The 115,343-nt window shown below is 61.5% G+C and carries 85 protein-coding genes, 4 tRNA genes, 1 other RNA gene and 3 pseudogenes (2 of these 93 only partly in view); 60 read left to right on the top strand and 33 right to left on the bottom strand.

What is annotated here, in order from left to right:
• The 3 genes from P8A24_RS01045 to P8A24_RS01055 all read right to left on the bottom strand — a co-directional run.
• Positions 1 to 676: the 5' portion of a type II toxin-antitoxin system HipA family toxin gene (locus P8A24_RS01045; protein WP_278058864.1), read on the bottom strand. 557 nt of this gene lie to the left of the window's left edge; the window shows 676 of its 1,233 coding nt (coding positions 1-676); it begins with the start codon at positions 674 to 676; its stop codon lies off the left edge, out of view.
• A complete protein-coding gene (locus P8A24_RS01050) occupies positions 677 to 961 on the bottom strand; it encodes a helix-turn-helix domain-containing protein (RefSeq protein WP_278058867.1) in 285 nt (94 codons plus the stop codon).
• Positions 962 to 1,163: 202 nt separating this feature from the next.
• Entirely contained in the window at positions 1,164 to 1,748 is a 585-nt protein-coding gene (locus P8A24_RS01055) for a LytR C-terminal domain-containing protein (protein WP_278058868.1), read from the bottom strand.
• Positions 1,749 to 1,837: 89 nt separating this feature from the next.
• On the opposite strand from P8A24_RS01055, the gene P8A24_RS01060 reads away from it, so the two are divergent.
• From P8A24_RS01060 to P8A24_RS01080, 5 genes are all read left to right on the top strand, one after another.
• Positions 1,838 to 2,434 (top strand): YPDG domain-containing protein, encoded by a 597-nt coding sequence (locus P8A24_RS01060; RefSeq protein WP_278058870.1) that lies wholly within the window; start codon positions 1,838 to 1,840, stop codon positions 2,432 to 2,434.
• 306 nt (positions 2,435 to 2,740) lie between these two features.
• A complete protein-coding gene (locus tag P8A24_RS01065) occupies positions 2,741 to 12,127 on the top strand; it encodes a Rib/alpha-like domain-containing protein (RefSeq protein ID WP_278058872.1) in 9,387 nt (3,128 codons plus the stop codon).
• A 433-nt stretch (positions 12,128 to 12,560) separates the two neighbouring features.
• Positions 12,561 to 17,744: a Rib/alpha-like domain-containing protein gene (locus P8A24_RS01070; RefSeq protein WP_278058874.1), complete on the top strand. Its 5,184-nt coding sequence runs from the start codon at positions 12,561 to 12,563 to the stop codon at positions 17,742 to 17,744.
• A 307-nt stretch (positions 17,745 to 18,051) separates the two neighbouring features.
• Positions 18,052 to 18,315, top strand: coding sequence for a hypothetical protein (locus P8A24_RS01075; protein ID WP_278058876.1), 264 nt, complete (start codon positions 18,052 to 18,054; stop codon positions 18,313 to 18,315).
• A 1-nt stretch (position 18,316) separates the two neighbouring features.
• A complete protein-coding gene (locus tag P8A24_RS01080; protein WP_278058878.1) occupies positions 18,317 to 18,592 on the top strand; it encodes a ribbon-helix-helix domain-containing protein in 276 nt (91 codons plus the stop codon).
• A gap of 50 nt (positions 18,593 to 18,642) precedes the next feature.
• On the opposite strand, the gene P8A24_RS01085 is transcribed toward P8A24_RS01080, so the two are convergent.
• Positions 18,643 to 18,730, bottom strand: a tRNA-Ser gene (locus P8A24_RS01085).
• Positions 18,731 to 18,986: 256 nt separating this feature from the next.
• Here P8A24_RS01085 and ffs point away from each other — a divergent pair.
• Positions 18,987 to 19,082, top strand: an RNA gene (gene ffs, locus P8A24_RS01090) — signal recognition particle sRNA small type.
• Positions 19,083 to 19,187: 105 nt separating this feature from the next.
• Here the strand turns inward: ffs and P8A24_RS01095 are convergent.
• Both P8A24_RS01095 and P8A24_RS01100 read right to left on the bottom strand, forming a co-directional pair.
• Positions 19,188 to 19,559, bottom strand: a complete 372-nt coding sequence (locus P8A24_RS01095) for an antitoxin HicB (RefSeq protein ID WP_278058880.1) — start codon at positions 19,557 to 19,559, stop codon at positions 19,188 to 19,190.
• Positions 19,541 to 19,747 (bottom strand): type II toxin-antitoxin system HicA family toxin, encoded by a 207-nt coding sequence (locus tag P8A24_RS01100; protein WP_278058882.1) that lies wholly within the window; start codon positions 19,745 to 19,747, stop codon positions 19,541 to 19,543. Before P8A24_RS01100 ends, P8A24_RS01095 begins: the two co-directional genes overlap by 19 nt.
• Positions 19,748 to 20,061: 314 nt before the next feature.
• On the opposite strand from P8A24_RS01100, the gene P8A24_RS01105 reads away from it, so the two are divergent.
• Together P8A24_RS01105 and recR are read left to right on the top strand one after the other, a co-directional pair.
• The gene (locus P8A24_RS01105) at positions 20,062 to 23,430 is read left to right on the top strand and encodes a DNA polymerase III subunit gamma and tau (RefSeq protein ID WP_278058884.1); all 3,369 of its coding nucleotides are present in this window, start codon (positions 20,062 to 20,064) and stop codon (positions 23,428 to 23,430) included.
• Complete coding sequence (recR, locus tag P8A24_RS01110; protein ID WP_278058885.1) at positions 23,430 to 24,053, top strand: recombination mediator RecR; 624 nt, start codon at positions 23,430 to 23,432, stop codon at positions 24,051 to 24,053. The genes P8A24_RS01105 and recR overlap by 1 nt, the downstream gene beginning before the upstream one ends.
• A gap of 218 nt (positions 24,054 to 24,271) precedes the next feature.
• Here the strand turns inward: recR and P8A24_RS01115 are convergent, their stop codons facing one another.
• Positions 24,272 to 25,357, bottom strand: coding sequence for a Fic family protein (locus P8A24_RS01115; RefSeq protein WP_278058887.1), 1,086 nt, complete (start codon positions 25,355 to 25,357; stop codon positions 24,272 to 24,274).
• 285 nt (positions 25,358 to 25,642) lie between these two features.
• On the opposite strand from P8A24_RS01115, the gene pdxS reads away from it, so the two are divergent.
• Positions 25,643 to 26,518: a pyridoxal 5'-phosphate synthase lyase subunit PdxS gene (gene pdxS, locus P8A24_RS01120; RefSeq protein WP_278058889.1), complete on the top strand. Its 876-nt coding sequence runs from the start codon at positions 25,643 to 25,645 to the stop codon at positions 26,516 to 26,518.
• Positions 26,515 to 27,291, top strand: a complete 777-nt coding sequence (locus P8A24_RS01125; RefSeq protein ID WP_278058891.1) for a pyridoxal 5'-phosphate synthase glutaminase subunit PdxT — start codon at positions 26,515 to 26,517, stop codon at positions 27,289 to 27,291. The genes pdxS and P8A24_RS01125 overlap by 4 nt, the downstream gene beginning before the upstream one ends.
• 189 nt (positions 27,292 to 27,480) lie before the next feature.
• Here the strand turns inward: P8A24_RS01125 and P8A24_RS01130 are convergent, their stop codons facing one another.
• Positions 27,481 to 28,737, bottom strand: coding sequence for a DUF4032 domain-containing protein (locus P8A24_RS01130; protein WP_278058893.1), 1,257 nt, complete (start codon positions 28,735 to 28,737; stop codon positions 27,481 to 27,483).
• 302 nt (positions 28,738 to 29,039) lie between these two features.
• Positions 29,040 to 30,164 carry an ABC transporter ATP-binding protein gene (locus P8A24_RS01135; protein ID WP_278058895.1) on the bottom strand — a complete coding sequence of 375 codons (1,125 nt, stop codon included), beginning with the start codon at positions 30,162 to 30,164 and terminating at the stop codon, positions 29,040 to 29,042.
• A gap of 509 nt (positions 30,165 to 30,673) precedes the next feature.
• Here P8A24_RS01135 and P8A24_RS01140 point away from each other — a divergent pair.
• From P8A24_RS01140 to P8A24_RS01150, 3 genes are all read left to right on the top strand, one after another.
• Positions 30,674 to 32,464, top strand: a complete 1,791-nt coding sequence (locus P8A24_RS01140) for a serine/threonine-protein kinase (protein ID WP_278058896.1) — start codon at positions 30,674 to 30,676, stop codon at positions 32,462 to 32,464.
• Positions 32,465 to 32,530: 66 nt separating this feature from the next.
• Positions 32,531 to 33,373: a DsbA family protein gene (locus P8A24_RS01145; protein ID WP_278058898.1), complete on the top strand. Its 843-nt coding sequence runs from the start codon at positions 32,531 to 32,533 to the stop codon at positions 33,371 to 33,373.
• A 228-nt stretch (positions 33,374 to 33,601) separates the two neighbouring features.
• Positions 33,602 to 33,674 (top strand) — tRNA-Thr (locus tag P8A24_RS01150).
• A 195-nt stretch (positions 33,675 to 33,869) separates the two neighbouring features.
• Here P8A24_RS01150 and P8A24_RS01155 read toward each other — a convergent pair.
• Positions 33,870 to 35,222, bottom strand: a complete 1,353-nt coding sequence (locus P8A24_RS01155; RefSeq protein WP_278058900.1) for a hypothetical protein — start codon at positions 35,220 to 35,222, stop codon at positions 33,870 to 33,872.
• Between the two features lie 244 nt (positions 35,223 to 35,466).
• On the opposite strand from P8A24_RS01155, the gene P8A24_RS01160 reads away from it, so the two are divergent.
• The 3 genes from P8A24_RS01160 (at position 35,467) to trhO (ending at position 39,469) form a co-directional block, all read left to right on the top strand.
• Positions 35,467 to 36,435: a hypothetical protein gene (locus P8A24_RS01160; RefSeq protein ID WP_278058903.1), complete on the top strand. Its 969-nt coding sequence runs from the start codon at positions 35,467 to 35,469 to the stop codon at positions 36,433 to 36,435.
• Positions 36,436 to 36,456: 21 nt separating this feature from the next.
• On the top strand, positions 36,457 to 38,376 hold the full coding sequence (locus P8A24_RS01165; RefSeq protein WP_278058904.1) for a hypothetical protein: 1,920 nt from the start codon (positions 36,457 to 36,459) through the stop codon (positions 38,374 to 38,376).
• 190 nt (positions 38,377 to 38,566) lie between these two features.
• A complete protein-coding gene (trhO, locus tag P8A24_RS01170; RefSeq protein WP_278058906.1) occupies positions 38,567 to 39,469 on the top strand; it encodes an oxygen-dependent tRNA uridine(34) hydroxylase TrhO in 903 nt (300 codons plus the stop codon).
• Positions 39,470 to 39,669: 200 nt separating this feature from the next.
• Here the strand turns inward: trhO and P8A24_RS01175 are convergent, their stop codons facing one another.
• Complete coding sequence (locus tag P8A24_RS01175; RefSeq protein ID WP_278058908.1) at positions 39,670 to 40,338, bottom strand: uracil-DNA glycosylase; 669 nt, start codon at positions 40,336 to 40,338, stop codon at positions 39,670 to 39,672.
• A 241-nt stretch (positions 40,339 to 40,579) separates the two neighbouring features.
• On the opposite strand from P8A24_RS01175, the gene P8A24_RS01180 reads away from it, so the two are divergent.
• From P8A24_RS01180 to groL, 4 genes are all read left to right on the top strand, one after another.
• A complete protein-coding gene (locus P8A24_RS01180; RefSeq protein ID WP_278058910.1) occupies positions 40,580 to 41,164 on the top strand; it encodes a biotin transporter BioY in 585 nt (194 codons plus the stop codon).
• Positions 41,165 to 41,197: 33 nt separating this feature from the next.
• The gene (locus tag P8A24_RS01185) at positions 41,198 to 41,560 is read left to right on the top strand and encodes a DUF3263 domain-containing protein (RefSeq protein ID WP_278058912.1); all 363 of its coding nucleotides are present in this window, start codon (positions 41,198 to 41,200) and stop codon (positions 41,558 to 41,560) included.
• An 86-nt stretch (positions 41,561 to 41,646) separates the two neighbouring features.
• Positions 41,647 to 42,249, top strand: a complete 603-nt coding sequence (locus P8A24_RS01190) for a LytR C-terminal domain-containing protein (RefSeq protein WP_278058914.1) — start codon at positions 41,647 to 41,649, stop codon at positions 42,247 to 42,249.
• A gap of 339 nt (positions 42,250 to 42,588) precedes the next feature.
• Complete coding sequence (gene groL, locus P8A24_RS01195; RefSeq protein WP_278058916.1) at positions 42,589 to 44,211, top strand: chaperonin GroEL; 1,623 nt, start codon at positions 42,589 to 42,591, stop codon at positions 44,209 to 44,211.
• Positions 44,212 to 44,300: 89 nt separating this feature from the next.
• Here groL and P8A24_RS01200 read toward each other — a convergent pair whose 3' ends face one another.
• Complete coding sequence (locus P8A24_RS01200; protein ID WP_278058917.1) at positions 44,301 to 45,521, bottom strand: HD domain-containing protein; 1,221 nt, start codon at positions 45,519 to 45,521, stop codon at positions 44,301 to 44,303.
• Positions 45,522 to 45,642: 121 nt separating this feature from the next.
• Between P8A24_RS01200 and P8A24_RS01205 the strand changes: the two genes are divergently transcribed.
• Both P8A24_RS01205 and P8A24_RS01210 read left to right on the top strand, forming a co-directional pair.
• Positions 45,643 to 46,419 carry an SDR family NAD(P)-dependent oxidoreductase gene (locus tag P8A24_RS01205; RefSeq protein ID WP_278058918.1) on the top strand — a complete coding sequence of 259 codons (777 nt, stop codon included), beginning with the start codon at positions 45,643 to 45,645 and terminating at the stop codon, positions 46,417 to 46,419.
• Positions 46,416 to 47,183, top strand: coding sequence for a lysophospholipid acyltransferase family protein (locus tag P8A24_RS01210; protein ID WP_278058919.1), 768 nt, complete (start codon positions 46,416 to 46,418; stop codon positions 47,181 to 47,183). Before P8A24_RS01205 ends, P8A24_RS01210 begins: the two co-directional genes overlap by 4 nt.
• 79 nt (positions 47,184 to 47,262) lie before the next feature.
• Here P8A24_RS01210 and P8A24_RS01215 read toward each other — a convergent pair whose 3' ends face one another.
• The 5 genes from P8A24_RS01215 to P8A24_RS01235 all read right to left on the bottom strand — a co-directional run bounded on the left by P8A24_RS01215 (position 47,263) and on the right by P8A24_RS01235 (position 53,350).
• Positions 47,263 to 48,750 carry a sensor histidine kinase gene (locus P8A24_RS01215; protein WP_278058921.1) on the bottom strand — a complete coding sequence of 496 codons (1,488 nt, stop codon included), beginning with the start codon at positions 48,748 to 48,750 and terminating at the stop codon, positions 47,263 to 47,265.
• Between the two features lie 70 nt (positions 48,751 to 48,820).
• A complete protein-coding gene (locus tag P8A24_RS01220; protein ID WP_278058923.1) occupies positions 48,821 to 49,564 on the bottom strand; it encodes a response regulator transcription factor in 744 nt (247 codons plus the stop codon).
• Between the two features lie 273 nt (positions 49,565 to 49,837).
• The gene (locus P8A24_RS01225; RefSeq protein ID WP_278058924.1) at positions 49,838 to 50,401 is read right to left on the bottom strand and encodes an NYN domain-containing protein; all 564 of its coding nucleotides are present in this window, start codon (positions 50,399 to 50,401) and stop codon (positions 49,838 to 49,840) included.
• Positions 50,402 to 50,583: 182 nt separating this feature from the next.
• Positions 50,584 to 51,339: a PspA/IM30 family protein gene (locus P8A24_RS01230; RefSeq protein WP_278058926.1), complete on the bottom strand. Its 756-nt coding sequence runs from the start codon at positions 51,337 to 51,339 to the stop codon at positions 50,584 to 50,586.
• A gap of 103 nt (positions 51,340 to 51,442) precedes the next feature.
• The gene (locus tag P8A24_RS01235) at positions 51,443 to 53,350 is read right to left on the bottom strand and encodes a TPM domain-containing protein (RefSeq protein WP_278058928.1); all 1,908 of its coding nucleotides are present in this window, start codon (positions 53,348 to 53,350) and stop codon (positions 51,443 to 51,445) included.
• Positions 53,351 to 53,536: 186 nt separating this feature from the next.
• Between P8A24_RS01235 and P8A24_RS01240 the strand changes: the two genes are divergently transcribed.
• The 11 genes from P8A24_RS01240 to P8A24_RS01290 all read left to right on the top strand — a co-directional run bounded on the left by P8A24_RS01240 (position 53,537) and on the right by P8A24_RS01290 (position 67,065).
• A complete protein-coding gene (locus tag P8A24_RS01240; protein ID WP_278058930.1) occupies positions 53,537 to 53,914 on the top strand; it encodes a cold-shock protein in 378 nt (125 codons plus the stop codon).
• Entirely contained in the window at positions 53,904 to 54,698 is a 795-nt protein-coding gene (locus tag P8A24_RS01245; RefSeq protein WP_278058932.1) for a DUF3027 domain-containing protein, read from the top strand. The genes P8A24_RS01240 and P8A24_RS01245 overlap by 11 nt, the downstream gene beginning before the upstream one ends.
• A gap of 3 nt (positions 54,699 to 54,701) precedes the next feature.
• On the top strand, positions 54,702 to 55,928 hold the full coding sequence (manA, locus tag P8A24_RS01250) for a mannose-6-phosphate isomerase, class I (RefSeq protein WP_278058933.1): 1,227 nt from the start codon (positions 54,702 to 54,704) through the stop codon (positions 55,926 to 55,928).
• 323 nt (positions 55,929 to 56,251) lie between these two features.
• Positions 56,252 to 57,727 carry an NCS2 family permease gene (locus tag P8A24_RS01255; protein ID WP_278058935.1) on the top strand — a complete coding sequence of 492 codons (1,476 nt, stop codon included), beginning with the start codon at positions 56,252 to 56,254 and terminating at the stop codon, positions 57,725 to 57,727.
• 253 nt (positions 57,728 to 57,980) lie between these two features.
• Positions 57,981 to 58,667 (top strand): metal-dependent transcriptional regulator, encoded by a 687-nt coding sequence (locus P8A24_RS01260; protein WP_278058937.1) that lies wholly within the window; start codon positions 57,981 to 57,983, stop codon positions 58,665 to 58,667.
• A 153-nt stretch (positions 58,668 to 58,820) separates the two neighbouring features.
• On the top strand, positions 58,821 to 59,567 hold the full coding sequence (locus tag P8A24_RS01265; protein WP_278058939.1) for a C40 family peptidase: 747 nt from the start codon (positions 58,821 to 58,823) through the stop codon (positions 59,565 to 59,567).
• 394 nt (positions 59,568 to 59,961) lie between these two features.
• On the top strand, positions 59,962 to 60,726 hold the full coding sequence (locus tag P8A24_RS01270; protein WP_278058941.1) for a C40 family peptidase: 765 nt from the start codon (positions 59,962 to 59,964) through the stop codon (positions 60,724 to 60,726).
• Positions 60,727 to 60,971: 245 nt separating this feature from the next.
• Positions 60,972 to 61,877: a universal stress protein gene (locus tag P8A24_RS01275; protein WP_278058943.1), complete on the top strand. Its 906-nt coding sequence runs from the start codon at positions 60,972 to 60,974 to the stop codon at positions 61,875 to 61,877.
• Between the two features lie 96 nt (positions 61,878 to 61,973).
• Positions 61,974 to 62,046: transfer RNA gene (locus tag P8A24_RS01280), tRNA-Arg, on the top strand.
• A gap of 79 nt (positions 62,047 to 62,125) precedes the next feature.
• A complete protein-coding gene (locus P8A24_RS01285; RefSeq protein WP_278058945.1) occupies positions 62,126 to 66,844 on the top strand; it encodes a DNA helicase in 4,719 nt (1,572 codons plus the stop codon).
• Positions 66,844 to 67,065: a hypothetical protein gene (locus P8A24_RS01290; protein WP_278058947.1), complete on the top strand. Its 222-nt coding sequence runs from the start codon at positions 66,844 to 66,846 to the stop codon at positions 67,063 to 67,065. Before P8A24_RS01285 ends, P8A24_RS01290 begins: the two co-directional genes overlap by 1 nt.
• Before the next feature lie 211 nt (positions 67,066 to 67,276).
• On the opposite strand, the gene mscL is transcribed toward P8A24_RS01290, so the two are convergent.
• The 3 genes from mscL to P8A24_RS01305 form a co-directional block, all read right to left on the bottom strand.
• On the bottom strand, positions 67,277 to 67,651 hold the full coding sequence (mscL, locus tag P8A24_RS01295; RefSeq protein ID WP_278058950.1) for a large conductance mechanosensitive channel protein MscL: 375 nt from the start codon (positions 67,649 to 67,651) through the stop codon (positions 67,277 to 67,279).
• 54 nt (positions 67,652 to 67,705) lie between these two features.
• Positions 67,706 to 68,314, bottom strand: coding sequence for an SAF domain-containing protein (locus P8A24_RS01300; protein WP_278058952.1), 609 nt, complete (start codon positions 68,312 to 68,314; stop codon positions 67,706 to 67,708).
• 229 nt (positions 68,315 to 68,543) lie between these two features.
• Positions 68,544 to 69,167 carry a 5-formyltetrahydrofolate cyclo-ligase gene (locus tag P8A24_RS01305; RefSeq protein ID WP_278058954.1) on the bottom strand — a complete coding sequence of 208 codons (624 nt, stop codon included), beginning with the start codon at positions 69,165 to 69,167 and terminating at the stop codon, positions 68,544 to 68,546.
• 99 nt (positions 69,168 to 69,266) lie between these two features.
• On the opposite strand from P8A24_RS01305, the gene P8A24_RS01310 reads away from it, so the two are divergent.
• The 3 genes from P8A24_RS01310 (at position 69,267) to P8A24_RS01320 (ending at position 71,890) form a co-directional block, all read left to right on the top strand.
• Positions 69,267 to 70,475, top strand: a complete 1,209-nt coding sequence (locus P8A24_RS01310; protein WP_278058957.1) for a molybdopterin molybdotransferase MoeA — start codon at positions 69,267 to 69,269, stop codon at positions 70,473 to 70,475.
• A gap of 177 nt (positions 70,476 to 70,652) precedes the next feature.
• The gene (locus P8A24_RS01315; RefSeq protein WP_278058959.1) at positions 70,653 to 71,654 is read left to right on the top strand and encodes a hypothetical protein; all 1,002 of its coding nucleotides are present in this window, start codon (positions 70,653 to 70,655) and stop codon (positions 71,652 to 71,654) included.
• A gap of 160 nt (positions 71,655 to 71,814) precedes the next feature.
• Positions 71,815 to 71,890 (top strand) — tRNA-Ala (locus tag P8A24_RS01320).
• Positions 71,891 to 72,204: 314 nt separating this feature from the next.
• Here the strand turns inward: P8A24_RS01320 and P8A24_RS01325 are convergent.
• Both P8A24_RS01325 and P8A24_RS01330 read right to left on the bottom strand, forming a co-directional pair.
• Positions 72,205 to 74,607: an MMPL family transporter gene (locus P8A24_RS01325; protein WP_278058961.1), complete on the bottom strand. Its 2,403-nt coding sequence runs from the start codon at positions 74,605 to 74,607 to the stop codon at positions 72,205 to 72,207.
• Between the two features lie 315 nt (positions 74,608 to 74,922).
• Positions 74,923 to 76,098, bottom strand: coding sequence for a TDT family transporter (locus P8A24_RS01330; protein WP_278058963.1), 1,176 nt, complete (start codon positions 76,096 to 76,098; stop codon positions 74,923 to 74,925).
• Positions 76,099 to 76,390: 292 nt separating this feature from the next.
• On the opposite strand from P8A24_RS01330, the gene P8A24_RS01335 reads away from it, so the two are divergent.
• Both P8A24_RS01335 and P8A24_RS01340 read left to right on the top strand, forming a co-directional pair.
• Positions 76,391 to 77,047: a deoxynucleoside kinase gene (locus P8A24_RS01335; protein WP_278058965.1), complete on the top strand. Its 657-nt coding sequence runs from the start codon at positions 76,391 to 76,393 to the stop codon at positions 77,045 to 77,047.
• Positions 77,048 to 77,322: 275 nt separating this feature from the next.
• Positions 77,323 to 78,111, top strand: coding sequence for a cytochrome b5-like heme/steroid binding domain-containing protein (locus tag P8A24_RS01340; protein WP_278058967.1), 789 nt, complete (start codon positions 77,323 to 77,325; stop codon positions 78,109 to 78,111).
• Between the two features lie 95 nt (positions 78,112 to 78,206).
• Here P8A24_RS01340 and P8A24_RS01345 read toward each other — a convergent pair whose 3' ends face one another.
• Both P8A24_RS01345 and P8A24_RS01350 read right to left on the bottom strand, forming a co-directional pair.
• Positions 78,207 to 79,040, bottom strand: a complete 834-nt coding sequence (locus P8A24_RS01345) for a pyridoxamine kinase (RefSeq protein ID WP_278058969.1) — start codon at positions 79,038 to 79,040, stop codon at positions 78,207 to 78,209.
• Positions 79,041 to 79,124: 84 nt separating this feature from the next.
• On the bottom strand, positions 79,125 to 80,273 hold the full coding sequence (locus tag P8A24_RS01350) for an acyltransferase family protein (RefSeq protein ID WP_278058971.1): 1,149 nt from the start codon (positions 80,271 to 80,273) through the stop codon (positions 79,125 to 79,127).
• A gap of 382 nt (positions 80,274 to 80,655) precedes the next feature.
• On the opposite strand from P8A24_RS01350, the gene P8A24_RS01355 reads away from it, so the two are divergent.
• From P8A24_RS01355 to P8A24_RS01370, 4 genes are all read left to right on the top strand, one after another.
• A complete protein-coding gene (locus tag P8A24_RS01355; RefSeq protein WP_278058973.1) occupies positions 80,656 to 81,321 on the top strand; it encodes a PadR family transcriptional regulator in 666 nt (221 codons plus the stop codon).
• Position 81,322: 1 nt separating this feature from the next.
• Complete coding sequence (locus P8A24_RS01360; protein WP_278058975.1) at positions 81,323 to 81,682, top strand: ATP-binding cassette domain-containing protein; 360 nt, start codon at positions 81,323 to 81,325, stop codon at positions 81,680 to 81,682.
• Positions 81,573 to 82,838 carry a hypothetical protein gene (locus P8A24_RS01365; RefSeq protein ID WP_278058977.1) on the top strand — a complete coding sequence of 422 codons (1,266 nt, stop codon included), beginning with the start codon at positions 81,573 to 81,575 and terminating at the stop codon, positions 82,836 to 82,838. The genes P8A24_RS01360 and P8A24_RS01365 overlap by 110 nt, the downstream gene beginning before the upstream one ends.
• A gap of 61 nt (positions 82,839 to 82,899) precedes the next feature.
• Complete coding sequence (locus P8A24_RS01370; protein WP_278058979.1) at positions 82,900 to 84,162, top strand: ATP-binding protein; 1,263 nt, start codon at positions 82,900 to 82,902, stop codon at positions 84,160 to 84,162.
• 320 nt (positions 84,163 to 84,482) lie between these two features.
• Here the strand turns inward: P8A24_RS01370 and P8A24_RS01375 are convergent, their stop codons facing one another.
• Complete coding sequence (locus P8A24_RS01375; protein ID WP_278058982.1) at positions 84,483 to 86,357, bottom strand: solute carrier family 23 protein; 1,875 nt, start codon at positions 86,355 to 86,357, stop codon at positions 84,483 to 84,485.
• A 159-nt stretch (positions 86,358 to 86,516) separates the two neighbouring features.
• Here P8A24_RS01375 and P8A24_RS01380 point away from each other — a divergent pair, with 159 nt between their 5' ends.
• Positions 86,517 to 87,839 carry an MFS transporter gene (locus tag P8A24_RS01380; protein ID WP_278058984.1) on the top strand — a complete coding sequence of 441 codons (1,323 nt, stop codon included), beginning with the start codon at positions 86,517 to 86,519 and terminating at the stop codon, positions 87,837 to 87,839.
• A gap of 117 nt (positions 87,840 to 87,956) precedes the next feature.
• Here the strand turns inward: P8A24_RS01380 and P8A24_RS01385 are convergent, their stop codons facing one another.
• Positions 87,957 to 88,709 carry a helix-turn-helix transcriptional regulator gene (locus P8A24_RS01385; protein ID WP_278058986.1) on the bottom strand — a complete coding sequence of 251 codons (753 nt, stop codon included), beginning with the start codon at positions 88,707 to 88,709 and terminating at the stop codon, positions 87,957 to 87,959.
• 121 nt (positions 88,710 to 88,830) lie between these two features.
• On the opposite strand from P8A24_RS01385, the gene P8A24_RS01390 reads away from it, so the two are divergent.
• From P8A24_RS01390 to P8A24_RS01430, 9 genes are all read left to right on the top strand, one after another.
• A complete protein-coding gene (locus P8A24_RS01390; RefSeq protein WP_278058988.1) occupies positions 88,831 to 90,072 on the top strand; it encodes a class I SAM-dependent methyltransferase in 1,242 nt (413 codons plus the stop codon).
• A 131-nt stretch (positions 90,073 to 90,203) separates the two neighbouring features.
• The gene (locus P8A24_RS01395; protein WP_278058990.1) at positions 90,204 to 90,812 is read left to right on the top strand and encodes a hypothetical protein; all 609 of its coding nucleotides are present in this window, start codon (positions 90,204 to 90,206) and stop codon (positions 90,810 to 90,812) included.
• A gap of 154 nt (positions 90,813 to 90,966) precedes the next feature.
• Positions 90,967 to 91,368 carry a hypothetical protein gene (locus P8A24_RS01400; protein WP_278058992.1) on the top strand — a complete coding sequence of 134 codons (402 nt, stop codon included), beginning with the start codon at positions 90,967 to 90,969 and terminating at the stop codon, positions 91,366 to 91,368.
• The gene (locus P8A24_RS01405; RefSeq protein WP_278058994.1) at positions 91,368 to 91,709 is read left to right on the top strand and encodes a hypothetical protein; all 342 of its coding nucleotides are present in this window, start codon (positions 91,368 to 91,370) and stop codon (positions 91,707 to 91,709) included. Before P8A24_RS01400 ends, P8A24_RS01405 begins: the two co-directional genes overlap by 1 nt.
• Before the next feature lie 422 nt (positions 91,710 to 92,131).
• Complete coding sequence (locus tag P8A24_RS01410; protein ID WP_278058996.1) at positions 92,132 to 93,748, top strand: ABC transporter substrate-binding protein; 1,617 nt, start codon at positions 92,132 to 92,134, stop codon at positions 93,746 to 93,748.
• 286 nt (positions 93,749 to 94,034) lie between these two features.
• The gene (locus P8A24_RS01415) at positions 94,035 to 95,654 is read left to right on the top strand and encodes an ABC transporter substrate-binding protein (RefSeq protein ID WP_278058998.1); all 1,620 of its coding nucleotides are present in this window, start codon (positions 94,035 to 94,037) and stop codon (positions 95,652 to 95,654) included.
• 17 nt (positions 95,655 to 95,671) lie between these two features.
• Complete coding sequence (locus P8A24_RS01420; RefSeq protein WP_278060148.1) at positions 95,672 to 96,778, top strand: ABC transporter permease; 1,107 nt, start codon at positions 95,672 to 95,674, stop codon at positions 96,776 to 96,778.
• 1 nt (position 96,779) lies between these two features.
• Complete coding sequence (locus P8A24_RS01425; RefSeq protein WP_278059000.1) at positions 96,780 to 97,886, top strand: ABC transporter permease; 1,107 nt, start codon at positions 96,780 to 96,782, stop codon at positions 97,884 to 97,886.
• Positions 97,883 to 99,622, top strand: a complete 1,740-nt coding sequence (locus P8A24_RS01430) for an ABC transporter ATP-binding protein (RefSeq protein WP_278059002.1) — start codon at positions 97,883 to 97,885, stop codon at positions 99,620 to 99,622. The genes P8A24_RS01425 and P8A24_RS01430 overlap by 4 nt, the downstream gene beginning before the upstream one ends.
• Positions 99,623 to 99,697: 75 nt before the next feature.
• Here P8A24_RS01430 and P8A24_RS01435 read toward each other — a convergent pair whose 3' ends face one another.
• Positions 99,698 to 101,839: a dolichyl-phosphate-mannose--protein mannosyltransferase gene (locus P8A24_RS01435; RefSeq protein ID WP_278059004.1), complete on the bottom strand. Its 2,142-nt coding sequence runs from the start codon at positions 101,837 to 101,839 to the stop codon at positions 99,698 to 99,700.
• Positions 101,840 to 102,100: 261 nt separating this feature from the next.
• On the opposite strand from P8A24_RS01435, the gene P8A24_RS01440 reads away from it, so the two are divergent.
• Entirely contained in the window at positions 102,101 to 102,445 is a 345-nt protein-coding gene (locus P8A24_RS01440) for a metallopeptidase family protein (protein ID WP_278059006.1), read from the top strand.
• A 158-nt stretch (positions 102,446 to 102,603) separates the two neighbouring features.
• A complete protein-coding gene (rsmI, locus tag P8A24_RS01445) occupies positions 102,604 to 103,419 on the top strand; it encodes a 16S rRNA (cytidine(1402)-2'-O)-methyltransferase (protein WP_278059008.1) in 816 nt (271 codons plus the stop codon).
• Positions 103,420 to 103,914: 495 nt separating this feature from the next.
• Here the strand turns inward: rsmI and P8A24_RS08875 are convergent.
• Positions 103,915 to 104,496 (bottom strand): annotated as a pseudogene (locus P8A24_RS08875) (isochorismatase family protein); the annotation flags it as partial.
• Positions 104,497 to 104,878: 382 nt separating this feature from the next.
• Here P8A24_RS08875 and metG point away from each other — a divergent pair.
• The 3 genes from metG to P8A24_RS01465 all read left to right on the top strand — a co-directional run bounded on the left by metG (position 104,879) and on the right by P8A24_RS01465 (position 109,323).
• A complete protein-coding gene (metG, locus tag P8A24_RS01455; RefSeq protein WP_278059013.1) occupies positions 104,879 to 106,690 on the top strand; it encodes a methionine--tRNA ligase in 1,812 nt (603 codons plus the stop codon).
• A gap of 4 nt (positions 106,691 to 106,694) precedes the next feature.
• On the top strand, positions 106,695 to 107,657 hold the full coding sequence (locus P8A24_RS01460) for a TatD family hydrolase (protein ID WP_278059015.1): 963 nt from the start codon (positions 106,695 to 106,697) through the stop codon (positions 107,655 to 107,657).
• 235 nt (positions 107,658 to 107,892) lie between these two features.
• Positions 107,893 to 109,323, top strand: a complete 1,431-nt coding sequence (locus P8A24_RS01465) for an aggregation-promoting factor C-terminal-like domain-containing protein (RefSeq protein ID WP_278059017.1) — start codon at positions 107,893 to 107,895, stop codon at positions 109,321 to 109,323.
• A 115-nt stretch (positions 109,324 to 109,438) separates the two neighbouring features.
• Here P8A24_RS01465 and P8A24_RS01470 read toward each other — a convergent pair.
• Positions 109,439 to 109,579: pseudogene (locus tag P8A24_RS01470) on the bottom strand (type II toxin-antitoxin system RelE family toxin); the annotation flags it as partial.
• Positions 109,580 to 109,689: 110 nt separating this feature from the next.
• Positions 109,690 to 109,803, bottom strand: a pseudogene (locus tag P8A24_RS01475) (ribbon-helix-helix protein, CopG family); the annotation flags it as partial.
• A gap of 87 nt (positions 109,804 to 109,890) precedes the next feature.
• Between P8A24_RS01475 and rsmA the strand changes: the two are divergent.
• From rsmA to P8A24_RS01490, 3 genes are all read left to right on the top strand, one after another.
• Positions 109,891 to 110,766 (top strand): 16S rRNA (adenine(1518)-N(6)/adenine(1519)-N(6))-dimethyltransferase RsmA, encoded by an 876-nt coding sequence (gene rsmA / locus P8A24_RS01480; RefSeq protein WP_278059019.1) that lies wholly within the window; start codon positions 109,891 to 109,893, stop codon positions 110,764 to 110,766.
• A gap of 205 nt (positions 110,767 to 110,971) precedes the next feature.
• A complete protein-coding gene (locus P8A24_RS01485; protein ID WP_278059021.1) occupies positions 110,972 to 111,883 on the top strand; it encodes a 4-(cytidine 5'-diphospho)-2-C-methyl-D-erythritol kinase in 912 nt (303 codons plus the stop codon).
• A 4-nt stretch (positions 111,884 to 111,887) separates the two neighbouring features.
• A complete protein-coding gene (locus tag P8A24_RS01490; protein WP_278059023.1) occupies positions 111,888 to 113,813 on the top strand; it encodes an ABC-F family ATP-binding cassette domain-containing protein in 1,926 nt (641 codons plus the stop codon).
• A gap of 11 nt (positions 113,814 to 113,824) precedes the next feature.
• Here the strand turns inward: P8A24_RS01490 and P8A24_RS01495 are convergent, their stop codons facing one another.
• The 3 genes from P8A24_RS01495 to P8A24_RS01505 form a co-directional block, all read right to left on the bottom strand.
• Positions 113,825 to 114,145 carry a helix-turn-helix domain-containing protein gene (locus tag P8A24_RS01495; RefSeq protein ID WP_278059025.1) on the bottom strand — a complete coding sequence of 107 codons (321 nt, stop codon included), beginning with the start codon at positions 114,143 to 114,145 and terminating at the stop codon, positions 113,825 to 113,827.
• A 49-nt stretch (positions 114,146 to 114,194) separates the two neighbouring features.
• Positions 114,195 to 114,722, bottom strand: coding sequence for a hypothetical protein (locus P8A24_RS01500; protein ID WP_278059027.1), 528 nt, complete (start codon positions 114,720 to 114,722; stop codon positions 114,195 to 114,197).
• Positions 114,723 to 114,969: 247 nt separating this feature from the next.
• Positions 114,970 to 115,343 carry the 3' portion of an ABC transporter permease gene (locus tag P8A24_RS01505; RefSeq protein WP_278059029.1) on the bottom strand. It continues 853 nt past the right edge of the window, so the window shows 374 of its 1,227 coding nt (coding positions 854-1,227); its start codon lies beyond the right edge, outside the window; its stop codon occupies positions 114,970 to 114,972.

Here is a 115,343-nt window from a genome sequence, read left to right on the forward strand (position 1 = left end):
GTGCGTGGGCTTCCCCCACTTCAACGAGCTGGAACGTGGGCACTCGAATTCCGGCGTTTTCCATGAGTGTGAGCGCGAGTGCCTCCCAGGCCATCACGTCCCATGAATCGGAGTGATAGGGGAATTTTGCAAGGGCTAATGTGCCGTCTTCCATTTGGATGGCGGCTTTGGGGCGTGCTCCGCCCAAGCCTGTGGTGCCGGTGTCGAGAAGAAATTTGATGGCTGCGATCGAGTCGTCGGAGTCCACCGATTGGGCTGCGTGTAAGAGTTTGGGGAGTTCGATGAGCGGTGGGACTGTGGAGTTTGGCCCGAGGAATGCTTTCCCGGGTTCTCGGAAGCGCAGCGATCCTTGACGCACATCGTCGCTGACGCCGAGCAGGTAGTCGAGTTCGTCGAGTGTGCGCGGGGAGCGTTTTTCTTCTCTGGCTTTGGCACGTTCGGCTTTGTCAACGAGGTGACGCCCCCATCGGTCGGGTGCCGAGTCCGCGAATGCTCCTGGTAGCCCAGGGGTGTATTGTGCCCCGGTAACGAGTGGGAGAGTGGGGTCGATGGCTAGTGTTGCGTTGGCAAGGTAATCGGGGCGATACAGGAACGTTGTTGAGATCGAGTGACGTGATCGAGTGAAGTAGGCGTCTCCGACGACGGTGTTTCCTTCACAGACTTCGTAGTGGTTCATTTATGCTCGCTTCCGGTTGAGGCGGTCTGCGCGGAGCCGGCCGATATCGGTGGTGAGGGGATCGGTGGAGTCGACGACAGTGCGGAGGAGCCCGAGCCCGCGGAGGGCTTGGGCAACGGAGTTGAAGGAGACGCCGGGATCTCCGTTTTCGATTTTTCTTAGTGTGGATCGGGAGATGTTTCCGCGCTCGCTGAGCTGCTGTGCGGTGACGCCGAGGATCATGCGCCAGTTGCGAATGTTCGTGCCGAGTTCGATGAGTTCTCGGTCAATATTATAGCCACTCATATTCTCCCCCCCCTATGGCTTGAATCTGATCCATAAACAAATATTATGGCCATTATTCTAACCATTAGAGGTGCTTATGTGAAAGCTCTAAAGCCGAACATTTCAGATGGGCATAGTTCGGGAGATGTTTCCGTATCCCCTTGAAAAGTAAGTGGGGAGCGGGCCATACTGGCCCGCTCCCCACTGCCAATCCGGGTGAGCGTTACTTGCTGTCGCCCACGGACTTCACGGCCTGGCATCCTTCGATAGGTTGCATGGCTGTAGCGTACTGTTCGGCTGTTGGCTTTGCGACCATGTCTTTTTCGTCGGTTCCGAGCACTACGTAGACGGAGTCGTTGGTCTGGGTGGCGTCGAATTGCACGGTGGACCCGGGGAAGAATGCGCGCAGCGTGTAGGCGGAGTCGATCCCGCCGGCGCCGGCGAAGATTGTTGCAGATGGCTCGAGTGCGCGCCCGGACCAGTTGCTGCTTTCCGTAACAGTGACGCCGTTGGCCTGCAGGTTTTTCGCGGCGGTGCCGGCGAGGCCGGTGCGCGTGGTGGAGTTGTAGACCTGCGCGGTGATGGTCTTGGGGTCCACCGGTTTGGTTCCGGTGGGGCACGGGGTGCTGATGGGCTTCGCTGGCGCAGAGAATCCGGGGTCGAAGGGGAATGGGGTGAGGCCGGTCCAGAAGACGGCGCCGAGCAGGAGGAGGGCCACCATGGCGGAGAGGATTGAACCAAACACGACCGTTTGGCGGCGTTGTAGTTGCTGCTGGTAGCGCTGGCGTGCGGAAATTTCGACGTTCACCCTCCCAATTTACCGTGTATTGCGCCGGTGGCGCATTCTTCGCGTGTTTTGTGTGTGCGTAACTCAATCAGTTGGGTGAGGCGTTGCGTATGGAGCAACGCCTGGCTGGATTGACGGAGTTGTGCACGGGAGTCCCGACGTTGGCGGGATTCCCGACGTCGGTGGGCGTCCCGACGTCGGTGGGCGTCCCGACGCCGAAGCCCGAGCCGAAGACAACCACCGACGAGGTGACGACTCCGGGTAACGGCAAGGGCGCTGGCAAGGCTGGCGAGACTGTCGACATCGTGTTCGGCGGCCCGGACGCGATCCCGGCTGGTTCCGGTATCGCTGTTGCGGGTACCGACAAGTCGGGTGTCACGCCGAAGATCGATACCACAGGCAAGGTCACTGCAGTGATCCCGGCTGGTACGAAGCCGGGTACCTACACGATCCCGGTGCAGGTTACCTACCCGGATCAGTCGAAGGAGTCCGATAAGACCACGATCACCGTGACCGTGGTGGATCCGGTAGCACCGGCGTCGTGGGGCGATACGTCCACGTTCCCGGGTAAGCCGGTGGTGTCGAAGAACGCTGGTGGCGCTCCCGCTGAGGGCGCGACGGTAGCGACCGACGATCCGAAGGCTGACGACTCCAAGACGGACCCGAATGTTGCTAGCGTTCCGTGGACCGAGCTGGAGAACAACTGAATAACTACCACTGACACGTGGTGTGCCTAGTATGTGGAGCTAGGCGTGGGTGTGGCGGTGAGCCGAAGGGTTCGCCGCCACACTCGTTTTTGGCGACAGTGACGAACGCCATATTGGGTAGAGGTCTGTATTTTTGGGGAAACTGGGCCGTGCAGTTGGGTTACTACCAGGGGATGACTGTGTTTTGCCCAGATTTCTCCCATAATTGTTCTGATTGCCGTAGCGGTACAACGTATCGGCAAAACGCATGCACGAATAATACTCCCTCGCCCGGTGCGGCAGAGTGGAAGGTGGGGAAGGATCGCGATGACTCCACGTCATGGCTCTGCCCAGAATGGGCGTAATCATTTTTGGCGAAAGCCGGCGGCGGCGTTCGGCGCGGTGGCTGTAGCGACGTCGGGAATCCTGGCGGGCGCAGTTCCGGCGGTGGCACAGGAGGCGCCGACGTCGGGTGCGACTGCGCAGTCGGGAGACGCACAGGTAGCCGCGGCTCCGAAATCCACGAAGCTGGACAACCAGATTCCGGGGGATCTGCAGACCAACGGCGGTGCCATTGAGTCCACCGGTATCTACGGTGCGCCGTTCACGCTCTCCGGCAACGTGAACGTAATTCAATCTTCCGCAAACTCCAACACCGGTATTAAGTACAAGCAGCCGCTGCCTGGCACGAAGGTGTATGCCCAGTGGCGCGAGGGCCGCGAGGCTACCGAGGATGGAAAGGACGCCACCACGTACTCGCCGGTGTACATGACCACCGTGGATAAGGACGGGCGCTTCGTTATTGATATGAAGCCGTTCTACGATTCCAAGGACCGCGTGCGCTACTTTGATGCTCAGATGACGGCGGGTACCGGCGGCTCCGCGATTCGTGACGTAGGTGGTAACCCCTCCTACCTCGGCTGGCGCGAGCAGATCCGTCTGTGGGCGGAGGCCCCGGACGGATCCAAGTATCGCCTGGTGAACCAGTACGCCTCCGGCTGGGCACCGGACGCGATGGCCGGCGTGACCGGCTCCTACAACCCCACCTGGGATGGAAACAGGCATAGTGTTTCCGACCTGTGGTTCAACTATGTGGAGAACCAGCCGAACCGCGAGCTGATGCTGCCCAAGGACAAGTGGGTGGAGTCCTACACCTCCTCCCAGATCAAGAACTCCCCGGTGCCTATTGGTCCGAACGAAGGAAACCAAGGTGATGGTTTCGATGGCTCTATCTCCGGCACAGTGTTCTGGAACGCCGGCTTCCGTAACCAGGCGGCCAGCTCCAATATGTTTTCCGAAATCAACACTGCTCAGACACAGAAGGACCTGATGCTCGAGGGGCAGGAGATCGTTGGCTCCTACCTGTCAGATGAGGCAGTGGCTGCGATTCATAACTATGTGAAAAGTGACCCGGCCTTCAAGGGTGTGACCCTGCGCGGAAATGGCTGGACCCCGTACTACGAGAACAAGCTGCAGGACTGGATCAGTGACAACATCAAGAAGGATCCCACCTGGATCGCAGAAACCGTGCATACGCTGTCCGAGAAGAACGGCGGCTACACGCTCTACTTCAAGGGCTTATATGGAAACTCGTGGGATAGCAAGGGAATCGTTGGTTCACAGTGGTTCCATAAGACGGCTACCTCTTACAGTGAGGGCTCGTGGCTGAAGGGCAATACCGGCTCTAAGCACATCAACCTTGACTGGATGTACGTGGGGGTGGTGAACCTCACGGACAACATTGGTGTGCAGTCCCCGTGGCAGTTTCAGCGCTGGATGAATGGTGCTGAGAAGTATGATTGGGGTGGGTTTGATTGGACGCATTCGGCGCTCTCTTTCCAAACCACGTCCTACCAGCGCAACATGAACATCATCCTGTCGCCGGCACCGATGACGTTCAACGTGACCAACTACGATTCGCAGCTTTACCCGGCCTCCCGGGGGGACGTTGCGAAGACTTTTGCCAGTGGCCTGCTAACCTCGAAGAACCTGACCTACCGCGTGGTGTGGACGGACCCTAAGGGTGAAGAGGTCGCTGCGTATGAGAACCTGAAGCCAAACGCGAACTTCACCCTGGATCAGGTGGCGGCCTATGACGTGCCGAAGGATCTGAAGGAAGACACGCTCTACACGGCCACCCTCTACGTGGAGGATGGCAACGGCAACGGCAACGCTCTGGCATCGGACAGCTTCCTTGCAATCGTACCCAGGCCGCTGAAGGACGGCTCGGTGGGGGACAAGTACGATGGCGAGGACGCCGCGAAGGCGCCGTCGATCTACCCGAAGACGGACGCCGGCACCCCGGATGACCCGAAGGATGACCTGAAGGTCACAAACTTCAAGGTGGCCGGCCTGCCTGAGGGCGTGCAGGCGGATGACAAGGGTAAGCTCACCGGCACCCCGACAAAGCCGGGCGTGTACAACGTGGTCGCTACCTACGACATTGAGATCGCCAACCCGGTGGAAACTGGCAAGTCGTGGAAGGTCTCGCGCGCTGACGAGCACCAGATCATGGTCACTGACACCCCATTGGCCGAGGGCAAGACTGGCCTGGACTACAATAAGGAAGTCAAGCCCACCGGTTTCGAGGAGACCGACTGGAAGCTTGGCAAGATTACGTCCGTTGAGGGGCTGCCCAAGGGGCTGACGTATAAGGGCGGCACAATCACCGGCAGGCCGGAAGATGCCACCACGGATGTCTCCGAGGAAAAGCCGAACGTGACGGTGAAGTACACCCTCACCCGCCCGGCGCCCACCGAGGCTGATCCGAAGGCGGTGGAGACCAAGGAAGTCACCGACGTCGTGCCGCTGGTCATCACCGAATCTATCACCGGTACTGCGGACCTGAAGTACCCGGGCGTGGACCCGATCGTGCAGGGCAAGGCCAAGGATGGTATCCTGCCCACCTTCGTCAAGCCTGGTACTGAGGAGGCGCTGAATCCGAAGCCGGAACTGAAGGAAGATTCGCCGTTCGTCCTCGATAAGGACAACACGGGCGCGAAGCTGCCGGACGGTGCGCACGTGACCATTGACCCGAGCACGGGTGGGGTAAAGCTGGACGCCACCACTCCGGCCGGCGAGTACCAGATCCCGGTGAAGGTGACCTACAAGGACGGCTCGGTTGATACTGTTCTCGTGCCGGTGAAGGTTCTCGCTGACGCCGACGGCGACGGCGTGCCGGATGATAAAGACGAGTACCCGGATACCCCGGCCGAAGACAAGGATAAGGTCGACCCGACTGACGGCGGCACAGACAAGCAACGCTTCGAGCCGACTGCTGATGCTGTCAGTGTTGACGAGGAAAAACCGATCAAGGCTCCGAACCCGGTGAAGATCCCGGATTCCAAGGAGGGCAAGAAGGTCGGCGAGGTCACTTACGGAGCCAAGGGATTGCCTGAGGGTGTACAGATGGACCCGAAGACCGGTGAAATCACTGGCCCGGCCATCACCGCCGATAACGAGGACAAGAAGTTCCCGGTTACGGTCACCGTCACCTATCCGGACGGTACCAAGGAAGACGTGAAGTTTGACTTCACCGTCAAGAACATTGCGAAGCCGGATGCTACGGTGGAGAACATCGATAATGTGACCACCAAGGTGGATGAGCCGATCAAGGACATCTCCGTGACCGCCACCGGCGGGGACGTGAAAGTCACCGGCCTGCCGGATGGCCTGGAGTACAAGGACGGAAAGATCACCGGTACTCCGACCAAGGTCACGGACACCCCGGCCACGGTGACCGTCACTGCCACCAACCCGGACGGCAAGGAAACGAAAAAGACCTTCACCATCGCCGTCACCAAGCTGGACCCGCAGCCTGCGTACAAGGATGAGGTCACTGTCCCCACCGGTGGCGAGCAGAAGTCTGCCGTCACTGTTGAAGGCGACAAGGCGCCTGCTGGCGCGAAGTACACCATCGCCGATTCCGATAAGACTAAGGACGGCTGGACCTTCGAGATCGACGAGTCCACCGGTGAGATCACCGCGAAGCCGGGCAAGGTTGCTGGGAATACCCCGGCAAAGAACGTGACCGTGCCGGTCGCCGTCACCTACCCGGACGGCAAAGCTGACGAGGACAAGATCGAGGCCAAGTTCGTCCTGTCCACCATCACGGACGGCGTGAACCCGACCGCTGAGAAGGTCACTGTCAAGGAGGGGGAGCAGGTTAAGGTCTCCCCTATCAAGGGTATCGATGATACCAAGCAGGTGGCCAAGTACACGATCGCTGGCCAGCCTGGCGGCCTGAACATCGATCCTGCTACCGGCGAAATCACTGGTACCGCGCCGAAGGTCGGCCCGGACGGCGAGACGAAGTACGCTACCGTGACCATCGAGTACACGGACGGCTCCACCGACACGGTCCAGGTCGAGTTTGAAGTCACTGACGTCCCGACAGACACCGAGCGTTTCGATACGAGCGGGAAGAAGGTAAATGGTACCTACGACGTCGAGAATAAGTCCGAGCCGATTAGCTTCATCGACCGTGATGGGGGAGGTGTAAAGCCGGAAGACGTTCCGCTCGCGAAGGATAAGGCCTTCACAATTGACCTGGACGCTATCAAAGATCCCGCTCAGAAGTCCGTGATCGAAAAGTTCACGATCGATCCGGCAACTGGCGTGGTGACAGTTCCGGCTGGTTCCACCGTGCCGGGCACTGCTTACCCGGTGCCCGTGAGGGTGACATACGCCGACGGTACTCAAGACGGCGCACCTGTGGAGGTGGAGACTTCCAAGCCGACGCTGACTCTCACCTTCCCTGCCAAGGGGACCCCTGTCACTGAGGGGAAGGCGTCTACCGCCGTTGTGCCGACGGCGGACTTCAACGGCAAGCTCGACGGCGACGGCACGAAGCCTGAGAAGACCGAGTTCAAGCTCGGCGAGCTCCCGGCCGGAGTCGACGCCAGCGAGGTGCAGCTTGATCCTGAAACCGGCGCGGTCACCTTCACTCCGAAGGACGCCGAGCCGAAGGGCGACGTCTCGATCCCGGTCATCATGACGGTTCCGGGCTTCACCGATCCGGTGACGGCGGACGCCAAGTTCACCGTGAACGCGGATTCGGACCACGACGGCGTGCCCGACGTCGATGACAAGTTCCCGAACACGCCTGCGGCTGACAAGGACAAGGTCGCTACCGACGGTGGTACGGACGCGCAGCGTTACAACCCTTCGGCAACTAATGTGACCGTTGACGAAGAGAAAGAAATCTCGGTAGATAATCCGATCGAGATTTCGAACCTTGGCGACAAGAAGGTTACCTACACAGCCGATGGTCTGCCGAGCGGCGTCACGATGGATAAGAATACCGGCAAGATTACTGGCGATCCGGTTTCGGTGAATAACGCTGATCAGACCTCGAAGGTCAAGGTGACGATCACCTACCCGGACAACACCACTGATACGGTTGAGTTCGACTTCACGGTGAAGAACAACCCGAAGCCGGATGCCACGGTTGAGGACATCAAGGATCTCAACACCAAGGTTGATCAGCCAATCAACGATATCCCGGTGATTGTGGCTGGCGGCGACGTGAAGGTGGAGAACCTGCCGGATGGCCTGAAGTTCGAGGGCGGCAAGATTACCGGTACTCCCACGAAGGTGGAGACCAAGGAAGTCAAGGTCACTGCTACTAACCCGGATGGCAAGGAGACCACGAAGACCTTCACAATTACCGTGGGCCAGGTGGATCCAACGCCTTCCTACAAGCCGATGATTGCTGGCGCAGGCAAGACCGCCGAATCTACCCCGACTGTGGAAGGCGATCAGGCACCAGCTGGCACCAAGTATGCCAAGAAGGCCGACTGGAATGCCCCGAAGGGGTACGAGGTTAGCGTGGACGAATCCACCGGTAAGGTGACCGTGAAGGTTGCCGAAGCTGGTAAGGACGGCGCAGACCAGGAGAAGCTGGAAGTGCCGGTGGTAGTTACCTATCCAGCTGGCAAGGCTGCCACCGATAATGTGACCGCCACGTTCTATCTGGATACTGATAACGACGGCAAGACCGACTTGGATAACCCAGGTGAAGGCTTCACTGGTGATGACGATGATGACAACGACAAGGTGTCTGATTCTGATGAGACGACCGCGGGGTCGGACCCGAAGGATGGCGGGAACATCCCGGCTTCGAAGATTGACACCTCAAAGGTGATCAAGGATTCCGACGGCGATGGTGTGAAGGACGAGGACGACAAGTACCCGAACACTCCGGCCGAGGACAAGGACAAGGTCGCTGCCGACGGCGGTACGGACGCCCAGCGCTACGATGCGAACGGCACGAAGATCGAAGGTACCAACGATGCCGACGTCACCTCGGAGCCGATCACGTTCCTCAAGGATAAGCAGGACGTCGCGACCAAGGAGGTCAAGCTCGCTAACAAGGATGCTTTCGCTGTCGATGCGAACGCTGTCGATGCTAAGCAGAAGGGTGTGATCGACACCTTTAAGGTGAACGACAAGACCGGCGAGGTTACGGTTCCTGCCAACACCGAGCCGGGCACCTACCTGGTGCCGCTGAAGGTCACCTACGCTGACGGCTCCGCAGATGGCGCACTCGTTGAGGTCACCGTGATTGGCACCGGCTTGATCCAGGGCAAGGTCTTCCACGACGTCAACAAGGACGGCCAGTGGCAGGATTCCGAGAAGCAGATCTCCGACGTCGAGCTGGGCCTGAAGCACGGCAAGAACTCCAAGCACGGCAATCCGGGCGACGAGGTTAAGGGCAAGGACGGCCAGGCTCGCAAGGCTAAGACCCACTCCCCGTACCAGTTCGCTAGCACCCCGTACGGCGACTACACCGTCACCGTGGATCCGAACACCCTGCCGAAGGGTGCGACGGCGACGCAGGGCAATACCGGTTCGCTCGACGTCACGCTAGCGGCCAAGGAATCGCTGAATAACAACTTCGGCTACTTCGTCGATGCCAACAACAACGGCATCGAGGATTCGGTTGAGGTTCAGCCAGTCACGCTGAAGTTCGTGGACGAGAAGGGCAACCCGATCGGTTCCAAGACTCTGAGTATCTACACTGACCTGGGCGTGCTGCAGAGCTACCTGGACGGCACCACCGGCAACTTTGACTTCGGCAAGGTTGTGGCCGGTGACGCTAACTTCGGCACCGTCGAGTTCGGCGGCCAGAAGTACGAGTGGACCAAGGTTGCGGACGGCGAGAATCCGGTGATCGAGAAGTACGGCACCGAACGCGAGGTCACCTTCGTCTACAAGCAGGTGACGGTGCCGTGGACGGAAATTGGTCAGGCAGATCGCATTGCCGATGAGAAGTTCTACCAGCCGAACTTCCCGGGCGACGTCACCACGTTCACGGGTGACGGTGCGACGACGCCGGAGATCACCTTCGATAAGCAGCTCACGCCCGACGTCGTCGAGACGGAGCCTGCCCCGACGCAAGGTGACAAGACCACGAAGTTCTCCCTCGAGAACCCAGCGGAACTAACATACAAGGCACCGGAAGGCGTCACGATCGACCCGGCCACCGGCGTCATCACGGTTGCGCCCACCACGCCAGCTGGAACCTACGACGTGCCGGTTCTGGTGACCTACCCAGACGGAACCTCCGAGGGAAGCAACGTCACCATCACGGTGAAGGAAAAGGCGAACTGGGATGATCCGGCGCCGATCCTGCCGGGCAAGTCGGTCACCATCGTTAACAATTCGAGTGATGATCCGGCTACCGGCACTGAGGTGACGGCGAACGATCCGAGCGCGAAGCTCACGATCGACGACGCCACCGGCGATATCACGGTGACCACCGACCCGACGAAGGACGGCGAGTACGACGTCGTCGTGACGGTTAAGCGCGACGGAACAGTTGTCGATACGATCACCGTGCACGTGAACAAGCGTGCGTTGCCGCTCGTGCCGGCAACCAAGGACACCGACGGTGATGGCATCTCCGACGATCAGGAGAAGCAGCTCGGCACCGACCCGAACAAGGCGGATACCGACGATGACGGTATTAACGACGGTGATGAGATCAACAAGCATCACACCAATCCGCGTGACCCGGATACCGATAAGGATGGCCTGAAGGACGGCGATGAGCTAACCCACGGCACGGATCCGCTTAAGCGCGATACTGACGGTGACGGGCTCTCCGACGGCGACGAGGTGAATAAGTACCACACGAAGCCGAAGGTTGCCGATACTGACGGTGACGGCATCAACGATGGCGACGAAGTCTCTGGCGCGCGTAACCCGTTCGACGGCCAGCCGACCGACCCGACGAAGGCGGATTCGGACGGTGACGGCCTGAGCGATCTCGACGAAGCGAAGCACCGCACCAATCCGAACAAGGCCGATACTGACGGCGACGGCGTCAACGATGGTGACGAAGTAACCGGTGCGAAGAACCCGTTCGGCAACAAGCCCACCGACCCGCTCCACAGGGATTCGGATGGCGACGGCTACACCGATGGGGCCGAGGCGAAGGCGGGCACTGATCCGCTGACTCCGGATACGCAGCTCGCGTACCCGCCGGTGAAGGTGGAGCGCGGCGGCGAGGCTGTGACGGTACCGCTTGCCAAGCAGGATCCGCGCGACGCGACCTTCGAGTTGAAGAACCCGAAGCAGGGCTCGCTCGTCACGGTTGATCCGACGTCGGGCACTGTGATCGTGCAGGCTGGGCCAGACCAGACGCCAGGCATCTTCCAGGTGCCGGTGGTGGCAAAGTTTGCTGATGGCACCACCAAGGAAGCCACGCTTGAGGTGACGGTGGAGGCGCCGTTCGTGATCCCGGGCGACGCTCCGAGCGAGCCGGCCCTGCCCGAGTACGACCTGAACGGCGACGACGACGGCGACGGTCTGCCTAACAGCAAGGAGCTCGAGCTGGGTACCGACCCGAACAAGGCGGATACTGACGGCGACGGCCTGAAGGACGGCGACGAGGTCAATAAGTATCAGACCGACCCGACGAAGGCCGATACCGACGGCGATGGCATCAACGACGGCGATGAGGTGCACGGCTCGCGTAACCCGTTTGACGGTAAACCGACCGATCCGACGAAGGCGGATACCGACGGCGACGGTTTGAGCGACCTGGACGAGGCGAAGCTGCGTTCGAACCCGAACGTTGCTGAGCCGAAGTGGCAGGAGTTGACGCCGGCGACGCCGATCAAGCCCGAGCCCGAGCCCGAGCCCGAGCCCGAGCCCGAGCCCAAGCCCGAGCCCAAGCCCGAGCCCCAGCCCGAGCCCCAGCCGGAGCCTCAGCCGGAGGAGCCGGAGACGATGATTCCGGACGAGGCTCCGAGCGAGCCTGCGCTGCCGGAGGCTCCGGTGCCGGGCACGGAGATCGAGGTTGGGAAGCCTGAGGCTGCGAGGCCACAGGTGGAGTTCGATTTCCGAGGGGACGAGTTCATCAACGGTGAGGTGCCTGCCGAGCCGGAGATCGAGATCGACGGTACGGCAAGCGTTCCGTGGACGGAGTTGACCCCGTCGACCCCGATTGCTCCGCAGCCGGAGCCGCAGCCGCAGCCGCAGCCGCAGCCGCAGGAGCCGGAGGAGATCGACTCGACTCCGCTCGTGGATCCGATCGTGAAGACCCCGGGGAAGCACTCGATGCCGAAGACGAATGTGGCTCCGCCGAGTGGGCAGGGCCTGGCGTTTACGGGTGCGAGCGTTGCTGGCCTGGGTGGCATGGCAGTGGTTCTGGTTGCCGCGGGCGTGGTGGTTGCCGCGAGCCGTCGTCGTAAGGCGGATAGCTGAGCGCCTAGCAGTGCAATCTGATCCGCGCAAATGCCGGGGTGGGGAGGAAAGTAACAACTTTCCTCCCCACCCCGCCATTTGCTGAATGTTTCCTGAAAGTTTCCCGACGCCGGTGGTGGGGTTGTTGTCAAGCGCCTGGTTATGTGGTGGGTGAGTTTGGGAAAATAGAACGACTCCAGGGAGGTGTATGTGAAGTGCGGCACTTTGCATGTGTGGTTTCAGTGATTTCCCAGAGTTTTTGTTTCGTTTCACAGTTTGTCTGATGAAACGTACTTGCCGTTCCGGGTTTTACGAAGAATAATGGGGTTTAAGTCCGTGCGGCGTGTGTTTGGCACTCAAATGCAACACTCACCTGCCGCGCAGACGCGTAAAGGTGTGCGCTTCCGCGCGCTTTCCAATGAGCAGAGTTTCACCTCTGCGAGAAAGGAACCACGTGTCAACAAAGAATACGAATGCTTCGCGCTTCTGGCGCAAGCCGGCGGCTGCCTTCGGTGCGGTTGCAATCGCAGCGACGGGCCTCGCGGCCGGTGCTGGCTTCGGTGTGCTCGGCGCGCCGCAGGCGGCTTACGCGCAGGCAGCTAACGGCGGTAGCCAGACGGTCCAGGGTGGCGGCACCATCAACGGTGCGACCCTCCCGCTCTCGAGCATCATCGATGCACAAGATACGACGATTGACCCCACCCCGAACGCCGTGACGTATGGTGTGACGGGTTCGGTTTCGGATCTGCAGGAGTACAACCGAAACGCTTACCTCGGTGGTGGCACTCACGGTAAAACTCCGGTCGATTCTGGCCAGGCCGCTCCTGTCGAGGGCGTGACTGTTTACGCTCGCTGGATCGAGCAGAACCAGGCTGGCACTGTTACCTACGTGTCGCCTACCTACAAGACGACGACCCTCAACGACGGCCGTTTTGGCCTCGAGCTCAAGCCCTACACTGATGCAAATGGTGTGGAGCGCCACTTCAGTGGCCAGGCTGAAGTTCTCGCTGCTGATGGCGTACGTGAGAAGCTCCAGACCTGGATCGAGGTTCCGGACGGCAAGATGATGATCTTGAACCCGACGGTCACCCCGATTCCTACGTCGGGCAACCTGATCTCTCCGTCCTCAAAGACTCTTTCCTTCAACGCGGGCACGAACTCGGCGACGGATGTCAACTTCCTCATTGCTGACCGCCCGACTGCGGAGGACTGGGCGACCAAGTTCCTCCCGGCAGATGTGGCGAAGGACCCGGTGACTGGTGCTGTGAAGTACCAGAAGCAGGCGGTGGATACCTCTCGTACCGGCAACGGTTCGGCAAGTGGTTACGGCTACTGGAACTTCCAGCGTAACGCAAACGCGAACCAGATCTTCTCGTACAACGCCTTCGGTAAGAACGATGCTCCGCTGTACAAGACCCCAATCAAGGTTTCCTACCTTTCGGACTATGCTCTGCGTCAGATCAAGGAATACGTTGATGGTAACGAAGCTATCTTCGGCGGCAAGACCGGCAGCATGGCGGCATGGAACTGGCGCCCGTCCGGCTGGAACTGGGAGCGCGAGCGCAAGCTCCAGGATTGGATCAACGAGCAGGTGAAGGCCGATCCGGCAAAGTGGATCGCTGAGACCATCGAGACCGAAACCGATCCGACTGGCTGGTACTCCGTCCAGTTCAACGGCACCTTTGGCAACTCTGTGAACACTCGCGCATATGATGATGGCGCCGCAGTCTACTCGAATCTTGCCCGCGACAATGGTGCAACGATCAAGCTCGATCCGAACGGCCCGGACGTGAAGATCTACGATCTGTACGGCCAGGTTGCTCCTTCTGCTGACTTCGGTTCGTGGAAGAGCGATATCACCACCGTAAAGGACACTGCACTTCCGAAGCACGTGAACTGGAACTTCATGTACGCGGCTCCGGTTACGGATCCGGGGCTTGGTGCGGGTTACACCGACCCGTTCTGGGGTACCCGTTGGGCGGGCGATAACAATATTGCTACCAACTACTCGAACTTTGGTCCGAACTCTGTTGAGCCGGATGCTTCCTACTTCTGGGAGTCGGCGAGCCAGTACGTGAAGAACTTGAACTTCGGCATGATCCCGCAGAAGCTCTACTTCAACGTGACCCCGTACGATTCGGGTGCGAACCCGGCCGCTCCTGGCGATACTGCTCACACCCAGACCTACGGCATTGTGCCGCTTGGCCCGGATTACAAGTATCAGGTGAAGTGGGAGAAGGTCCCGACCGACGATGCTGGTAACTCCACCGGTAAGCCGGTTCCGGCTGACGAGATCGGCCCGGACGGCATCGTTCCGATCACGATCGGTAACGATGGTTCGATCACGGATGCCCCGATCACGGTGCAACCTGACACGAAGACCTCCTACATCGCCACCCTGCAGATGGTGGATAAGGACGGTAACGTGACCGATCTTGGTTACGATTCCTTCCTTGCTACCCCCACCTCGGTGAAGTACGAGCCGACCATGGCTCCGGAGGGCAAGCCCACCACTGTGACGCCGACCGTTGACTACAACGGCAAGCTCGATGGCGCTGGCACCAAGCCGGAAGGCGCTACCTTCTCGGTGGATCCGGCGAAGCTTCCTGAGGGCTACACCCTCGTTGATTCGAAGGATAAGGTGAACGCCCCGGGCACGATCTTCGTTGATCCGAACACCGGCGAGCTCACCGTGCAGCCGAAGGATGGCGCAAAGGCTGATAACTCTGACGTGTTCACCGTTCCGGTGACTCTCAAGGACAAGGACAGCAAGCCGCTCGCAGTTGGCAATGCTCAGATCGATCCTCAGCCCACCAACGCCCAGCAGTACGAGCCGAACAAGGTTGATAACACCGATGTGACCACCGGCAAGGAAGGGAAGACTCCGGCGATCACGTTCGACGACACCGCGACCGACACCCCGGATTCCCTGACCCCGGACAAGGCGAACGTGGACAAGTTCGAGATCACCGATCCGAAGGTGATCCCGGGCGCAACGATCGACCCGGCCACTGGCGTCGTCACCATCCCGGCCGACGCAAAGCCGGGCACCTACACCGTTCCGGTGAAGGTCACCTACAAGGATGGCACCACTGACACGGTGGACGTTCCGGTGAAGGTCTACCAGTCGTGGACCGACCTTGTTCCGGCGAAGCCGACCAACACCGGCGCGAACGATCCGGTCTACAAGCAGGACACCACCACGCCGGAGGGTACCCCGGTGAAGGTTCCGGCTCCGACGTTCGACGATCCGACCACCAAGGACAAGGTTGAGACCAACCCGGCTCCGGCTCCGAAGGATGGCCAGCAGCCGACCAAGTTCGAGATCACCGATCCGAACAAGGTTCCGGGCGCTACGATCGACCCGGCCACCGGTGAGATCACTGTTCCGGGCACCGTCAAGACTGGCGACTACACCGTTCCGGTGAAGGTCACCTACCCGGACGGCACCACCGACGAGGTCAACGTTCCGGTGAAGGTCACCCCGAAGGACGCTCCGGTTGTGAAGGACGTGGACAAGTACCAGCCGAACGAGCCCGCAGCCAAGACTGAGGTTGAAGGCACCCCGGTGAAGACCGATCCGATCACCTTCGACGTGACCGGTACGGAGGCCAAGGAGACCGACAAGCCGCAGCCGAACACCAAGTTCGAGATCGCCAACCCGGACGATCCGACCTACAAGGTTCCGGCAGGCGTGACGATCGACCCGAAGACCGGCGTCATCTCCTTCGATGGCACGCAGAAGCCAGATGTCTATGACATCCCGGTTCTCGTGACCTACCCGGACAAGTCCTCGGAGGGCGTCACCGCTCAGGTGACCGTCACCGCGAAGTCGACCACCCCGGATACCCCGAAGAAGACCACCGCTGACGTGACCGACCCGGGCAAGGGCACCGGTACCGGCAACGCTGGCGAGACTGTTCCGGTCACCTTCGACGGCCCGGACAAGATCCCGGCTGGTTCGGGCATCGCTGTTGACACCACTAAGGGTGGCGACACCGGTAACATCACCCCGAAGATCGACAAGGACGGTAACGTCACCGCAGTGATCCCAGAGGGCACCAAGCCTGGTACCTACACGATCCCGGTTCAGGTGACCTACCCGGACGGCTCCAAGGATGAAACCACCATTACGGTGACTGTCAAGGATCCGGCGGCCCCGGCCGATTGGGACGACACCCGCACCACCCCGGAGAACCCGGTTGTGGTTCCGAACAAGGGCGGCGTTCCGGCCGACGGCACCACCGTGACCACGGATGATCCGAAGGCCAAGGTGACCATCGACCCGAAGACCGGCGACATCACCGTGACCCCGGATCCGACCAAGCCGGGTGGCTACGACATCACCGTGACCGTGAAGGACAAGGACGGCAAGCCCGTCGACACCTTCAAGGTTCACGTGACGATCCCGGCACTGCCGCTCGTTCCGGCGACCAAGGATTCCGATGGCGATGGCCTGACGGATGACAAGGAGAAGGAGATCGGCACCGACCCGATGAACCCGGACACCGATGGTGACGGCCTGAAGGACGGCGAAGAGGTCAACAAGTACAAGACCGACCCGAAGAACCCGGATACCGATGGCGATGGCCTGAAGGACGGCGACGAGGTGACCGGCGACAAGAACGGAAAGTACGGCAACAAGCCGACCGATCCGCTCAACCCGGATACCGATGGTGACGGCCTGAAGGACGGCGACGAGATCACAATCGGCACCGATCCGAACAACCCGGATACCGATGGTGACGGTCTGAAGGACGGCGATGAGGTCAACAAGCACCACACCGATCCGCTCAAGAAGGACACCGACGGTGACGGCATCAACGACGGTGACGAGGTGACCGGCGACAAGAACGGCAAGTACAACAACGAGCCGACCGACCCGACCAACCCCGACACCGACGGCGACGGCCTCAAGGACGGCGACGAGATCACAATCGGCACCAACCCGAACGATCCCGACACCGACAAGGACGGAGTCAACGACGGTGACGAGGTGACCGGCGACAAGAACCCGTTCAAGGACAACATGTTCAACAAGGACGGCAAGCCGGGCAACACCGATCCGCTCAACCCCGACACCGATGGTGATGGCAAGAAGGACGGCGAGGAGCTCAACACCAAGGTTGACAAGAACGGCAAGACTGTTCCGAACGGCGAGACCGACAAGGTCACCGATCCGAACACGTTCCCGGCCGCTCCGATCGTTCCGATCCCGGACGGCTCCTACCCGAACGACAACCAGGTTGAGCAGGGTAAGACCCTGACCATCCCGGCTCCGACGGACAACGGCAAGCCGCTGCCGAACGGTACCAAGTTCGACCGCACACCGAAGACCCCGGGCTGGGTCAAGGTGAACCCGGACGGCTCGCTGACCGTCACCCCGGGCAAGGATGTCAAGCCTGGCAAGTACGACGTTGAGGTTGAGATCACCTTCCCGAATGGCACCAAGGTCATCAAGAAGGTTCCGGTCCGCGTCGTCGCTCCGATGGCTGCCCCGGCTGCGCCGATGGCAAAGCCCATGGGCCACGGCCTCGCCTTCACCGGCGCATCGGTTGCCGGCCTCGGCGGAATGGCAGTGGTTCTGGTTGCCGCTGGTGCAGTGGTTGCCGCAACCCGCCGCAAGGAGAACAACTGACACGAGCACCCGAGAGAAAATAATCTCTCGTAAGTGACACCGGAGGGCCGGCGCAAAAAGCGCCGGCCCTCCCTCTGTGATTGTGTGTACCACGCATCGGCGTCGGAAGAACCCGTGATACAAGTTTTTCTTGCCATGTACAGGCAAGCGGTAAAAGGAAACGGTGGGAGTGGGCCGAAAAACGGCAGTTTTAAACAAAACAAACAAAAATAGGCAAGCTGGTGAACACCGGTATATCGTTCCTAGCCCATTTATATACGTCTGCTTCTAAGATAAACTTCAAGCAAAGCCGGTGAAGGAGAATCTCGTGAGCGTTGTAGGAGTTCATCCTCGAATTGCGCAACGTCACCCTGAGGTGACTGAAGCAGACGTGCAGGCAGCGATGCGTTCAATGATTCGATATCAGCAACGTCCTACCGGAGAATGGTTAGCAATCGGATTCGATGGAAACGGGCGGCTTGTCGAACTTGTCTACGTGTACGATTCGGATGACGACTACTTCTTCGTCTATCACGGGATGACACCGCCCAGTACAAAAACTTTGATCGAGCTCGGACTGGGGAGGAGTTGAGATGAACGTCAAGGATTTTATGGAAAAGCATGGTTTGTCGGATCAGGATCTTGATCAGATGGCAGCCTCGTACGAAGCGGGTGACTACCCGACAAGTGGAAACCGTGTCTATGTCGGATCCCACCTATCTGCAGTAGGAATGAAGCGGGTAACTGTTGCATATCCTGCGAGTGACGCGCAAGAAGTAAAGGAGATCGCACGTGCTCGGGGCGTGAGTGCCTCGGACATCTACCGCACCGCGCTTGCCCACTACCTCGCAGAGAGTGATATCGCGTAAATGAAAACAAGAAAAAGCTCGGAGGCTTGAAAATCAAGCCTCCGAGCTTTTGGCGGAGGTAGGGAGATTCGAACTCCCGAGGGCTTGCACCCAACACGCTTTCCAAGCGTGCGCCATAGGCCGCTAGGCGATACCTCCACGCAAGCCGTAACCACGGCGTGCCCAATAATCCTACGTGCTGACGCGGAGAAAAGGAAATCGGGACGCGCGACACGTCCTGGTGTAGTGCGCCACAGGCGCAGCGTGCGTTAGCTAGCGTCAGCCCCGGCGTCGGGAGGAGTGCCAGCCCCGCTGCCGTCGCCAGCCTGAGGTCCGGCGTTGGCCCCAGCTGGTCCCGCAAAGTTCACTGGCTTCCCCAGCTTGGTGTTTTTCGTGTGTTTTGGGTAGGGTAGACCATGACTCCCCACGTGGCGTCATCTGATGTAACTCCCCAGGGCAGGAATGCAGCAAGGAAACGTCAGCTCTGGCGGGTGCGTGGGGAGTCCTTTTTGCCTTTGCGATGTGCGCCGAGTATGCGGAAGCCAGCTGGCGTGCGGGCGCGAGCCGGGCACCGGCGTCGGCGGAAGCCGTTCTGTTCTTTGTGGTGGTGTGCGAGTTAAGAGCGCACGAGCTGCGAAACTCGGCTCCGCGAGACGCCCATGATCAGTGCAATGTCGGAAGTTGAAATGCCCTCAGAGCGCAGTGCTTTGACTGCTGTGCGGATCTTCGTGGCTGCAGTTTCCTGGGCTAACTTCGCTTGTGCCATCGCATTCCTTGCGTCGTTGAGTTCGGTGCTGAGCTGGCCCATATCGGGTTCGATAACGATCTCCCAAATCGAGTGGTCTGTTGTTGGGTCGACTGTGTCCAGGAAATCGACAACCTGGGCCCGCGCTTCGCTGAAACGACGCACCTGGGTATGCTGTTCTGGGCTAATCTCAAGTTCCCATCCGCCTGCCCAGCGATTTGCCTTCACCGTGAGTTGTGCCATTCTCTGCTCCTCTCAATCGCTTTGAGTGCGTCTTTTGTTACTTTCGGTGAAACTAACTTCGTGTGTGTAATCACCACAACGATGTTTCCGTTGCGCCACACCTCGTGGTCGCCCTTGCCTTGTCTTCGTGTGAACCCGGCTTGTGTGAGGAGCCGGGCAAGCGCAATGTACTTCATCGGCTTGGTCATGTTTCACCTAACTTATCAGATCATGTAGGGGGTGTAAATTGAGAGTTTAGTGGGGGTAAACTATTTCGTTCTCTTCATCAATATTCGTCAATTTCGCGCCACCACAACTGTGTGGGTCTTTCATCTGTGGAAATGGAGCGCTCAACAGCGTTGTGTGGAAAACTTTTTGAAAAATTGGTTGCTAGACCTCACTAGAAGCGCGGAAGCCAGCCGGGGTGTGTGGCGCGAACTGGGGTGCGGGCGCGAGCCGCCCACCGGCGTCGGCGAAAGTGATCACAATTTTTTGTCATACCCCAACCGGTAGACTAGGGCACGTGAGTATCGCATTGTATCGTCGCTATCGTCCCGAGACTTTCCAGGAGGTCATCGGGCAGTCCCACGTGACCGAGCCGCTGATGGCCGCGCTGGCCTCCGGCCGCACCACGCACGCGTACCTGTTTTCAGGGCCGCGCGGGTGCGGAAAAACTACGTCGGCGCGTATCCTCGCGCGCTGCCTGAACTGCGTCGAGTACCCTACGGATACCCCGTGTGGGAAGTGCGATTCGTGCCGTGAGCTCGCACGCGACGGCTCGGGCTCGCTGGACGTGGTGGAACTGGACGCCGCCTCCCACGGCGGCGTGGACGACGCCCGTGAACTGCGCGAACAAGCCGGCTTCGCGCCGGTGCGCGATCGCTACAAGATTTTTATTATCGACGAGGCCCACATGGTCTCCAGCCAGGGCTTCAACGCGCTCCTGAAAGTGGTCGAAGAGCCGCCCGAGCACGTGAAATTCATCTTCGCCACCACCGAGCCAGAAAAAGTGATCGGCACGATCCGCTCGCGCACCCACCACTACCCGTTCCGGCTCGTGCCGCCCACCGAGCTTGAGGATTATCTCGCACAAGTGTGTGCGAACGAGGGGATCGAGGCGCCGCGCGAGGTGCTCAGCCTGGCCGTGCGCGCCGGAACTGGCTCCGTGCGCGACACCATGTCCGTCCTCGACCAGCTCATCGGCGGCTCTGTTGGCGGCCGGCTTGATTATGAGCGCGCAGTGGCGCTGCTCGGCTACACGTCGGCGGCGCTGTTGGACGACGCCGTCGCCGCAATCTCCGCCCGCGACGGCGCTGGGCTTTTCGGCGTCGTCGATTCCGTGGTCAAGAGCGGGCACGATCCGCGCCGGTTCGTGGAAGATCTGCTTCAGCGCCTGCGCGATCTGATGATCATCGCGCTCACCGGCGAGGCCGCCCGCGATGTGTTTGTGGCGGTTCCCGATGATCAATACTCGCGCATGGTCCAGCAGGCGATGGCTCTCGGCGCCGGGCGCGCCTCGCGCAGTGCGGATTTGACCAACGAGGCGCTCTCCCAGATGGTGGGCGCCACCGCGCCCAGGCTCCAGCTCGAACTGCTCTGTGCACGGCTGATCGTGGATGAAGGGCCTGCCGCGCCACACGACGCCGGTGCTTCCGCTGGCGCGAGTGCCGCGGCTGGCGCTGGCATGGGTGGTGGCCATGGGCGAGCCGTGCCGCCTCCCGCTGATCTTGCGCGCTTGAAGAAGCCAAGCCCACAGGAAGCTGCCCGTGCCGCCGCGCATCCTGAGGCTGCGCGCGGGGGAGCGCAAGGTCAAGGCGCGCCGCAGGCGGCCGGAGCGCAGGCGGCTGGCGCTGGCCAGGCGCCGATGGTTGGCATGCCACAGGAAACCCCACGCGAAGGCGGCCCTCAGGCTGAAGCGCCCCAACGCAAGATGTCGAATGTTGCGCCCCAGAACCGTGCGATGCCAGCAATGCCGGGTATGAGCGAGCAGCCTGCTGCCGGTACTCAGGCGCAGCCGCAACTCCGCGAGCACACCATACCTCAGCCGCAAACCGAGTCGAAGCCCACTCCGGTACCTGCCAAAGGCGCAGCGCCGGCGTCGGGAGAGCAAGGGCAGGCGCAAGCTCAAGAAGTGCCTGAGGGGCGGCAGGAGCCGCGACAAGTTGAACCACAACAGCAGCCGGGCACGCCGGCGGGAGCCGGGGCACCGGCGTCGGCGGAACAGCGCGCTGATATGCCGTCGGGGGAGCGTCCTGCAGGCAAGCCAGCCGTAGATCCGAACCGGGCGCTCGCGGCCGTGCGAGGGCGCTGGGTAGACGTACTCGAGGCAGTGAAGGAATCATCGAAGGTTGCGGGCTCGCAACTCGTCGCCTCCGCAGGGCCGATCGCCTTCGAAAACGGCACCCTCGTGATCGGGTTCGAACAGCCGGGCCTCGCGAACGCCTTCGGGCGTCACACGGGCGAAGTGAGTGACGCGATCGGGCGTGTGTTTGGCAAGCCGCTCCCCGTTGAGGCGCGAGTCGGAGGCGAAGGCGCAGGTAGCGCGGGTGGGCGTCCGCAGCCGAGCGGCCCGCAGGGCGGTGGCTCGCAAGGTGAGCGTCCGGCGCCGGGAGGGCCGCGCCCAAAAGCTGAGGCCGCGCAGGCCGCGGCCCCCGCAACTGAAACCACAAACGACCACGAGGATGCACAGCGCGCCACTACCGCACCCGCGTCGGGAGCGGTCACTGGCAGTGCCGAAAAGGAACCAGCGGCTCGAAAGTCCGGGGACAACGAAACCGGCGTGGCTGTTGCCGTGGGGGAGAGCGCTGGCCAGATGTCCGCCGTCGCGGGCGGTGCGGAGGCGGAACATACGGCCCACGAACTGCCGCTAGCAACGTCGGCCGCGGAACACAATCGTGGAAACACACAGCCAGGCGTGCTCGGCGAGCCGAACGACGGGCTCGACGAGCCCGTCCACCCCGAAGACGATCCCGTCTACCACCAAGACCCATCCAAGGAACCCGAAGCCCAGGCGCTTGCTGACCCGGCCGGCGTCCTCGCCGGACTGTTGGACGGAAGCGTGCAATTCGCTGGAGAGGATCACACGCGTGAAACCCGGCCGATGGGAATGAGCGGTCAGGGTACTCCGGCGCGGTCGGCACAGCCGCCCGAGCCCACCCTCGACGTCCCCGTTCACGCGGATCCGGTCCACGAGCAGGAGCCCGTCCCCGGCTACGAATACATTCCGCCCGAATTCGAGCCAGCGCCAGAGGAAGAGTTCGAGCCCTACAACCCCGCGATGTACGAGCGCGGGGAGTCGGCTGGGAGGGCGGCAGGTGCCGGCTTGGGTGCGGCCGGTGGGTCTGCGCGTTCGGAATCGCCGGACGCAGGTGCGGGTGCGAATGCGGCCCAACCGCCAGCGCCCACCGCGGGGGACGCGATTGGCTCGGCGAACGAAACCCCGTTCTACGCCCAGAATATGCCAGCCCCGCCGCCGCTCACCATGCCCGGCCGCGAGCAATCGGCCGCGAGCCCGGCCAACCAGCCCACGGCCGAGAACCATGTACCGATGTCGGGCGGTGTAGACGCTACCGGAGCGGCCGCGTCGGCATCGCCAGGGGTGGCTGAGGCACCGGCGTCGAGCGGGACGGATGATTTCCTCGCCAACGCGGCGCGGATGCTCGGGCGCGCGCCGGAACACACCTCGTCGCATATGCGGGGCGGCACGATCGACGCGAGCAAGCTCGCCGCCGCGCACCAAAACGACCCCGCGCCGGAGGAAACCGACGGCTGGGACGAAGTCTCTGAAGACGATCCGGAAGTGTCCGTGGCCGACAACGCCGGCGTCAACATTCTCGTCGAGCAACTCGGCGCGCAAATCGTTGAAGAAATCCCGATGGAAGAAGGGCGCTAATGGCCGGAGTCTACGACGGCGCAGTACAACAACTCATCGACGAACTCGGGCGACTGCCCGGCGTCGGGCCGAAAAGCGCCCAGCGCATCGCCTTCTACCTGCTCGAAGTGGAGGCTACCGAGGTGGACGCCCTGGTTGCCGCGCTACAAGCCGTGAAAACCAAAGTGCGCTTCTGCTCCATCTGCGGCAACGTCACCGAAAACGAGATCTGCTCCATCTGCGCGGACCCGCGCCGGCTGGACTCAGTGATCTGCGTGGTCGAAGAAGCCAAAGACATCGTCGCGATCGAACGCGCCCGCGAATACCGCGGCCGATACCACGTGCTCGGCGGCGCGATTGATCCGATCGCGGGCGTCGGGCCAGATCAGCTGCGCATCCGGGAGCTATATGCGCGGCTCGGGGGCGGTGAGGTGAAGGAAGTGATCCTCGCGATGGATCCGAACGTCGAAGGCGAAGCCACCGCCACGTACCTCTCGCTGAATCTCGCGCACATGGGAGTGATCGTCTCGCGCCTCGCCTCCGGACTGCCAGTGGGCGGCGATCTCGAATACGCCGACGAAATCACTATCTCGCGCGCCCTCGAAGGCCGCACCCGCATCAGCGAGCCGGCTACAGGGGCGTAACCATCCGCGGGAGCGCCTACCCGCCGGCGTCGGGAGCTACTTCGGGCGAAAACCAGAGGCCACACGCGAGCCTGTGCGGGCGCGAGCCGGCCCACCGGCGTCGGTGACCGGACGTGTAAAGAAAAGTGGAAAAGTTTTACACGTCGGTGGGGACGTGTAAAAAAATCACCGAATTTTTTACACGTTTGGTGGATGTGTAAAAAATCTTTACACGATCCTTAGCGAGGCAACGGAGTATGGAACAGAAGCTCCAGGTATGGGCGGTTGGTGAACACAACAGCTCGCCCCTCACGTGACCGCTCCAAAACGCCAAGTGTTTCAAGTTCCGCGGCCCACTTCGTCGCCGTTGGGCGGCTGACCGAGCCCGAGGTCATCAGATCGTCGTAACGCAAATAGGGCTTCTCGAAAAGCACATGTGCGAGATCACGCGCCGGCATCGACGTTGCGCGCAACTCGGCAATGACGTTGTCCAACATGTCTCGGATTGTCTTCACCAAGGAAGTGAGCCAATCTGAAGTGACTGTGACCGCGTTCAAAATGAACAGGATCCACTCCTCCCATGCGCCGTCTTGCGTCACGCCGTTCAAGAGCCGGTAATACTCATCCTTATGCTCCACGATGTATCCCGACAGGTACAGCACTGGAAGGTCGAGCAGCTGCTCGTTCACGAGGTAGAGCACGTTCAAGATACGCCCAGTGCGCCCGTTTCCGTCGGGGAATGGATGAATTGCCTCGAACTGGTAGTGGAGCATCGCTAGTTTGACAAGAGGGTCGAAATCCCTGTTTTCATGCAGGAACTTCTCCCACGCATTGAGATGCCCGCTAATCACATCCTTACCTTCCGGAGGCGTGTAGATGCGCCTGTGGGAAATTGGATTGCCGATAAAAGTTCCCGTGCCCGAGCGAAGATCCGTCTCGATGCCGCGAATCGATGTGCACACCGTTTTTGCAGTGTTGATGCTTAGCGGGCGGCGGCGGATCGCCTCGAGACCGTCGTAAAGAGCGGTGCGATATCGTAGAGCCTCGCGGGTTGCGGGCGTAGTTGGGCCAACCTCGGAAGCTGCACGGAAGAGCTCGTCGTTGGTTGTCACGATGTTCTCAATCTCGCTCGATGCCTGTGCCTCGAGGAGTGGAATCGCGTGGATCAGAATCGAAGGATTTGGAAGCATTTGCGAGGTCGCATTCGCTTGCGCAAGTGCGCGTGCTGCAGCGATCGTTGCGCGCGATAGGCGTAATGAATGGAGCTCCTTCGCCGGAGGAAGCGCAGGGAGATTCTGGTAAGGCTGGTTAACGTCGATCGGCATGTGTGAATCGTAGCGGAGAAGGTCGGACGTGTAAAGAAAAGTGGAAAATTTTTACACGTCGGCGGGGACGTGTAAAAAAAATCGCCGAATTTTTTACACGTTTGGTGGATGTGTAAAAAATCTTTACACATCCAGGGCGGCCGCTGCCGCGTTTCTAGCCGGTGCGCGAGTCCTAGGCGCACTCGCGTATAGTTTTGTGCGGAAAACAAAGCGCAGCGCTATTGGAACGCAACTAGCCCACCGGCGTCGGCGCAACCAGATCTACCTCACAAGCGAGGCAATCCAATGAACAACTCTCGATACGAACTGAACAAGCAGCTCGCCCAGATGCTCAAGGGTGGCGTGATTATGGACGTCACCAACGCCGAGCAGGCACGCATCGCCGAAGAAGCGGGCGCGTGCGCGGTAATGGCACTCGAACGCATTCCGGCTGACATCCGCGCGGCGGGTGGCGTCTCGCGAATGAGCGACCCGCGCCTGATCAAGGAAATCCAGGAAGCCGTGTCCATCCCGGTGATGGCGAAGGTCCGCATCGGCCACTTCGTGGAGGCGCAGGTGCTCCAGGCGCTCGAGATCGACTACATCGACGAGTCCGAGGTGCTCTCGCCGGCCGACAACGTGTACCACATCGACAAAACCGCGTTCGACGTGCCGTTTGTGTGTGGCGCGAAGGACCTCGGCGAGGCGCTGCGCCGTATCGCTGAAGGGGCTTCGATGATCCGCACGAAGGGCGAGCCAGGCACGGGCGATGTGGTGCAGGCGGTCACGCACATGCGCCTGATCCAGGCCCAGATCCGCAAGGTTGCGGGCCTTCGTAGCGACGAACTGTTCGAAGAGGCCAAGCAGCTCGCAGTTCCGGTGGAGCTGCTTCGCCAGGTGAAGGAAACTGGCAAGCTCCCGGTAGTGAACTTCGCGGCGGGCGGCGTGGCCACCCCAGCCGACGCCGCGCTGATGATGCAGCTCGGCGCCGAGGGCGTGTTCGTGGGCTCGGGCATTTTCAAGTCGGGCGACCCGGCGAAACGCGCCGCAGCGATCGTGAAGTCGGTGACGAACTTTGAGGACGCCGCGTTGATTGCGCACCTCTCCGAGAACCTCGGCGAGGCGATGGTGGGCATCAACGAATCCGAGATCGAGCTGCTCATGGCGGAGCGCGGCCAGTGAGCGTGAAAACGGTTGGCGTGCTCGCGGTGCAGGGCGCGTTCATCGAACACCGCAGGCGCCTCGAGGAGCTGGGGATTCGCGCGGTCGAGTTGCGCGGCGCGGCGGATGCCCGCCTCGAGCTGGATGGCCTGGTGTTGCCTGGCGGCGAATCCACCGTGCAGTCGAAGCTGTTGCGCGAACTGGACATGTACGAGGCTCTCGAGGGCGCGCTCGCGGCCGGAATGCCGGTGTTCGGCACGTGCGCCGGGCTGATTTTGTTAGCGCAGCGCGTGGAAAACGGCTCGGTTTCGGGGGTTTCGGGCGCCGCGGTGACGACGTCCGAGGTTGTGGTGAACGGTTTCGCGACGATGCCGGTTACCGTGGTCCGCAACGCGTACGGCCGCCAGCTCGGCAGCTTCCACATCGACGACGGACGGTTCTTTCCCGACGACGCCGGTGCTGGAGCCGGCGTAACACGCGCAGCTGACGCCGTGGAGGGGCTCGACGCCAGTGCCGCGGGTGACTCGACGCAAACGAATGCCGCTGTAGCGGAAGCCCGCCACGAAGGAAACCGGGCAGGCGGCGAAACCGGAGCTCCGGCGTCGCGAAACATCCCGATGACGTTCATCCGTGCGCCGCATATTTCGCACGCCGACGAGGGCGTGCGTGTGGTCGCGGAATTGCCGAATGGGACGTCGGTGGCCGTGCGCTACGAAAACCAGATCGGCGCGACGTTCCATCCCGAACTCGACGACGATCTGAGTATCTACGAACTGTTCGCACGCATGCTGTGACTCGCAGATTCCCGCGGGAGGAACGGCCGCGGGAGAACGTGGCCGCGCGGCGCAAAATGCTGGTGGGGAGGTTGCAACGCAACGTCCCCACCAGCATAAACGCGAGCCGGGTGCCGGCGTCGGCGTCGGGAATGACGCGAGCCGGGCGTCGGCGTCGGGAATGACGCGAGCCGGGCGTCGGCGTCGGCACTAATCCATCACAACGGGAATCGAGGTGGTCTCCGTCTGCGGAATCAGCGCCTGCTCGTCCGGGCGATGAACCAGCACGTCGTTGATATACGACTGGATCACCTCATCCATCGGCACGTCGTGGCCGGCCTTCTCCGACATGTACCAGCGATGCTCGAGCACCTCGTGGAAAATTTCCGCCGGCTGTAACTTACCCGCGAGATCGCGCGGGATCGCGCTCACCGTCGGCTCGAAAACCTCCGTGATCCACTGATGCGCCACCACGGATAGCGGCAAAGAATCACGGCCCGTGAGCGTACGATACGAATCCAAATCGTTCATCATGCGCCGAGCCTGCTGCTCCTCCACATCCATGCCCGTCAAGCGCATGATCTGGCGCGAATAATGCCCGGCGTCCACCACCATCGGCTGGATCGAGAGCTGAGTGCCACCAATATCCGTGGTCATCGACATCTCGCCAACATCGAAACCCAACTGGTTCAGGCGGTTAATACGCTCATCCACACGCCAACGCTCCGACAGCGAGAACGATTCCTCCGCCGTCAGCTCAGCCCACAGTGCATGGTAACGCTCCTCGAAACGATCACCCACCGCGATCGCGTCGAACTCCTCGTCCAGGATCCCGCCCGCCTGAAGATCCATCAACTCGCCAATAATATTCGTGCGGGCCACATCAATATCGTAGGAGCGCTTGCGCGGGGAAAGATTCGCCTCCAGCTCACCCGTTTCCGCGTCCACAAGGTAAGCCGAGTATTCGCCGGCGTCGCGCCGGAACAACGTGTTAGAAAGGGAAACATCACCCCAGAAGAAACCAATCAAGTGCAAACGAACCATCAGCACTGTGAGCGCATCGATCAGGCGGCCCACCGTTTCCGGGCGCATCGTGGACTGCTGGGAGAAAATCGCGCGGTAGGGCAGCGAATACGGCAGGTGATGCGTGATGAGCACGGCGTTCAGAGGCTCACCGGAATCGTCGTAGCGGCCCGTGATCGCGGCGAGTGCTTCCACACATGGGGCGTCGATGCGGTCCAGATCGCGCAACATCTCGTACTCGTGCAGTGCCACCTCCTCGCCGATCTCCTTGATCGCGATAATCTCGCCCTCGAGGTTCACGAAGCGCACTACGTGGCGGGAAATGCCGCGCGGGAGCGTGGCGATCAGATCTTCTGGCCACTCCTCGAGCGGAATGTTCCACGGCAGATCGAGTAGCGCCGGCACAACCTTTGCCGACGTAATCTGGAGCGCCTTTTGTGGCATTCGCTGATCCTTTCACTTGCGTGTTCTGGGCTTAGTCTACCCGGACGAGGAGGGGTTGCGGCTCTGGGTGGTGGTAAGGACATGCTGTCTAAAATGAGTGCGCGTTTGAGTATCTGTGGAACGCGAGGCCGCGGATGCGCAAATCGACACTCATTTTGGGCGGGTGGGCACAGCGAAGGGGCCGGAGCTGGATTGTTTCCAGCTCCGGCCCCTTGGCGTTCACACCTGCGGGATGCATTCCCGCGGGGAGCGTGATCCTCGCTCGGCCGTGTGGTTACTCGACGTGGCGGAGCAAGTTATCTTCAGTCGCCCAGGCGGTTACCCGACGCGGCGGAGAAGAAGTGTGCGTGCTCAAGCTGTGGACGCAGATACACGACAGTGCCCGGGAGCGGGTTCATCGTCGGAGGTGTACGCACGGTCACGATGTCCGAGTTATCGCCCGAACCGAAGCGCTCAGCCTCGCGCTCCTGGCCAAGAATGTGGCCGTGCACGTATGCATCCGAGCCGAGGCCCTCAACGAAGGTCACCTTCAGCGGGATCGAACCCTCAGCCTCTGCCACCACATCAAATGCCTCAGGGCGCAGACCAACGATGATCTTGCCGCCATCTTCGGCGGTCACGCCCGCCTTGATGTTGGCCGGAACAGGGATCGATGCGTCGCCGAAGCGGGCCACATCGCCATCGAGAGTCCACTGGCCGAGGTTCATGGCCGGCGAGCCGATGAAGCCTGCAACGAACGCATTCGCCGGACGCGAGAACATCTCTGCCGGGGAAGCAACCTGCTGGAGCACACCGAAGTTCAGCACGGCGATGCGATCGCCCATGGTCAGAGCCTCGGTCTGATCGTGGGTCACGTACACGGTGGTAATGCCGAGTTCGCGCTGGAGCGAGGCGATCTGGGTACGGGTCTGCACACGCAGCTTCGCATCGAGGTTCGACAGCGGCTCGTCCATGAGGAACACCTGCGGCTCACGGACGATCGCGCGGCCCATCGCAACACGCTGACGCTGACCGCCAGACAGTGCCTTCGGCTTGCGCTCAAGGTATGGAGTGAGATCGAGAATCTCTGCGGCCTTCGCCACGCGCTCCTTGATCACGTTCTTATCCACGCCGGCGATCTTCAGGGCGAAGCCCATGTTCTCGCCAACAGACATGTGAGGGTAGAGAGCGTAGTTCTGGAAGACCATAGCGATATCGCGATCCTTCGGGGAGACGTCCGTGACGTCGCGATCCCCAATAAAGATCTTTCCGGAATTCACATCCTCCAGGCCTGCGAGCATGCGCAGTGCGGTTGACTTGCCGGAACCCGACGGGCCGACGAGAACCAGGAACTCGCCGTCGGCGATCTCGAGGTTCAGGGAATCAACTGAAGGATTGGGGTTTCCCGGGTAGATACGGGTAGCGTTTTCGTAAGTAACGGTTGCCATTGCTGGTCCCTCCACCGGCAGGTACGTGCCGGACGATCCGAGTGAAAGGTGCCTATATATAAAAGACACGATGCCCACGTCGGTGTGAGCACCGTGACGATTTTCGCATATTTTCGCGCCCAGGTCTACCTCAATTGATGTTTTCGGGGAGCAAGCTGGTGCAGAACTCAATCAGTTTGTTGAGGCGTTGCGTATGTGGCAACGCCTGGCTGATTTGAGGGAGTTGTGCACGGGTGCGCTGACGTCGGGGCGTGGTTTGCGTGCGTAACTCAATCAGTTTGTTGAGGCGTTGCGTATGTGGCAACGCCTGGCTGATTTGAGGGAGTTATGCACGGCAACGGCAACGGCAACGGCGACGGCGACGGCGACGGCGGCGGTGGTGCACCTTCCGACGGTGGGGTGTCGGAAGTGATCGCGAAAAAGTGTCGTACCCCTGGGGTGTACTTATTTCACGCGGTAAAAGCGTCCGGATGCGGCACAATGGGAGGAGGTTTTCGGAAGGAATGAACGTGGAACGTCAAGAAATCGGCGGATACCGCCTGATCGAGCGGATCGGCGTGGGTGGGATGTCGACGGTCTACGAGGCTGTCGACGGCGGAGGGGAGCGTGTTGCGCTTAAGCTCCTGCATCCGGCGCTCGCGGCGGATCCGCGTGCGCGCGAACGGCTACGCCGCGAAGTTGCGATGATGCAACGCGTTCATGGGCGTTTTGTTGCGCAGATTTTGGATGCGGAAACGGAAGAACCTGATGTTTTTATTGTGACCGAGCTGATTGATGGCCCCACACTTGAACAAGATGTGGCTGAGCAGGGCGTGTTCACGGGTGCGGATTTGGCGCAGTTAGCCCAAGAGCTAGGAGAGGCTTTGGAGTCGATCCACGCGGAGGGCGTGCTCCACCGAGATCTCAAGCCCTCAAACGTGATGCTCGGCGAGGATGGGCCGGTGCTGATCGATTTCGGCATCGCCCAGCTGGGAGACGATCTGAGGCTCACACAAACTGGATCACTCACACATACGCCGGGGTGGGCGGATCCGCGGGTGATCCGCGGATCCGCCCCCGATGAACTAGCCGATTGGTGGTCGATGGCTGCGGTTCTCGCGTTCGCGGCTACGGGCCGGCCGCCGTTCGGCCGTGGGAATACGCCTGCGGTGATGAACCGTGTGCTCCGAGGCGAGGCGGATCTCGAGGGCCTGTCGGAGCCGTTGGCCGCAGCGTTCCTCTCGGCGCTCTCTGCGAATGAAGGCTCACGAATCTCGTACGCCACGCTCACCCACATGCTTGCAGATCCCGGATTCGCCCCTGCGATTCCTGTTGAAGGCATGAGCGCAGATCCCGCAGGCCACACGCAGGTGGTGAACGCGAGTGAGGTTGAGCGCCCCGCCGAGGCTCCGAGATTCACCCCGGTGGAATCACAGGCAACTCGCCAGTGGGATCCGGAAGAAGAAACAGATCCGGGCGCCACGATCGAGTGGGATCGCGAGGCCGAGGAGCAGTGGGATCCTGATTCGACACGGATAGCACCGCTCCCACGCTTTCCCGAGAATGGCTTACCGTCGTCGGTGCACGAAGTGGATACCGCTGTTCCCGATCCTACCCAGGTGATGGCGTTGCCTCATATTCAGAAGCCGATTCCTGAATCGTACGAACCTCAAGGACGCATGGGGCCATACCCTCCCGTTCCGGCGGAACCCGAACTGGCCCCTGAAGCCATGTCGACTCTCCCAGCAAGCGTGCCCTATTGGACGAAACCACCGCGCACGTTCCCACTGTTCTTCCTCATCGTGGGTGTGGCGCTCGCGCTTCTTGGTGGGATATATCCCTGGCTGACGCTTTCAGGAGTGATTGCGGTGCTGTGGTTTGTTGACGTCGTCGGAGATACACGCGAGGAACTCATGGGGCGCAGGTACCGCAGGGGTGGGCCATACTCGGGAGAATCGGTCCGCTCTGTGGCGCGATTACCATGGGCGTTCGTTACAGGTGCGCTCCGGATCGCGCTGTCCGCGCTCGTCGGCGGTGGCGTAGCGATCGGGATCGGCTGGCTGCTGGCCCGCATGGATCTGGCACGCTCGCGGCCGCTGTACACCGCCGTCGTCGCGATCGCACTGGTGATGATGTGGGCGTTCGCCGCGTCGCATAAGGCGCGAGAGGGCGCCCGGCACGTGATGGAGAACGTTGCACCCACTACCGGATATCGGATGTTGTGGGTGCTCATGGCGATCGTCGCGGCCGTCGGTGCCTTTGCCTACTGGGGAAGCGGAAGCTCTGTCAGTTTTGTGCCTATCGGCCACACCTTCTTTTAGGTTAAACTTTCAACTGAAATCTCTGGATGGAGCTCGAACCCGGCGTCGGGCGGAAGGAAGGACACCATGGCATCCAAGCGAACCCCAGGCACCTCAACCACAAAGCTTTCGAAGGAAGAGCGTCGCACAGCAGCGCGCGAGAAAGCTCGCGCGCTCAAGGCGGCAGAGGCAAAGCGCGCCAAGCGCAACAAGATCATCGGCATCATCGTTTCGATCGTCGTCGCGATCGCCGTCATTGCCACCACGATCGCGATTCTCACCACCAACTCGAATGAGGCGAAGTATGGCGGCACTGCCCGTCCGCTCGAAGTGAAGAACGTCGATAAGGATTACGGAATCTCTGTGAACTCCAAGGGTGAGGCTGGCAAGAAAGAAGAAGGCAAGCCGGAAGTGGCAATTTATGCCGATTTCCGCTGCCCGTTCTGCCAGCAGCTCGAACTCGCCAACAAAGACGCGATCAACTCCCATAGCGCAGACGGCTCGGTGAACTTCAAGTTTTACCCCGTGAACATTCTGCGTCAGCCATTCTCGGATACCGGTGCGGCAGCCATGTTCTACACCGCCACCTACGCGCCCGAGATCGCGCGTCCGATGTTCGAGGCCCTCATGGAGGAAGGCGCGAAGACCCCAGAAACCTCCGCCACCCAGGCAACCCCGGAAGATGCGGTGAAGGTTGCCAAGAAGCTCGGAATGAAGGAGAAGGATCTGGAGGATATGGCCGCCACGATCACCTCCTCTGAGTGGGTGAACTACGTTTCTGAGGCCACACAGTCCTTCGGTAAGGCCGGCTATAACGCCACCCCCACGGTCACCGTGGACGGCAAGAAGGTCGACGTCGCGATCGCGCAGTTCCCGCAGATGCTCGCGGACGTCGCGGCTGGCAAGCCGATCCCACCGGCCACTCAGTAATCGAAGAAAACTCCATCGACTGGTCGCGCGATAGCACATGCGCAAGGCCCAGGCTCCGCACTGAGCCGGCCAAGGCGATAAGCCAGCCATTTCACATGAAACCGCGGTCGCACGTACGCTGATCGCGCCGGCCCTCTGGCCACAGAATGAGGCGGGGAGCGCATAACTAGCGCTCCCCGCCTCATTCTGGCAAAATGTTCCCCGTTGGCCAGGCATTGCCCGGCCCATGCCTCCTTAGCTCAGTTGGTAGAGCATCTGTCTTGTAAACAGAAGGTCGTCGGTTCGAGTCCGACAGGGGGCTCTCTTTTTTGCCCACTTTGCGCGGTTTTACGCGGGTGCAGTTTTTCTCCTCAACCCTCCTGCACTCAGCCATCCGGAGCGTCACTTCTGGCATTCCTAGGCGCTTCCTTATGCCGCGCATCTGCACAACTATCTATACAACGCGTGCCGTGGCGGGGTGAAACCCGACACGGCACGCAATCACGCTTCTGCCAGGTCAGAACGTCTCAGCCTGTGCTCGCTTCACACGGAAACCGTTACCAGTGAGCTCATTCCAGCATTCGATGCCACCGAACTCCGATGTGGTGCAGGCAAATCCGTTATTCGCGATCTGGGAATCGTAGGGCACCACCGTGGAGGAGGAGACCTGCGAATCACAGTGCAACTTCACTTCGCCGGCCGTGTTCACTGTGAGAGTCTGTGGCTTGCCCTCACACGAGGAAGGCTGCGACGGGAAGTTGTAGCCCTTGATCGTGCACGAAACCGAATCGCCCTCGAACGAACACATAATGTTCTGCGCGTTGGTCGTGAACGAGGAGTTATGGAGCGCGTCGCTCGATGCCGGGCGCGCCGCAGTGAGCCAGTCACCATTGAGTGCCGTCAGCTCGCTCGCGCTCGCCCCCTCGAGAGCCTTCTTCAGGCCAGCCGAATACGACTTCGGGCACGTGCCGTCGATGTCGCGCAGCGCATTCTTGACGGCAGATTCGTGCGCGGCATCCCACTCGCCCGCACCCACAACCGCCTTCACGTACGTGTCGATCGCGGCGGCGTCGCTATCGGGCGAGGCGCACCCAATGTTCTGTGCGAACGTGGCGATCGCGTTCGGTGAGGTGTCTTCGCCGGCGCCCGACGGCTGCTCGCTGGGTGTGGCCTGTGCGCTCGCGGTAGCTGCGGGCTCCGACAGACTGTGGTTCGTCAGGAGTACCGAGCGGAGCAGGTACGCCGAGATGCCGACGACTGCGATGACCAGCACTGCGACCAGCAGGTACAGCGGCAGGCGGCTCTTCTCGGCGGTTTGAGCCGACGACGCCGGTGCGGCGGCCTGTGCAGGTTCCGGCTGAGCCGTTGCGGCGGGCACGAACATCGGCGCGGTCTGCTCGGCAGCGGGCTGTGTGGGGGCCATCATCATTGTTGCCGGCTCGGAAACAACGGGTTCAGACACTGGTGCTGGTGCCGGAGCTGCCATCTGCGGCTGTGGTGCGACTGGCTCGGGCGTCGGCTGTGGTGCGACTGGCTCGGGCGTCGGCTGTGGTGCGACTGGCTCGGGCGTCGGCGGAACTGGAGCCTGCGGGGTGGGAGCCTGCGGGTACGGCTGTCCGTACGGAGCCTGGGGGTAGGGCTGGCCTGCCGGAGCGGGATAATACGGCTGGCCTGCGGGCATGGGCGGAACTGGAGCCTGCGGTTGCGGTGCCGCCGGGTAGGGCTGCCCGTTCGGCGTCGGCGCGGGTTCGTCCAGATAGTCGAACTCGCCACCGCCGGTCGGGAACTGTGCGGGCGGGTACGGGTACGACGGCGGTACCGGAGGCTGGCCCGACGTCGGCTGCGGCTGTTGTGCGTTCTCGTTGCTCACGATTTCTCCTTTTTCCGTGGATATGTCAAACGATAGCGGCGAAAGCGTATAGAGGTAAAGCGCACAAATAATGTGAAAGTCGGTAGAAGTCAGCGCAAATCGGCGGTTTCGGACATACGTCCCCAGAAAGTCGGATAATTATTGCGTAAAATTGCAACGCGGTAACTGCACACGTTACATATCTTTTATGAACGCAATGGGTAACCGCACACGTTCCCCATTCACTATCTACAAGGAGATTCCAATGTCGACCACTCCGAACCCTGGAGATCAGCCTGCCCAGCCGCAGTATCCCGCGCAGCCTGGCCAGCCGCAGTATCCCGCGCAGCCTGGCCAGCCGCAGTATCCCGCGCAGCCTGGCCAGCCGCAGTATCCCGCGCAGCCTGGCCAGCCGCAGTACCAGGCACCTGCCCAGCCGCAGTACCAGCAGCCCTATCCAGGTCAGCCAGTGCAGCAGCCGGTCCAGCCCTACCCGGGTCAGCCGCAGTATGTGGCTCCGGCCGCTCCGGGCAAAGTTGGCGTGTTCTTCCAGACTTTCCTCGGGTCGCTTCGTCACATCTGGCAGGGCGCCGCGTTGCAGGGCGTTGCGTCGGTTATCCAGCCCAAGTACGGGCTCGCGGTTCTCGGTGTGTACACTGGGGCCCTCGCTTTCTTGTTCTCCATTCTCATTGGGCGTTCCGCCACGATCGGCGCTGGTTTGGTATCGATGTTTGGCGGTATGTTCGGCGCTCCGACGAGCCAGTTGAACCGTATTGCTGATTCGTACATTCCGTACTTCCTACTTTCCTTTGGTCAGTGGTTCGGCATTCTCGCGATCCTGCTTGTGGGCATCGCGCTGATTTTCGTGATCCGCATCGCTTGCCTCATGATCGTTTTTGCTCGCCGCGGCTCGCGTTCGAATTTCCTGCGCCTGGCAACACTCTTCGGTTACAACGTGTCGCCCGTGATCGTGGCGCTTCCGGTTGTTCTTCTCGTGGCGCTCATCCCGTCTGCGGGTATGAACGGTTTCTTGATGCCGGTGTTCTTCTTCGTCCTGAGCTTTGCTGGCCTCCTGGCTGAGTTCCTCACCTACGTGTCGGTGAGCCGCGAAGGCCGTTTCCAGAAGTCCGCCGCTCTGCCGTACGTTGCCTCGTACGCGCTCTTTACCCTCGGTCAGTCCTTCGTGATCTGGGCGATGCTGAAGATCATGTTCGAGATCATGCGTCCGTTCTGATTCAGGTAGAGGCAGAAGAACGTGAAGAAAAAGTTAGGCGCGCTTGTTGCGCTTCTCCTCGCCTTCGCCTTGAGTGCCTGTGGTGCCAAGGTGAACACTGAGCTGAAAATGGAATCTCCGACGTCGGGTAAGCGAATCATTACGCTGGTCCTGCCTAAGCTCGACGAAAATGCTCAAAAGCAGGTCCACGGCGGCAACGACGCGATCGACAAGTCGATTCGCCGTCACCTTCCGAAGGAACTGACGTACTCCGGGTTAAAGAAGGACGGAGACAAAACAATCGCCACCTTCACCCTCGAGTTCGACAGCCTGGAAACCTACCGCGAGAAGATCAAGTCGGTGTTCTCGGCATCCACCCAGGATGCCAACGCCGATCCGCAGATTGCGATCACGACGGAGGGGCTCGTCACCGGCGTGCAGATCAGCGAAAACTACGATTCTCTCGCCTTGATGAAGTGGCTCCCGAATGGTCTCGTTGAAGATCGCGTTGTGGACGAAGATCAGCGCGGAAACGTGCTCGAAAACGGCGATTCGAAGGTGACGTTCGACGGGAAGGAACACAAGTCGGACGGCTCGCGCCTGCACATTGTTGACGTCAAGGATAAAGGCGTGAACGATCTTGCGATCGCCCTCGAAGAAGTCAAGGACGGGCTCGCGATCAGCGCGAACTTCGGATACCTTTCCGGTACTGATTACCCCAAGGACGAGCTGACGAAGTACATCGATTCGGTCAAGCCCGACGGCGCGGAGGTTGCCGATCTCTCCGGCGAGTTCCAGGGCGTGAAGGTTGCCTACACGGTGGCAAACCTCGACGAGGCGAATAAGTCGCTTGTCAAGCTTCTTGGCGATCCGTCGTTTGCGATCAAGGAGACCGCCGGTGTTCAAGAAGGCACCGGTTTTCCGACCCGTAAGATCGAAGCGCAAATGAACTGTGGCGGGGTGTGCTCGGTGACGAACCCGAACACGACCTTCACCTTCACCCCGGCCCAGGGCTGGGAAAATCACGGAAACGACAAGATCCATGGTAAGAACGGTGAAATCGACATGACCATGAATCTGCTGTTCTCCGACGTGTCGGTTGATTCGACGCTCGGGATGGACGGCGGCACTGTGGTTGTGAAGATGTCGCTGCCCAAGGATGTTGCGCAGCGTGCTGGTGATGCCGTCAAGAGCATCGTCAACCGCGCTGACCAGGGCGAGCTTGAAAGCGTCGAGAGTGGCGACAAGGTGAACTACACGCTCACCTTAAAGGCAGATTCGAACGAGCAACTGAACAACATGCTCGGCCGATACGCGCCTGGTTCGGAGTTTGCGATTCGGGAGAATCCGGAGGCCGGGACGTTCACTGACGGCGTCTACTTCTCCTACACGAACACCTTCGCTTCGACAATTGCCCTCGCCGAGGGGCAGGAGGTTAAGCAGACGTTCAGCCTTGACGGCTACAGTGTCGACAAGAGCGCAGAATCTGCAACCGAGACTTCCACCACCGGCAATTTCGATGTGAGTGGAACCGCCTCGCGTATGGCGACCAGCGCCTGGATCACCCTTGGAGTGGTCGGCGCTCTCGTGCTGATCGCCGTGGGCCTGGGCGTGTGGAAACGCAAGGCAATCGCTGCGAAGCTCGCGGACATGAAGGAAAAGCGTGCCGCCGCAGCCCAGGAACGGGCTCGCGCCCAGGCGGAGGCGATGGCTGCTCAGCAGACCATGGCGGCCGGCTATCCGCAACAGGGCCAGCCGATGCCAGGCCAGTACGGCCAGCCGGTACCGGCACAGGCTCAGCCTCCGTATCCGGGTCAGCCAGTGCCGCCGGCTCAGCCGATGGGCCAGCCGGTCCCGCCGATGCCGGGCCAGCCGATGCCGGGTCAGCCAGTGCCTCCACAGGCGCAGCCGGCACCGCAGCAACCTGTTGAGGGCGAGTGGTCGGAAAACGACCTCATGTAACCCGCAGGGTCTGTGGAGCGCTGATCGTCACTACACCGACGATCAGCGCTCCTTTCATCTGTCGCCCCTTATAATGAACACCAACGACAGCGTCCCGTTTTTCAGCCGACGTCGACACCGACGCTAGCTTGGTGTGCAAACCCCGCCGGCGTCGGGAAAGCCGCCCCGCACCCAAACCGAGGGAGAGAAAATGACCGATTCGAAAGTACTGCTGTTCTACAAGTTCGCGCCACTTGCTGACCCGCTCGCCGTGAAAATGTGGCAGAAGGCGCTCGGCGAGAAACTCGGCCTGCGCGGGCGCGTTCTCATTTCGAAGGACGGTATCAACGGGACTCTCGGCGGAACCGTTCAAGCATGCAAAGCGTACGTGAAGGAGCTCAAAAGCTATCCGCCGTTCGCTGGCGTCGATATGAAATGGTCCGAAGGAAGCGGGATCGGTGAGGATGGATTCTCACGCGATTTCCCACGCCTGTCCGTGAAAGTCCGCGACGAAATCGTGGCGTTCGGCGCGCCAGGCGAGCTCAAGGTCGGCCCCGACGGTGTGATCGGCGGCGGTATCCACGTCAAACCCGACGAGGTGGAAAACCTCATTCACGACAACCCGGATCTTGTATTCTTCGACGGCCGTAACAAGGTGGAATGGGAGATCGGCCGCTTCGAAGGTGCCATCGTTCCCGACACCACCACAACCCACGATTTCATTGCCGAACTCGAATCGGGCAAGTTCGATGATATTAAAGACACACCGATCCTGACCTACTGCACTGGCGGAATCCGTTGCGAGGTACTCTCCGCTCTCATGAAGAACCGTGGTTTCACGCAGGTCTACCAGCTCGACGGCGGGATTGTGCGTTACGGCGAAAAGTTCGGTAACTCTGGCCGCTGGCAAGGCTCACTCACGGTGTTCGATAACCGCGAAGTAGTGGATTTCGAGGGCGAGGCTGCCAAGCTCGCAACGTGCCATACATGTGGGGCGGCAGCCGGGAGGCTCCACAACTGCGACGAGCCCTCGTGCCGTACCCGTGTGCCGGTGTGTGAGGACTGCCTGAGCAAACCCGCATACTGCGACGAGCACGCAGCGCTCGCGGTCTGAACGCCGGTTGAAGGTCCTGCGGGCAGGCTGATACTCGCTGCGCTGGCTTTTTCGCCAACTCAAATCGTGTTTCGAGAGAAATATTGGCCCAAAAATGCGATATGAGTGAGCCAAAACGCAAGTTGCCGAAGTATGGCTCTGCGATGACGGTAGTGGGCCTGCGAGTATTACCCTGTGGAAGGAGCGGTGGCCCACCTCTCCTAGCGGCTCAAATCCCAATTGATCGGCTCGGCGCCCTGTGTGACGAGCAGGGCGTTCGCGCGCGTGAATGGGCGTGAGCCGAAGAAACCGCGTGAGGCAGACAGTGGTGAGGGGTGCGGCGAACGGATGATCGGAACGTCGGCGAGGAGTGGTGCGAGTTCTTGCGCCTGTTTTCCCCACAAAATCGCAACGAGGGGGAGTTCGCGGCGCGCGAGCACGCGGATCGCGTGGTCGGTGACGCGCTCCCATCCCTTTCCGCGGTGCGATGCTGGCTCGCCTGGGGTCACAGTGAGGACCCTGTTGAGGAGCATGACGCCGCGCTCGGACCATGGCGTGAGGTCGCCGTTTGGTGGCATCGGCACGCCCGTATCTTCGACCAGTTCTTTGAAAATGTTCGTCAGGCTTCGCGGGAGCGGGCGCACGTTCGCGTTGGCCGAGAAGCTGAGCCCGATCGGATGGCCAGGGGTGGGGTACGGGTCTTGCCCGACGATGAGCACTTTCACCTGATTGAGGGGGTATCGGAAAGCACGAAGCACGTTGGCCCCGTCCGGCAGGTATCCGCGGCCGGCAGCGTTTTCGGCGCGGAGGAAATCGCCCATCGCGTGGATGTCCGCCTCAACAGGAGCGAGTTCGCGCGCCCAGCCTGGATCAATGTTGTCGATGCTCATGGGCCTAACTTTACCGCGCTGGCGAGCGCCACCTGGTGGGGCGGGTACCGTTCCAGCGTGCAATGCCGAGGGTGGAGCGTGGTCCGCTGATGCGTTGTGTCGGTAACGTTCGAGGCGCAAGCCAAAAACAGCAACCTACGGTGTAGTAACTTATGTGGTGACAGAAAACTCGGCTGTGACGGCTCATATCGTCATCAGACGGCTGAGGCGATCACTGTCTCGGATCGACCAAAGGAGAAAAATGACCACGAAAACGGCAACTATCGTCGCGAACCCGCTGCGCATTCAGGCCCTCCCGCTTGCTCAATCCGCAGCCCTCGTGATCGCGGGCGCGGCCGTGATTGCTCTCGCCTCACAGGTGAAGATCCCAGTTGGCCCTGTGCCGATCACGCTGCAGACTCTTGTCATTCCACTCCTTGCCCTTGCTTTTGGCCTCAGGCGCGGCGTTACCACCACACTCGTTTACATCGGCGTTGGCCTGGCGGGCGCGCCGGTCTTCGCAGGCGGCGCCGGTGGCACCTCGATTCTCGCTGGCGCAACTTTCGGCTACCTCATCGGCATGGTGGCACAGGCGGCGATCGTCGGCGCGATGTCGGATCGCGCGGTCACAACAGGTTGGCGTTACGCAGCTGGAATGTGTGCCGCGTTCGTGGCGCCGTTCGTTCCCGGGCTGATCTGGCTCGCTGTCTTCATGGGTAACGCAGCCACCTTCACCGGAGTGCTTGCCGCCGGCCTGCTCCCATTCATTCCGGGGGAGCTCATCAAGGCCGCGATCGTCACGGGCTCGCTGCCTACTCTTCGCGCGCTCGGCCGTCTCGCCCGCTAGAACGCCCACGCGCCTGGCGCTATCGTTGAGGGCATGAACGAACGCGAGGATCAACGAAGCGCGACCGAACCGGCTGAACCGACCGAGCCAGCCGAGCCAGCAGGTCTGACCAAGGCCGAACTTCAGATCCTCGAGTTTGAAAAGTCGTGGCGAAAGATCGCGCGCGTCAAAGAGGTGGCGATCCGCGAAACGTTCCAAATCGCGCCGTTTGAATACTATCTGTGCCTCGGGCGTGTGCTGGATAATCCGGCGTCGTTTGCCGCGGAGCCTCAACTGGTGGGCCGCCTACGCGAGCTCCAGTGGAAGAAGATGCGCGAGCGTACATCCGGTACTGGCGCTGTCGGGCGGCCTGCGCCAGACGCGGCGCCAATTGACGGGCTGGACGTCGAGGGCTAACTCGGGCTGGCACGTGACGCGTTCCCCTTTTGGGATCGGTCGTTGGTATCCCCTCACCGGCGGATTTTCACGGTAGGATTGCGATCGTGAACGATTTTCCTCAAGACGAATTCGACAAGCTTGCGTCCGAGCGTGGCTCGCTGGGTGCTCACCGTGCGCCCACGTCGTCGCGTAAGAAGTGGTGGTTGGCGTTGCTCGCAGTGGTTATCGTGATGCCGCTGCTGGGTGTTGCGTTTGGGTATTTCTATTCGACCCAGCAGGCCGCCCCGGTTCAGTCCGTTGTCTCTACACCGGCGTCGCAGGCGCCGTCCGCGCAGGCTTCTGCTCCGGCGTCGCTGGCTCCTGCCGAGCAGTCGAGCGCGGCTCCGAGCGTTGCTGAGTCGTCGCCGTCGCCGGCTGAATCCTCGGCCCCCGCCGACGTGAACAAGGCGGCGTCGGTGATGCTGCTGAACGGCAAGGGTGTCAAGGGTTACGCGGCGCAGCAACAGAAGGCGCTTGCGGCTGACGGTTTCACGAACATTGAGATTGGCAACTATGCGAAGGGTACGCCGGCGGGCACCACGGTCTTCTATCGCGACGCGTCGCTGAAGTCCACGGCGGATGCTGTGGCGGCGAAGTTCGGCGGTGAGGCTGTCGAGTCGGCAGCGGCGGTTGGCGCTGGCGGCCAGATCGTTGTGGTTTTGCGCTAGGGCAGCTTTCGAGAAAGGGTACCAGGTTTTCCTGGTGCCCTTTTTCATTCCCGACGGCGGTGCGCGAGTGGCGCCCGAGGGCGCGGCGTTCGCGCCGGCCGGGGAACGCTCGGGGTGAGTTTATGGTCCGGTATCGCTTGCGGTGAAATGGGAATAGTGGCTCGGCGCATTCGTTTGCACTCGTAGGCAGTGAGTGCCAAAATTGGTGTTGGCACTCGCAGTGAACGAGTGATAAATCTCCCGGCCAGTGAGGCGCCGGAAGTGGTGAGAAATGAACGCCACTGCCGTCGTCGTCCGTCGCGGGCACTGGGCGGAACCGTCCCTAGTGGAGGAATATATATGTCGAAGATCATCGCTTTTGATGAGGATGCTCGCCGTGGCATGGAGCGTGGCCTGAACCTGCTCGCAAACACGGTGAAGGTCACGCTGGGCCCCAAGGGCCGCAACGTTGTTCTGGATAAGAAGTGGGGCGCTCCCACGATCACGAACGACGGTGTGTCGATCGCGAAGGAAATTGAGCTCGAGGATCCCTACGAGCGCATCGGCGCTGAGCTGGTGAAGGAAGTCGCGAAGAAGACCGATGATGTTGCTGGCGACGGCACCACCACCGCTACCGTTCTCGCTCAGGCTCTCGTAAAGGAAGGCCTGCGCAACGTGGTTGCGGGCGCCAACCCGATCGCGCTTCGCAAGGGCATCGACAAGGCTGTTGCCGCCGTCGTTGCGAAGCTGCACGAGAACGGCAAGGAGATCGAAACGAAGGAAGAGATCGCCGCTACTGCAGCGATTTCGGCCGGCGATCCGGAAATCGGCGCGCTGATCGCCGAGGCTCTGGATAAGGTCGGCAAGGAAGGCGTTGTGACGGTTGAAGAGTCCAACACCTTCGGCACCGAGCTGGAGATTACCGAGGGTATGTCCTTCGATAAGGGCTACCTCTCGCCGTACTTCGTCACGGACGCCGAGCGCCAGGAGGCAGTGCTCGAGGATGCTTACGTGCTCCTCGTCGAGTCGAAGATCTCGAACATCAAGGACATGCTCCCGCTGCTCGAGAAGGTCATGCAGTCGGGCAAGCCGCTTGTGATCATCGCTGAGGATATCGAGGGTGAGGCTCTCGCGACCCTCGTGGTGAACAAGATCCGCGGCACGTTCAAGTCGGCTGCCGTGAAGGCTCCGGGCTTCGGCGATCGCCGTAAGGAGATGCTGCAGGATATGGCAGTGCTTACCGGCGCAACCGTGATTTCTGAGACCGTTGGCCTCAAGCTCGAGAACGCCGATCTGTCCATGCTGGGCAACGCCCGTAAGGTTGTCCTCACGAAGGACAACACCACGATTGTGGACGGCGCTGGCTCGAAGGAAGATCTTGAGGGCCGCGTGGCCGTGATCAAGGCGCAGATTGAGAAGTCCACCTCGGATTACGATCGTGAGAAGCTCATGGAGCGCCTCGCGAAGCTTTCCGGTGGCGTGGCTGTGATCAAGTCGGGTGCCGCTACGGAGGTCGAGCTCAAGGAGCGCAAGCACCGTATTGAGGATGCGATCCGCAACGCGAAGGCTGCTGTGGAAGAAGGCATCATTTCCGGCGGCGGCGTGGCCCTGATTCACGCTGCTGACCAGGCACTTGAGGGCATCGAGCTCGAGGGCGATGAGGCTGTTGGTGCGCAGATCGTGCGCGTGGCGGCGTCGGCTCCGCTCAAGCAGATCGCCGAGAACGCTGGCCTGGAGGGCGGCGTCGTCGCGGAGAAGGTGCGCAATCTGCCTACCGGCCACGGCCTGAACGCTGCAACCGGCGAGTACGAGGATCTCCTCGCCGCTGGCATCAACGATCCGGTGAAGGTCACCCGCTCGGCGCTGCAGAACGCTGCATCGATCGCCGGCCTGTTCCTCACCACCGAGGCTGTTGTTGCTGACAAGCCGGAGCCGCCGGCCCCGGCCGCTCCGGGTGGCGATGACATGGGCGGCATGTACTGATCCCAGTGATCAGATAAAGCACGCTTCGTGAAGCACGCGTGGAGGGCGGCGGATTTTCATCCGCCGCCCTCCATCATGTATTTGCGAGTTTAAAAATCATCCTCGATCGATTCCACTTTTTCCATCGTGGATGTTGGCCGCGGATCTTCCTTCTCTTTCGACGCCTCAGCCTCGCGTGCTTCCTCCGCTTTGCGTCGCTTCGAGTTGATCAGCTCCAGCGTATTGCGGGCGATCTGTTGACGCTTCGCGCTTTCTACTTCTGGGCCGGAAAGAATCCTCGGTTGAACTCCAGGATCGAATGAATCATCGGGATCCTCCAAGGTAGAGCGGAACTCTTCAGCTGTCAGCCGCCGGAACGTGGCGGCCTCAACGGCGGCCACGTCGTCCGTCTCAGGCAGAGTCTGAGGCTCCTCCTCTGGTTCAGACTGGGCCAGTAGCTCGGCCGTGAGCTGTGCGCTTGGTTCCGCATCGGCGTCGTCGATCGGAATGTGCGTCTTCGCCGCAGACGAACCCGCCGGCGCCTCGGCGTCGACGGCAGGTAACTCGGCCGTCTGTGACGGCGACGGCTCATGCTGGGCAATCAGCGCCTTGATCCGCTCAAGCTCGGCGGCGGCGTTCTGGCGGGCTGTTTCCTCCCACGGGGCGGCGAGCGGCGAAATGAACAGGCGCTTGCGCGAAAGCAGACGTGTCAAAATACGCGAACGGGCACGGAAATATGCCGAATTATCCACGGCTGCATACTCTTCGCGGGTGAGGGCGTTGTACTTTTTGTAACGTTTCGGATCGCAGGCGAGGACGCCGAGGTGTGCGTCGCGAAGCGCGATCTGATCCGAATCGATCGCGTCAAAGGTTTGGGTCTCGCCCAGCTGATTCGCAAACGACGAATGCCGGTGATGCAACGACGTAATCAGCGCCGCGATCGCTTCGCACGCCTCCTGCGGCACGCCGAGGCGGCTGAGCTCCGCACGAGCCACATCCGCGCTCGCCAGCTCATCCTCACCACCGTTATGGGCATATACCACCGAATCGTCCACGGAAAAAACTACGCCGTGATACCAGGTGGCGAGCCGAATATAGTCCGGTTCGCGGGCCTCGGGTGCGAGTGTGTCCACTCGCTGAAGCATGTCCACAACGTGGGTCATGTTGTGAACCTTACGATCGGGCGTTGACCAAATATCGATCAGTGCACGGCACGCGGCGGTCAGTTCCTCGCTCGTGGCCTGCGCGCCGACGTGTGTGGCGCTACGCACGAACGAGCGGATCACCCAATCGGGAACCGCCACGGTTGTGGTTTTGTCATTTTCGAGCACCTAGGAAGTCTAGCCGTTTCGGTACCGCGTAGAGAAGTTTGTGGCAGGGAAATCACTGTGAAGTGGGGCGGGACGCGGTAGAAATCCGTCATCGTTTGCGTGAATGTTCTAAGTTAGAAGCGTGGAGAATTTTCGTGGAAAGCGCGCCCTGATCACCGGGGGAACGTCGGGCTTGGGGCTCGAGTTCGCCCGCCAGCTCGCACGGCGCGGCCTGGATATCGTGCTGGTGGCGCGCAATGTGGCGCGCTTGGAGGAGGCGCGCGGCGAAATTGAGGCGCTGGGAAGCACGGTGGAAACGTTGAGCGCGGATCTTTCCACTCCCGACGGCGTTCGTGCGGTTTCTGCGCGGCTCGCAGGGGATCCCGAGATTGATTTTTTTGTGAATAATGCGGGCGCTGGTTTGTATACGCGGCTCGCGCAGGCGGATTTTTCGCAGTTCCGCGAGGGGCTGCAGGTGATGGCTCTCGCTCCGATGGAGCTGGGTGGCGTTGCGGCGGCCCGGATGAAAGAACGTGGGCGTGGAGTGATCGTGAATACGGTGTCGATGGCCGCGGTTGCGCCGATGGGCTCGTATTCCACGGTCAAAGGTGCGCTCAAGATTTGGTCTGATTCTTTGGCGATCGAGCTTCAGGGCAGCGGCGTCCAGGTGGTCACTTTCATGCCGGGCTGGGTGCACACCGAGTTCCATGCGCGCACCGGCGTCTCGAATTCGTCGATCCCCGGGTTCTTGTGGATGGATGCGCCAGCCGTCGTCGCGGCCGCTCTGGCAGACGTCGACTCCGGCCGTTCGCTGTCAATCCCATCGAAACGTTACAAGGTGCTCGGTTTTCTTGCCCAGCATGCGCCACGCGCGCTGGTGGCGAAGGCCGTGCGGAAGCTGAATAAGGGGCGTCGATGAGCGAAAATCAGCCGCGTAAACTGCATCCACTTGACGATTACCATTCGGGTTCCAAGCGCAACCAGCGCAAGGCCGTGCGCAAACTACTGACCCGCCCGGTGATCAACACGCTCCTGAACGCTACCGTGTGGGGTGCGCAGAACGTGGAAGGTCTCGAGGGTGCCTATATTTGTGTGGGCAACCATTCCTCGCACCTGGATGCGCCGATGGTGTTCTCGCTCCTTCCGGAGTTCATGGCTGAACGCATCGCAACGGGGGCGGCCGCAGATTATTTTTATCGCCGCAAGGGTATCTCGAAGCTTACGTCGATGTTTTTTAACACGTACCCGATCGAACGCAAAGGCAAGTATCACGGCCCGAATGCGGGGCGAGCGGCGGGAATGACGGGCCGCCTGCTCCGCGACGGCGTTCCGATTCTGATCTTCCCGGAGGGGACTCGTTCCCGCACTGGTCAAATGGGCCAGTTCAAGCCCGGTGCCGCGGCTCTCGCGATGAAGACACACGTGCCGATCGTGCCTCTCGGGCTTGCTGGCGGCCACGATGCGATGCCTGTTGGCCGTGTTCTGCCGAAGTTTGGGCGTCCTCCTGTGAGCTTGTATATCGGCAAGCCGATGTGGCCACTTGAGGGGGAGGCGCCGGAGGATTTCATGGCACGCGTTCGCGCACATATCGTGGCGATGTTGGACAAGCGCTCCGCGAATCCGGAGATGCTGCCGGAGAATGGGGAACAGGCCGAATCGGCGGGGCCTGCCGGCGAAGAATAACCGTCCGTGTGTGATCCACAACGGTGGGGCCGCAGCCTCGCAGGCTGCGGCCCCACCGTTTCGCTTTTTACGCCGCCTTTTACATCCGGGCGACGAACGTCTTCGCGAGGTCCGGCGCCGTGAACGCCCCAGTATGTTGATGCGATTTTTGTGGCTCGCTCTTTTCCATCAGGCGCGGGAACTTGAGCCGGATCGTGAGCCCGCCTCCGGGCGTTTCTGCCACTTCGGCGTCGCCGGAATGGGCCGCCATGATCGCCTGGACGATTGCCAAGCCGAGCCCGGAGCCTCCTGATTCGCGCGAACGTGACGTGTCGGTTCTGAAGAAGCGTTCGAATACTCGCGAGCGATTCTCTTCAGGGATTCCCGGCCCGTGGTCGCGAACCTCAACGATCGCGCAGTCCGTGCGCTCGCGTGATTTGCCCACGGCAACCTCCACGGGTGTTCCCGACGGCGTATGCGCACGAACGTTGGACAGCAGGTTGGAGACGATCTGGGTGATCTTTTCTTCGTCGCCGATAATCATTACGGATTGCGGATCCCCTCCATCGAGGTTCGTCACCTCGATGGGATAATCCGGTGCTCGTACTTCGAAATCGGAGACGGCGTTGAGTGCCACCGAAGCAAGGTCGACGTCGGAATAGTTGAGTTTTCGCCCTTCGTCGAGGCGTGCGAGCTGGAGCAAATCCTCAACGAGGTGCCCCATGCGGGTGGATTCTGATTCGATACGGCTCATCACGTGGCCCACCTGTTCGGCTGGAACGCCGCCCATGCGGTAGAGCTGTGCGTAGCCGTTCACGGACGCAAGCGGAGTTCGCAGTTCGTGGGAGGCGTCTGAAACGAACTGCTTCATCTTGCGTTCGGAAGCTTCTTTCGCTTCGAAGGATTCCTGAATCTGGGCGAGCATGACGTTGATCGACCGCCCCAGCATGCCGACTTCGGAACCGGACGGGCCGGACGGCACACGCCGTGAAAGGTTGCCGTTTGCGACGTCGCGGGTGGCTACTTCGATCGCATGCAGGCTGCGTAGCTGGCGGCGGATCATCAGAACTGAGACAGCACCGCCGAGCACGCCGAGAACCAGTTCGAACGCCACGAGCATTTGGAGCAGGTTCGTGACTGCTGCATCAACAGTGCCCATCGGTAGGCCGATGAGGACAGAGCCGATCGGTTCCTGGGTTTGTGGAGAAACCATCGGCACGGAAATGATTCGCCATTCCAAATGGTCTTTCGTGCCGGGAACTGTGATCGGATCGAGATGCTTGTGTTGCGAGAGGGCATAGGAGTTCGCAGGTTCGCCAAGTGCACGGCGCACGGAATCTCCAACAACGACGATCGGTTCGACGTTGTTGTAGACGACGTACACAAAGTACTCCGATGGCAAGATCTGCTTATATGCAGACGGGGGAACTTCTCTGCCGCGCGGAGGGGCAATCTGATCAAGGGTTTGAGACGCGATCTCGGTACCCGACGTGGTGAGCTCGGAGTCGATCTTTTGGGTGAGATACGTGCGCAACGTTTGAGCTCCGATGAAGGAGATCAAGATGAACACGACGAGCAGGAGTGCCATGAAGGTCACTCCAAGCTTGAACGAAAGAGTTCGATACCACCGAGGGGGATCGTGGGGACTCATCGGCGCCTCACTTTGATGCGCGAAGAACGTAGCCGATGCCGCGCTTGGTGTGGATCAGGGGAACAAATTCTGCAATCTCTTGTGGGGAAGTGAGGCCGAGAGCCTCAGGGGTGTCCATCTTGCGGCGCAGGTAGGAAATGTACGACTCCACGATTGAGGCTTCGCCCACCCAGTTGTAATCCCACACGTGGTCCAGGATCTGCATTTTGGATACCACGCGCTCGGAATTGACCATGAGATAGCGCAGGAGTTTGAACTCGGTGGGGGACAGATCGATCTCGTGGCCCGCGCGAGTGACCTCATACGTATCCTCGTTGAGCACAATATCGGCGTACGTGAGCACTGCTGTTTCCGGCATGGTGGCGGTGGTGCGGCGCAGCACCGTGCGGATGCGCGCCACGACTTCCTCCAGTGAGAAGGGCTTGGTGATGTAGTCATCGCCGCCCACGGACAGGCCTTGGAGTTTGTCTTGCAGATCGTCCTTCGCCGTCAGGAAGACGACCGGAAGCGTGGAGTGGTGTTCGCGTAAGAGGCGAAGCACTTCGAAGCCGTCCATGTCGGGGAGCATGACGTCGAGTACCACAATATCGGGAGCGAAAATGGCCTGCTGCTTGAGCGCTTCAGCGCCGTCGGCAGCTGCAGCGACATCGAAGCCTGCGAAACGCAGGGAGGCGGAGAGGAGTTCACGGATGGTCGGCTCGTCGTCGACAACGAGGATGCGAGCCTCCGGTTCAGAATTCTGGACTGTCATGTCCCTATTCTTACCAGCATTTCTGGAAGTCTGCTGGAAGTTTTCTGGACGCGTAAGACGTGTTTTGGAAACAATACGTGCCCGACGCCGGTGGGAAGAGGCTGCACCATACGCACCACGGGCTCGCGCGGGGAGCCCGCGCTCGAGGCGCGTGTCGATTCTGCCACGCGCTCACTAACCCCGAGTCGCCCGAAGTGTGTGTGGCTTCGCGAGCGCGCGACGCCGGTGCGCATGTTGCGTCACATACGCAAGCACCGTTTCCGACTGCTTGCGTTAGATAAACTCCAGCGGGTCGAACTCTTCGACGTCCATCACGTGGATGCGCGAGAGCGGCTGGTTGAAGGCGTGAACGTCGTATTCCAGATCGATGATGGTCAGGCCCTGATCTTGGAGGGCTGCGAGCGAGGTGGAGAGGAACTCGCGGAAACACAATACCGCCACACGGTGGCCGGCGGCGAGGAGCTCCTCGATCTGGGGCAGATAATCGGCGTCGTGTGAGCCGAGCACAATATCCGTGCCGGGCTTCGTTTGAGCAATCGCTTCGAGCGTGCGCTGGATTCCTCGATCCACCACCTTGACTTCGGGATCCTCAGAGGTGAGAAGGAGTGGGCGCCAGCCGATTGCGGTGAGTGCCTGCACGAACGAGGTGGCGATCTTTTGGGTAGCGTTCAAAAAGAACAGGCCGGAAAGAGAATCATCTTCCGACGGCTCATCACGCCACGGGTCGAAATCGAGAACTCGATCCCAGCGGGGGCGCTCTTCGCCACGCGGAGCTCGCCCCAAAATGTTGACGCCTAACGTGGCGTCCAGGTTTTCGCCGTCGATAAGAAAATACATGCCATCATTCTAGGCCGTCCGCGCAGTTCGCGTTGAAAAAGGCTGCGAAAGCTGTGGCCGTGCAAGGAAAATCGCTGTGGCCAGCCAGGCATGAAAACTGGCGACAATATGTGCTTCACAGCAAAAACGGGGAGGGTTCGGCGCAGCCGAGCCCTCCCCGAAAATCGCTGGGAGATCAATGATCAGTATGAGGTGAAATCCTTGCCCTCGATCTCCTTCACCGGTTCGCCAGCCTGGAGAGCCGCGAGGCGCGCCTCAACTTCGCTCATATCCTTTGAGGATTCGAGTTCGGCGAACTGTGCATCGAGCGAGGACTGCGCAACCTCGGCCTTGCCGAGCGCGAGGGCCTCTTCGCGGCGCACCTTCTCCTCGAAGCGGCCGAGCTCCGACGTGGGATCGAGCACGTTGATGGCGGAGATCGCATCCTGAACCTTGTTCTGAGCTGCGGCGGTCTTCGAACGCGCCACAAGCTGATCGCGCTTCGACTTGAGCTCATCAAGCTTGCCGCGCATCACGTTCAGACCGTCCTTGAGCTTGGCCACAACCTCTTCCTGTGAGGCGATAACCGGCTCCGCCGCCTTGGCTTCGCCCTCGGACTGGATCTGCTTCTCGATGGCGATCTTGGCGAGGTTATCGAACTTCGCGGCGCCGTCTTCGTTGCCGGCTTCGCGCATCTGCTTGGCTTTGGCAACAGCAGCGGCGGCCTTCTGGCCCCACTCGCGTGCCGATTCCACATCTTCCTTGTAGTCCGACTGTGCGAGGCGCAGGTTACCGACGGTGACCGCAACGGCATCTTCTGCTTCGGCGATCGAGTTGGTGTAATCGCGCACCATCTGATCGAGCATCTTTTGCGGATCTTCGGCGCGATCGAGGAGCGCGTTGACGTTGGCCTTTGCGAGCTGGGCGATACGGCCTAGGATCGACTGCTTTTCTGCCATGGTTTGCCTTTCGTTGAAGTATGTGCGCCTTGCGAAAGACGCTTACGGGTAATTTTACTGAGGATTGTTTGCGGATGTGGGCATCTTCGCGCGTGGCCGAACCTTAGAACTTCAGCGACCCTCCGCCGCCGCCGCCGAAGGAACCGCCACCAAAGCTTCCGCCGCCGAAGGAACCACCCCAGCTTCCGCCACCCCAGCTTCCGCCCGAGCGGTGACCGGAGGAGGAGATTCCGTTCAGAATACCGCCGATAATCATGCCGGTGAGGAGGTCGTTACCTCCTCCTCCGCCTCGGCGCTGGTCGGCGTCGTTGTAGCGGATATCGTTGCGAGTTGCAGCGAGCGCACTCGAGGACTGCTCGACGGCGGAGCGCGCGTATTCTGCCTTCGCCTCGAGTTCCGTTTCACGCGTAGCCTGGGCGAGCGCCGTGCGCGCCCGGGCGAGTAGGGTGCGGGCGTCCGCTCCGACGGCGGCGCGGTAGGTGGAGATCAAGGAGTCGGTTTGCGCGATGTTTTCCGTAGCCGTGCCCATATCGGATTCGATGCGCCCCTGGGTTCGCCGACGCTGATCGTCGGCCGCGCGCACGCCCGTCAGCGCCAGGTCCAACGCTTCTTCCGCCGTGCGCAGATCACGTTGCAACGTGAGGAAATCGTTGTCTGCGCCAACGCGCGCCAGCACCTTCCGCGCCTCCCCGGCCCGGGCGCTAATCGCCTGATCTCCACCTCCCAGCCGTTCGGCGTCGGCGACGTCGGAGGTGAGCGACGCAGCCGCGGCCGCGACAGCCTCCTTCGCACCCGCAATCAAACCCGGCGCCTGATCGACGCTCGCAACGAGATCCGACGCCTGCCCGATCGCTCCCTCGGCGAGCTGAGCGTAGGGAACCGCCTTGTTCTTCTCACCCTTCTCGGCAAGCTCAGTACCGGTGGTGATCGACTCGCCAGAAGCCGCGAGCAAGCCCTCCACCTGATGTGGAATGTTTTCGAAACTCACCAGCATTTGAGGTGCGTACGAGCGCCTCAAATCCTCAATCTTCTTCGCCACCAGCGGCAGCCCGCTCGAAATCTCCGAGCTGCGCTGCGTGAGCTCAGCGAGCTTCTCGTCCACGCGGCGAGCCAACGCACGAAGCTCCGAGAACGCCTTCTGGTGTTCGGCAAGTACCCCCTGCACTGATTTTGAAAGCTCCAAAATCTTGCCGTTCATCTCGCGCTGCTCGGCCGGAGTTTCTGGATCGTCGTCGCCCAAGAGCTTTTGAAGCATGAACGCCTCGTGTACCTGGCCCTGAGCGCCTGCAAGCGCAGTGGTGAACTTCGCCGTGGCCTCCACCCCGAATTCAGCCTTCGCGAACTCGAGCTCGGCTAGCGCCGAACGGAGGTTATCGTCCGCGTCCAGCAGCGCTGCTGAGGCCTCCTGCGCAAGCTTTTCGATATTCGCGCTTTCCATCTTCTTCTTGTTGCGCGCCTTCACGCGCGAGACGGCAAACACTCCCGCACCGACGGCGAGCGCACCACCCGCGATCGGAACAATCGGCGGGGTCGAGCCACCATGCTCCACCGTGGAGCCGTCCATTGCAGAGGTCACGTTCTGTGCGAGCTTCTGGATTCCCACATCCCAATTCTTGTTTTTGAACTCTGCCAATACTTCATCGCTCAGCGACTGCTGCAACACTGCGGCTGTTACGCCGTCATACCCGTCAAGCGCATAGAAGCCAATATCGCGGGTTTTCGTCGCGATCGCAACGAGCCCCTGTCCTTGCTTCAACCCCGACTTCTCGGCTGTGTCCTTCGCCCAGCTTTCCGAGTTCATACCGGAGAAATCATCCACGATCACTACGTACAAACCCGTGTTCGGCACCCGCGCCACTGAGTTATATGTGGCGGCAGAATCAACAACAACGCCCGATTCGTCAACGAAATGAGCCTCAACACCATGCGGCTCCACCGCAAAAGCGGCCGCTGGCCACAACACGCCAACCACCACCGCGGCACCGGCAGCGGCCTTTGCCAATCGAAACACCAGCGAACCTCCTTTGGTATCTTGCCCACAAATCTACCAAGCCTACCGACGTCGCGCCGCTTCCGTTTCGCTCCAAGCGGCACACCGGCGTCGGTAAAAAGGTGCGCAAAGTGCCATAATAGGGGGACGTAGTTTTATCTGTCCGCGGGCCTGCCGCGGCAAACACACAAGAAAGAGAGTGAAGCTGTGCCTACCGGAAAGGTGAAGTTCTTCGACGAATCGAAGGGGTTCGGTTTTATTTCTGGCGACGACGGCGAGTCCGTGTACCTGCCCGCGAGTGCGTTGCCGATCGGTGCGCGCGTGAAGGCCGGTACCCGCGTTGAATACGGAGTTGGCGAAACACGCCGCGGTCCGGCAGCGCTCTCGGTTGACGTGATTGCAAAGCCAGCCTCACTGGCGGCGGCCGCGCGCCGCAAGCCGGAAGAGATGCGCCCCCTGATCGAAGATCTCATTAAGATCCTCGATTCGGCGTCCGAACAGCTCCGTCGTGGCCGCTATCCAAAGGACGGCCCGCGGATCGCCATGGCTTTGCGCGCTCTCGCAGAGGATTTTGATGTCGAATAATCGTATTACGCCAGGTGATCGCCCGGTGAAAGACAAACTGCTCGGCGCCGCCGTCGAGCAGGCTCGTGCCGCCATCGTTGAGGTGACGAAGGAAGCGAATATTGGCGAGCACGCTGGCATGGTCCAGGAAGATGATCGCGTGATCACTCATGCCTTCGAGTGTCTCCTGCCCGGGTATCAGGGCTGGTTCTGGAGTGTCACACTCACGCGCGCGCCGCGCTCAAAGAAGGTCACAGTTTCGGAAGTCGTGATGCGCCCAGGGCCGGAGGCTCTGCTCGCGCCCTCCTGGGTTCCGTGGGCGGATCGGCTCAAGCCAGCGGACGTTTCACCCTCGGATCGCCTCCCGTACAACCCAGATGATCCGAACCTGGCGCCAGTGGAAGATCCTGATCTGGATCAGGGTTTTGAAGCAACGGGGATCGATGCAGACGCGTCGGCAATCTTCGAACTCGGGCTCGGCCGCAAGCGCGTCATGTCCGACGCCGGGCGCGCCGCCACCTTCCGCCGCTGGTATCGCGGCGACGGTGGCCCGCGCAACCAGGCCACCCGTGATGCGAAGGCCCCCTGCGCTACCTGTGGATATTTCCTGCGCATGGATGGTTCGGCCCGTGCACTGTTCGGCGTCTGCGGCAACGAGTGGTCGGCGTTTGACGGCCACGTAGTCTCCCTCGATCATGGGTGCGGTTCGCATTCGGAAACGGATACTCCCAAGCGCACGCCGCTGTGGGATCCGAGCGAGCCGGTCCTCAACGATCGAGATCTCGAAATTATCGAGGAAAAGTAGCCGGTGGAATTTCTCGCCGGTCAGCCCAAGCACTACTCGTGGGGGTCGCGAAGCGCGATCCCCACGATGTTTGGTTTACCGGCGGGGGATCAGCCAGTAGCCGAACTGTGGCTGGGTGCCCACCCGCTGGGCCCGGCGCTCCTCGGCCGGGAGTTCACTGCCGCTTTCGGGCGCGAGGTGGGCACCGGCGTCGTCGATCTTGCCGCGCACGTAGCAGGTGCGCCCGAGCGCGTGCTGGGCGCCGACGTCGCGCGCCGCACCGGCGGCACACTACCGTTCCTGTTGAAACTGATCGCCCCCGCGGAGCCGCTCTCGCTCCAGGTGCACCCCTCGATCGCTCAGGCGCGCGCTGGTTTCGCGGCAGAAGAGGTGGCCGGCGTTCCTTTCGATTCGGCTGCGCGTAACTACAAGGATCGCAACCACAAGCCGGAGCTCGTGTATGCGCTGACCCGGTTCGAAGCCGTGGTGGGGTTTCGGTCGCCGCGCCGGATCCTCGGAGTGCTTGCCGGGCTCGATACGCCTCTCACGCGCCGGCTTGCGCAGTTTGTGGAGGAGCAACCCGACGCCGGTGGGGTGAAGGCTGCGTTCGAATGGCTGTTGTCGGCGGGTTCGCGCCCGACTGCTCAGGCGGTTGCCGAAGTGGCGGCCGCGTGTGAGGTGCGCCCTGCCGAGGAAAGCCCGTCGCCGCGCGCGGACCGCATTGTCGCCTACCTGTCGCAGTTTTACCCTGGCGATCCGGGCGTGGTCGCGTCGTTGCTTCTCAACCCGGTTACTCTCGCGCCGGGCGAGGCGATGTTTACGCCCGCCGGCACTGTGCATGCGTATCTTTCGGGGATGGGCGTGGAGGTGATGGCCGCCTCCGATAACGTGATGCGCGCCGGGCTTACCCCCAAACATGTGGACGTGCCGGCGCTGCTCTCGGTGTTGGATACGGTGGCTGCGCCGCCGATCCGCATTGCACCCGAGCGGGTCAGCCCCGTGCAGTCCACGTTCTATGCGCCGGTGGACGATTTTGAGCTCTCGGTGATCACGCTTCGCGACGCTTCAAGTTGGACGCGTGTTCGCGGTTCTGGCCCGCGCATTCTGCTGTGCCTGGAAGGTGCCGCGCAGATTCACAGCGCCGGGGGAGTGCTGACGATGAACACTGGTTCCGCTGTTCTCGTGGAAGCCGCCGACGCCGGGGTGGAGCTTCGTGGGGCCGGCAAGTTTGTGCAGGCGGACGTGCCCTAAAGCTGGCGGTGCGGCTGCAGTGTCTGCGGTTGGACTGAGGGCGGGGCCCGCGCCTGAGGTGCGTGCGTAACTCTGTCAGTTGGTTCAGGCGTTGCGTATAGAGCAACGCCTCGCGGGATTGATTGAGTTGTGCACGGGCTTCCCGACGGCGGGGCCTGGTTGCGAGTGGGCGGGGTGGAGACGCGTGGTGAAGGCCACGAAACGGGTAGAAATGGCGGAAAGTCGCCACTTCGTCGTCGGGCGTTCGGAATGTGAGACGCAAGCCGTTCGCATAGTGGACACTGGCTTGTCTCGTGTGTGGGTGCGAGCTACAGTTGCCGTACGTGAGTACTTCTATTGCAGAAAAGCAGAGCCCTGCTGCGGCCGGCTCAACCTCGTCCATTGATCGCCTCTTCCGCATCTCGCGCCGAGGCTCCACGCTCGCTACGGAAATCCGCGGCGGCATCGTCACGTTCTTCGCGATGGCCTACATCCTCGTGCTAAACCCCCTCATCCTGCAGGGCCCTGATTCCACCGGGCACTACCTCGGCGGCGGAACCGCGCCGAATATCCCCGCAATCGCTGCGGGCACTGCACTCGTTGCCGGCGTGATGTCGATCCTCATGGGCTCGATCGCGAACTACCCGATCGCGCTTGCGGCCGGCCTCGGCCTGAACTCGATGGTGGCCTCCACGATCGTCCAGATCCCCGGCATGACCTGGGCAGACGGCATGGGCATCATTGTGATCGAAGGTTTCGTGATCCTTCTGCTCGTGCTCACTGGCCTGCGCGAAGCGATCTTCCGCGCCGTGCCGCGCTTCCTGCGCGCTGCGATCTCCGTGAGCCTTGGCCTGTTTATTACGCTGATCGGCCTGCTCAACGCTGGCCTCGTCCACACCTTCCCCGGTGGCTTGTCGTTCGGTATCAACGGCTCGGTTGGCTCGTGGCCGCTCGTCGTTTTCGTCTTCGGCGTTGTGGTGATCATTGTGGGCCTCATCCGCAAGATCAAGGGTGCCGTGCTGTGGGGCATCCTCGCCGCCACTGTGTTTGCCCTCATTGCTGAGGCGATCGGACACTTCGGCGTTCGTGGCGACAAGAACCCGATGGGCTGGGCGCTCACCGTTCCAGCGCTCAATGGTTCGCCGGTGAACCTTCCCGATTTCTCCACGCTTGGCCAGTTCTCTGTGGTTGGCCCGTTCCAGAAGGTGGGCGTGGTTGCGGTTGCCGTGCTCGCGTTCTCGATTCTCCTGTCCGACTTCTTCGACACTCTCGGCACCATGATCGCCGTCGGAACCGAAGGTGGCCTCCTCGACAAGGAAGGCAACCCGCCGTCGGCCCGCCAGATCCTCATTGTTGATTCGATGGGTGCGATGGCTGGTGGTCTTGGTGGCGTGTCGTCAAACACCGTGTTCGTGGAGTCGACTACCGGCGTCGCCGAAGGCGCCCGTACCGGAATCGCGCCGATCGTGACAGGCACGCTGTTCCTCCTCGCCACGTTCCTCTCGCCGCTGTTCGCGATGGTGCCGAACGAGGCGGCCGCGCCCGCGTTGGTAACCGTCGGCTTCCTCATGATGCAGCAGGTGGTGGATATCGATTGGAAGGCGCTCCACATCGCGATCCCGTCGTTCATGACGATCGCCATGGCTCCGTTCGCCTTCTCGATTTCTGTGGGTATCGGCGCCGGCTTCCTGACCTACATTCTCGTTGAGGTGGCGCGCGGCAAGGCCCGCAACATTCACCCGCTGATGTGGGGCTCGGGCGTGGTGTTCGTGGTGTACTTCCTCCTCGACCCGATCCAGAAGCTCCTCGGCGTTGCCTGACGCTGGTGGAGCCCCAGCTCGCGTGGTGGTGAAGCTGGGAGGGAGCCGGATGTGTTGTGAGCGCGTCCGGCTCCCTTTATTTTGGGCGTGTCCGGTTCCCTTTATTAATAATAAGGTGAGCGCCGACGTCGGGCGGGCTGGTACGTAAGGTGAGCGCCGACGTCGGGGTCGGGGTTATGCCCGTGGCGACGTTTGCGCGAGAAAAGTTCGCGAAATCGGTAAGCTGAGGACAGACTTTGTGAAAGGACAAGCCGTGAGCGACCTTATCGATACCACTGAGATGTACCTCAAGACGGTCTATTCGCTGATCGAGGAGGGTACTCCTGCGCTCCGCGCGCGAATTGTTGAACGACTTGGACAGTCTGGACCTACAGTGTCTGAAACGATCGCGCGCATGGAACGCGACGGTCTTGTGGAGCTCGATGGGCGCCAGATTCACTTCACTGCCCAGGGGGTGAACCGTGCGGCGCATGTGATGCGCCGGCACCGTGTGGCTGAGCGCCTGATGAACGACGTTCTTAAGCTCGATCTGGAACGTATTCACGACGAGGCATGCCGTTGGGAGCACGTGATGAGCGACGACGTGGTGGAAAAAATCGAGCGCTTCCTTGATTCGCCCACCACGGATCCCTTCGGTAACCCGATTCCGGACGCGCAGGCGCACGATCCAGCCGAGCTTTCTGGGAAGGCGGCAGGGTTGCTGAGTTTAACCCAGGTGATGGAAGGCCTCGGGGATGGCGAGAAAGTGCGTGTGAAAGTGGCGCGGCTCGGGGAGGTCGTTCAAGACGATCCCGAGATGATCGCAATGGTCACCGATTTGGGAATCCTCCCAGGAAAAGAGTTGGTGGTGAGTGCCGCGCAGGTTCGCACTGATCTGGGAGAGTTGATCGAGTTCTCACCGCACGTTCGCCATGCGGTGTTTGTCGAGCGCGTGAACTAGATCTCTGGTGTAGTGGCGGCGCTCACCTGAAATCTGGGAATTTAGTGGGAATTCCAGATGAATTGTTATAGAACTGTGACTTTTCGATAACAGCTTGCTAGTGTCTCATTTTGTGGCGCTCCTACTAGGGGCGGATGAAGGAGAATGACACTTATGGCAAAGCACGCAATGGCCCCGGAGCATGGCACAGTTACTCGTTATGGAGTTGCCGGCGCCGCACTCGCTTCCGTTGCTGGGGTTTTCGTCGGAATGTCGAGCCCTGCGGCCGCTGATACTCATACTGATGCCGCAAAGCGCGCAGTTGTTCCAACAACCGTGGAGGTGGCCACCGCTCAAGCGGCTTCAACCGTGAAGGTTGAGACCGCCGAGGTTGGCAAGTGGGAAATCGCCAAGGTTGATTTCGATGCCAAGGCTGCTCCGGAACCTGTTGCTGATCAGCCCGAGCAGTCGGCACCTGAGGCTGAAAATCAGGCCCCGGCGCCGCGCGCGCAGCAGAGCCGTGCAACCCAGCGCAATGATGCTGCTCCGGCGAACAAGGCGAAGGCTGCCGCACCGCGCGTGGTGGGCAGTGGAAACTCGGCCGTTGTTTCGATCGCTCGCCAGTACTCCGGCGCTCCCTACCGCTCGGGTGGTGCCACTCCAGCTGGTTGGGATTGCTCGGGCTTCACTTCTTACGTGTTCGCGCAGGCAGGCATTCATCTTCCTCGCACTTCGGGTGCGCAGCGCTCGGCTGGCACTGTAATTCCGGCGTCGCAGGCTCGCCCGGGTGACCTGGTGTGGTGGCCGGGCCACGTAGGTATCTACACGGGGAATGGTCAGCACATTGCAGCTCGTAACCCTGCCGCTGGCACCTATGAAGGCCCGGTGTACGGTAACCCGACTTATGTTCGTGTGGGCTGAAATTTAGCTTTCAAATATTGAGCGCGGTGGGCGCGAGAGGAAAAACCTCTCGCGCCCACCGTTGCATTGTGTGCGGGGTTGGTGTGTGAGGAAGTGGGATGAGGGGTGGTTTGGATGTTTTTCTGGGGTGTGCTAGGTAAGAAATCCAGGCCAGATTTCCTCCTCGGGGATGACGAAAAACGCCAATGTCTCACTACGTAACATTGTTGCGTCCCCCACAGTGGTACCGTGGAAACCGCGATATCTCGCCAAAAAATATCTTCAATAAAATGAAATGTTTACCGAATCGTTATAAACGGGTGACAAATTGTTATCGGGCCGTTACTCTAATATCTGGAAAGAAAGATCGGTCCCCCATCGATCTCGTGTGGAAATAACGGAGAGTTACTAAACTATGGCAGGGCGTCATTCGCTTCTCGAGAAGAAGAACTTGAAGGATTCAGCCGCGTTCCGCGGATTTGCGATCGCCGGCACTGTGGGTGTTATTGCAGGTGCGGGAATGCCTTCGGCATTCGCAACAGATGGTCAGGCCGATACCGCGTCGAAGGATGCGCTCGTTAAGCCAGCTACCGTGAAGGTGGATACCAACGCCACCTCGCAGGGCGCCCAGAGCGTCGAGGTAAATACTTCGGCTACTGGCGAGTGGAAGATTGCCAAGGTTGATTTTGATGCCAAGGCTGCTCCGGAGGCTCCGCAGACTGAAGATGCTCCGGCCGCAGATCAGGGTGGAGATGCGGTTGCGGCTACCGCGGTCCGTACGGCTACCTCGTCGGCTCGGGCTCCTCAGGCGCCTTCGGTCGCCCCGCGTGGGGCGGTTGCTGGCTCGTCGGTTGTAGCAACTGGCCTTTCACTCCAGGGTGTGCCTTACGTGTGGGGTGGCACCACTCCTGCTGGCTGGGATTGCATTGGCTTTGTCCGTTACGTGTTCGCACAGCATGGGGTGAGCATCGGTTCTGTTCCGTCGGCGGTTCTGTCGGTTGGCCGTCAGGTTCCTTACTCGCAGGTCCAGCCGGGTGACATCCTCTACTGGCCAGGCCACGTGGCGATCTCCCTTGGAAATGGTCAGAATGTTGCTGCGTGGAATCCTGGAATGGGTACTCGCGTTGGCCCGGATTCGTGGGTCGGCGGCACTCCGATCGTGATTCGCGTGGGCGTATGACACTTTGAAAATTGGGAGGTACCTCAGGTACCTCCCAATTTTTATGTCTGCGCCCGGTTGTTGGTGCGCCTTGCCCAGCGGTGGGCTGCTCGGCAAGCCTTCCTACGGAGCCGTACTTTCGTCCCCGACGTCGGGGAAGTGCAGGCGGAACTGGCGTATCGGCGTCGCTCCAACGATCGTCACGTGTATCACATTTGCGGTGGGCGTGAGATAATGGGAGTGTCCAAACGGAAAAGGAGAATCCCATGCATGACAACGTGGTTGTGGTTGGAATTGATGGTAGCGAGCCTTCGTACGCGGCTCTCGAGTGGGCGCTGAACCAGTCGAAGGAGCGCGGTGCGCGCCTGCATTTGGTGTGTGCGTTCGAGTTGCCGACGTATGCGACTGCCTCGGTCTCCCCGATCCCTCAGGATTCGGGCCAATATTTGCGCGATGCTGCTGAGGGAATGCTGAGCAAGGCTGTCGAGATGGTTGATGGGCACGGCGTGGAGGTGACCTCGGCGCTGGAGTTTGGTGATCCTACTGAGATTTTGACGGAGCTTTCGAAGAAGGCGGCTCTGGTGGTGATTGGCGGGCGTTCGACCCGGAACAAGTTCTCGGATCGTCTGTTGCGTACCGCGTCGAGCGCCGTTCCTGCATACGCGTACTGCCCGACGGTGGTGGTGCCGTTCCATCATGAGCGCAAGTTCCAGCCGATCGAGCATATCGTGGTTGGTGTAGACGGCTCAGAGCACGGCCGGCGTGCGTTGCAGCGTGCCGTGTGGGAGGCAGACCGTTGGGGTGCACGTCTGACGGTTCTCTCGGCGATCCCGATCGCGTATAACCCGGGCATGAATGCCGTGGTGTCGGATGAGGATATTCTCGCCGATGCTGAGAAGGAGATCCGTGCGGAGATCGATTCGGTACTTGAGGGGCGCGATGTGAAGATCAATGTGCACGCGCAGCGCGGTAATCCGTCGTACGTGTTGCCGGAGTTTTCGAAGATGGTGGATCTTGTGATTGTTGGGACGCGTGGCCGTGGCGGCATCGCGGGTTTGCTACTCGGCTCTACCTCGCAGATGGTGTTGGGGCAGGCTGAGTGCCCAGTGATGGTTGTTCCGAAGAAGGTTCGCGACGGCGACGACGTCGGTCCGTCCAAGCGCGCCGAGTAGCCGGCTGGCGCACGGCGCGTGTTTGCGAAGGTGGCGAGGCTGGTGCCTCGCCACCTTCGTTTTTGTTGCGGGTTTCGGGTATGCTGGAACGGCCCTGCCTCCGTAGCTCAGTGGATAGAGCACCGCTCTCCTAAAGCGGGTGTCGGCGGTTCGATCCCGCCCGGGGGCGCTCAAGCGCTCGCGCACTTCCTTTTCCGCTCTCGGCGCGGTAGCGCCGCTTTCTTGGCGGCGTTGAGTATCGTTGTGGTGTGAGTCCATTTTTTCGTCGTAAGAAGTTGAAGTCCGAACCGGAGGCTGAGGTGCAGCCGACGCCGGTGGAGCCCCTTGCGCCCGAGGGCGATGAGGGTGATGTGAAGGCGGTGGTCGCGCCGCAGATCACGCTCGCTGATCGAGCAAGCCGCGATGAGTTGGTGAGTCAGGCTTTGCGTACCTGGCATGAGGAGCTGTGGAAGCGCGCCGCTGCTGCTGACGATGCTGCCCAGGTGGAGGTTCGCCGTTCGAGCGTGGATTTGACGCACGCGCATCCGACGGGTTCAGCGATGTTCTACTCGCACGGGATCACGAAGTTGTCGCTTCTGGTCCGTGAGGATCGCGCTCTTGCTCAAGCTCGTGAGGCGCTGGCGCGGCTGCGTGATCGGATCGCGCAGATGAGTGCCTCCCATGGGCATGCTCCGCTCTCACTCGCGTTTGGCGAGTTCACATGGACTGACATTGCGCAGGCGCAGGAGTTGGTGGCGGACGAGTACGAGCTCACCACCGAGCTTCATTTGGACGAGGCTGAGGTTGAGCTGGAGCCGGCGGAGGCGGCCGTCGAGTTGCATGAGCCTGTCGTCGTCACGGAGCCGGCACTGCTGCGCCAGGTGAAGCTGGAGTTTTTGGAGGGCGAGGATGCTCTGATCCAGTTGCAACATCTTGTGGAGATTAATCCGGTGGTGTTGCGCGCGTTGCGCGAGAACGGTGCGACGGGGGAGAACATTGCGCAGGTGCGTGAGCTTGCGGCGGCAGGCGACGCTGATGCGTTGCTCGCGCGCTTGGTGGACTTGGCGCGCGTGTATCTTCCTGGTTTTGGTTTCGAAGAACGGGCGCTACTGGGCTTGTTTGCACGGCCGGAGCGCGCGATGCTGGTGGATTTGGAGGCGATTGCGCCGTATGTGCGCACGTCTGGCGTGCTGGCGGCGCTCGCGGGCGACGAGGAAACGGCGCAGCTAACGTCGTCGCCGATCCCTGCGGGGGATCGCGAGGATCGAGCTCCGGAGGCGGAGCGCGGCGCGGGTGATCACGACGTCGATGAGTTGCATGCTGTGGAGGCTGTGGCGAGCGGCCGGTCGTTCGTGTTGGATACGCCGCCGGGGTCGGAGAAGTTTTCCACTCTTGCGTCGATCGCTGCGGATCGGGCCGCGAGCGGCGCGTCAGTACTGTTTGTTCCCACGGATGAGGCGTCGGCCCGTGAGTTCGTGGCGCAGATGCGCCACGAAGGCCTCGATGATCTGTTGTTGGATTTGACCGACGCCGAAGGTGCACCGCGCCGTATCCGCGAGGGTTTGCGTCTGGAGTTACCCAAGTTCGACGTCGACGAGGTGCTGGACGTTCGAGACAAGCTGGTGCGCGTTCGCCGCGTTTTGGGTGAGTTTGTCGATGATCTGCATGTGGCGGATCCGGAGTGGAAGCTTTCGATCCATGATCTGTTAGAGAAGCTTGCGCAACTTACGGCGGATCCGAACGGCCCGGCAACCCGTGTGCGTTTGGGGAGCGAGGCCGTGTCGATGCTGCGTAATGAGGGCATGGATTCGGTCAAGGCGAAGTTTGCGAAGGCTGGGGAGCTGGGCGCTTTTAACCAGGAGTTCGCGCGTAGTGCGTGGGCTGGCTCGAAGATTTCCGACGTCGCTGAGGGGACCCGCGCCGTGGAGGAGGCTCGCCGCCTGCACGAGGTGTCGTTGCGCGCGGTGATCGCGCAGTCTTCGCGCGCCGCGGGGGAGACTGGCTTGACCCAGGCTCGTACGCTCGCCGAGTGGTTCGAGCAGGTGGACGTGCTCTCCGGCGTCGCCGAATCTTTGGACACGTTCGTTCCAGAGATTTTCGAGACTTCCGCGATGGATATGGTGATTGCGACGGCGTCGAAGGAGTGGCGCGTGGCGAACGGCCACCAGATGAAGCGCGGGGAGCGCCGCCGGTTCCGCCGGCAGGCGCAGGATCTTGTGCGCCCCGGTGTCGTGGTGAACGATTTGCATGCGGAGCTGACACGGGCGCAGGAGCGTCGCGAAGTGTGGCGCCGTTACGCAACGGAGGGCGGCTGGCCGCGTCTTCCCGACGGCATGGGGCAGATTCGCGTGATGCGCGAGGAGGTGGAGCGTGATCTGGACGCGCTCTCGGCTCATCTGGGCGGCGAGGATCTGGCGTCGATGCCGTTTGAGGCTTTGCAAGAGCGGCTTGCGGCGCTGGTCGCCGACGCCGATCATATGAGTTCTTTGCCTGCTCGGAACGCGATTGTGGACGAGTTGGATCGGTTTGGCTTCGGCGAGTTGCTGCGCGACATGGTTGGCCGTGGCGTTCGCGCCGAGGAATCGGGCGGGGAGCTGGAGCTCGCCTACACCTCGAGCGTGTTTGAGCAGTTGATCGCGAAGTCGCGGGTGCTGGCGAAGCTTGCGCCGGCAGACGTGTCGAACTTGTTGGAGCATTTGCGTTACCTGGATCAGCGCCACGTGCGTTCGCTCGCGGCGCCGGTGATGTTGGCTGCTGTGAAGCGTGGCCGCGAGGTGATGCGCGAGGCGAAGTCCGACACTTTGAAGCTCGATGCTCAGCTTGATGAGCGTGGGGTTGGCGGTTTGCATGATCTGATCGCGATCTATTCGCGTATCGTGCTGGCTGCGCGTCCTGTGTGGGTTGCGCCGCCGACGGTGGTGGCCGAGCTGGTTCCGCCGATGCCGTGGGTTGATGTGGTGATGGTGGAGGCCCCGGAGGCCGAGTCGGTTGCTGGCGTTGTGGCTTCGCTGGTGCGCGGCCGCCAGGTGGTGGTTGTGGGCGATACGCGCCGCGGCGCCGAGATGGAGGGCGCGCCAATTACCGATTTCGCGGGTGTTCTTCCTGTGATCGAGTTGCCTGCGAATCGTGCGGTCTACAATTCGCTTGCTGCGCGTGCGCTCATGACGCACGGCTACGCGGATGTTCTCGCGCCGGTTCCTGCGCCGCATGGGGGTTCGTCGTCGCGCCTGGTCCAGGTGGATGGCCGTGGGGTTCCGGCGTCGGGTAGCGACGGTGCGATCGAATCAACCCAGGTCGAGGTCGACGCCGCTGTGGACGCTGTTCTCGAGCATGCGATGTCACGCCCGGGCGAGAGCCTGGCGGTGGTGGGCATTTCGACGTCGCACGCGAACCGGATCCGAAGCGCTGTGAGCGCGCTCGCGGAGCGCTCCACCGACGTCGCCGCCCTACTTTCTGCTCCGGAACCGCTGGTTGTGGTGGATGTTGCGGGTGCGCGCGGCGTGCGCCGCGACCACGTAATCTTGTCTGTGGGTTTTGGAAAGACAGTGCATGGGCGGGTGCTCCACTCGTTCGGTGTGCTGGCGACGCCTGCTGGCACGCGCGGCTTGATCGATGCGATTGAGGCGCCGAGGCGCGAACTGACCGTGATTTCTTCGTTGGCGCCGGGCGAGATCCGCAAGGATCGCCTGTCGACGTCGGGTCCGAAGCTGCTCGCGGATCTTCTTGATGCGGCCTCCGGTTCGGCTGATGTTCCGAGTGGTCACGAGGGCGCCTCGGAGCCACTTCTTGAGGATTTGAAGCGGCGCGTGGAGGCCGACGGCTGGGTTGCGCAGCTCAACTACGGCTACGAAGGTTCCGTGTCGATTCCGCTGGTTGTGGGCCATCCGGACATTCCGGGCACGTGGGCTGTGGCTGTGGTGTTCGACGACGATTCGTACGTTGCCGAGAAGTCGTTGCGTCGCCGTGATCGGTACCGTGTGGAGATGCTCGAGGTGCGCGGCTGGCGTGTCCATCAGACGTTCTCGACGTCGTTGTTTATTGACCCTGCTGGTGAGGCGGAGCGCGTTGGTGCTCTCATGCGTGAGGTTCACGAACGTTACAACCCGGTTGCGGTTGTAGTTCCGGAGCTCGACGACGACGGTTGGGGCGAGGTTGTGGCCGACGAAGCGGTGTCGGATCATGCCGTTTCGGAGCTGATGCCGCGCGTGTTGCCGCGCGGGCCACGGCCTGCTGTGACGCCGGGGCTTGCGCTCGCGGCTTATACTGACGATCAGCTCGACGAGATGGCCGCGTGGATCGCTTCCGACGGGGTGCCTCGCGACAACGAGCAGTTCATGGACGCGTTGCGTGCGGAGCTCGGGCTGACGCGGCGTGGCGGCCAGACCGACGCAGTGCTCGGAAACGTTGTTCGCCGCTGCGGCCAGGTGGCTGGCGGTGCGAGTGAGGAGCAGATCGCTCAGGCGCAGACGGCGCAGGCTGAGGCCGATGTAGCACAGGCTGAGGTTGAGGCCGCAGAAGAGCTTGAGCGCAGGGAGTTGATTGAGCCGGAGGAGCCCGCCGTTGACGAGCCTGGACTCGGGGGTGAGGAATCGGAGGAGCCCGCCGTTGACGAGCCTGGACTCGGGGGTGAGGAATCGGAGGAGCTCCTTGAGCAAGAGGCCGAGTTCGAGACCGAAGAGGATCTCGAGGCGGAGGCTGAGGCAGAGCTTGAGCATCGTGAGGCAATCGAGCCGAATCCCGGCGAACCAGAAATTGGCGAGTCTGAGGGCGTCAAGCCCGAGTCGCCGGTTGAGGAGGAGCTGGAGGCTGAGGAGGAGCTTGAGGTTGAGGCTGAGGAGGAGCTAGAGCGGCGCGAGCTGATCGAGCCTGGTGACACGACACCAGAATCGGTGGCGGATGCTGTTTTGGTTGAAGACGAGCCCGAAGCCGGCATGGAGAAGACGGACGGCCTGGTACTCGACGACGATCCCATATTCGAGGAACGCTGATGGGCACACGCCAGGGCAAGCGCGTGATCGCGCTCTCGCGGGTGGATCGGGAGAAGCTCGAACGTGGTGAATTCACTAGCCCTGAACAGGCCGTGCATCAATGGGACCACACGGCTGGCGGCGAGAGGGCTCGCCGCCAGCCGGCACGAGACGAAGCGCGATTCACTCCCCACGAGAAGGATCTTCTGCGGGAGGTCCCGCCGCATTTCGGCAAGATCTAAAAGATTGTGATGTTCAGCTAGGTCGCGAGCGCTCCATCGCATGTGTGCAACATCGTGGTGGCTGGTGGCTGGTGGCTGGTGGCTGGTGGCTGGTGGCTGGTGGCTGGTGGCTGGAGAGCTCGGGCGCTGTGAAAATAAAAATTGGTGGTGGCCAAGCGGCCACCACCAATTTTTGTTACGTGCCCGTTGAACACGGGAACGCTGGGTTTGCTCAGTTCTGGCGAGCCAGAAGATCGCGGATCTGGGTGAGGAGCACGACGTCCTCAGTCGGAGCAGCCTCTTCAACAACGGCCGGCTTGCGCATCTTGTTGATCGGCACAACCACGAAGAAGTAGAGGGCGGCAGCAACGATCAGGAAGTTCACCAGAGCGGTGATGATCGCGCCCGGCATCACGGCCGACTCGCCAATGTGGAACATGAGAACCGAATCGAAGTTCGGCTGGCCGAACAGTCCAGCGATGATCGGCATGAGGAACTTCTCGTTGAGAGCGGTCACAACCTGGTTGAAGGCAGCACCGATGATCACGCCGACGGCGAGATCCACCACGTTACCGCGGGTAATAAATTCCTTGAATCCCTGAAGCATGGGAAATCCTTTCGTCAAAACATTTGTGCAGGTGTATTGGAAAAAGGCGAAAATTTAAACGGCGAGGACCGCCGTTAGAGGCGTCCTCGCTCCAATTCCAAGGACTACTCTAGCTTCTTCTTTCGAAATTGAAAGATAAAATACTGTGGTGTTATCCACTTTTGTGAAAAATGTGCTCCCGCTATTTTTGACTGCTTTACCTACGATCGTTGCTTTTTGCGCGACAAGCCTTGCTTGAGGATCTTTCTCAAGATCGCTTGCTGGTGCATACAGGCTCACCTGTGCACCTACCTCGAGTAGATCACCCGAATCGACAAGTGGGACGGCTGCAATCACCGAGCCAGGCGGAGCGTTTTTCGTGAACCCTGAATCCAACACCTGCTCCCTCAAAACTGGCGCACCTTGTGGAACCGGCGCAACGAGGTGTTTACCCTCGACCACCTTAAGATCTGTCACTAATTTTTCTGCGAATGAAGGCGGAACCTCAGCAAACGCCAGATCTTTCGATGATGCTACTTGGCCTGCCGTAATATCCCGAGCCGCGACCACTACTCTCACTGTTTGAGGCCCCTCGCCGCTCACTGCCGTGACCGCGGACTGAGCACCGATCGCGAGCACCACTGCCAGCAACACGTACCGCCACCGCCACAATGCTGCACGCATCGGCGACGCCGAACGAGGCCGCGCAGGTACCTGTGTGTTCCCAAAAATCTTCATGCATCAAGCATGGGCGATGCGTCATCTTGAGATCACCACGCGCTGGCGCGCTGTGGAAAAATCGGGCGCACCACGCCGCTGTGGAAAACTTTTCCGGGCCTGCGCGCGCTTGCACAACAACGAAACCCACACACCGCCGTCGGGAAAACGCTCCCCGACCAGGCAAAAAGCCCGCCTACGGGAGTTCCGTCGCCACCACGCGATCGGGCAAAATCACAAACGGAATCCGCACATCGTTTTCGTCCTGAGGAAGATCCGCCTCCACAAACTCCTCAGGGAAAATCATCGCGCCGATCCGCGCGCGCCCGCTCGCCAACTTCAATGCGCGATCGTACCAGCCGCCACCTTGGCCAAGCCGCGCGCCAGCGTGCGAAACCGCCAGTGCGGGGATAATCAGCGCATCGACGTCGGCCAAAATATCGTTATCAAACGCCGGCCCCGTCGGCTCCGGAGGACGCCCCGGCGCCATCTCCTCCAAATCATCCAGGCCACGGAAATAGCCCCACGCCCGCGTCAGCCCCGGCCCGAGCTTCGGCAAAATCACGCGCTTACCAGAATCCGCAATCGCCTGAATCAGCCCATGCGAGGGCGGCTCCTCATTCACCGAAACGAACGCCGCTACCAACTCGGCGCCATTAATAAACTCAAGCGCTGTGGCAATCCACTGATCCTCGAGCTCCTCACGCTTCGCCGCCGAACGCGCGGCACGGGAGGTGCGAACAATCGGACGAATCTGCTGCTTTGCCTCCTCCGGATCGAGGTGGGACACATCGGGAAAGCTCAACGTCGAGTGGTTCATACCTCTATTGTGTCATACCGGCCGTCTCGAACGCGCGGCGGTGCGGGCGCACGTTCGGCGCCTCCGGTAGGCTTGGGGTAAACGCACAAGGAGGAGCAGATGAAAACCATCGAGCAGTTCAAAGAAGAGTGCTTCGACGTTTCGAACCCGCAGCCGCCGTTCGCCGTGGCACTGTCCGACGCAGTCGGCACGATCGTCGCCGACGACGTGCGCTCCCTTGTGGACGTCCCCCAAGCTGACCTCGCTGCCCACGACGGCTACGCCGTTCGCTACGGCGATATCGCCGGCGCCTCACCAGATTTTCCTGTGAAACTTCCTGTGACGGAAGAAATCCGGGCCGACCAGTTCAACCCCGCTGCGCTCGCGCCCGGCACCGCGATCCGCATCTCCTCCGGCGCGCGCCTGCCCAACGGGGCAGACACCGTCGTCTCGCTGGAAGACACCGACGCCGGCCGAGCCGAAGTGCAGATCCGCCACGCCGAAGAACACGCCAACATCCGCCGCCAGGCCGAAGATCTCGAAGCCGGCGAGGTGATAGTTCGTCAAGGCCTGCGAGTGGGCTCGCGGCAAGTTGCGCTCCTCGCCTCCGCAGGCCACGCCCGCGTGCTCGTCCATCCGCGCCCACGCGTCGTCGTTATGTCCATCGGCGACGAACTCCAAGAACCTGGCAACCCCGCCGTCGCCGGAAAAGTCTTCGACGCCAACTCCCACGCACTCGCCTCCGCCGTCGCCGACGCCGGTGGAGACGTCTTCCGAGTCGGCGCCGTCTCCGACGACAAACGTACCCTGCGCGAAATGCTTGAAGACCAGCTCGTGCGCGCCGACATCATCATCACCACCGGGGGGCTCTCCTACGGCGGGGGCGACACCTTGAAAGAAGTACTCGCCCCGCTCGGCACCGTCCGATTCGACAATGTTGCGATCTCGCCCGGCCGCCAATTCGGTGTCGGCCGGCTCGAAGAGACCACAATCTTCTGCCTGCCCGGTTCACCGGTTGCAGCGCTGACGAGCTTCGAAGTGTTCATCCGCCCAGCGCTGCGCAAAATGGCCGGATACCAGCATGTTGAACGTCGCGCCATCACAGCCCGCGTCGATTCCGCATGGGTTTCACCCCAGGGCGTGGTCGAATACGTGCGCGGCAAAGTCCTCGGCGCGCCCAGCGCCGGCTATCACGTCACCCCGATGGGCGACCCCTCGCGCCAGCTCCTGACCGGACTTGCCGATGCCAACTGCCTCGTCGAAGTCCCCGCCGACGTCACACAAATCAACGTTGGAGACGAGCTGGCCTGCTACGTCCTGGACCGCTAGAGCAAGCGAGCCACGACGTCGGGGTACAAGTTGTGTCCCGGCGTCGCGCGTATGGGCGAACGGTGAGCTCCGACGTCGGCGACGTTCGGACGTGAACGGCTCGTCTGAGTCGGCGAAAAAGCAACACGCCACCGCCACCTAACCGCGAACGTGCGCGGAAAAACCTAAGGTAGGGGCATGGAATTTAATGGCTACGCGGTCGCGGCCGCAGTGTTCCTCCTTCTGGGGGTCGTGGTTCCGCGATTCGCGTTGCGAAGGTCGGTGATCGCAGATTCCGCACTGGAAGAACGCTACAGCGAAGACCTTCGCATCGTGAGGCAGCCGCGCCTCGCGATGGCCGACAGCGGTGAGAGCGGGACAATTTACACAACGGAGCGCACAATGGACCAACGGCAAAGGAAAATCTCCTTGAAAGAAGTGGCACGCGGGCGGAGCAAAGCACGCGCACGGATGGCCACTCGCGCCGCCTACCGCGCGCGCGGATACCTCGCCCTTGGTGTGGCCGGCGCGCTCGCGATCTCGCTCTGGATCGGCGTCGGCGCTGCCTCGCTCCCCACATGGCCCGCGATCATCGCAACCCTCGCAACCGGATTCGGGGCGATCGGGTTGGGATACCTTGTGAGTGAATGGACTGCAGGGGACGATGCCGACCGTGAAGAAATCACAACAGCCACCGAGCTTCTGGCACGAGCCAAGCGGCAGCGTGGGAGGGCACAAACTGATCGCCGCGAGCTCGCCGCCGAACCGGCTGAGGCCGTGGCACCCAATGCTAGCGTTGCGCCGGCCGTGGACGTCGAGCCGGATGCGAGCGCAACCGCCGACGGTGCCGGCGCAACGCATCAGAAGCACGAGCCTGTGCGCGAGGCTGGCGCCGGCGCAGTTGCACGGCCAGGAACCGCGCGTAAGCCGGCCGCGCGGGCGAAGATTGTTCGGCCCGCAGCGAAGGCGGAGACGCCGAGCTACACGCTCAAGCGTCGCACCGTTGCACCCTACGAGCCTGCGGTGGCGGACGAGGCCCAGGTGCCGTTCCGCCCGAAGCGTGCTGGCGAACGTGTCGGGAACGCGCCCGTGCAGGCAGCGAACCCCGCGCCGGAGATGACTGGGCTCGAGGAGCTCCGCTCCGGGCTGTTGGCTGGCGGATCGACGTTAGACGAACTGCTTGCCAAGCGTAGGGCGTAGGAAGTTTTTGGTGGAGGGCGCGGCTGTGGGCTGCGCCCTCCGATGTTTATGTACCGCGGGGTGGAGGGTGAAATTCGCTTGGCTGGGCGGGCGTGACGGATGAGACTCGCTCCGATTTGCGCAACTCCCATCGGGTGGTGCTATAGTAAACGTGTTCTCAGGGGCTATGGCGCAGTTGGTAGCGCGTTTCGTTCGCAATGAAAAGGTCCGGGGTTCGAATCCCCGTAGCTCCACCACTAGGACGCTCATTTTGATCCAAAATGAGCGTCCTTTTGTTTTGGTACGTGGGCCAAAATTTGCTCGTGTGTGCCAAAATCGGACTATAGGACTGTGGGAGTGCTAGACGGTTTGAAGAGTTATGGCGTTTATGGCCACAGCTCCACTCGTTGACGAGGTCTACCCTGTTGTTTTCGTACACGCGATCAGCATCACCACGTTACGGGCGAGGTAAATTTTGTATCATCTTCAGCAGCCTAGATAACGAAGCCCGGACGGCTAGGCCGTCCGGGCTTCGTTATGTTTGTGCCGAGCGAGCTCGCTCGCGCACTCCTTACTTAGTGTCGGCAGGAACCTTGCGGGCCGTCCACGGCAACCAGATAGGCCGGCCGATGTCGTGCGTGATTCCCACAATGGTGAGCGTACGCACGATGAACGTGTCGATGAGGATTCCGAGCGCAACAATCACGGCGAGCTGGAACATGAACAGCAGCGGCACGACCACGAGAGCGGCGAAGGTGGCTGCGAGGACGACACCGGCAGAGGTGATCACGCCGCCGGTCACGGTTGCGGCGCGCTTGGTTCCTTCGCGTGTTCCGTGTTTGAGGGATTCTTCGCGGGCTCGCGAGAGCAGGAAGATGGTGTAGTCCACGCCTAGTGCCACGAGGAAAACGAACGCGTAGATCGGGATGGAGGCGTCAGCGCCTGGGTGGTTGAGGATCTGGAAGAACAGGATCCCGGACAGGCCCATCGCGGCCGCGAAGCTCACGACGTTGACGGCGAGAACGATCAGCGGTGCGACGATGGCACGCAACAGGATCATGAGCAGAACGGCGATCACGACGAGCACAACAGGGAAGATTTTGTTGAAATCGTTGTTCGCGGTGGTCTGCGTGTCCAAGGTTTCGGCTGCGGGGCCGCCAACAAGCGCACCCGCGTCGGCGTCGTGCGCGACGGATCGGATCGCCGTCACGACTTTCCCGGCTGCCTTATCTTCCGACGGCATCGTGGTGGTGACGTTGAGGAGTGCCTTCCCGTCGACGATCGTCGGCTCAGCGTTCGCTGCCGACGTCGGACGGCCCGCCGACGTCGGCGCCTGACCGGTTCCTTGGGGGCGGGCAGCTGCGCTTTCGCGCGCAGGCGCCTCACCGGCGTCGTTGGCGCCGGGGGTGCTACCGGCGGCCTCCGGGCGCCCGCCGACGCCAGCCGGAGCTCCAGATGCGCCAGCGTCGGTTGCGAACTCGACAGAGGCGACGCCGTCGAGGGCTTCGATGCGCTCCTTGAGGCTGTCGGCCTTGTCCTCGCGGACGACGACGGTGGTGGGTTGGGATGAACCGGCGTCGAACTTCTCTTGCAGAACCTCGAAGCCGACCACGGCTTCGGGGGAGGAGGTGAACTGGTCGGTCGTTGAGGTGCCGTCGGCGGGGAAGGTGAAGAAAAACGCTGCCGAGACGGCAAGGGCTGCGAGCGTGCTGATCCACACTGGCCGGTCGTGGCGCGCAACGAAATTCGCCACTGTGTTCCAGGCGCCGTGGCTCTTTTCGATCGCCTCAGCTTCGGAATCGTAGTGGGGAAGTTTTGCGGGCCAGAACAAGATCGAGGCCCGCTTTCCAGGCAACATGAGGATGCCGGGGAGGAGTGTGAGGGCGGCGAAGATGGCGAAGAGGATGCCGATCGCGGCGATTGGGCCGAGCGAGGCGGTTGAGGACAGATCCGAGAGCATGAGCGTGAGCAGTCCGCAGATCACGGTGCCGCCGGAAGCGACGATGGGTTCCCACGAGCCCTTCAATGCGGTGGCGAGAGCGTCGATCGGTGTAGCTTTGACCATCATTTCTTCGCGGTATCGGGCGATGAGGAGGAGGCAGTAATCGGTGGTCGCGCCGATCACGAGGATGGCGAGGATTCCCTGGGTTTGGCCGTTGAGCGAAAGGATGTCGTTCTTCGCCAGTTCGTAGACGACGAGCACCGCGGCGCACAGCGCTGCCATTGCCGTCCCGAGGACCGCGAATGGGAGCAAGAGTGAACGGTAGACGGCCACGAGGATGACGAACACGAGGCCGAGGGCCACGAGAAGGAGCGTGAGGTCGATGCCGGTGAAGGCGCTGCCGAGATCTGCGGCGAGGCCGACCGGGCCTGAGACGCGGACTGTGAGCCCCTGTTCCTGAGGGGCCGCGTCGTTGATCGTGGCGCGAAGTGCTGCGGTTGCTGAGTTGATCCGCTTCTCGCCATCGGGTGAAAGTTCGGCCAGTTTGGCCGCATCGAGGCTCATCGGCAGCAGTGCGGCTGTTTTATCCTCGTTCGGAACAACGGGGATCATGGGCGAGGTGAGAAGCTCGGAGAGTGCGATATCGCCGGGGATCTCGGCCGTGACCATGTTCTGCGAGAGGTTCTTGAGCCACGCGAGTTGGGAATCGGTCAGTTTTTCGTTTCCCGACGTCGACGCGACGACGAGCGCTGGGATAGTCGACGACGCGTTGAACTTGGTGGCTTCCTCCTTTGCGAGGGTGGATTCGGCGGTTTTGGGGAGGAATACTGCCTGATCGTTCTCCGAGACAGTCCCGATCTTTCCCTGTGCCATGCCGCCGAAGGCAAGGGCTGCGAGCCACAGGAGGAGCAGGAGAATCCTCAAGGGAACCGCCCGTCGTGATGCGAGGAATCCCATCACACGGTTGATGGGATTGGTGGGTTGAGCATCTAGCTGTGTGCGGCGATGCTGAGGATTTTCTACATGTGACATGCGCTCACACTATCAACACTTTGAGACATGCGTTCTTTTTTATGGAATTGTTCTCATGTGAATTGCCAATCGGAGCGGGTGCTTGTTCTGGTGCGGATCGCGGCACCTGGCTAGCGGCTATTGATGCGTTAGTAAGAGGTATATGTCCGCTGGGAGGCAGTGGAGCATGGTGAGTGCCAGCCCGGTGCGGGGAGATTGGTTGTCTTTCTCCCCGCATTTGCATCCCTACCGACGCTCCGCTCGCCAGTGCTGCAGGGGTGGGGACGCAAATTGGCCCCGACGTCGTCGCCGGGGCCAACAATCGCGGTCCTGTTACTACCAGGCCATCCCGCGCCGGCGGATGTTTACGGCAGATGCCACGAGGCACAGTGTGACCGTTCCCACCAGCACAAGCGTTCCGAACGCACCCACAGCCGTGAGTGCGCCGACGTCGGTGCCTTTCGCGAGTAGCGTGGCACCCAGCGCGAGCGTACCGATCGGGAACGTGAGCGCCCACCAGCCCGGAGCGAACGGCATGCGCCGAATAAACCCGCGCACAGTCACTACCAGCGCCCATGCGCACAGCGGGATCCCGACCACAACCATGAACCAACCGTAGGTGTTCGCCACGCTCTGGGCGCTTGCTGCGAACTGTGGCAGGAGCATCTCGCGAGCTTGCGCCGCGATCGACTGCGCCGCCGCCGTCGACTGCCCGACCATTCCCAGCGGAATCCACGCGCTCGCGCTCGCGGCCAACGGCAGTGGCTCCACGCGCCAATGATGGTGGTAGGCCGTGGCAAATACAGCGATACCCAGGAAGAATGCCATGAAGAAGCAGGCTCCGCTGATCACCAGGAGCCAGAACTGGAAGGTGTCGGAGACGTGGGAGACGAGCCCGGCGCCCGTCGTCGCCGCAACCATCGGGCCCACAACCGCGAGCCCCCACACTGTCGTCGGGGAGCCGAGGTCCGTGCCGATCAACCAGATTGCGAAGCCGATTGCGGCGGCCAAGCCGATCGCGGTGCCGATGATCCAGGTGACGGCGTCGAGTTGCCAGGCAGCGTCGGCGTATTGGGGCCAGTGCGCGGGCACAACCGCCGCAGTTGCCGAGCCGACCGACAAGATTCCCATCGAAACGGTGCCCCACATGGGGGTTTGTGTGGCGTCGCGGATCGTGGTTGTCAGGGCGTCGCGGGAGATCGCGATGCGCACGATGTAACCGATGACAAGCGCGGCTAGCACGCCCCATGCGAGCACAAGCACGGCGACGGACGCCTGTCCTGCTCCGGGGAGGTTGCCCGTGTGAGCCTGAAGGAGGTTTGCGAGGATTGCGGTTCCCATCGCCGCCGGGAACCAGGCCGGCCCGATGGGTGGCAGTTTGTCGGAGTTCGGGTTCTTTTCCGACGCCGGTGCGCCCTTTTTGTTCGTTTCGGGTGCGTTGGGGTCGGCCGGGTCGGTGCCCGGCTGCGCCAGAGGGTACGAGGACTTCGCTGATTCGTTACTCACGTTCATACAGCGTGCTCTTTATCGGCGGAGGCTTCCAGCTATGTCCACGAAAGATCCGCCACACTTTGGGCAATGAATGCGCGCGAGCCGGCCGGGCGAGGTGAGGTGAGAGATGTGCGTCAAACCGGCTGCGGCGTGAAGTGAAAATTTTTCGCCGTTCGGCGGGGAAAACTGACGGCTGTGGTACCTCCCACCGCGCAACGGTCAGCGCGTTGGGCGTCGGTGGGGTACCGTTAGAGGCGTTCGCACATGAAGAAAATTCTCAGCCAACCGGCTGGAAGAAAGAAGTTTGGAGCGTATGTTGATCGTCATCGGCGGCATGATCGGCGCAGGCAAGACCACGGTTGCTGAGCTGTTGGGCAAGAAGTACGGCTCCACGGTGCTCCACGAGAATGTGGAGAATAACCGGATTCTGCCGCTGTTCTACACGGCGTCGAAGGAGGAGCAGGAGCGTAAGCGTTATTCGTTCCTTCTCCAGCTCGAGTTCTTGAATTCGCGTTTCACGGACGTCAAGCGTGCGATGCTGTCGGGTGCGGACACGATCCTCGATCGCTCGATCTACGAGGATTGGTACTTCGCGAAGGTCAACACGGAGCTTGGGCGTATTTCGCCCGAGGAGTTCCACATTTATGAGGGCCTGCTCAACAACATGATGGAGGAGATCAAGGATCTACCGAAGAAGGCTCCGGATCTGTTCATCTACTTGTATGCGGATTTCGATACGATCATGGATCGTATTCATTCGCGCGGGCGCGATTTCGAGCAGGACGACGAGCTCACCTCATACTACCGTAAGCTCTGGGAAGGCTACGACGAGTGGGTGGACAACGATTACATCGCCTCGCCGGTTCTGAAGATCAACGTGGCCGAGCATGAGGTTGGCCTGGTTCCGGAGCAGCAGCAGTATCTGTTTGATCAGGTGGAGGCAGAGCTGAAGCGCCTGGGCGTGAAGTGAGTTGAGTTGTGTAAGGGAAGGCGGCCTGCGTGCCGCCTTCCCTTTTTGCCCGTCGACATCGCTGCGTTACCGACGTCGGTGTGCTGCTGTCGTGGTTGTTGGTGTTGCGTACGCGCGTCCCGGATGGTGGACGCGCACCAGCGCGCTTTGTTGGCTGTGAGCGGACATGCAAACGCCGAAAATCCGCCATTTCGGGACGTTTTGGGTGGTTTGTGTAGCCTAACCTTAGGAAAATATCAGCCGTCTCCTAGGACTTAGGGCGTAGTGTTCCCGCCATGAATATCCCACTTCATCCGCTTGCAGTGCACCTCCCGGTTGTGTTGGTGCCGCTTTCTGTTCTCTTCCTCCTGGCTTCCGTGGCAACCGCGCGCTGGCGCAATGTTTCCACCACGCTCGGGACGGTATTCGCGTGGGTTTCCTTCGCTGGCCTCCTTGTTGCGAAGGAAACTGGCGAGTCGCTGGCGCATGTGCGCGGCGTGCCGTCGGCTCACGAAATGTGGGCGGATTTCACTGTTGTTGCTGTTGGCCTACTTGCCGTGTTCGCGACGGCGTGGGCGCTCCCGTTGCTGCGTGAGCTTGGCAAGCCTGGGTTGACGAAGCTCGCCGACGCCGGTGCGAAGCTCGCGCCGATCGCCCGCGTTCTCGTCGCGCTCGCCGCAATCGCGTCGCTGGTGTTTATCGTGCTGGTGGGCCATTCCGGTGCGAGTGCAGTGTGGGACAAGCCCGCAGCTTCGGCTACCGCAGCCCCGGCGTCGGCAGCTCCGGCGCAGGCCGCACCGGCAGCGTCGGCTCCTTCGGGCGCAACCAGCGCCCCGGCGTCGGCCGCGGATGGTTCCTTCACGATGGCGGAGATTGCGAAGCATAACAGTGCCGAATCGTGCTGGGTGGCGATTAACGGCACCGCGTACGACCTGACCACATGGATCAACCACCACCCGGGCGGGCCGGCCGTGATTGGCACCATGTGTGGCACTGACGGAACGGCCGCGTTCACCGTACAGCACGGCGGCGAGGGCGAGCCGGCCGCTGAGCTCGCGCAGTTCAAACTCGGGCCGGTGAAGTAGTCTTTGTTGCCGGAGGGCCTGGCAGTTTGTTGTAGTTTTTCGGGTCCGGTTGCACTATGTGCAACCGGACCCGGTTTTATATAGATCTGTGTGCTTTACTTCGCGAGTTCGTTGATCAGCCAGCCGAGCTCCGGCTCGAACGCCGGGCCATACCAGTGGTTGTCCAGCGTGTGCGTGCGCTTGATGCATCGCAGAGTGAAATCGGCGGCGATACGCGCCGAATCGAACACTGAATGTCCATTCATTAGTGCGCCAACAAAAGTAGAAGAGTACACATCGCCCGTGCCGTGGCTGCCGCGCTCCAGGCGCTCGTGCTCGTAGTAGGCGTATTCGCCGTTCTCGAACACCACCACGCCGGTGGTTTCCGGAGAGTAGGAAATACCCGTAAGAATCACGGTTTTCGCGCCGCGCTCGGTGAGCTTCGCGAGCAGCTCGTTGATGAACGCGCGATCGTAATCCTCGCGGTACTCGGTTTCGGTAATGAGGCAGGCCTCGGTGATATTGGGCAGAATGATGTCCGCCGAGAAGGCGAGACGGCCCATGGCTTTCGCGAACGCCTCGTCAAAACCTGGGTAGAGCTTGCCGGCGTCGGCCATCGCCGGATCCACAATAAACGGCGCACCTTCGCGCAGCAGCGAATCGGCGATGGATTTGACGTAGTCGATCTGCTTCTCGGAGCCGAGGTAACCGGTGTAGAGTGCCGCGAAATCCAGGACCTCCTTCTTCCAGTGCGCCTCGATCGCAGGCATATCGTCGGTCAGATCGCGGAACGTGTAGCCGGTGAAACCACCAGTGTGTGTGGAGAGCACAGCGGACGGCAGGATCGACGTCTCCTGCCCGCACGCCGAGAGGATCGGCAGTGCCACCGTGAGCGAGCACTGGCCCACGCCCGAAATGTCCTGGATCGAAAGAATGCGGTTATACGCCATCGGTGATTCTCCTTTGTTTGACGTTCGGCACAACTTTACTCGGTTCGGTGCGGGTTTCGCGCCGGTAATCGGGGGCTTGGCACGTCACCCGCGTACTGCCCGTCCGAGCGGGGCGAGCAGGCGTTTCGCGACGATAGCGAGTGCGGCAGTCGCGACGAGGGCGAGGACGGGGTACGTGAACCGGGCCCCGGCGTCGCCAAGCATGCGGTCCAGTACGATCATCGGCAAGTTTTGCACGGTGTAGAGCCAAAAAAGGTTCTCGCCGCACCACTCGAGCGGGCGGGAGCGCAACGGGAATCGGGCGAGGACCGACACGATCGTGAGAGCGAACGCGATCGACTCCATGCCGAACACGAAAAAATGCGGCCGATCCACGAGCGAAAGCCCGTACGTGGCGGCAAGTGGGACGGTGAGCGCGGCGAGCCAGCCCGGCGTCGTCACGACGAGACGCGTGTATGCTGGGCGTGCCAGCGCAAGCATCATGCCGGCCGGGAAGCATAGCATCGAATAAAACGTGTAGTGCTGGTTGGGTTTTTGTGTGGACATCCAGAGCTCGAATAATGCCACAACCAGCGTAAACGCAGCGACGAGCACCCATGTGCGGGCGGGGGAAGCGCCGGGGCTCCACACGCCGACCCTCTCGGCGCCGCGGAAAACCACCCACGTCAGCGCCCACAGCGCCAAAATTGCGAAAATATACCAGCTCGCGTTCGCGAGCGAAAACCAGCCGAACATCGCAAAGAAAGCGTATGTTGCCGAAACTGGCTCCGGGCCGATCATCGCGAGGACAAGGTAGCACGCCGTGATCGGGATGAACTGGGCGAGCGTGGCGCCGATGCGCGCACGCGGAATCGTGCGTGCATAACCCGATTTGCTCGCGAGCGACACCATCATCCCGTATCCCGAGAAGAGCAGGAAACAGGCCACCATCAGCTGTCCAAGCTGGGAGATGAGCCAAAGCATCCCGCCGTCGCTCCAGGGTGTAGTGGGGTAGTGCGCCGTGACGTGCGAGGCGAACACAATCATGATGAAGACGCCGTTGACGGCGTTCGTTTGGCTGCGGGAGAGGAAGTGGGTCGCTGTGGCGGCGGGGTTAGCGGTGGTGGTCTGGTTGGTTGGGGTGGCGTGGTTGCTTGGGGTGGCGGTGCCAGTGGGTGTGGCAACGCCGGTGCGACGGCCGTTCCAGATGCCGTGGAGCGTGAGTGCGACGATCAGCGCGAGAAAGAGGTTCACGCGTGGAATTTTAGCGGTTGGAGTGGGCTGTACTCGTGGCTCCTCAAATTTTGGTCGCTTTTTTGTGGGCTCGAGCCGTATATGGCCCTGAGTCTTGATTTTTGCGCCCAAAATTTTCAGTGCACGAGGTAGCTCACAGCCCCTGGGGGCTCAGACGGGATGGCGTAAAAGAGTGGTTAAGGTGCTTGTTGTCAAAATTGGTAGAAACTGTAGTTTGCCTTGCTCGGTGCCGAGTATTACCCTGTAATCAAGAAATCCAGCACGTGATTATTACCCGGTAACCGAAGTGTTCGCCAAAAACTGTCGCAGGCTACTCGTACGGTGAATTGCATCCCCGATGAAGCGGCGAGTGGCGAACCGAAGGTGGAGAAAGGAGGCCCAGGTGGCAGTTCGAGATGTGTTGCTGTGGCTGCTCGCAGAGCAGCCACAGCCGGTGTATCAACTGCGCGATGAATTCGAGGCGCGCACCGATCACATCTGGCCCATGAACGTGGGGCAGGTGTATCAAACAGTCCGCCGGCTTGAGCGTGATGGACTCGTTGAATCCCTTGGCGAGGTTGAGGGCAAAAGCGGCGAAACGTATGCGATCGCCGGCTCTGGGCGCGAGGTGCTTGATACGTGGCTTGCGGCTCCGATCCTGCGGCCGCGTGATGAACGCGACGATCTGGTCATGCGCATCGCGGTCGGCGCCGGAGCGGCGCGAAACCTCACAGCCGATATTCACGCTCAGCGCATGGCCACGCTCGCCGAGATCCGTGCGATGACGAAGGAGCTCTCTGGAATCCCGGAGGAAAATCTCACCGCCCAGCTCCTTGCCCAGCGCCGCATTTTCGATCTGGAAGCGCAAGGCCGCTGGCTCGATCACATTGAACGAATCATTGCCCGCCACGCCGCGGCACAGCCGGATGCCGGCGATCCGCCCCCTGGCGCCCGCGCAACGACAATTGAACCCAACGCGCCCGCGCGCACCGGCGTCGCCGATCCGGCGGCGAACTCCCACTCGGGCGGCAACGGGGCCGCTCACAACCGCAGCACTGAAAGGTATTGAAATGAGCAACGTCATTACGATGGAGAACGTCACGAAGATTCACCGCTCAGGCGCAGATGAGGTCCGCGCCCTTGACGGCGTGAGTGCGGGGATTCGCACCGGTGAGTTTGTGGCGGTGATGGGGCCGAGCGGTTCGGGAAAGTCCACGTTCCTCAACGTGATTGGTGGGCTGGATGCGCCAACGTCGGGCAAGATTTTTGTAGACGGGCAAGAGATCACTGCCGTGTCGATCAAGATCCCATACTATGGCGGTGATTGTGATTGTTGGCGTAGTGGCGCTCGCGGCTGCCTCGCCGGTGTTCATTCGCGTAGCTGCTTGGGCGTTCCACTGGAATGTGGCTGCGAAGATGGCGGGCCGTGATCTGGTGCGTAACAGTTTTCGATCGTCGGCGGCGGTGGCGGCGATCATGGTGGGCGTGATCCGTGCGACCATGGCGGGTGCGTTCTCGGCGTCGACGCTGAGTGCACAAAATCGTCTGCAATACCCAGGGCTCGAGCGTGGGGAAGTTTTGTATACCCTTGCCTACGAATCAGTGGGTGGAAACGACGCCGACGTGCTCAAAATGGCTGTGGATCGCGCGAATTCCGTTCGGCCGGTGGCCTCGTCGCAGATCGTGTATTCACCGTTTTTCGATCAGAAAACGATCGTCGAGCCAGTCGCGGGAGAAGAGCCACAAAAGCGCCCAGCGTCGAAATGGGCGAATTCGCCAGGAGTTGGTGAGGGGCTCGGGTTCGGGAGCCGGGTCATGGTGGTTGAGCCAGGCGATGTTGGTGGTATGAATTTCATTCCAGATCAGAATAAGCCTGCGGCTAAGGTTGCCCTTGAACGCGGCGAAGTACTGACATTTGATGATGTGAGTAAGCCGCTCGAGTTTCTACCGTGGGGCGAAAGTGTGGGGTCGAGTGAGGGAACGCCGCTCGGTGTTTCGCAGGCTCCACTGATGGAACGCAATTATGGTGTGAATGCCCTGATGACTCCCGCTACCGTGAAAAAGCTTGGCGGAACCGTGCGAGCAACGGCTATTCGGATCACGTTCGAGCAGCCAATCACCTTGTGGGATAACCGTGGCGCTTTACGTCAAGCTCTTCAGGGCGACGGCGCGGAAGTTCAGGCTGCGGTGATCGCGGCACCCGAGTATGAGCAGTTTACGTCGTGGCTTGTGATTTGCCTGATCGCTGGAGGTGCTGCGGTTTTCGTGGCCATGATCGTGGTGGCAATGAGCGCGCGGGCGGCCCGGCAAGATATGGACACAGTGGAGGCGCTCGGTGGTGCGCCAGGTTTCCGGCGGGCGTTCTCGTCCTGGCACGGGGTGATTACGGCGGTTGCCGCTGTTGTTCCGGGGGCCCTGGTGGGCGAGTTTGGTGTGTGGCTGGCGCGTAACCGCATGGAGATTTCGGAGATAGGCTACGAACCGCTTGCAGTTGTGCTGATTGGGGTAGTCATTGTTGCGGTCACAGCGCTAGCTGGCGCGATCTTCCCGCCTGGGCGAGGGGTACTCACCCGCCGCGCCGACTAGGTGGTGTGTGGTGGCGTGCTAATATTACCACGCCACCACATGTCTTGATAATATTAGCAATATGAGAACTCCGCTTGATTCGCCTTTTAGTCCTGGCTCTGATGTTGTGCCGCAGGTATGGGCTGGGCGCGCTCGTTTCCTCGCGGATTGGCGTGATGTGCTTCGCCCGAGGCGAGTGGCGGGAATCCATGAGCGTGCCCGAACAATCCTCGGTGAGGCTGGTTCGGGTAAATCTGCGCTCGTACGTCGCATTGCGCAAAGTGCACGCGACCAGGGGGATTGGGTCACTGAACAGATTCGGATCCCGGCAGGCGGCGATCCGCTCAAGCGTGTAGCCGAGGCGCTCCTCGGGCTCGCGGCGCAGGCTGGTCTGGTCGTCGCTACCGAAAAGCGAATTTCCGCGGTGCTGGCACGTGTGCAGGCCGTTGCCGTGGGCGGCGCATCAGTCACGTTTCGGGAAGCGGAGGGCGTTGAGGCGTACCGTGCACTCACGGAACTTTTGATTGAGCTCGGGCGTGCTGCGATCGCTCGCGCCAACACGATGGTGGTGGTCCACGTCGATGAAGTTCAAAACATCACGGATACCAATGTGCTTTCGCAGCTCCTTGTCGCCTTCGGGGATGCTCTCGCGTATGAAGAACCAGTGAAAGCTCCTGGCGGTTATGAGGCGTCGCGAGCCTTGCCGATCGCTATCTACCTGACGGGTTTGCCAGAGTTTCTCGATATGGCTGGCGCTCGCGTGGGTGCAACCTTCGCGCGCCGGTTCCAAACGGGAACTCTCGAATCTTTGGATGTCGAAAGCCTCGTTGAGGCACTCTATCCGTTCATTTTTGACGGGTGGGAGATCGCGGATCCAGATGGCGGGATTCGGAGAATCTCGATGGAGGTTCCGGCGGCCACGAATATTATTCGGTACTCGTGCGGTGAGCCCTTCTTGTTCCAGCTCGCCGGCGCGAACGCCTGGTATGCGGGAACAGGTGATGTGATTACGGAAGAGGATGTTGAACGTGGCTGGGCGCATGCCGCACCGGAAGCGGAAGCGCATGTGCTGAGAATCCTGGAGCGCCTACCTGCGCGTGAACGCGAGTTCCTTGAGGCGATGGCGGCGTTGCCGCCTCAGCAGCGCCAGCTTCTCACCATCGCGAAAGCGCTGGGTTACGCCACTTCAGCGAAGGTGGGGACAACAGCGCGCAGGCTTGAAACCCAGCGCGGGATCATTGCCCGCGGCACCCAGTACCGTTTCACCAACCAGGCGGTGGAAGCGATGCTCAGCTCCGGCTGGCCCTACGAGGCTCCGCCCTTGCGCAATCCGCATGAGCGTTAGCCTTCGCGGAACACTGCGAAAAACTGAATCAACCTCGTAAAATAAAAAGTGGAGGCGCCGCCGTCCCACCAGGAAGAAAGCCAGGGAAGGCTGGTGCCTCCGCTTTTGTTGTGGATTGTTGTATGTAAACGCCGGGTGGGGCGATCGGAAAATTTCCGATCGCCCCACCCGGCGTTTAGGTGAAATTATCTTGCGGCCCTTTGAGTGGATGACCGCGGCTACTTGCTTAAGCTAAAATTTTGGTTCGAAAAATTGACGATCAACGCCATATAGAGTTCCGAGCCTCAAAAAACGAACCAAAATTTTAGCTGCGCGGAGTATCAGCTCTGGAACTCTGAGGCGCGGTCCTTTGCTCCGCGCACGAGGATCTCCAAGCGGTCCTGCGTGATCTTGCCGATCTCGGCCAGGGCCATCATGTTCTCAACCTCGGGCCAGTTCTCTAGGCGCCGGCGCGCTGCCGCCAAAATACCTGGCATCGAATCATCGGTTCGCAGGTAGGCCACGTACGGCACGCCGAACTTCTCCTGGTACTTCGCACACAGGGCCTCGAGCTCAGCCAGCTCGCCCTTCGTTGCAGAACCAAGAGCCAGCGAGCCAATGTCGCCGGTCACCGCATCAGGGTTGGTGAGCAGCTCGTACATGTTCGGGTAATCGGCGAGCAGGGCGTAACGCGAATCCGAATCCGAATGCATGATTGCGAACTGCAACGCCTGCCCAAACTCGGCAACCGAGCCGAACGGGCGCGATTCCCACACCTTCTCCAGTGGCCACACCTGGCTGTTCACCAGCGGACGGAACGTGGAAACGAAGGTCTCGCGGTCCATCGCGGCAACATCGTCGAGCGAAACCCGGGCGACAACGTCGGCCTCGGCCCGACGCCTGCGGCCGGTGTGGAAGAACAACAGATTCAAACCGATCGCCGCGATCGCGCCGATCGACATTCCCGAGGAGAAGAACACTTGCGCCCACTGTGGGAATACTTGCGCGATCTCGGGGCGGAAGGTCACAAGCATTGCCAGGCCGAGCGCGGTGGTCACGATCGCGGCGATGCGCGGGTCGGCGAGGTCAGACTTTGCAATCGTCTGCAGTCCAACCCATGCCACATTTGCGAACAGCGCCAGTGAGGCTCCGCCGAGCACTGGCGACGGGATCGCGGCTACAACCGCGCCTACCTTCGGCAACAGGCCAACGACGATCATCAGGACGCCGGCACCCGCGGCCACCCAGCGCGACTTGATGCCAGTCAGGCGCACGAGCCCAACATTCTGCGCAAACATCGTGTACGGGAAGGAGTTGAGCACGCCGCCAAGGGTGGTCGAAGCGCCGTCGGCGCGGATCGCGGCCGCAACATCGGCGGAGGTGATGCGCTTGCCGACGATCTCACCGGTGGCGAATACGTCGCCCGTGGTCTCCACCATGGTGATCAACATGACGATCAGCATGGAAAGAATCGCGGTGAACGAGAACGCCGGCCAGCCGAAGTAGAACGGCGTCGTCACGCCCAGGGCGGGAGCCGTGGCGACGGCGTCGAGTTTCTCGGGAGCAACATGGCCGGCGATCAGCGCAACCACCGTGCCGCCAACCAGGCCAATCAGCACCGAAATCGTGCCGAAGAACCCGCGAACGAACCGCTGAACGAGCAGGATCGTGGCCAGTGTGCCGAAGCCGTAGGCGAGGTCGCGCACGGAGGGCACGCCCTGCGCGTAGTTCACGAAGTCGTTCGCGGAAACGGCCAGGAGCGAGGTCCCCATGACGAGCAGAACCGTGCCGGTGACGTGGAAGGGGAAGAAACGCAAAAGCCGCGCAAAGAACGGTGCGGCGAAGAAGGTGAACAGGCCGGCAACGATAATCGAGCCGTAGATGACGGGCAGGGAGGCAACCCCGCCTGCGCCGTTCGTGGCGGCCAGGCCGATCGCGATGATCGGGGCAACGGCGGTGGTGGTGACGCCCTGGATGATCGGCAGGCGCACGCCGACTTTGCGGCCTACGCCCACCGACTGGATCAGGGTGGCCAGGCCGCAGGTGAAGAGGTCGGCGTTGATGAGATGAATCGTGGTGGCCGAATCGAGATTCAGCGAGGATGCGATCAGGAGCGGCACGATCACGGCGCCGGCATAGAACGCGAGGAGGTGTTGAAGGGACAGGAGCACAAGCTTCGGAGCGGCCGGAACGGCGTCCACTGGGTGTTGTTTCATCACCTTCGCTAGTGTAGGCGCTCCCGACGCCGGTCTGCCGCAACTCTCGAATAGCGGACAATTTGCGTCCGCATCGTGGGATTTTGTACCCAGTGCCAAAAAGTTGAAACGTGAACAAAATGCGCCGATACTGGGCACAATACGAAAAGGGAGGCCCACATGGCAGGGAAGTTGCGCGCACTATTTGCGGATACGCGCCCGCTCAAGAGCCCGGATTTCCGCCGGCTCTGGCTGGCGAACATCATCACCGTGATCGGCGCGCAGCTCACTGTGGTAGCAGTGCCGGCGCAAATCTACGACATCACCGGCTCCTCCGGCATGGTGGGCCTCGCCGGCGCGTTCGGCCTGGTCCCGCTCGTGATTTTCGGCTTGTACGGCGGCGCGCTCGCCGACTACTTCGACCGCCGTCGCCTCCTCGAGTTCACCACCCTCGGCCTGATCGGCACGTCGGCGCTGTTCTGGGCGCAGGCCGCTGCCGGCCTGAATAATGTGTGGGTGCTGCTCCTGATTTTCTCGGCGCAACAGGCGTTCTTCGCGATCAACCAGCCGACGCGCACGGCGATCCTGCCTACACTCGTTCCCAAATCGCAGATTCCCGCGGCGAACGCCCTGAACATGACGGTGTTCTCGGCCGGCGCGATCGCCGGCCCGCTCGTGGGAGGCATGCTAATCCCGGTGCTCGGCTATTCCTCCCTCTATCTCGTCGACACTCTCACGCTTTTCGCGACGCTTTACGCTGTCTACCGGTTGCCGTCCCTGCCGGCTCCCGCCCACGACGCCGGTGGTACATGCGACGCCGGCGCCCCCGCCAAGCGTTCCGCCCCGGGTTTCGCTGCGGTGCTCGATGGTTTGAAGTACCTCTCGGTCCACCAGATCGTGCTGCTGTCCTTCGTGGTGGATCTGATCGCGATGATCGCGGGCATGCCCCGCGCGCTCTATCCGGAGGTGGCGCACGTGAATTTCGGCGGCCCGCTTGAGGGTGGTACCGAGTTTGCCCTGCTCAACGCTGCGCTCCCGATCGGCGCATTGCTGGGTGGCATGTTCTCGGGCTGGGTGAGCCGCGTGCGCCGATATGGCCTGGCTGTGCTGATCCTGATCGCGATTTGGGGTGGGGCGATGTTTGCGCTCGGTTTGATGTTCACGTTCGCGCCGTATGCGCCGGGTTGGTTCCTGTTTGGCGCGATGGTGGCGCTCGCGGTGGGCGGTATTGCGGATATGGGGTCGGCGTCGTTCCGGCAGGGTATCCTGCTCGGCTCCACGAACGACAAGGTTCGTGGCCGCCTCCAGGGCGTGTTTATTGTGGTGGTTGCGGGCGGCCCACGCTTAGCGGACGTGGTGCATGGCGGCGCGGCCGAGCTTGTTGGCCCGAATGTCACGACCTGGGCTGGTGGCCTGCTGGTGGTGCTCGGCATGGCTGTGATTGCGGTTGCCTATCCGGCGTTGAGAAAGTTTGAGGCCGCGCCTTCCGACGTCCAACACTAAGGCCGACGACGCCGGTGCGGCCGCTTGCGTCCGGTTCTCCGGCTCGCCTGTGACCAGGCGGTCTATAGCCGTCAGTGGCAGAAAGGCCGCGCAATCGACGTTTGGCGAGTGCCTGATTCAGGCCGTATGGTGTTCGGCGCAGCTTGGGCACACTGGCCCGCGCTTGTCGCTCACTTGCGTAATGCTCGGCGCACCTTCAGCGTCGGCGTCGGCGGCCCGCTTGCCAACCAGCAAACGGCAGTAGCCCTCCCCGGCGAATGGCTCGAGCCGGGTGGCGGCGTCGACGCGTCCGGCGAGGTAGCCGGCGTGGACGCGGCAAATGAGTTCCGGGTATTTTTGTGCCGCGTCGAGTAGCGGGCAGGCGAGGAGCTGGAATGAGCCGTCGTCGTCGTGGTAAGGCGCAAAGCCGACGTCGGTGAGCATCGCCTCCACGTTTTCTTCCGTAACCTGCTCGGCCTGTGTGCCCCACTTGTGGCCGGCCTCGTAGGCGAGGTCCTTCGCGGCGGACTGCTCCGCGAGCACAGCCGCCATCAGTTCCAACGCTGAGATGCGCGTGCGTGCCACATGCGAGCTTGCCTCCGCAATCCGGCCAGCCTTCGTGATCGTGAAGCATTTCGCCGGCCGCCCGACCCCGCACGAAGAGCACGTCAGCTCATGCACGTAACCGAGTTCGGAGAGCGCTGTGAGATGGTGGCGGGTGGTGTTCGGGTGCCCGTCGAGGTGTTTGACGAGCGTGTCGAGCCGAACCTGCGGCCCGAGATCGGCAACCGCGCGCAACACGCGCAGGCGTGGCTCGCTGAGCGTGGCGACCTCTTTCCGCCCGCTCTTCGGGTGTGATCCACCCTTCGCTGGATTTGTTTTGCGTGGCATATCCCCAGTCTAGGAGGTCAAACCAGCCGTTTTTAGCGGCGGAAGTCCCACCTTAGGGCGATTTTTTACAAAGCGCCTTCCCGACGCCGGTGCGCGGCGCTCAATCCGGTAGATTTTGCGTATGACCTCATTTTCGCCCGCACCCTCCGCTTTGGATCGGCTTATTTGCGACGTTGCCGGTGCCGAGGCGCCGGCGGCGCGCGCCTTCGTTGTTGCCTCAGATCCAGATGGCTCACTCCTGAGCTGGGCGAATGCCCACGGAACGGCCGTTGTTGTGGCTAGTGACTATCGCGAATATGCGCGCGCGCAGGCCCACGGCACCGCCGCCCACGCCCTCACGCAACTCGCGCCAGGGAGCGCACCGGGTGCGGTCGGCGTCGGGCATCTGCCGAAATCGCTCGCCGGGATCCGCTACCTCGCACGTCAACTCGCGCGCGCCGGCGTCGAAACCTTGGTGCTCGGCGCGAACACGAAACACATGAGCCGCTCGATGAATGCCGAACTCGCCCGCTCCTACGCGAACGTGCACGCCTCGCGCGGCCGCGGAAAGTTCCGCTGCCTTGTCGCGAGCGGGCCGCTCCCGAACCTGCCAGAGCTCGAACCGTCTACCGGCGGGCCTGGCGGACGCCTGCACGCTGTCGGTGGCGTGTTCGGCGGCGCGTCCGACGACGCCGGTGGCCGCCTCCTCGCCGAGGCGTTCTTGAATGACTATTTGGTTCGTGTCACAGATACTGAACAGAGAGATTTCAAGGGGAAAACGCCAGTGACGAAAGGGAAAGTTGTCACTGTGTCCCGAGAAGAGTGCTCCAATGGTCCTTTCATTCTCGTAGATCTTGGATGTGGAAATGGATCTGTGTCACGCCGAGTCCTCGACACTACCGGTGGTTTGATAGCAGGTTTTCCCCAAGACAAAGCGGATTCTGAGCCAACGTCGCAGGTGCGACACGAAAAATTTGATTCCATCGATAAGGATCGATTCCGATTTCGTGTACTTGCGACCGACGTCGACGCGGCTGCAGTCGCCTCGGCTCGCCTCACTCTCGCGAGCTATGCGAACGCCGGTTTAGTGAGTGTTTCTTGGGATGACGCTGGGGAGCAGATCCCTGATTCGTCGGCCGATGTAGTGCTTCTTAACCCGCCGTTCCATGATGGCGCGGGGATCGACACAAGCCTCGTGGAGCATCTCCTCGATAACGCCGACCGTCTCCTTGCATCCGGCGGCGAGCTCTACCTCGTCTACAACTCGCACCTGGCTTATTTACCCGCGGTGCGACGACAATTCGGTATTGTCCAACAAATCGTAAGAGACCGTCGTTTTACAGTGCTCAAAGCTTGGCAAAACCAGGGAAATAGAGATTTGTAAGTCTCTCGATGTAGTTCCGTGTCAGCGTTAAAATCTCGGGATACTTGAAACAGCGAGACATGTGTCCTTGTGTGATTCTCTGTGTCTGGTATATTTGAGGTATTCAATCAATTCACACCGGCGGAGGCGACTTGGATCTTCGAAAAGCGGCAGAGCTGTTAGGTACGGCCGAGGTTGAAATCCGCGCGCAAATTGGGCGAGGAGACCCGGGAGATTCGTACGAGCTTTTGTCCTCACTTCTTGAACTCGGGAAGCGTGTCCGTTCCCTCCGTGACGAAGTGCTGACACTTGGGCAGCTGGAAAGCACGGACATTCAATCCGTTGAACCGCAAATGTTGGAACCTGGTGAACCTAGCGGAGCTGAGTCTTCCGAATTTCCCCTGTACTTCATCGATGAGGACACGTTGTACAAAGTCGGAGAGGCAACCGATGGACACAAAGTTTATGTCAAGCGGGTAACCCTCGATGACGCGTCACAAGTTGTGGCAACTATTCAGAAGTTTTACGGAGAGAGCGAACAGGGTTTCACGATTAACGGGCTGATGAGTGAAAACCCCGGCCCCGCAAAAAGCAAGGTTCAGGTTTTGGTGATGGCGCTTGTTGAAGCAACGTTGATTGAGCGCCGTGGGCGTGGGGAATACACCCTCTCCGGAAGTCTGCGGCGTTGGCGATATCACCTTGACCAACTACCGAAGCATCCCGAGATGCTCGCCAAAGATTTTGTTCTCGACAAAGCTTGAGAATGAATCTGGTGGCAGGAGCTGGAACTCCTGCCACCAGGAAAATCAGTAGTTGGAGCTACTGAAAATAATCACACCGACCGCTAAGAACGGAGGATCTAATTTATGTTAAAACATTTCAACGCCCGCGCGTCTGTGTTTTTCACTAAACGCGATGGACGACTCACTTTCCGTGCGGGGGTGGCCCGTGTCTGATGCGAAAGCGGAATATTCATCTAGCGCAAAGCGGTACATCGACCATACGGAGGGAAATCCGATCGATATTGGGAGAGTCGCCAGGGCTCGCGACCGTGAACGTCGCTACAACAGTCAATGGCTTGCTCTAGCGGTTGATATTAATCAGGTTGTCGAAAAATACACACCTGGCGTGCGTGGGAAACCGAACGGATACAAGTGGGTGTATCGGGGTGAGCGGTATGAAATTCGTGCAGACATGATTGTCGGGTATTTGCGTGTTTATGACCTTCATGCGCACTCATTCCTCAATCGAATGGGTGTCCCGTCGTCGGTTGAGCAGGATACGCATTTTAAGATCCTGAAGCGAGAGGAGATGTGATGTTCTTTGCGTTGATTTTGAAGCGTGGCTTGCCGGGGGTATATGGAGATATTCCTCGTCTGACAAGCGACGTTGCGGAAAAATTTTCGTTCGACTACGACGTCGCTGAGGAATTCGCGAACTGGTTCGCAAATGACGCCTATGAGCTTGTTGGGGGAGCAGTCGATTTCTTCGAGATCGACATGTACGACACCGATCAGTGCGCGCGATTGATTCCGTGGCTTGATGTTCAAATTCAGAGATCCGATATGCCTGATGATATTCGGAGGCTTTTCGTCAAGCTTCGCGAGTTTGCTGGGCGGGCGGTCGAGCTCGGCACTGGGGTGGTGATCGAGCTCTAGTGAGAGCGATGTGTTTGGGTGCGTCCTTAGAGGTGCGTTCTCCTTCGTGCTCTGCCCGCGTGAGGCTTCTCTCGGAATGGCATGAATTTTCTTCCACGCCTTGTAAATATTCCTTGCGCGCCACTAACATCGCTGGCATGACGATTTTTGCTCACACCTGCTGCTGTGCGTGTTCCTGACACGTACAGTCTTGTTGCGCGTAAAAACGTTGACGCATGAAAAACAACGAGGCTGGTTCGGCCTCGTTTTTTGTTGCCCGAAAACAGTGAGCGAGCGCCGACGCCGAACCCCCGACTCCCAGCCGAACCTCCGGCGAACCAGGCCCCGGCAACCAGCCGAGCCACCGGCTCCCAGCCGCAGCATCGGCGTCGTCGGAAAACCGGAGCCCGCTAAGCCAGCCTCACCGAGAAGAAAGAACACTGATGAAACTGAAACTCGTATCGCTCGCACTCGCTACCCTCACCGTGCTGGCTGCATGCGCAACGACCGCAACGCCTAGCGGTGCGGGTTCAGCTGCGGGCGCGAACGCGATCCAGATCGGAACCACGGACAAGGTCTCGGCGCTGGACCCGGCCGGCTCGTGGGATAACGGCTCGGCGAACGTGGAAAACCAGGTCTACCCCTACCTCGTGGGTATCTTGCCGGGTGCGAAAACGAACGAGCCGCAGCCTCTGCTTGGCGATTCGGCAAAATTCACCTCGCCCACCGAGTACACGGTCACCCTCAAGGATGGCCTGACGTTCGCGAATGGCCACAAGCTCACCGCTTCGGACGTGAAGTTCTCCTTCGATCGGCAGCTCAAAATTGCAGACCCTCACGGGCCGTCGTCGATGCTGGCCTCACTGAAGGAAGTGAAAACGCCCAACGAGAACACGGTGGTGTTCGTGCTCAAGGAGCCGGACCAAACCTTCCCGCAGGTCCTGACCACGGTGGCGTCGCTGATTGTGGACGAAGAAGTATTCCCGGCGGATAAGATCCTGCCCGATACCGAGATCGTGAAGGCCAAGCCGTTCGGCGGCCAGTACACGATCGCTGATTACCAGCCCGGTTCGCTCATCAACTTCGCGCCGAACGCCGCCTACACAGGCAACCTGGAGCCGGTGAAGAACGACGGCGTGGTGATGCGCGTGTATGCGGACGCCTCGAATCTGCGCCTGGATCTGGAAAACGGCACGCTCGACGTCGGCTACCGCCAGCTCGCGGCTACCGACATCGAGGCGCTGTCGAAGAACGAGAACCTCAAGCTCGAGAAGGGCGCGGGCGGCGAGATGCGCTACATTACCTTCAACATGGATACGATGCCGTTCGGCGCGAAAACTGCGCAGGCTGACCCTGCAAAGGCAAAGGCTGTGCGCGCGGCGATTGCGGATCTTGTGGATCGCGAGGCGCTCTCGCGCGACGTTTACAAGGGCACCTACACTCCGCTCCTTTCCTACCTTCCGAAGGGTTTCGACGGCTCGAAGGACACGCTCGCGAAGGCGTACGGCAACGGTTCGGGCGCGCCCGACGCGGCCCGCGCGGCAAAGCGCCTCGCCGACGCCGGCGTCGCCACTCCCGTCACGATCGCCTTGCAGTACAACCCGGATCACTACGGCAAGAACTCGGGTGATGAGTATGCGGCGATTAAGACCCAGCTGGAGAAGTCCGGCCTGTTCACAGTGAACCTGGCGTCCACGGAGTGGGTGCAGTACTCCAAGGAGCGCATCGCGGACGCCTACCCGGTCTACCAGCTCGGCTGGTTCCCGGACTACGTGGATCCGGACAACTATCTCGCGCCGTTCTTCGGTACGGACACGTTCGTGCAGAACCACTACGCGAATAAGGCCGTGCAGGAGAAGGTTGCGGCCCAGCGCACCGAGGCTGATCGGGCCAAGCGCGCGGCGATTATCGACGAGATCCAGGCGCAGGTGACGGCCGATCTGCCCACGCTCCCGTTGCTCCAAGGCCAGCAGGTCGTGGTGATGAAGAAGGACGTGTCCGGTTTCGAACTGGGTGCCTCCTACAAGCTGTACTACGCGCCGGTTGCGAAGGGTAAGTAAGGCGTTCCCGACGCCGGTGCGGGGCTTGCGTGATCGCACCGGCGTCGCGTCCATGACAGCTGATGGGCCGAAAGTGGCGCGTTTACACCGAAAACTGGTGATGGGAATGAAACCGGTTCGCAGGTGGAAGTCGCGCCCAATATGTCAGTCTGGACCACAGTCCGCAAAATGACCAGAGCCGTCTCGAATCGTGGATGCATAAATTCCCAATTTGATGAATAGTCCTAGTATCCCTCTCATCGCTTCAAAACCGGAGCGGGTCCGCAACACTTCCAAAAGGACAAACATGGCAAAGAAACTCCAGCTTGCAGCGCTCGCCGTCGCCAGCGCAACCGTCCTCGCCGCGTGCGCAACCACCTCGGCCCCGCAAGGAGGCGGCGCTTCGGCGTCGGGAAACACGATCACCGTGGGCACAACCGACAAGATCACGTCGCTTGACCCGGCCGGCATGTACGACAACGGTTCGTTCCAGGCGCTCGTGCAGGTCTACCCGTTCCTCGTGGACGTGAAGCCTGGCGCCACGGAGCCCACTCCGGTGCCGAATATTGTGACGTCGGCGGAGTTTACCTCGCCCAACGAGTACACGGTGAAGCTCAAGGACGGCCTGACGTTCGCCAACGGCCACAAGCTCACCTCCTCGGACGTGAAGTTCTCCTTCGATCGCGACGTGAAGATCGCGGACGAGAACGGCCCGTCCTCGCTACTCGCGAACCTCGAGTCGGTGTCCGCTCCGGACGATTCGACGGTAGTTTTTAAGCTCAAGCAGCCCAACGATCAGACCTTCCCACAGATCCTCGGCTCGCCTGCGGGGCTGATCGTGGACGAAGAAGTGTTCCCGGCAGACAAGATCCTCCCCGACGCGGACATCGTCAAGGCGAAGCCGTTCGCCGGACAGTACGAGATCGCCTCATATAACCCGGGCGAACTCATGTCGCTCACCCCGTTCGCTGGCTATAAGGGCGAGATCGGCAAGGTAGAGAACGGCTCGGTGACGGTCAAGTACTACGCCGACGCCAACAACCTGCGCCTCGACACCGAAAACGGCGCCGTGGACGTGGCCTGGCGCCAGCTCACTGCCACCGACGTGCAGTCGATGGCGAAGAACGACAAGCTCAAGGTGGTCAACGGCCCGGGCGGCGAGATCCGCTACATGGTGTTCAACTTCGACACGATGCCGTTCGGTGCGAAGGCCGACGGTGCGGACCCGAAGAAGGCGCAGGCCGTGCGCGCCGCCGTCGCGCATCTCGTGGACCGCGCCGCGATCGCCAAGGACGTCTACAAGGACACCTACACCCCGCTGTACTCCTACGTTCCGGACGGGCTCGCAACCGCAACCCCAACTCTCAAGGACGCCTACGGCGACGGCTCGGGCAAGCCAGACGCCGAGAAGGCGAAGAAGGTGCTCGCCGACGCCGGTGTGCAGGTTCCCGTTGCGCTCAACTTGCAGTACAACCCGGATCACTACGGCAAGAACTCGGGCGACGAGTACGCGGCCGTGAAGAGCCAGCTGGAGGCCTCGGGCCTGTTTACAGTGAACCTGCAGTCCACCGAGTGGGTGCAGTACTCGAAGGACCGCACGAACGACGTCTACCCGGTCTACCAGCTCGGCTGGTTCCCGGACATCTCGGATCCGGACAACTACCTCGCCCCGTTCTTCGGCAAGGACAACTTCGTGGCTAACCACTACGAGAACCCCACCGTGCAGGATCTCGTGGCGAAGGAAGTGGCCACGCCGGATAAGGCGGCCCGCGAGAAGATGCTCGTGGACATCCAAAAGCAGGTGACCGCGGATCTGCCTACCCTCCCGCTGCTCCAGGGCAGCCAGATTGCTGTGACCGGCAAGGACGTTTCCGGAGTGGTTCTGGACGGAAGCTTCAAGCTTCGATACGCCTCGATTAAGAAGTAGGTAATTTCGTGTCAGATATGACGACGAGCGCGGGCGCCGACACTGCAACAGTGTCGGCGCCCGGCGCGCTTGAAAGCAAGAAAAAGAAGGACAAACGCTCGGGCGGATCATTCGGGCGGTATGCGCTCACGCGCTTCCTGCTGATTTTCCCCACGATCTTCATCCTGGTGACCGTGGTGTTCTTCCTGATGCGCTCCACGGGCGATCCGATCACGGCTGCGCTCGGCGGGCGTCTCCCTGCTGATCAGCTGGCGCAGCGCGTGCATAGCGCCGGCTACGACCGCCCGCTCGTGGTGCAGTACCTGGATTACTTGGGTGGCGTATTCACCGGCGACTTCGGGACCACCTTTACCGACAACCGGCCGGTGACCGAGGTGCTGGGAACGTACGGTTTGGCGACGGCGGAGCTCGTGTTCTACTCGCTGATCGTTGCACTGTTGCTCGGCGTGCCGCTGGGCATGGCTGCAGCCCGTTTCCGCGACCGCTGGCCGGATGCGGTGTTGCGTATTTTTGCGATCCTGTCTTACGCCACCCCGGTGTTCTTCGTGGGCCTCATGCTCAAGCTGGTGTTCTCGGTGCAAGCCGGGTTGCTGCCGGCGTCGGGCCGCGCCTCGAATGCGGGGGAGCTGACGATGGCCTCGATCCAGAACCCCACCGGCTTGTACCTGTTGGACGCGATTCGCCTGGGTAACGCGGGGCTGATCGTGGACGTGCTCACCCACGCAATCCTTCCTGCGATCGCACTCGGCCTGCTCACCGGTGGCGTGTTCTTGCGGCTCGTTCGCACGAACCTGATCGGCACGCTCGAGGCTCCCTACATCGAGTCGGCGCGCTCGCGCGGCGTGAGCGAAACCCGCCTCGCCACCTCGCACGCGTTGCGCCCCGCGCTGATCCCCGTGATCACCGTGATGGGCATGCAGATCGCGATGTCGCTCGGCGGCGCCGTGCTCACCGAAACCACGTTCGAGTGGAAGGGCCTGGGCTTCAAGCTCGCCGAATACATGACCGCCCGTGATTATGTGGCCGTCCAAGGCATCGTGATGCTCATGGCCGTGATCGTGGCGCTCGTGAACTTCATCGTGGATATCATCGCAGCCCTGATCGACCCGAGAGTGAGGTACTGACATGAGCGCAACTGAAACTCGCACCGTAACTCGCGGCTCCGGCGTCGGCAGGCGCAACTGGGCCGACCGGCTACCGCTCGTGAAGGATGTGCGCCGCTCGTACGGGATCCAGCGCGGAATGCTGGTCACGGGCCTAGTGCTGACTGGGCTGCTGCTACTCGTGGCGCTGCTCGCGCCCGTGCTCGCGCCATACTCGTGGGCACAGCAAGGCGACGACGCCGGGGCGTTCGGCCCGCAACAGGCGCCGTCGGCGCGCAACTGGCTCGGCACCACGGTTTCCGGGTTCGACGTACTCTCCCGCGTGATCTGGGGATCGCAGACGGCGGTGGCCGTGATCATTTTGGCAGTGCTGTTCTCCTCCGTGATCGGCGTGCTCCTTGGCCTGGTCTCTGGATATGTGGGCGGCTGGCTTGACCGCATCCTCGTGGTGATCGCCGACGCCGTGTACGCATTCCCGTCGCTGCTGCTCGCGATCGTTCTCTCGATCGTGATTTCGGGCGGGCAGTCGAGCGCGTTCGGCGGAATCGTGGCCGCAGCCGGCTCAATCACCGTGGTGTTCATCCCGCAATACTTCCGCGTGATCCGCGCCGAAGCAGTGCGACTGAAGGCCGAACCGTTCGTGGAAAGCGCGAAAGTTTTGGGTGTGTCGACCACGCGGATCATGTTCCGGCACGTTCTGCGCAACTCCACGCGCACCCTGCCGCTGATCATTACGCTCAACTGCTCGGAGGCGATCTTGACGTTGGCGGGCCTGGGATTCGTGGGTTTCGGCATCGAGCAAACCGCGGCTGCCGAATGGGGCTACGACCTGAACCGCGCCCTGTCCGACGTCACCTCCGGCATCTGGTGGACGAGCGTTTTCCCAGGTGTTGCGATCGTTTTGGCGGTTTTGGGGATCACGCTGGTTGGCGAATCCCTCAACGACCTCGCCGACCCGCGCCTCCGCACCCGCAAGGGCGTACGCCGCGGCAGCACGAACGTTGCGGCTGCATCGGCGGGTTCAGCTGGCTCACTCGCCGACGCCGACGGCGCAACTCGCGCTTCGGCGTCGGGTGACGCAACCGGCCAGCCGGCGTCGGGACTCGAGAAGGAAGGGGGTGCGCGATGAGCAACCCATGGGAAAAGCCGGAAGCCTACACAGGCGAGCTGTACACGCGCGAAGCGTTCGAGGCCGAGCTCCAGGGCGACAACCGGCTGACGATCAAAGATCTGGCAGTCACGTTCGCAACCGACGGCGGCGACGTTGAGGCCGTGCGCGGGGTGTCGCTGTTCCTCGAACCGGGGGAGATCCTCGCACTCGTGGGCGAATCGGGATCGGGAAAGTCCGTGACCTCGCGCGCGATCCTCTCGCTCCTGCCCGAAAGCGCCCGCGCCACCGGCGCGATCCTCATCGAGGGCGAAAACGTGATCGGGCTACGCGGAGCCGAGCTGCGAAAACTTCGCGGCGAGAAAGCCGCGATGGTGTTCCAGGAGCCGAGCGCGTCGCTCAACCCCGTGTTCCCGATCTGGTGGCAGATCGGGGAAGGCCTGCGCGCGCACAACCCGAAAATCACGAAGAAAGAGATCAAGGCGCGCGCCGTCGAAGCCCTGAAAACCGTGGGCATTCCCGACGCCGAAGCGCGAATCGCGTACTATCCTCACGAATTCTCCGGCGGGCAAAAACAGCGCATCATGATCGCGATGGCGCTCGCGATGGGGGCGAAGCTGATCATCGCCGACGAGCCGACCACCGCGCTCGACGTGACCGTGCAGGCCGAGATCCTCGACCTGTTGCGCTCGATCCGCGACCGCTACAACACGTCAATCCTGCTCATCACACACAACATGGGTGTGGTGGCGGATCTGGCCGATTCGGTGGCTGTGATGTACCAGGGCGAGATCGTGGAGCGCGCGCCAGCGAAGGAGCTGTTCTACCGGCCCCAGCGTGAGTACACGAAGAAACTGTTGGCTAGCGTGCCGCACCTCGGGCGCGAGTCCGCTTCGGCGGGGTTGAGCTCGGCGGCTATTGCCGAGATCGATTCGCGTGAAGTAGTTGTTGCGGCTTCGGGCATGGAGGTGACGTACCCCGGGCGCTTGGGCGCGCCGGCGTTCCGTGCCGTGCGCGGTGTGGATTTCGAGATCCACGCGGGCGAAGTGTTCGGGCTCGTGGGCGAATCTGGCTCGGGCAAGACCACAATCGGGCGGTCCATGGCCGGGCTCGAGAAGGTCACCGGCGGTTCGCTGCGCGTACTCGGCCACGAGATGAATGGCTACCGCGAGCGGGATTTTAAGCCAGTGCGCAAGGATATTGGGTTCGTGTTCCAAGATCCGTCCACGTCGTTCAACCCGCAGCTCACGATCGGTGAGGCCATTGGCGAGCCGATGGCCGTGCATCGGCGGGAAATGAGTGCGGCTGAGCGGCGGGCACGCGTGGCGGAGCTGTTGGAAGCCGTGCGGCTACCGGCGTCGTTCGCGGATCGGTTCCCGCACGAGCTCTCCGGCGGGCAAAGGCAGCGCGTCTCGTTCGCGCGGGCGCTCGCGCTCGAGCCGAAGCTCGTGATCGCAGACGAGCCGACGTCGGCGCTGGACGTGTCCGTGCAGGCCACCGTGCTCGAGCTGTTCAAGGAGCTGCAGCGCGAATACGGGTTCGCGTGCCTGTTCATCACGCACGATCTTGCCGTGGTGGATATTGTGGCGCACCGGATTGGTGTGCTGTCCAAGGGGGAGATGGTTGAAAGTGGTGTGGGCGCTCAGATCCTGAGTAATCCGCAGCACCCATACACTCAGCGCCTGATTGCCTCGCTGCCGGTGCCCGACCCGCAGGAGCAGGCCCGCCGCCGTCAAGCCCTCGCGCAGAGCCGCTGAACGCGCGACGAACAATGGCGGTTGCCGCGAAAGGTTTCGCGGCAACCGCCATTGTTTGATGAATAAAAGTGGCGCCTAGATCCACGAGGGGAGCCACATGTGGGCCTGCCAGAACCAGTGCGGCACCGGCATTCCCACCCACAGCGGTAGCCAGAACAGTGAGAACGCCACAATCACGGCCGCCACGATCCCAATGAAGAACTTCGACGCACGGTTCGGGAACCCCGTGCCGTACATGATCTTTGGCGCCTGGGCGGCAGGCTCGGCGTCTGGCGTGCCGGAACCCTCAGGAACGCCCGACGCCGGTGTGCGACCGGCGTCGTCGGTTTCGCTAGTGACACGACCGGCGTCGTCGGCGCCGAAACGGAGCCCGAGGCGCTTCAAGACGCCGGCAAACCTGCCCGTGCCCGCAGAAGCTGGCAGGCGTGCGGGGAGCATGTCCGTCATCCAGGCCAGCCCGTACACCAGTGCAAGTACCACGAACGGCACAAACGCCACCGCGTAGAACTGGAAAATCGTGCGGTTCGTGTAGTTCAACCACGGCGCCCACAGCGCCAGATATCCCGCCAGAATCGCCCACGCGCGCCAATCCCGGCGGATAAACGCCATCGCAACCACCACGAATAGCGCCGCTAGCGCAGCCCACCACATCACCGGATTCCCGATCGACGTGATCGCGCCAACACAATCCCCGCCCCAGCACGCATCCTTTGGCATCGCATCCGTGCCCTTCCAGTAGAAGCTCACCGGCCTCCACTGCACGAGCCACTCCCATGCCTGCGACTGATACGTGTGCGGCGAGGAAAGCCCCGTGTGGAATGTGTACGACTCAATATGCCAATGCAGCCACGAGTTCACCACGTCCGGCGCCCAGCTCAGCGGCATCGCCACCTGCTCGCTCGCCGGGAGCGTCGCATTCTGTGCGATCTGGTTCGTGGCCCACTGGCGATCCCAACCATTCGGGTTCACGAACCACGGAATGAACGCCACAATATACGTGACCAGCGCCGGCGGGACCAGTTGCACAAACGCCGGCAGCCCCTCGCGGAACGTGCCAGCGCCAATCCACAAGCGCGCACCCACAGCCTTCCGAGCCGCCAGACCCCACGCGAAAATCGCCAGACCAAACACAGCGATCGCGTACAGGCCCGACCACTTCACCGAGGTTGTCAGCCCCAAGAACACTGCGGCAACCAAGATCCAGGGGCGATAGAACACACCCGGCCCCCACGGATCCGCGGGGGCTAGCCCAGTGAAATCCGTGCCAAACTGAGCAGTTGGCTCGTTCGGATCGCTGTGCTTTGCCGCTTCTGGCTCCAGCTCCACGCCGTTCTCACTGATCGGCGTTTCTTCAGAACGCGCCCGCGACACCATCAACTCCGCCAAGGATCGCCTCGGCGCCTCGCCACCCAGATCGCCGAGAACCTCGGCGTTTCGGGCAGAACTCTCAGCCCCGGCATCGGCATCCGACGTCGCCGGCTCCTCTGCCTCGGGCGTAACCCGCCGCAGCTTCCCATGCGCCACGCGGTGAGCGAGCCGCGCGCGCGACCACTCGCGATCCTTGAGCACCGCCCAGAAACCCGCCAACACAAACAGGGCCAGCATGTTATCGAGCAGCCCCGTGCGCGACATCGTGAGCGCCAGGCCATCCAGCGCCAAAAACACGCCCGCGATCCCTGCCAGCGGGATCGAACGGAACAGCTTCAGCGCGATCCGCACCGTCAGCATCACCATCAAAACCCCGCACACTGCCGTCGTGAAACGCCAGCCATAGCCCGTAGAATCGCCTGCGATCCGCATTCCCTCGCAGATGAGCCACTTGCCGAACGGCGGATGCACCCAACGATCCGGGTTGTCCTTCAAAATATCGCCAAACGGCGTGCCATTCTGCACCGCAGAAATGAAGCGCTCATTCAGATCCTTCGCATCCGACCAATCGCGCTCATACCCCCAGTGCAGCATGGAATAGCCGCCCTTGACGTAATACGTCTCGTCGAAAATCAGCTCGTTGGGATGATCCAGGCGCACAAACCGCACGATCGCTGCGAGCAGGCCGACCACCGCCGTCAGGATCCAGCCATACAGGCGCACCTGGGCGTCCAAGATCGCGCCACGCGGATCGAGCCCGAGCCGCGCGCGCAATACATTCTCAAACCGATTCGCCTCCGCCTCAGGCAGAGTGAACTTGCGCGTTGTGTTTTCTTGTTTCGTGGTCACGAATAAAAGTGTACCGGGCGGGTACGACAAAAAACGCGGTGCAGGCGGTGTGCAGAACTCAATCAGTTGGGCGGGGCCGGTGTGCAGAACTCAATCAGTGGGGCGGGGCTGGTGTGCAGAACTCAATCAGTGGGGCGGGGCTGGTGTGCAGAACTCAATCAGTTGAGCTAGGCGTTGCTGATATAGCAACGCCTAGCTGGATTGATAGAGTTGCGCACCGGCTCGCCGGCATGCTGGCGGCCCGCCCGGTAAACTGGGCCCATGGTAGAGATGAGCGAGGAAGAATTCGAAGAACTCGTGGCGGACGCGCTGGACGAAATCCCCGAAGCGTTCCTCGAGCGCCTGTACAACGTTGTCTTCCTGGTAGAAGATGAGCCCGACGGCGACGAAGAGGACCTCCTCGGCGTCTACGACGGCTTCGCTCAAACCGACGGCGATTTCGAATTCGCCGAACCCAACCGCATCATTATCTTCCGCGGGCCAACGCTACGCATGTGCGATAGTCCGCAGGAGGTAGCCGAGGAAGTGCGGGTGACGGTGTTCCACGAGGTCGCGCACCACTTCGGCATCGAAGACGACGAACTCCACGAGCTCGGCTGGGCGTGAGGCATCGCGCGTCCGACGTCGGAGCGCAAGGCACGTCCTGCGCACGCCTGCGCAGGTAAATGGGCTCGGGTCCGGCGTCGGCTGGCTACCGGGCACCCAGTACAAGCCTGGGAGTCGGCGTCGCGCGCGTGCCGGGACGTCCGCGTAGAATCAGCCCCATGATCGTACTTGCCGCAACACCGCTCGGAAACGATGCCGACGCCTCCCCGCGCCTGCGGGCCGAACTCGAAGGCGCCAGCCTCATCGCTGCCGAAGACACGCGCCGCCTGCGCGCCCTCGCCGCCCGGCTCGGCCTGAACATCACGGCACCAGTGATCGCCTACCACGACCATAACGAAGCCGAAAAAGCGCCCGGCCTGATTGAGGAAGCGAAGGCAGGCGCGCGAATCGTGATGGTCTCCGACGCGGGCATGCCTTCCGTTTCCGACCCGGGTTACCGGCTTGTGTCGCTGGCCGCCGACGCCGGTGTCCCAGTGACCGTCGTGCCTGGGCCTTCTGCTGTGCTGACGGCACTTGCGATTTCGGGGCTTGCGTCGGATCGCTTCACGTTCGAAGGGTTTTTGCCGCGCAAACCTGGGCAGCTCGCCGAGGCGTTGGAAGCTCTCGCGGATGAGCCACGGACGATGGTGTTCTTTGAATCACCACGTCGGTTGGCGGCGTCGCTGGCGGCCGCCCAGAGTGCCTTCGGCTCAGATCGGCGCGCGGCCGTGTGTCGCGAACTGACGAAAACTCACGAGGAAGTGATCCGTGGAACGCTCGCTGAGCTCAACGAGTGGGCGAAAGGCGAGATCCTGGGAGAGATTGCGCTGGTCGTGGAGGGTGCGCCGGCGGCGGAGTTCTCGGCCGCCGCGGTGGACGAGGTGCTCGAACTGACTCGCCTCGGCCTGCGCATGAAAGAAGCCGCCGGGCACGTGGCCGCGCGCGAAGGCTTACGTAAAAAGGAGCTCTACGAAGCGGCGCTCGCGCGCAAATAGCTACCGAAGATCGGAGAAATCGAAGTCATCGTCGTCGGCCTCGCCGGAGAAGTCAATGTATTCATCGATACCGAGATCGTCCAGGTCGAAATCGTCCAGGTCGTAGCCGCTGAGATCTTCAGCATCCGCCCCCAGCGCAATATTCGACAGTTCCTCATCCTCGCCATCCGACGTGAGCTCGGTATCGTCGTCGTCCTCGTAGCGATCTTCGTCGAAGGCGTCGTATCCGATCGCGCTGCCGCGCATCTCGGAGGGGTCGTAATCCGCAGCGCCCCACTCGTCGCCCTCGAGATCGTCCGGAACGCCGTCGCCGTTCAAATCGTCGTCGTCCGCATCGTACTCGTCGCGACCGAACGGCGCGTCCAGCCGCCCGCCAACGAACGCGCTAGCACCAGCTGCGGCGGCAACCCCGCTACGAATCGCGCTACCGCCGAAGCCGTCGTCCTCATATTCGTCCGACCACGGCAACTCTGACTCGTCCTCCTCGTAGAACCCGAACGCCTCGCCAGATTTCACCTGTTCAACGCCGGCCTCATCCATCACAGCGCGGGCCTGTGCGCCGAGCTCGGCACTCACCGGCACAGTCAGGTCCGAGAAAACGCGCGTCGGCCAGCCCAAACGCAACGAATCCAGCGCGGTTTCCTTCACACAGTGTGATTCGGCAATGCCAACCACGTCCACAGCCTGGATATCCGCCCCGCGCAGGATCTGCTCCAGCGACGTACCTTCTTTATCCAGGCCTTCGAACCCGGAGTAAGCTGCCTTGTATTCGCCTTTCTTTACCGACACGTCGATCGGTAGCGACGCGATCGCCTCGTGCAACTCCGCTTCCGCTGTGCCAGCCACGCCGTGCGGCGGCCAGGTATCGACGAAATCGGGGTTGTCGGAGAAGTGCTCGCCGGGATCTACATGCCAGTCTTGCGTGGTAACGATCAGCTCGTACTCGTCCGCATGTTCGGTCACAAAGTCCGCGATCCGCTCGGCAACCGCGTTACCGCCGTCGACTCCGAGCGCCCCGCCTTCCGTGAATGTCGGCTGAACGTCGACAATCACTAGCGCGCGAGTGGGGTTTTCCATGGCGACCTGCCTTTCTGCTGGGTGTGGGCGGCGGCGTCGGCGCCCGGTTGTCTGCCTCCAGTTTAGGCCGGCAAGCGCTCCGAGCGCACCCCTCGGTTGTGTGCGTGCAGTACTCAATCAGTTGCGTGAGGGGTTGCGTATAGAGCAACGCCTGGCCCGATTGATGGAGTTGTGCACGGGCTCCCGACGCGGGGGCGCAACCTGTGCGGACGCCGGGGCTGGCTTGCGTGCAGTGCTCAATCAGTTGCGTGAGGGGTTGCGTATAGAGCAACGCCTGGCCCGATTGACGGAGTTGCGCACGGGCTCCCGACGCCGGTGCGCGGGTTGTGCCCGCCTGCCGCCGAAAGTCGCGCTTCGTGCGCGCGGGTTCTAAACTTGAGGCATGTCAAAAATCCTTTCTGCAGTTGCATGGCCCTACGCCAACGGCCCGCGTCATATCGGACACGTGGCTGGTTTTGGCGTCCCTTCGGACGTTTTTTCGCGCTACATGCGAATGCGCGGGCACGATGTGCTGATGGTCTCGGGCACGGACGAGCACGGCACCCCAATCCTCGTGGCTGCGGATAAAGAAGGCGTCACGCCGCAGGAGCTGGCGGATAAGAACAACCGGATCATCGTTGAGGATCTGGTGAATCTGGGCCTGTCCTACGATCTGTTCACGCGCACTACCACCGCCAATCACGAGCAGGTGGTCCAGGATCTGTTCCGTGGCTGCCGCGATAACGGCTACATGGTGGTGCAGGAAACCCCGGTCGCGATCGATCCGCAAACCGGCAACACGCTCCCGGATCGGTACATTGAGGGAACCTGCCCGATCTGTGGCGCAGCCGGTGCACGTGGCGACCAGTGTGATACGTGCGGCAACCAGCTCGATCCGCAGGATCTGATCAACCCGATTTCGAAGGTTTCTGGCCTTCCGCCGGAGTTCAAGACCACGGAGCACTACTTCCTCGATCTTCCGCAGCTTGCTGGCGCGCTGGGTGAGTGGCTGGATTCTGTAGAGGAAGAGGGTAAGTGGCGTCCGAACGTGATTTCGTTCTCGAAGCACCTGCTCGAGGATGTGCGTCCGCGCGCAATGAGCCGTGATATTTCGTGGGGTATTCCGGTTCCGGGCTGGGAAGACAAGCCCAACAAGCGCCTGTACGTGTGGTTCGACGCCGTCGTCGGGTACCTTTCTGCGTCGATCGAGTGGGCCCGACGTCGGGCCGCAGCTGGCGAGGGAAGCCCGGAGGATTGGAGCGAGTGGTGGACGAACCCGGAAGCGTTGTCCTACTACTTCATGGGGAAGGACAATATTGTGTTCCATTCCCAGATTTGGCCGGCGGAGCTTCTTGCCTACAACGGTGAGGGTGCGAAGGGCGGCGAGCCGGGTGCGTTTGGGCGCCTGAACCTGCCCACCCAGGTGGTGGCTTCGGAGTTCCTGACGATGGAGGGCAAGAAGTTCTCCTCGTCGAAGAACGTGGTGATTTACGTGCGCGATCTGCTGTCGCGCTACCAGGCGGATGCGCTGCGCTACTTCATTTCGATCGCCGGCCCGGAAACCTCCGATTCGGACTTCACCTGGAGTGAGTTCGTGCGCCGTAACAATTCGGAGCTCGTGGCAGGCTGGGGCAACCTGGTGAACCGTACGGGCGCGATGATTGCGAAGAAGTTCGGCGAGATCCCGGCGGCGGGCGAGCGCGAAGAGATTGACAACGAGCTCTTGGCCAATATTCGCGCCGGTTTCGACACGGTGGGTGATCTGATTGGTTCACACCAGCAGCGCGGCGCGCTCGCGGAGTTGATGCGTCTGGTGGGCGAGGCAAACGCCTACGTGGCACGCACCGAGCCGTTCAAGCTGAAGGCGCCGGAAGAGCAGCCGCGCCTGGCAACCGTGCTGAACACGCTGATCCAGGCGGTGTCGGATCTGAACACGATGATGAGCGTATTCCTGCCGCATTCGTCGAACGTGATCGACAAGATCCTCGGCGGCGATGGCACGATCGCGCCGATGCCGCAGCTAGTGGAAACCGAGGATCTCGATAATGGCCACCCGTTCCCGATTATTACTGGCGATTATTCGAACGTTCGCCCGTGGGAGCCGCGCGAGGTTGTGCCAGGCACGCCGATCGCGAAGCCCACGCCGGCGTTCCAGAAGCTGGATGAATCGGTGGTGGGCGAGGAGCTCGCCCGCCTGGGCCTCGTTGAGGAGTAAAACTTTGGGCAATTCGGCCTCGAAGAAGCGCCGGCGGAGCCTCCTTCCGGAGGTTCCGCCGGCGCTTGCGCATTCCATCGTGGACAATCACACTCATATTGAGATCGACGGCCCGGGGCGCAGCCTGGATCCCGCCGATCAGCGCGTGAGTGAGGATCCGCCGGGTTGGCGTTATCCGCCCACGCTCGGTAACCAACTCGTGGCGATGGAGAGCGCGGGGATTCGTGCGGCGATCACTTCGGGTTGCGAGGTCCCGGCGCTCGATCCCACGCTCGCTCTCGCTCAGCAACAACCGAACATTTGGGCGGCGCTCGCGATCCACCCAAACGAGGCGGCGATGCACGCGGGCGTGCGCGAGATTGCTCCGGATGGTCTCGAGCCGAACCCTGAGCCGCATCACGAACAGTTTTCGCTCGACGAAGCGATCGCGCAGGTCGCGCAGCTGGCGAAGGCTCCCGAGGTCGTTGCCGTCGGCGAGACGGGCCTGGATTATTTCCGCACCGGCGACGCCGGTAAGGAGGCCCAGATCCGCTCCTTCCGCGAGCATATCGCGCTCGCGAAGGAGCTCGGCAAGCCGATGCAGATTCACGATCGTGATGCCCACGCCGACGTCGTTGCCACTCTCCTTGCCGACGGCGCGCCTGAGGGTACCGTTTTCCACTGTTTTTCCGGCGACGCCGAGCTGGCGCAGATTCTCGCGGAAAACGGCTGGTATGCGTCGTTTGCAGGTACCGTTACGTATCCGGCGAACGAGTTTCTGCGCGAGGCGCTAGCCGTGCTGCCGCCCGAGCTCGTACTCGTCGAAACCGACGCTCCGTATCTGACGCCTGTCCCGTATCGTGGGCACCCGAACGCCATTTGGGGGAGTGCATACACAGCCCGTGCGCTCGCCGAGTATCGCGGCGTGAGCGAGGCGGAGTGGTGTGCGCAGCTGGACGCGAACACGCGCCGCGTCTACGGCATCTGATTGCTCTTAAGCCCCGGTTTTCTGCAGAAAACCGGGGCTTTCTCTGCGTGAGTTGCGTATCGGGTGGTGGTGAGCGAACGAAACTCGGCCACCGGCGTCGGGCGCCGCTGCGGCGTCGTCGGAAACGGGCGAAACCCGCGCCACTAGTGGGATATCTCCTAAACCACTTGCGTAAGGTCACGATTTGGTTACAATCGGTAACTAGTAAATAACGCACACGTTATAGGAGTGACCTGTGGCAAACGAAAACTCGGTTGAGAGCATCTTCGGCGATCATGCGCTTGATGCGCCGATCCGTCCCGGCTCTCGCAGGGCCCGCCGCGCCGCTGAGCGCGCCGCCGCCCGGCACGCCCAGGAAGCAGAAGCGCAAGCTAGCGCTCTGCTTGGCGAGGATGTGCCGACGTCGGAGGCTGAACTAGCGCCCGTCGCGGACGTTGCACCGGCGGAAGAACCCCTGCAGGCCGAAGAGCCAACGGAAGCTGAAACGGACGCCGTCGAGAGCGAGGAGCTCGCAGAAGCTACCGACGTCGCCGAAGCTACCGACGTCGCCGAAGCTACTGATGCTCCGACGTCGGAGGTTTCCGTTGAAGCCGAGCCTGCTCAAGCGGCGCCCGCCGCCGTTTCTGCAGACACCGCCGAGATCCCGGCCGTCGTATCGATCGAACAGGTCGAAGCGGCCGAGGCAGAGCTTGAGGATGTGGAGCCCGCCCGTCGCTTCGTCCTATGGCGCCGCGCAACCGCTGCCGGTATCGTGCTGGCTTCGGTGGGAACGGTGTCGTCATTCATGCTGTCGAACGTGGATCCGAGCGCGCAGGCGCAGGCCGCCGCGAAGGGTGATCGTGCGGTGCTCGTGCATGCCACGCCGGAAGCTTCTCCGAGCGAGGCAACCGTCGCGTTCACTGTCCACATTGGCGGTAAGGATGTTCCGGTGCGCGCTCTCCCGGGCCAAACCTATGGTGAGGCGCTCGCCGCCGCCAAGGTTGCGGTGGACGGTGACGATGAGGTCTCGGTTGGCCTTGGAGCGCAGGTCAAGGATGGCGAGAAGGTTACCGTGGTGAAGGTGGATGTGCGCACCGAGAGCGCCGCGTTTACCGAGAAGTTCTCGACCACGGAGAAGAAGAGCGCCGATCTACCCAAGGGTGAGAAGAAGACTGAAACCGAGGGTAAGGATGGCAAGGGCGCCCGCACGCTGCAGGTCGTGTACCGCGATGGCAAGAAGGCCAGCGAGTCGGTGCTGTTTGAGTCGGTTGCTCAGAAGAAGGTCGACGAAGTCGTTGTAATTGGCACTGGTGAGGCGGAGAAGGCCGCAGCCCAGCAGGGTGGGGCCGCAGATTTCGCCCCGGCGTCTGGCCCGGCACCGGATCCGGGTAGTGCTCGCGGGATCGCGAAGGCAATGCTCGCCCAGTTCGGCTGGGGCCCAGAGCAGTTCCCGTACCTTGATTACCTGTGGCAGCGTGAATCGAATTGGCAGTACAACGCCGATAACCCCACATCGAGCGCGTACGGTATCCCACAGGCGTTGCCTGGTTCGAAGATGGCCTCGGCGGGCGCGGATTGGCGCACCAACCCGGCCACCCAGATCAAGTGGGGCCTGGGCTACATTAAGGGCCGCTACGGTAGTCCGCAGAACGCGGCCGCGCACTCGCGCGCAACCGGCTGGTACTGATCCAGGCTTCCGGCCGGCGGCCCGCGCAAAGCGAGCCCCGGCGTCGGCGGTGCTGAAAATGTGTGGTGTGGTGGGAGAGCGATCGCTCTCCCACCACACCACACATTTGGCAAAGTCACTCGTAAATTCGGCTCCTGTGGTCGACCTCAATCACCAAAATTAACAGTTTGTCCTCATAGATATCGCAGATAATCCGGTAGTCGCCAACGCGGTATCGCCAGAGCCCAGCGAGATTCCCGGTGAGGGATTTTCGTCGTCGAGTTCGGCAAGAGAAACGGCGCTTCGTTCGCCGGCACGCGCAGCCATTGCCTTCGCTGCGATGTGTTGCTCCCACTCGAGCTGATCGACAATTCGTTCCATTGCCTCACGAAGCACGTCGCCACGGGAGCGGCGAGAACTTTCAGCAATCGCTTCAACCCGTTTTTGTAGAGATTCTGGTAGGCGTACGGAGACCGGCCGCCCTAAAGTTTCGGTAGCCATGTGCACATTGTTTACATTGTGTACGGCTGGGTAAAGACTCTGGTTTCACCGCGTCGATTCGGCGAGTTGGCCGGTATACTGCCAATTATGCAGTTACTTGGTCCGGTTCAGATCCGCGAGCTCGCCGAGCGCCTCGGCGTTTCCCCCACGAAAGTTTTGGGGCAGAACTTTGTGCACGATTCGGGTTCGGTGCGCAAGATCGCTCGCGACGCCGCAGTGACGGCGTCCAGCCGCGTGCTCGAGGTCGGCCCCGGGCTGGGTTCGCTCACGCTCGCGTTGCTAGAAACGGGCGCGCAAGTTTCCGCAGTGGAGATCGATCCGCCGCTCGCGGCTGCCCTCCCGACGACGGTCGCCGAGTTTGCCCCGGAAGCGCGCGAAAACTTTGCTGTGGTGTTGCGTGATGCGATGACGATCGCTGGGCCGCAGTCGCTGGCCGTGCCGCCGGCGTCGTCGGAAGCGGGAGTGTTTGAGCCGACGCATCTGGTGGCGAACCTACCGTACAACGTGGCTGTTCCGATTCTGCTCACCGCGCTCGAGGCGCTGCCGAGCCTGGAATCGGTCACAGTGATGGTGCAGCTCGAGGTGGCGGACCGCCTGGCAGCCAAGCCCGGGTCACGCGTGTATGGCGTGCCGAGCGTGAAGGCCGCCTGGTATGCGGATGTGAGCCGTGGTGCGAAGATCTCGCGCAACGTGTTTTGGCCGGTGCCGAACGTGGATTCAGCGCTCGTGCACATGGAGCGGCGAGCGGAGCCGGAGGGTGCACGACGTGAGGACGTGTTCGAAGTGATCGACGCGGCTTTTGCACAGCGCCGGAAAACTTTGCGCGCTGCGCTCGGGGCTTGGGCGGGGAGTCCGGCCGCTGCCGAGGAGATTCTTGTGCGCGCTGGGATCGATCCGAAGCAGCGCGGCGAGAAGCTCGAAATCGGCGATTTCGTGAAGATCGTTGCTGCCCGCGGGATCTAGTCGGCACACGATCGTTGGCGCGCGGGGCGAGTAGTCGGCGCACGAGGTAGGTAACGAGCGTCGGCGTGGTCGGCGCACTGCCGTGAGCCAGGCACCGGCGTCGGGCGGGGTGCCGGCGTCGTGCCCGCAACCAGGCGTTTGGGAAAATTCCCAGATTGCGAAACTAAGGTGAACAAACACATCATTTCGCCGTAGAATATGTGCCATGCGCTACGTTTCAGTTACTGTCCCGGCAAAGATCAACTTGGCTTTGCGCGTGGGTGGCGTGCGCGACAATGGCTACCACGCACTCGATACGATCTATGAAGCAGTGGACGTACGCGATGTGGTGGAGGCCTGGGCGGCGGATGAACTTTCGCTGGAAATGAGCGGGCTCGGCGCGGATCTTCCCACAGATGAAACGAACCTTGCGATGAAGGCTGCGCTGTTGATGAAGCGCGAATTCGGCGCGAAAAAGGGAGATCCGGCGTGCGGGCTGGGCGCGCGCATGAAGGTCACGAAGAAGATTCCGCTGGCTGGTGGCATGGCCGGCGGCAGCGCAGATGCCGCCGGCGCGCTGGTTGCGCTCAATGCTTTGTGGGAGATTGGCGCCCCGCTGTCCCAGTTGGAAAAGCTCGCGGCGGAACTTGGTTCGGATGTGCCGTTCGCAGTGCGTGGCTTTGTGGCTCACGGGACGGGGCGCGGTGAGAAGATTTCGCCGGTGCGTGCGGGAACGAAGCACACGTGGGTGATCCTCTCGCAGAACGAAGGCCTACCCACCCCCGCGGTTTTCCGCCATTTCGATGTGCTCAACCCTGATGCCGCAGATCCTGCCTCCACGGAGGAACTGCGCCGCGCGCTCAACTCGTCACAGCCGCAGGATTTTGCTCGCCTGCTGATCAACGATCTGGAGGCCCCGGCTCGCGCCCTGCGCCCAGATGTCGCGGCGCTCCTGGACGATCTCAAGCACGCTGGTTACGCAGTGCTCCTTTCCGGTTCTGGCCCCACAGTTTTGATTTTGTCGGATATGGATGCGGCGCCGGAGCTCGCTGAGGGCCTGCGCCACGATTTCCCGAACTACACGATTACGGTGGCGCGCGGCCCGGTCCGCGGCGCTCACGTGACTCACGCGGAGTAAAATTTTGGCTCATATTCTCGGTTTCGAGGGCGTTAGTGTGTCCCTCGGCTCGCGCCCGATCCTGGGCGATTTGAACGTGTCTTTTGGCGACGGCGCCCGCATCGGTATTGTTGGCCCGAACGGCGGCGGCAAGTCCACGCTCCTGAAACTGATGACGCATGCCCTCGAGCCCGACGTCGGGCAGGTCACGATGGTGTCCGGCACGCGTTTCGCTGTGCTCACGCAGGCGGATTCGCTTGATCCGCTCGCTGAGGTTGCGCAGGCGATCCACGGTGATTCGGAGCGTTTCGAGTGGGCGTCGGACGCGGCGATGCGCGCCCTCCACGACGGCCTCATCCCGGATATTCCGCTCGATAAGCGCGTGGGTGAGCTTTCGGGCGGCCAGCGCCGCCGCGTTGCGCTTGCCGCAACGCTCGCCGCGCCCTCCGACGTCGTCGTCCTCGACGAGCCCACCAACCACCTGGACATCGAGGGCATCACGTACCTCGCGCGCTACCTCAACGAGCGGTTCGGCCGCGGCGAGGGCGCGCTCGTGGTGGTCACGCACGACCGCTGGTTCCTCGACGCCGTCTGTGACCGCTTGTGGGAAGTGGTGCCCGGCAACGACGGCGCAGGTGGGCGTGATCCGCAGCCCGGCCACGTTGAAGAATACGAGGGTGGCTACGCGGCGTACGTGTTGCAACGCGCCGAGCGTGCACGGCTTGCGCAGGCGGCCGCTGAAAAGCGCGCGAATTTGTTGCGCAAGGAGCTTGCATGGTTGCGCCGTGGCGCCCCGGCGCGCACCTCGAAGCCGCGTTTCCGTATCGAGGCGGCGAACGAGCTGATCGCGAACGAGCCACCTCCGCGCGACACGATCGAGCTCGCGAAGATGACCACTTCACGCCTGGGCAAGCAGGTTGTGGATCTGGAGGACGTGTGGTTTTCCTACGACGCCGGTGCGCGAGAAGCGATCGAAGCGGGCGAGCAGCCGGCGCAGGTAAGCGCGGAGTTCACGCTTCAGGATGTGACGTTGCGTCTGGCTCCGGGCGAACGTATCGGCATTCTTGGCGGGAACGGCGCAGGTAAATCCTCGTTGCTGGGCCTGCTTAACGGCACGTTTGAGCCGACGGCTGGGCGGATCAAGCGTGGAAAAACCGTTGTGCTGGCAACGCTTTCGCAGGAGACGCGCGAACTCGACGAAATCGGTGAGCGCCGCGTGGTTGAGGCTGTGCATGACATTGCCTCGCATGTCATGGTGGGAAAGAAGGAGCTCACGGCAGCGCAACTCGTGGAAATGATGGGTTTCACGCGTGAGCGCGCGTGGACGAAGGTCAGCGAGCTTTCGGGCGGTGAGCGCCGGCGTTTGCAGCTGATGCGTCTGATGATTGGCGAGCCGAACGTTCTTCTCCTCGACGAGCCCACGAACGATCTCGATACTGATACCCTCGCCGCGGTGGAGGACCTGCTCGATTCGTGGCCGGGCACCCTCGTGGTGGTCTCGCACGATCGATACTTCCTCGAGCGCACCACCGACCATCAGGTGGCCGTGATGCACCACCGCGTGCGTGATCTGCCTGGGGGAGTGGACCAGTACCTCGAGTTGCGTGAGGCGGAGATCGCCGACGCCGGTGCGCAAGGCGCGGGATCGGCGTCGGGAAGCACTGGCTCGGGTGAGGTGTCGGAGCCAACCGCGAAGAAAACCTCCGATCCTGCCAAGGAACGCGCCGCGAAGAAAACGATGGCGCGGCTTGAACGTCAGATGGGCAAGCTGACCGAGAAGATCGAAAAGCTCGGCGTGACACTCGGCGATGTGAGCGCGAGCGTTGCCGAAACCGGCGCCTACGATCAGCTCGCGGAGCTTGGCCGAGAGATCGCAGAACTGAAAGATGAACACGAGGCGCTCGAGCTGGAATGGCTCGAGGCCGCGGAAGAAGTCGAACGCTGGGGCTGAACGCTCGAGGTTTACGCCGGAATTTCCTTCCGGTTGCGAGCTGGAGCCGGCGTGCCAAATTGCGCCCCGGCGTCGCTCACCATGAATTGAATTTCTTTTCCGACCGCTTCGGCATAGTCGCGAAGGAAATCGAGCCGCGGATAGGTGACGAAATTTTCGAAGCGTGAGATCGTTGCCTGATCCACCTCGAGTTCCGCAGCCATGTCGATTTGGGTGATCTTCATGTCCTTGCGAGCCTTGACGAGCTCTGCCACAAGATCTCGTGCCCGATTGTTCTGTGCACGTAGGCGTGCAATTTTTGCGCGCCGATTCTTTGACAACTCCACAAACATGCACCTCCTGCATATGTAGAATAAGCATATTGAAACACCTATCGCTGGGTCAAGATCGCTTGTGGATGAGCGACTCCCAATGAGGGAGCCGTGTGCATGCGGCGTGTTCCATAAACGTATTTTGGAGTTCGTCCAACCCTGCGATTGAGTGTTCCTTGACGTGGAAAAGAAGCATGACAACACCGTCAAAATTTTCTTCTCGAGGCTCGTGCATATAGATTCTCCCTTTCACACGTCGTCCGTTAGTTTGGCGCGGTTTCGGAAGTCGGAGTTCGTAGAGCCCTTTTTGAGATTTGACCGCAACGACGTCACGAGGAACCGACTCAGCATAGACCAAGCTGCCATCTGAGGCACGATCGACGGCGGTGCCGATCTCTGCGTAAAGACGGTCGTTCTCGCGTTCAGAGAGGGAAAGTATTTCGGCAGCTGATTCCAAGTCGGTCAAAAGCCATGAATCGTCGGGAAGATCATCGCCGTGAAAGAGGATATGGCGTTCGGAGATTCCCGGAAGGTCGATCGGATTGCTTCCGGTGAGATTTCTATTCGTACAACGCAGGCTTTCCATATCTCCCAACATTTCTCTATTTGTCGTATGTTCCAGAGCGTCTGGTTTCTATTTTGGTGAGTGTGAGCTGGACATGTCAGCCGCCAATATAGCGTTGTGGAAAGTAGTGGCAGTGAGGAGATTTGTGGAAAAATTCTGCCCTCGGTCAGCGCAGTGCTGGGGTTAAGCGGGCTCGGTGCCTAGTTGCAAAGCGAGGGGCGGATGGCCAACCAAAAACGGTTGGTCACCCGCCCCTTAGCTGAGCGAACAGGGCGCTGAATTACTTCGCGCGGAAAGCGTCTGTGAGCTTGATGCGCTTACCCGTGCGCAGTACCGACCCCTTGTAGATGCGGCCCGCAACCCATGCGAGCAGCGGGAACACTGCGATCGACACGAGTGCGGACAGTATCTGGCTCCACAGCGGCACCGCGCCGAACGCCTCGCGCATCGGCATCATGAACGGCGAAAGGAACGGCACGTAGGACAGCGCCGTGGTGACGGGCCCGTCTGGCGACGCCGGGACCAGGTACAACGCCACATAGAAGCCAACAAGCGCGGTGAGCGTGAGCGGCATATTCGCCTGTGCCAGATCCTCTTGGCGAGAAACCGTTGCGGCGATTGCGGCCGTGAGCGTGGCGTATGTGAAGAACCCGA

The organism is Arcanobacterium wilhelmae, from assembly GCF_029632765.1.
GTDB classification, from domain to species: Bacteria; Actinomycetota; Actinomycetes; order Actinomycetales; family Actinomycetaceae; genus Arcanobacterium; species Arcanobacterium wilhelmae.

Bases quoted from the DNA above. Each gene is read 5' to 3' on its own strand.
- P8A24_RS01370 (WP_278058979.1), top strand. From the start codon at position 82,900: ATGAGAACTCCGCTTGATTCGCCTTTTAGTCCTGGCTCTGATGTTGTG.
- P8A24_RS01175 (WP_278058908.1), bottom strand. From the start codon at position 40,338: ATGAGCATCGACAACATTGATCCAGGCTGGGCGCGCGAACTCGCTCCT.
- P8A24_RS01145 (WP_278058898.1), top strand. From the start codon at position 32,531: ATGGCATCCAAGCGAACCCCAGGCACCTCAACCACAAAGCTTTCGAAG.
- P8A24_RS01310 (WP_278058957.1), top strand. From the start codon at position 69,267: ATGAAAACCATCGAGCAGTTCAAAGAAGAGTGCTTCGACGTTTCGAAC.
- trhO (WP_278058906.1), top strand. From the start codon at position 38,567: ATGACCGATTCGAAAGTACTGCTGTTCTACAAGTTCGCGCCACTTGCT.
- P8A24_RS01135 (WP_278058895.1), bottom strand. From the start codon at position 30,164: ATGGCAACCGTTACTTACGAAAACGCTACCCGTATCTACCCGGGAAAC.
- P8A24_RS01275 (WP_278058943.1), top strand. From the start codon at position 60,972: ATGCATGACAACGTGGTTGTGGTTGGAATTGATGGTAGCGAGCCTTCG.
- P8A24_RS01385 (WP_278058986.1), bottom strand. From the start codon at position 88,709: ATGCCACGCAAAACAAATCCAGCGAAGGGTGGATCACACCCGAAGAGC.
- P8A24_RS01050 (WP_278058867.1), bottom strand. From the start codon at position 961: ATGAGTGGCTATAATATTGACCGAGAACTCATCGAACTCGGCACGAAC.
- P8A24_RS01305 (WP_278058954.1), bottom strand. From the start codon at position 69,167: ATGAACCACTCGACGTTGAGCTTTCCCGATGTGTCCCACCTCGATCCG.
- rsmA (WP_278059019.1), top strand. From the start codon at position 109,891: ATGCAGTTACTTGGTCCGGTTCAGATCCGCGAGCTCGCCGAGCGCCTC.
- P8A24_RS01100 (WP_278058882.1), bottom strand. From the start codon at position 19,747: ATGACCAAGCCGATGAAGTACATTGCGCTTGCCCGGCTCCTCACACAA.
- P8A24_RS01115 (WP_278058887.1), bottom strand. From the start codon at position 25,357: ATGCCGATCGACGTTAACCAGCCTTACCAGAATCTCCCTGCGCTTCCT.
- P8A24_RS01080 (WP_278058878.1), top strand. From the start codon at position 18,317: ATGAACGTCAAGGATTTTATGGAAAAGCATGGTTTGTCGGATCAGGAT.
- P8A24_RS01360 (WP_278058975.1), top strand. From the start codon at position 81,323: ATGAGCAACGTCATTACGATGGAGAACGTCACGAAGATTCACCGCTCA.
- P8A24_RS01330 (WP_278058963.1), bottom strand. From the start codon at position 76,098: ATGAACGTGAGTAACGAATCAGCGAAGTCCTCGTACCCTCTGGCGCAG.
- pdxS (WP_278058889.1), top strand. From the start codon at position 25,643: ATGAACAACTCTCGATACGAACTGAACAAGCAGCTCGCCCAGATGCTC.
- P8A24_RS01270 (WP_278058941.1), top strand. From the start codon at position 59,962: ATGGCAGGGCGTCATTCGCTTCTCGAGAAGAAGAACTTGAAGGATTCA.
- P8A24_RS01440 (WP_278059006.1), top strand. From the start codon at position 102,101: ATGGTAGAGATGAGCGAGGAAGAATTCGAAGAACTCGTGGCGGACGCG.
- P8A24_RS01495 (WP_278059025.1), bottom strand. From the start codon at position 114,145: ATGTTTGTGGAGTTGTCAAAGAATCGGCGCGCAAAAATTGCACGCCTA.
- P8A24_RS01290 (WP_278058947.1), top strand. From the start codon at position 66,844: ATGGGCACACGCCAGGGCAAGCGCGTGATCGCGCTCTCGCGGGTGGAT.
- P8A24_RS01300 (WP_278058952.1), bottom strand. From the start codon at position 68,314: ATGCGTGCAGCATTGTGGCGGTGGCGGTACGTGTTGCTGGCAGTGGTG.
- P8A24_RS01315 (WP_278058959.1), top strand. From the start codon at position 70,653: ATGGAATTTAATGGCTACGCGGTCGCGGCCGCAGTGTTCCTCCTTCTG.
- P8A24_RS01185 (WP_278058912.1), top strand. From the start codon at position 41,198: ATGAACGAACGCGAGGATCAACGAAGCGCGACCGAACCGGCTGAACCG.
- P8A24_RS01390 (WP_278058988.1), top strand. From the start codon at position 88,831: ATGACCTCATTTTCGCCCGCACCCTCCGCTTTGGATCGGCTTATTTGC.
- P8A24_RS01345 (WP_278058969.1), bottom strand. From the start codon at position 79,040: ATGGCGTATAACCGCATTCTTTCGATCCAGGACATTTCGGGCGTGGGC.
- P8A24_RS01405 (WP_278058994.1), top strand. From the start codon at position 91,368: ATGTTCTTTGCGTTGATTTTGAAGCGTGGCTTGCCGGGGGTATATGGA.
- P8A24_RS01400 (WP_278058992.1), top strand. From the start codon at position 90,967: ATGGACGACTCACTTTCCGTGCGGGGGTGGCCCGTGTCTGATGCGAAA.
- P8A24_RS01500 (WP_278059027.1), bottom strand. From the start codon at position 114,722: ATGTTGGGAGATATGGAAAGCCTGCGTTGTACGAATAGAAATCTCACC.
- P8A24_RS01215 (WP_278058921.1), bottom strand. From the start codon at position 48,750: ATGGCACTCCTGCTCGTCGTGTTCATCTTGATCTCCTTCATCGGAGCT.
- P8A24_RS01380 (WP_278058984.1), top strand. From the start codon at position 86,517: ATGGCAGGGAAGTTGCGCGCACTATTTGCGGATACGCGCCCGCTCAAG.
- recR (WP_278058885.1), top strand. From the start codon at position 23,430: ATGGCCGGAGTCTACGACGGCGCAGTACAACAACTCATCGACGAACTC.
- P8A24_RS01130 (WP_278058893.1), bottom strand. From the start codon at position 28,737: ATGCCACAAAAGGCGCTCCAGATTACGTCGGCAAAGGTTGTGCCGGCG.
- P8A24_RS01325 (WP_278058961.1), bottom strand. From the start codon at position 74,607: ATGTCACATGTAGAAAATCCTCAGCATCGCCGCACACAGCTAGATGCT.
- P8A24_RS01220 (WP_278058923.1), bottom strand. From the start codon at position 49,564: ATGACAGTCCAGAATTCTGAACCGGAGGCTCGCATCCTCGTTGTCGAC.
- P8A24_RS01430 (WP_278059002.1), top strand. From the start codon at position 97,883: ATGAGCAACCCATGGGAAAAGCCGGAAGCCTACACAGGCGAGCTGTAC.
- P8A24_RS01410 (WP_278058996.1), top strand. From the start codon at position 92,132: ATGAAACTGAAACTCGTATCGCTCGCACTCGCTACCCTCACCGTGCTG.
- metG (WP_278059013.1), top strand. From the start codon at position 104,879: ATGTCAAAAATCCTTTCTGCAGTTGCATGGCCCTACGCCAACGGCCCG.
- P8A24_RS01210 (WP_278058919.1), top strand. From the start codon at position 46,416: ATGAGCGAAAATCAGCCGCGTAAACTGCATCCACTTGACGATTACCAT.
- P8A24_RS01375 (WP_278058982.1), bottom strand. From the start codon at position 86,357: ATGAAACAACACCCAGTGGACGCCGTTCCGGCCGCTCCGAAGCTTGTG.
- P8A24_RS01425 (WP_278059000.1), top strand. From the start codon at position 96,780: ATGAGCGCAACTGAAACTCGCACCGTAACTCGCGGCTCCGGCGTCGGC.
- P8A24_RS01415 (WP_278058998.1), top strand. From the start codon at position 94,035: ATGGCAAAGAAACTCCAGCTTGCAGCGCTCGCCGTCGCCAGCGCAACC.
- P8A24_RS01340 (WP_278058967.1), top strand. From the start codon at position 77,323: ATGAATATCCCACTTCATCCGCTTGCAGTGCACCTCCCGGTTGTGTTG.
- P8A24_RS01245 (WP_278058932.1), top strand. From the start codon at position 53,904: ATGTCGAATAATCGTATTACGCCAGGTGATCGCCCGGTGAAAGACAAA.
- P8A24_RS01065 (WP_278058872.1), top strand. From the start codon at position 2,741: ATGACTCCACGTCATGGCTCTGCCCAGAATGGGCGTAATCATTTTTGG.
- rsmI (WP_278059008.1), top strand. From the start codon at position 102,604: ATGATCGTACTTGCCGCAACACCGCTCGGAAACGATGCCGACGCCTCC.
- P8A24_RS01095 (WP_278058880.1), bottom strand. From the start codon at position 19,559: ATGGCACAACTCACGGTGAAGGCAAATCGCTGGGCAGGCGGATGGGAA.
- P8A24_RS01335 (WP_278058965.1), top strand. From the start codon at position 76,391: ATGTTGATCGTCATCGGCGGCATGATCGGCGCAGGCAAGACCACGGTT.
- P8A24_RS01485 (WP_278059021.1), top strand. From the start codon at position 110,972: ATGCGCTACGTTTCAGTTACTGTCCCGGCAAAGATCAACTTGGCTTTG.
- mscL (WP_278058950.1), bottom strand. From the start codon at position 67,651: ATGCTTCAGGGATTCAAGGAATTTATTACCCGCGGTAACGTGGTGGAT.
- P8A24_RS01180 (WP_278058910.1), top strand. From the start codon at position 40,580: ATGACCACGAAAACGGCAACTATCGTCGCGAACCCGCTGCGCATTCAG.
- P8A24_RS01265 (WP_278058939.1), top strand. From the start codon at position 58,821: ATGGCAAAGCACGCAATGGCCCCGGAGCATGGCACAGTTACTCGTTAT.
- P8A24_RS01225 (WP_278058924.1), bottom strand. From the start codon at position 50,401: ATGTATTTTCTTATCGACGGCGAAAACCTGGACGCCACGTTAGGCGTC.
- groL (WP_278058916.1), top strand. From the start codon at position 42,589: ATGTCGAAGATCATCGCTTTTGATGAGGATGCTCGCCGTGGCATGGAG.
- P8A24_RS01420 (WP_278060148.1), top strand. From the start codon at position 95,672: ATGACGACGAGCGCGGGCGCCGACACTGCAACAGTGTCGGCGCCCGGC.
- P8A24_RS01060 (WP_278058870.1), top strand. From the start codon at position 1,838: ATGGAGCAACGCCTGGCTGGATTGACGGAGTTGTGCACGGGAGTCCCG.
- P8A24_RS01230 (WP_278058926.1), bottom strand. From the start codon at position 51,339: ATGGCAGAAAAGCAGTCGATCCTAGGCCGTATCGCCCAGCTCGCAAAG.
- P8A24_RS01160 (WP_278058903.1), top strand. From the start codon at position 35,467: ATGTCGACCACTCCGAACCCTGGAGATCAGCCTGCCCAGCCGCAGTAT.